The sequence below is a fragment of the Rhizobium mayense genome, from assembly GCF_030272705.1.
In the GTDB taxonomy this organism is placed as follows: domain Bacteria; phylum Pseudomonadota; class Alphaproteobacteria; order Rhizobiales; family Rhizobiaceae; genus Rhizobium; species Rhizobium mayense.
Genome location: NZ_JARFYM010000012.1, coordinates 1 through 115343, shown reverse-complemented (window position 1 = coordinate 115343; position 115343 = coordinate 1). Strand labels below are relative to the sequence as shown.

The 115343-nt window shown below is 60.1% G+C and carries 108 protein-coding genes, 1 pseudogene and 1 riboswitch (1 of these 110 running past the window's edge); of the genes and pseudogenes, 61 read left to right on the top strand and 48 right to left on the bottom strand.

Annotated elements, in window-relative coordinates:
* From PY649_RS16920 to PY649_RS16895, 6 genes are all read left to right on the top strand, one after another.
* Positions 1-1846, top strand: partial view of a beta-mannosidase gene (locus PY649_RS16920; protein ID WP_285869725.1) — the 3' portion only. 617 nt of this gene lie to the left of the window's left edge; the window shows 1846 of its 2463 coding nt (coding positions 618-2463); its start codon lies off the left edge, out of view; the stop codon is at positions 1844-1846.
* 82 nt (positions 1847-1928) lie between these two features.
* Positions 1929-2690: a sugar phosphate isomerase/epimerase family protein gene (locus PY649_RS16915; protein ID WP_285869724.1), complete on the top strand. Its 762-nt coding sequence runs from the start codon at positions 1929-1931 to the stop codon at positions 2688-2690.
* Between the two features lie 10 nt (positions 2691-2700).
* Positions 2701-3834 carry a Gfo/Idh/MocA family protein gene (locus tag PY649_RS16910; RefSeq protein WP_285869723.1) on the top strand — a complete coding sequence of 378 codons (1134 nt, stop codon included), beginning with the start codon at positions 2701-2703 and terminating at the stop codon, positions 3832-3834.
* Positions 3835-4008: 174 nt separating this feature from the next.
* Complete coding sequence (mgrA, locus tag PY649_RS16905; protein ID WP_285869722.1) at positions 4009-5040, top strand: L-glyceraldehyde 3-phosphate reductase; 1032 nt, start codon at positions 4009-4011, stop codon at positions 5038-5040.
* 132 nt (positions 5041-5172) lie between these two features.
* On the top strand, positions 5173-6783 hold the full coding sequence (locus PY649_RS16900; protein WP_285869721.1) for a glycoside hydrolase family 43 protein: 1611 nt from the start codon (positions 5173-5175) through the stop codon (positions 6781-6783).
* A 220-nt stretch (positions 6784-7003) separates the two neighbouring features.
* Positions 7004-7321 carry an RcnB family protein gene (locus PY649_RS16895; protein WP_285869719.1) on the top strand — a complete coding sequence of 106 codons (318 nt, stop codon included), beginning with the start codon at positions 7004-7006 and terminating at the stop codon, positions 7319-7321.
* Positions 7322-7429: 108 nt separating this feature from the next.
* On the opposite strand, the gene PY649_RS16890 is transcribed toward PY649_RS16895, so the two are convergent.
* Positions 7430-8443 (bottom strand): DUF1254 domain-containing protein, encoded by a 1014-nt coding sequence (locus tag PY649_RS16890; RefSeq protein WP_432761368.1) that lies wholly within the window; start codon positions 8441-8443, stop codon positions 7430-7432.
* 266 nt (positions 8444-8709) lie between these two features.
* Entirely contained in the window at positions 8710-15921 is a 7212-nt protein-coding gene (locus PY649_RS16885) for an apolipoprotein A-IV repeat region-like domain-containing protein (protein WP_285869718.1), read from the bottom strand.
* Positions 15922-16414: 493 nt separating this feature from the next.
* On the opposite strand from PY649_RS16885, the gene PY649_RS16880 reads away from it, so the two are divergent.
* Together PY649_RS16880 and PY649_RS16875 are read left to right on the top strand one after the other, a co-directional pair.
* A complete protein-coding gene (locus tag PY649_RS16880) occupies positions 16415-16783 on the top strand; it encodes an Hpt domain-containing protein (RefSeq protein ID WP_285869717.1) in 369 nt (122 codons plus the stop codon).
* A gap of 151 nt (positions 16784-16934) precedes the next feature.
* Complete coding sequence (locus tag PY649_RS16875; protein WP_285869716.1) at positions 16935-17255, top strand: 2Fe-2S iron-sulfur cluster-binding protein; 321 nt, start codon at positions 16935-16937, stop codon at positions 17253-17255.
* A 461-nt stretch (positions 17256-17716) separates the two neighbouring features.
* On the opposite strand, the gene PY649_RS16870 is transcribed toward PY649_RS16875, so the two are convergent.
* Positions 17717-18337 (bottom strand): DUF922 domain-containing Zn-dependent protease, encoded by a 621-nt coding sequence (locus PY649_RS16870; protein WP_285869715.1) that lies wholly within the window; start codon positions 18335-18337, stop codon positions 17717-17719.
* A gap of 103 nt (positions 18338-18440) precedes the next feature.
* On the opposite strand from PY649_RS16870, the gene folP reads away from it, so the two are divergent.
* Genes folP through folK form a run of 3 tightly spaced genes read left to right on the top strand, consistent with a single transcriptional unit; the run spans position 18441 to position 20195 of the window.
* A complete protein-coding gene (folP, locus tag PY649_RS16865; RefSeq protein ID WP_490385305.1) occupies positions 18441-19304 on the top strand; it encodes a dihydropteroate synthase in 864 nt (287 codons plus the stop codon).
* 5 nt (positions 19305-19309) lie between these two features.
* Positions 19310-19672, top strand: a complete 363-nt coding sequence (folB, locus tag PY649_RS16860; protein WP_285869766.1) for a dihydroneopterin aldolase — start codon at positions 19310-19312, stop codon at positions 19670-19672.
* Entirely contained in the window at positions 19656-20195 is a 540-nt protein-coding gene (folK, locus tag PY649_RS16855; RefSeq protein WP_285869714.1) for a 2-amino-4-hydroxy-6-hydroxymethyldihydropteridine diphosphokinase, read from the top strand. The genes folB and folK overlap by 17 nt, the downstream gene beginning before the upstream one ends.
* A gap of 110 nt (positions 20196-20305) precedes the next feature.
* Here the strand turns inward: folK and PY649_RS16850 are convergent, their stop codons facing one another.
* The 4 genes from PY649_RS16850 to PY649_RS16835 form a co-directional block, all read right to left on the bottom strand.
* On the bottom strand, positions 20306-20857 hold the full coding sequence (locus tag PY649_RS16850) for a hypothetical protein (RefSeq protein WP_285869713.1): 552 nt from the start codon (positions 20855-20857) through the stop codon (positions 20306-20308).
* Between the two features lie 111 nt (positions 20858-20968).
* Entirely contained in the window at positions 20969-22057 is a 1089-nt protein-coding gene (locus tag PY649_RS16845; protein ID WP_285869712.1) for a YcjF family protein, read from the bottom strand.
* On the bottom strand, positions 22054-23529 hold the full coding sequence (locus tag PY649_RS16840; protein WP_285869765.1) for a YcjX family GTP-binding protein: 1476 nt from the start codon (positions 23527-23529) through the stop codon (positions 22054-22056). The genes PY649_RS16845 and PY649_RS16840 overlap by 4 nt, the downstream gene beginning before the upstream one ends.
* A gap of 125 nt (positions 23530-23654) precedes the next feature.
* Entirely contained in the window at positions 23655-24146 is a 492-nt protein-coding gene (locus PY649_RS16835; protein WP_285869711.1) for a SixA phosphatase family protein, read from the bottom strand.
* Positions 24147-24426: 280 nt separating this feature from the next.
* Here PY649_RS16835 and dksA point away from each other — a divergent pair, with 280 nt between their 5' ends.
* On the top strand, positions 24427-24846 hold the full coding sequence (gene dksA, locus PY649_RS16830) for an RNA polymerase-binding protein DksA (RefSeq protein WP_028753038.1): 420 nt from the start codon (positions 24427-24429) through the stop codon (positions 24844-24846).
* A 99-nt stretch (positions 24847-24945) separates the two neighbouring features.
* Here dksA and PY649_RS16825 read toward each other — a convergent pair whose 3' ends face one another.
* Complete coding sequence (locus PY649_RS16825; protein WP_285869710.1) at positions 24946-25866, bottom strand: flagellar biosynthetic protein FliO; 921 nt, start codon at positions 25864-25866, stop codon at positions 24946-24948.
* A gap of 289 nt (positions 25867-26155) precedes the next feature.
* Between PY649_RS16825 and cckA the strand changes: the two genes are divergently transcribed.
* The gene (gene cckA / locus PY649_RS16820; protein WP_285869709.1) at positions 26156-28771 is read left to right on the top strand and encodes a cell cycle histidine kinase CckA; all 2616 of its coding nucleotides are present in this window, start codon (positions 26156-26158) and stop codon (positions 28769-28771) included.
* A gap of 306 nt (positions 28772-29077) precedes the next feature.
* On the top strand, positions 29078-30097 hold the full coding sequence (gene trpS / locus PY649_RS16815) for a tryptophan--tRNA ligase (RefSeq protein WP_285869708.1): 1020 nt from the start codon (positions 29078-29080) through the stop codon (positions 30095-30097).
* A gap of 41 nt (positions 30098-30138) precedes the next feature.
* Here trpS and PY649_RS16810 read toward each other — a convergent pair whose 3' ends face one another.
* Both PY649_RS16810 and PY649_RS16805 read right to left on the bottom strand, forming a co-directional pair.
* Positions 30139-31071: a pseudouridine-5'-phosphate glycosidase gene (locus tag PY649_RS16810; protein ID WP_285869707.1), complete on the bottom strand. Its 933-nt coding sequence runs from the start codon at positions 31069-31071 to the stop codon at positions 30139-30141.
* 46 nt (positions 31072-31117) lie between these two features.
* Positions 31118-32062, bottom strand: a complete 945-nt coding sequence (locus PY649_RS16805; RefSeq protein ID WP_285869706.1) for a carbohydrate kinase family protein — start codon at positions 32060-32062, stop codon at positions 31118-31120.
* A gap of 239 nt (positions 32063-32301) precedes the next feature.
* On the opposite strand from PY649_RS16805, the gene recA reads away from it, so the two are divergent.
* The 3 genes from recA (at position 32302) to PY649_RS16790 (ending at position 37289) form a co-directional block, all read left to right on the top strand.
* Positions 32302-33387 (top strand): recombinase RecA, encoded by a 1086-nt coding sequence (gene recA / locus PY649_RS16800; protein ID WP_285869704.1) that lies wholly within the window; start codon positions 32302-32304, stop codon positions 33385-33387.
* Between the two features lie 251 nt (positions 33388-33638).
* The gene (alaS, locus tag PY649_RS16795; RefSeq protein WP_285869702.1) at positions 33639-36299 is read left to right on the top strand and encodes an alanine--tRNA ligase; all 2661 of its coding nucleotides are present in this window, start codon (positions 33639-33641) and stop codon (positions 36297-36299) included.
* 138 nt (positions 36300-36437) lie between these two features.
* Positions 36438-37289 (top strand): AraC family transcriptional regulator, encoded by an 852-nt coding sequence (locus tag PY649_RS16790; protein ID WP_285869701.1) that lies wholly within the window; start codon positions 36438-36440, stop codon positions 37287-37289.
* Positions 37290-37345: 56 nt separating this feature from the next.
* On the opposite strand, the gene PY649_RS16785 is transcribed toward PY649_RS16790, so the two are convergent.
* Together PY649_RS16785 and PY649_RS16780 are read right to left on the bottom strand one after the other, a co-directional pair.
* Complete coding sequence (locus PY649_RS16785; RefSeq protein WP_285869700.1) at positions 37346-37963, bottom strand: glutathione S-transferase family protein; 618 nt, start codon at positions 37961-37963, stop codon at positions 37346-37348.
* Positions 37964-38084: 121 nt separating this feature from the next.
* Positions 38085-39299 (bottom strand): NADP-dependent isocitrate dehydrogenase, encoded by a 1215-nt coding sequence (locus PY649_RS16780; protein WP_285869699.1) that lies wholly within the window; start codon positions 39297-39299, stop codon positions 38085-38087.
* A gap of 235 nt (positions 39300-39534) precedes the next feature.
* On the opposite strand from PY649_RS16780, the gene PY649_RS16775 reads away from it, so the two are divergent.
* The 14 genes from PY649_RS16775 to PY649_RS16710 all read left to right on the top strand — a co-directional run bounded on the left by PY649_RS16775 (position 39535) and on the right by PY649_RS16710 (position 52078).
* Positions 39535-40131, top strand: a complete 597-nt coding sequence (locus PY649_RS16775; protein ID WP_432761367.1) for a hypothetical protein — start codon at positions 39535-39537, stop codon at positions 40129-40131.
* A gap of 167 nt (positions 40132-40298) precedes the next feature.
* Positions 40299-41141 (top strand): RNA methyltransferase, encoded by an 843-nt coding sequence (locus PY649_RS16770; RefSeq protein WP_285869698.1) that lies wholly within the window; start codon positions 40299-40301, stop codon positions 41139-41141.
* Positions 41122-41922, top strand: a complete 801-nt coding sequence (gene murI / locus PY649_RS16765; protein WP_285869697.1) for a glutamate racemase — start codon at positions 41122-41124, stop codon at positions 41920-41922. The genes PY649_RS16770 and murI overlap by 20 nt, the downstream gene beginning before the upstream one ends.
* Positions 41923-41924: 2 nt before the next feature.
* Positions 41925-42389: a GNAT family N-acetyltransferase gene (locus tag PY649_RS16760; protein WP_285869696.1), complete on the top strand. Its 465-nt coding sequence runs from the start codon at positions 41925-41927 to the stop codon at positions 42387-42389.
* A gap of 82 nt (positions 42390-42471) precedes the next feature.
* The gene (locus tag PY649_RS16755; protein WP_285869695.1) at positions 42472-43617 is read left to right on the top strand and encodes an alpha-hydroxy acid oxidase; all 1146 of its coding nucleotides are present in this window, start codon (positions 42472-42474) and stop codon (positions 43615-43617) included.
* 139 nt (positions 43618-43756) lie between these two features.
* Positions 43757-45274, top strand: a complete 1518-nt coding sequence (locus PY649_RS16750) for a helicase HerA domain-containing protein (protein WP_285869694.1) — start codon at positions 43757-43759, stop codon at positions 45272-45274.
* Positions 45275-45336: 62 nt separating this feature from the next.
* Positions 45337-45672, top strand: coding sequence for a hypothetical protein (locus PY649_RS16745; protein ID WP_285869693.1), 336 nt, complete (start codon positions 45337-45339; stop codon positions 45670-45672).
* A 33-nt stretch (positions 45673-45705) separates the two neighbouring features.
* On the top strand, positions 45706-46500 hold the full coding sequence (locus tag PY649_RS16740; RefSeq protein ID WP_285869692.1) for a hypothetical protein: 795 nt from the start codon (positions 45706-45708) through the stop codon (positions 46498-46500).
* A gap of 224 nt (positions 46501-46724) precedes the next feature.
* Positions 46725-47342, top strand: a complete 618-nt coding sequence (gene rpsD / locus PY649_RS16735) for a 30S ribosomal protein S4 (RefSeq protein WP_285869691.1) — start codon at positions 46725-46727, stop codon at positions 47340-47342.
* A 72-nt stretch (positions 47343-47414) separates the two neighbouring features.
* Entirely contained in the window at positions 47415-48344 is a 930-nt protein-coding gene (locus PY649_RS16730; RefSeq protein ID WP_285869690.1) for a glutaminase, read from the top strand.
* A gap of 60 nt (positions 48345-48404) precedes the next feature.
* Positions 48405-49277 (top strand): tRNA 2-thiocytidine(32) synthetase TtcA, encoded by an 873-nt coding sequence (ttcA, locus tag PY649_RS16725; protein ID WP_285869689.1) that lies wholly within the window; start codon positions 48405-48407, stop codon positions 49275-49277.
* 88 nt (positions 49278-49365) lie between these two features.
* A complete protein-coding gene (locus PY649_RS16720) occupies positions 49366-50193 on the top strand; it encodes an inositol monophosphatase family protein (RefSeq protein WP_285869688.1) in 828 nt (275 codons plus the stop codon).
* Between the two features lie 17 nt (positions 50194-50210).
* Positions 50211-51035 carry an inositol monophosphatase family protein gene (locus PY649_RS16715; RefSeq protein WP_285869686.1) on the top strand — a complete coding sequence of 275 codons (825 nt, stop codon included), beginning with the start codon at positions 50211-50213 and terminating at the stop codon, positions 51033-51035.
* A 125-nt stretch (positions 51036-51160) separates the two neighbouring features.
* Positions 51161-52078 carry an adenylate/guanylate cyclase domain-containing protein gene (locus PY649_RS16710; RefSeq protein WP_285869685.1) on the top strand — a complete coding sequence of 306 codons (918 nt, stop codon included), beginning with the start codon at positions 51161-51163 and terminating at the stop codon, positions 52076-52078.
* 126 nt (positions 52079-52204) lie between these two features.
* Here the strand turns inward: PY649_RS16710 and PY649_RS16705 are convergent, their stop codons facing one another.
* From PY649_RS16705 to grxD, 3 genes are all read right to left on the bottom strand, one after another.
* Positions 52205-53485, bottom strand: coding sequence for a multidrug effflux MFS transporter (locus tag PY649_RS16705; protein WP_285869684.1), 1281 nt, complete (start codon positions 53483-53485; stop codon positions 52205-52207).
* Positions 53486-53498: 13 nt separating this feature from the next.
* Positions 53499-54731, bottom strand: coding sequence for a multidrug effflux MFS transporter (locus tag PY649_RS16700; protein ID WP_285869683.1), 1233 nt, complete (start codon positions 54729-54731; stop codon positions 53499-53501).
* A gap of 139 nt (positions 54732-54870) precedes the next feature.
* Entirely contained in the window at positions 54871-55206 is a 336-nt protein-coding gene (gene grxD / locus PY649_RS16695) for a Grx4 family monothiol glutaredoxin (RefSeq protein ID WP_285869682.1), read from the bottom strand.
* Positions 55207-55581: 375 nt separating this feature from the next.
* Between grxD and PY649_RS16690 the strand changes: the two genes are divergently transcribed.
* Together PY649_RS16690 and PY649_RS16685 are read left to right on the top strand one after the other, a co-directional pair.
* Positions 55582-55932, top strand: coding sequence for a hypothetical protein (locus PY649_RS16690; protein WP_285869681.1), 351 nt, complete (start codon positions 55582-55584; stop codon positions 55930-55932).
* Between the two features lie 143 nt (positions 55933-56075).
* A complete protein-coding gene (locus tag PY649_RS16685; protein ID WP_285869680.1) occupies positions 56076-57281 on the top strand; it encodes a hypothetical protein in 1206 nt (401 codons plus the stop codon).
* Here PY649_RS16685 and PY649_RS16680 read toward each other — a convergent pair.
* The 4 genes from PY649_RS16680 to PY649_RS16665 form a co-directional block, all read right to left on the bottom strand.
* Positions 57267-57500 (bottom strand): BolA family protein, encoded by a 234-nt coding sequence (locus tag PY649_RS16680; protein WP_004108912.1) that lies wholly within the window; start codon positions 57498-57500, stop codon positions 57267-57269. The genes PY649_RS16685 and PY649_RS16680 overlap by 15 nt on opposite strands.
* Positions 57501-57518: 18 nt before the next feature.
* Positions 57519-59750 carry a phosphoribosylformylglycinamidine synthase subunit PurL gene (gene purL / locus PY649_RS16675; protein ID WP_285869679.1) on the bottom strand — a complete coding sequence of 744 codons (2232 nt, stop codon included), beginning with the start codon at positions 59748-59750 and terminating at the stop codon, positions 57519-57521.
* 155 nt (positions 59751-59905) lie between these two features.
* Positions 59906-60391, bottom strand: a complete 486-nt coding sequence (locus tag PY649_RS16670) for an acyloxyacyl hydrolase (RefSeq protein WP_285869763.1) — start codon at positions 60389-60391, stop codon at positions 59906-59908.
* Positions 60392-60671: 280 nt separating this feature from the next.
* Positions 60672-62090, bottom strand: coding sequence for an aminotransferase-like domain-containing protein (locus PY649_RS16665; RefSeq protein WP_285869676.1), 1419 nt, complete (start codon positions 62088-62090; stop codon positions 60672-60674).
* A gap of 104 nt (positions 62091-62194) precedes the next feature.
* Between PY649_RS16665 and PY649_RS16660 the strand changes: the two genes are divergently transcribed.
* Positions 62195-62434: a DUF1127 domain-containing protein gene (locus tag PY649_RS16660; protein WP_285869675.1), complete on the top strand. Its 240-nt coding sequence runs from the start codon at positions 62195-62197 to the stop codon at positions 62432-62434.
* Between the two features lie 45 nt (positions 62435-62479).
* On the opposite strand, the gene PY649_RS16655 is transcribed toward PY649_RS16660, so the two are convergent.
* The 7 genes from PY649_RS16655 to PY649_RS16625 all read right to left on the bottom strand — a co-directional run bounded on the left by PY649_RS16655 (position 62480) and on the right by PY649_RS16625 (position 67109).
* Entirely contained in the window at positions 62480-63013 is a 534-nt protein-coding gene (locus PY649_RS16655; RefSeq protein WP_285869674.1) for an AAA family ATPase, read from the bottom strand.
* Positions 63014-63213: 200 nt separating this feature from the next.
* Positions 63214-63702 carry a hypothetical protein gene (locus tag PY649_RS16650; RefSeq protein ID WP_285869673.1) on the bottom strand — a complete coding sequence of 163 codons (489 nt, stop codon included), beginning with the start codon at positions 63700-63702 and terminating at the stop codon, positions 63214-63216.
* A 252-nt stretch (positions 63703-63954) separates the two neighbouring features.
* Positions 63955-64359, bottom strand: coding sequence for a hypothetical protein (locus PY649_RS16645; protein WP_285869672.1), 405 nt, complete (start codon positions 64357-64359; stop codon positions 63955-63957).
* 134 nt (positions 64360-64493) lie between these two features.
* Positions 64494-65165, bottom strand: coding sequence for a phosphoribosylformylglycinamidine synthase subunit PurQ (gene purQ, locus PY649_RS16640; protein ID WP_285869671.1), 672 nt, complete (start codon positions 65163-65165; stop codon positions 64494-64496).
* A 103-nt stretch (positions 65166-65268) separates the two neighbouring features.
* Complete coding sequence (purS, locus tag PY649_RS16635; RefSeq protein ID WP_283058429.1) at positions 65269-65511, bottom strand: phosphoribosylformylglycinamidine synthase subunit PurS; 243 nt, start codon at positions 65509-65511, stop codon at positions 65269-65271.
* A gap of 17 nt (positions 65512-65528) precedes the next feature.
* Positions 65529-66293 carry a phosphoribosylaminoimidazolesuccinocarboxamide synthase gene (gene purC / locus PY649_RS16630; RefSeq protein WP_004108877.1) on the bottom strand — a complete coding sequence of 255 codons (765 nt, stop codon included), beginning with the start codon at positions 66291-66293 and terminating at the stop codon, positions 65529-65531.
* 261 nt (positions 66294-66554) lie between these two features.
* On the bottom strand, positions 66555-67109 hold the full coding sequence (locus PY649_RS16625) for an RBBP9/YdeN family alpha/beta hydrolase (protein ID WP_285869667.1): 555 nt from the start codon (positions 67107-67109) through the stop codon (positions 66555-66557).
* Positions 67110-67280: 171 nt separating this feature from the next.
* Between PY649_RS16625 and PY649_RS16620 the strand changes: the two genes are divergently transcribed.
* Both PY649_RS16620 and PY649_RS16615 read left to right on the top strand, forming a co-directional pair.
* Entirely contained in the window at positions 67281-68099 is an 819-nt protein-coding gene (locus tag PY649_RS16620; RefSeq protein ID WP_285869665.1) for a DUF2189 domain-containing protein, read from the top strand.
* Between the two features lie 160 nt (positions 68100-68259).
* Positions 68260-68730, top strand: coding sequence for a low affinity iron permease family protein (locus PY649_RS16615; RefSeq protein WP_285869664.1), 471 nt, complete (start codon positions 68260-68262; stop codon positions 68728-68730).
* A 12-nt stretch (positions 68731-68742) separates the two neighbouring features.
* On the opposite strand, the gene purB is transcribed toward PY649_RS16615, so the two are convergent.
* From purB to PY649_RS16595, 4 genes are all read right to left on the bottom strand, one after another.
* A complete protein-coding gene (purB, locus tag PY649_RS16610) occupies positions 68743-70044 on the bottom strand; it encodes an adenylosuccinate lyase (RefSeq protein ID WP_285869663.1) in 1302 nt (433 codons plus the stop codon).
* A 100-nt stretch (positions 70045-70144) separates the two neighbouring features.
* Positions 70145-70666 (bottom strand): hypothetical protein, encoded by a 522-nt coding sequence (locus tag PY649_RS16605; protein WP_285869662.1) that lies wholly within the window; start codon positions 70664-70666, stop codon positions 70145-70147.
* Positions 70653-71339 carry a ribulose-phosphate 3-epimerase gene (gene rpe / locus PY649_RS16600; RefSeq protein WP_285869660.1) on the bottom strand — a complete coding sequence of 229 codons (687 nt, stop codon included), beginning with the start codon at positions 71337-71339 and terminating at the stop codon, positions 70653-70655. Before rpe ends, PY649_RS16605 begins: the two co-directional genes overlap by 14 nt.
* A 92-nt stretch (positions 71340-71431) precedes the next feature.
* Positions 71432-72514, bottom strand: coding sequence for a branched-chain amino acid ABC transporter substrate-binding protein (locus tag PY649_RS16595; RefSeq protein ID WP_285869659.1), 1083 nt, complete (start codon positions 72512-72514; stop codon positions 71432-71434).
* A gap of 144 nt (positions 72515-72658) precedes the next feature.
* On the opposite strand from PY649_RS16595, the gene PY649_RS16590 reads away from it, so the two are divergent.
* The 7 genes from PY649_RS16590 (at position 72659) to PY649_RS16560 (ending at position 78483) form a co-directional block, all read left to right on the top strand.
* Positions 72659-73177 carry a flavin reductase gene (locus PY649_RS16590; protein WP_432761366.1) on the top strand — a complete coding sequence of 173 codons (519 nt, stop codon included), beginning with the start codon at positions 72659-72661 and terminating at the stop codon, positions 73175-73177.
* 122 nt (positions 73178-73299) lie between these two features.
* Positions 73300-74232, top strand: a complete 933-nt coding sequence (locus PY649_RS16585; protein WP_285869656.1) for an AAA family ATPase — start codon at positions 73300-73302, stop codon at positions 74230-74232.
* Positions 74233-74236: 4 nt separating this feature from the next.
* On the top strand, positions 74237-75484 hold the full coding sequence (locus PY649_RS16580) for a vWA domain-containing protein (protein ID WP_285869655.1): 1248 nt from the start codon (positions 74237-74239) through the stop codon (positions 75482-75484).
* Between the two features lie 7 nt (positions 75485-75491).
* Positions 75492-75821 (top strand): XdhC family protein, encoded by a 330-nt coding sequence (locus tag PY649_RS16575; protein WP_285869653.1) that lies wholly within the window; start codon positions 75492-75494, stop codon positions 75819-75821.
* Entirely contained in the window at positions 75821-76528 is a 708-nt protein-coding gene (locus tag PY649_RS16570) for an XdhC family protein (protein ID WP_285869651.1), read from the top strand. The genes PY649_RS16575 and PY649_RS16570 overlap by 1 nt, the downstream gene beginning before the upstream one ends.
* The gene (locus PY649_RS16565) at positions 76525-78159 is read left to right on the top strand and encodes an NTP transferase domain-containing protein (protein WP_285869650.1); all 1635 of its coding nucleotides are present in this window, start codon (positions 76525-76527) and stop codon (positions 78157-78159) included. The genes PY649_RS16570 and PY649_RS16565 overlap by 4 nt, the downstream gene beginning before the upstream one ends.
* Before the next feature lie 3 nt (positions 78160-78162).
* Positions 78163-78483, top strand: a complete 321-nt coding sequence (locus tag PY649_RS16560; RefSeq protein WP_285869649.1) for a TfoX/Sxy family protein — start codon at positions 78163-78165, stop codon at positions 78481-78483.
* Between the two features lie 3 nt (positions 78484-78486).
* Here PY649_RS16560 and PY649_RS16555 read toward each other — a convergent pair whose 3' ends face one another.
* From PY649_RS16555 to PY649_RS16535, 5 genes are all read right to left on the bottom strand, one after another.
* Positions 78487-78909, bottom strand: coding sequence for an NUDIX domain-containing protein (locus PY649_RS16555; protein ID WP_285869648.1), 423 nt, complete (start codon positions 78907-78909; stop codon positions 78487-78489).
* 14 nt (positions 78910-78923) lie between these two features.
* On the bottom strand, positions 78924-80441 hold the full coding sequence (locus PY649_RS16550; RefSeq protein WP_285869647.1) for a DEAD/DEAH box helicase: 1518 nt from the start codon (positions 80439-80441) through the stop codon (positions 78924-78926).
* Positions 80442-80624: 183 nt separating this feature from the next.
* Positions 80625-81992: a peptidoglycan DD-metalloendopeptidase family protein gene (locus PY649_RS16545; RefSeq protein ID WP_285869646.1), complete on the bottom strand. Its 1368-nt coding sequence runs from the start codon at positions 81990-81992 to the stop codon at positions 80625-80627.
* 117 nt (positions 81993-82109) lie between these two features.
* Entirely contained in the window at positions 82110-82952 is an 843-nt protein-coding gene (locus tag PY649_RS16540) for a ferritin-like domain-containing protein (RefSeq protein WP_285869645.1), read from the bottom strand.
* The gene (locus PY649_RS16535; protein WP_285869644.1) at positions 82952-83434 is read right to left on the bottom strand and encodes a peroxiredoxin; all 483 of its coding nucleotides are present in this window, start codon (positions 83432-83434) and stop codon (positions 82952-82954) included. Before PY649_RS16535 ends, PY649_RS16540 begins: the two co-directional genes overlap by 1 nt.
* Positions 83435-83565: 131 nt before the next feature.
* On the opposite strand from PY649_RS16535, the gene PY649_RS16530 reads away from it, so the two are divergent.
* Entirely contained in the window at positions 83566-86982 is a 3417-nt protein-coding gene (locus PY649_RS16530) for a YhdP family protein (RefSeq protein WP_285869643.1), read from the top strand.
* A 108-nt stretch (positions 86983-87090) separates the two neighbouring features.
* Here PY649_RS16530 and PY649_RS16525 read toward each other — a convergent pair whose 3' ends face one another.
* Positions 87091-87417 (bottom strand): hypothetical protein, encoded by a 327-nt coding sequence (locus tag PY649_RS16525; RefSeq protein ID WP_285869642.1) that lies wholly within the window; start codon positions 87415-87417, stop codon positions 87091-87093.
* A gap of 205 nt (positions 87418-87622) precedes the next feature.
* Complete coding sequence (gene tyrS, locus PY649_RS16520) at positions 87623-88879, bottom strand: tyrosine--tRNA ligase (protein ID WP_285869641.1); 1257 nt, start codon at positions 88877-88879, stop codon at positions 87623-87625.
* A 287-nt stretch (positions 88880-89166) separates the two neighbouring features.
* Here tyrS and PY649_RS16515 point away from each other — a divergent pair, with 287 nt between their 5' ends.
* Both PY649_RS16515 and PY649_RS16510 read left to right on the top strand, forming a co-directional pair.
* Positions 89167-91581: a caspase family protein gene (locus PY649_RS16515; protein ID WP_349644431.1), complete on the top strand. Its 2415-nt coding sequence runs from the start codon at positions 89167-89169 to the stop codon at positions 91579-91581.
* A 178-nt stretch (positions 91582-91759) separates the two neighbouring features.
* Positions 91760-92278 carry a GNAT family N-acetyltransferase gene (locus PY649_RS16510; RefSeq protein ID WP_285869640.1) on the top strand — a complete coding sequence of 173 codons (519 nt, stop codon included), beginning with the start codon at positions 91760-91762 and terminating at the stop codon, positions 92276-92278.
* Positions 92279-92459: 181 nt separating this feature from the next.
* Here the strand turns inward: PY649_RS16510 and PY649_RS16505 are convergent, their stop codons facing one another.
* On the bottom strand, positions 92460-93137 hold the full coding sequence (locus PY649_RS16505; RefSeq protein WP_133706014.1) for an alpha/beta hydrolase: 678 nt from the start codon (positions 93135-93137) through the stop codon (positions 92460-92462).
* 233 nt (positions 93138-93370) lie between these two features.
* On the opposite strand from PY649_RS16505, the gene PY649_RS16500 reads away from it, so the two are divergent.
* The 7 genes from PY649_RS16500 to sufA all read left to right on the top strand — a co-directional run bounded on the left by PY649_RS16500 (position 93371) and on the right by sufA (position 100396).
* Positions 93371-94537, top strand: a complete 1167-nt coding sequence (locus PY649_RS16500; RefSeq protein WP_285869639.1) for a cysteine desulfurase family protein — start codon at positions 93371-93373, stop codon at positions 94535-94537.
* 148 nt (positions 94538-94685) lie between these two features.
* Complete coding sequence (gene sufB, locus PY649_RS16495) at positions 94686-96155, top strand: Fe-S cluster assembly protein SufB (protein ID WP_285869638.1); 1470 nt, start codon at positions 94686-94688, stop codon at positions 96153-96155.
* 74 nt (positions 96156-96229) lie between these two features.
* A complete protein-coding gene (sufC, locus tag PY649_RS16490) occupies positions 96230-96985 on the top strand; it encodes a Fe-S cluster assembly ATPase SufC (RefSeq protein ID WP_285869637.1) in 756 nt (251 codons plus the stop codon).
* Between the two features lie 22 nt (positions 96986-97007).
* Positions 97008-98282, top strand: a complete 1275-nt coding sequence (sufD, locus tag PY649_RS16485; RefSeq protein ID WP_285869636.1) for a Fe-S cluster assembly protein SufD — start codon at positions 97008-97010, stop codon at positions 98280-98282.
* 14 nt (positions 98283-98296) lie between these two features.
* The gene (locus tag PY649_RS16480; RefSeq protein WP_285869635.1) at positions 98297-99538 is read left to right on the top strand and encodes a cysteine desulfurase; all 1242 of its coding nucleotides are present in this window, start codon (positions 98297-98299) and stop codon (positions 99536-99538) included.
* A gap of 11 nt (positions 99539-99549) precedes the next feature.
* Positions 99550-99930, top strand: a complete 381-nt coding sequence (locus tag PY649_RS16475; protein WP_285869634.1) for an SUF system Fe-S cluster assembly protein — start codon at positions 99550-99552, stop codon at positions 99928-99930.
* Positions 99931-100006: 76 nt separating this feature from the next.
* A complete protein-coding gene (gene sufA / locus PY649_RS16470) occupies positions 100007-100396 on the top strand; it encodes a Fe-S cluster assembly scaffold SufA (protein WP_285869633.1) in 390 nt (129 codons plus the stop codon).
* A 23-nt stretch (positions 100397-100419) separates the two neighbouring features.
* Here sufA and PY649_RS16465 read toward each other — a convergent pair whose 3' ends face one another.
* The 5 genes from PY649_RS16465 to gcvT form a co-directional block, all read right to left on the bottom strand.
* Positions 100420-100695, bottom strand: coding sequence for an addiction module antidote protein (locus PY649_RS16465; RefSeq protein ID WP_285869632.1), 276 nt, complete (start codon positions 100693-100695; stop codon positions 100420-100422).
* 1 nt (position 100696) lies between these two features.
* Positions 100697-101395, bottom strand: coding sequence for an alpha/beta hydrolase (locus tag PY649_RS16460; protein WP_285869631.1), 699 nt, complete (start codon positions 101393-101395; stop codon positions 100697-100699).
* A gap of 74 nt (positions 101396-101469) precedes the next feature.
* Positions 101470-104334 (bottom strand): aminomethyl-transferring glycine dehydrogenase, encoded by a 2865-nt coding sequence (gene gcvP / locus PY649_RS16455; RefSeq protein WP_285869630.1) that lies wholly within the window; start codon positions 104332-104334, stop codon positions 101470-101472.
* Complete coding sequence (gcvH, locus tag PY649_RS16450; protein WP_285869629.1) at positions 104334-104696, bottom strand: glycine cleavage system protein GcvH; 363 nt, start codon at positions 104694-104696, stop codon at positions 104334-104336. Before gcvH ends, gcvP begins: the two co-directional genes overlap by 1 nt.
* 26 nt (positions 104697-104722) lie before the next feature.
* On the bottom strand, positions 104723-105859 hold the full coding sequence (gene gcvT, locus PY649_RS16445) for a glycine cleavage system aminomethyltransferase GcvT (protein ID WP_285869628.1): 1137 nt from the start codon (positions 105857-105859) through the stop codon (positions 104723-104725).
* Between the two features lie 147 nt (positions 105860-106006).
* Positions 106007-106094: riboswitch (glycine riboswitch) on the bottom strand.
* 181 nt (positions 106095-106275) lie between these two features.
* Here gcvT and PY649_RS16440 point away from each other — a divergent pair.
* The 8 genes from PY649_RS16440 (at position 106276) to PY649_RS16405 (ending at position 112650) form a co-directional block, all read left to right on the top strand.
* Complete coding sequence (locus PY649_RS16440) at positions 106276-106809, top strand: copper chaperone PCu(A)C (protein ID WP_285869627.1); 534 nt, start codon at positions 106276-106278, stop codon at positions 106807-106809.
* Between the two features lie 217 nt (positions 106810-107026).
* Entirely contained in the window at positions 107027-108025 is a 999-nt protein-coding gene (locus PY649_RS16435; protein ID WP_285869626.1) for an RluA family pseudouridine synthase, read from the top strand.
* Positions 108022-108675: an HAD-IA family hydrolase gene (locus PY649_RS16430; RefSeq protein ID WP_285869625.1), complete on the top strand. Its 654-nt coding sequence runs from the start codon at positions 108022-108024 to the stop codon at positions 108673-108675. The genes PY649_RS16435 and PY649_RS16430 overlap by 4 nt, the downstream gene beginning before the upstream one ends.
* Before the next feature lie 9 nt (positions 108676-108684).
* Entirely contained in the window at positions 108685-109470 is a 786-nt protein-coding gene (locus tag PY649_RS16425; protein ID WP_285869624.1) for an ATP12 family chaperone protein, read from the top strand.
* A 70-nt stretch (positions 109471-109540) separates the two neighbouring features.
* Positions 109541-110017: a hypothetical protein gene (locus PY649_RS16420; protein ID WP_285869623.1), complete on the top strand. Its 477-nt coding sequence runs from the start codon at positions 109541-109543 to the stop codon at positions 110015-110017.
* 62 nt (positions 110018-110079) lie between these two features.
* The gene (locus tag PY649_RS16415; RefSeq protein ID WP_285869622.1) at positions 110080-111612 is read left to right on the top strand and encodes an acyl-CoA carboxylase subunit beta; all 1533 of its coding nucleotides are present in this window, start codon (positions 110080-110082) and stop codon (positions 111610-111612) included.
* Positions 111613-111732: 120 nt separating this feature from the next.
* Positions 111733-112122: a DoxX family protein gene (locus PY649_RS16410; RefSeq protein WP_285869621.1), complete on the top strand. Its 390-nt coding sequence runs from the start codon at positions 111733-111735 to the stop codon at positions 112120-112122.
* 141 nt (positions 112123-112263) lie between these two features.
* Entirely contained in the window at positions 112264-112650 is a 387-nt protein-coding gene (locus PY649_RS16405; RefSeq protein ID WP_285869620.1) for a DoxX family protein, read from the top strand.
* 12 nt (positions 112651-112662) lie between these two features.
* Here PY649_RS16405 and PY649_RS16400 read toward each other — a convergent pair whose 3' ends face one another.
* The 5 genes and pseudogenes from PY649_RS16400 to PY649_RS16380 form a co-directional block, all read right to left on the bottom strand.
* Entirely contained in the window at positions 112663-112977 is a 315-nt protein-coding gene (locus PY649_RS16400; protein WP_285869619.1) for a DMT family transporter, read from the bottom strand.
* A 153-nt stretch (positions 112978-113130) separates the two neighbouring features.
* Positions 113131-113964 (bottom strand): S-formylglutathione hydrolase, encoded by an 834-nt coding sequence (fghA, locus tag PY649_RS16395; RefSeq protein ID WP_285869618.1) that lies wholly within the window; start codon positions 113962-113964, stop codon positions 113131-113133.
* Entirely contained in the window at positions 113961-114425 is a 465-nt protein-coding gene (locus PY649_RS16390; RefSeq protein WP_285869617.1) for a YaiI/YqxD family protein, read from the bottom strand. The genes fghA and PY649_RS16390 overlap by 4 nt, the downstream gene beginning before the upstream one ends.
* 90 nt (positions 114426-114515) lie before the next feature.
* Complete coding sequence (gene gfa / locus PY649_RS16385) at positions 114516-115091, bottom strand: S-(hydroxymethyl)glutathione synthase (RefSeq protein WP_285869616.1); 576 nt, start codon at positions 115089-115091, stop codon at positions 114516-114518.
* Between the two features lie 117 nt (positions 115092-115208).
* Positions 115209-115343, bottom strand: a pseudogene (locus PY649_RS16380) (S-(hydroxymethyl)glutathione dehydrogenase); the annotation flags it as partial.

Sequence of the window (115343 nt, the reverse complement as noted above, 5' to 3'; positions counted from 1 at the left end):
CAACGCCGACGGCTCCGTCGATCTCCAGGTGACTGTCGCACTACATGCGAAGGGCGTCGGTGTCGCTCAGGTCTATTTCCAACTCGACGACGAGCGCCTGCGGCTCGATGTCGGCGTCAACGCCGGCGAGACGTCAGTGACGCATGTTTTCCATGTCGACAAGCCGAAGCTCTGGTGGCCGGCCGGCAGTGGCGAGCAAGCGCTTTATGGGCTCTCCGTCGAGACTAATTCCGAGACAGTGACACGGCAGATCGGACTGCGCACCGTCGAACTGATAACCGACGAGGACGAAGCGGGCGGCCGTTTTGCAGTCAAGGTCAACGGACGCGAGATATTCGCCCGCGGTGCCAACTGGATCCCGGCGGATGCGCTGTTTTCACGTTCAAGCCCTGCCTTGACCGAGGATCTGCTGCAATCAGCCGCCGCGGCGAACATGAACATCATCCGCATCTGGGGCGGCGGCTTTTACGAACAGGACTGGTTCTACGACATCTGCGACCGCCTGGGCCTGATGATCTGGCAGGACTTCATGTTCGCCTGCAACCTCTATCCCTCAACCGGTGATTTTCTCGAGAATGTCGAGGCCGAAGTCGGCTATCAGGTTCGGCGGCTGGCGACGCATCCCGCGATCGTGCTCTGGTGCGGAGACAACGAACTGGTGGGGGCTCTCACCTGGTTCGAAGAATCCCGCAATGACCGCGATCGCTATCTCGTTTCGTACGATCGCCTCAACCGGACGATCGAGCAGGCGATGAAGAAGGCGGCACCTGATGCAATCTGGTGGCCGTCGAGCCCGGCGTCGGGCTATCTCAATTTCGGCGATGCCTGGCATGCCGATGGCTCCGGCGACATGCACTACTGGTCGGTTTGGCACGAGAACAAGTCCTTCGACAATTATCGTTCCGTGCGTCCGCGCTTCTGCTCGGAGTTCGGCTTCCAGTCCTATACGTCGCTTCCAGTCATCAAGACCTATGCCGATGCCAAGGACATGAATATCGCGTCGCCGGTCATGGAACTACATCAGAAGAACGCCGGCGGCAACGAGCGCATCGCCGGCACGATGTTCCGTTATTTCCGCTTCCCCAAGGATTTCCCGAATTTCGTCTATCTGAGCCAGGTGCAGCAGGGGCTCGCCATCAAGACTGCCGTCGAATATTGGCGGTCGCTCAAGCCGCATTGCATGGGCACCATCTATTGGCAACTCAACGATACCTGGCCGGTGGCATCCTGGTCGAGCCTCGATTACGGCGGGCGCTGGAAGGCGATGCACTATCTGGTGCGCCGCTTCTTCCAGCCGGTTTCGGTCGCGGCCATCCCCTCCGAGGACAACAAGACCATCCGCTTCTCGCTGGTCAACGACACCAATGCGGACGTCACCGTCGATGTTGCCGTATCGCTGCTGAAGCTCGACGGCGAGCGTGTGCCGCTGACGGCGGCCCATGCGGTCTGCACGCCGGATTCAGCCGTCACTGCGCTGTCGATCGACGCCTCTCAAGTGCCGGCCGATTGTCTGTTGGCGTGGCATTTCACCGCATCGAACGGAATGGGCGGCGAGGGGCACTATGTCCACGGCACATATAAGGCCTTGGAGCTTCAGCCCGCAGGCCTTACGGTGCAGCGGGAGGAGATCGAGGAGAACGGCACGGTGGAACTCACCGTCACCGCAAAGGGATTGGCGCTGTTCGTGATGATCGAGAGCGAGACGGAAGGGCGTTATTCCGACAACGCCTTCGACCTCGCCGCCGGCGAAAGCCGCCGTATCGTCTTTACACCGGCCAAACCGATTGCCGGGAGCGTCCCGGACTTCCGTTTCTACGACTTGCAGTCCAGCCAATCGGTGGACTGAGGGTATCCGGCCGCCTTTCGGTGGCGATTGACGGGCCGCAGGCCCATGACAGGAGGCCGCGAGGCCATTGGAGGAAATATCGATGACGAAACTGGGATTCCAGCTTTATAGCGCCCGCAATTTTCAGCCTTATTCGGATATCTTCGTGAAACTCGGCAAGGCCGGCTATTCGGAAGTCGAAGGTTTTGGCGGCATCTATGCCGATCTAGACGAAGCTGGCCTGAAGAACCTGCGCGCTGAACTGGACAAGAACGGCCTGACGATGGCGAGCGGCCATTTCAGCCCAGATTTCCTTGACGGTCAGGTCGAGAAGTCGCTGACGATCGGAAAAGTCCTCGGCATGGATTCGATCTATGCGCCGCATCTTGCCGCCGATCAGCGTCCGACGGATGCCGCCGGCTGGCTCGCTTTTGGCAAGCGCCTGCACGAGATGGCAAAACCGTACAAGGATGCCGGCTTCGAGTTCGGCTGGCATAACCACGACTTCGAATTCGTGAAGCAGGCCGATGGCTCACTGCCGATCGAGCAGATCTTCGAAGGGGCTCCGGATATTTCCTGGGAAGCTGATATCGCCTGGGTCATCCGCGGTGGCGCCGATCCCTTCGCCTGGATCGAGAAGCTCGGCCCGCGCATCTCGGCCGTCCACGTCAAGGACATCGCACCGGCAGGCGAGAACAAGAACGAAGACGGCTGGGCCGACCTCGGTCACGGCACCGTTCCGTGGCCGAAGTTGATGAAGACGCTCGCCGGCACCAAGGCCAAGCACTATGTGCTCGAGCATGACAATCCGAGCGACATCGATCGCCTGATCACTCGTTCCATCGCATCCTTCAAGACCTACTGAGGCAGTCCACATGGCTAAGGAACTTGGCGTCGGCATCATTGGATGCGGCAATATCTCAACCACCTACTTCAAGCTTTCTCCGCTCTTCAAGGGCCTGAAAGTGCTGGCCTGTGCCGATATCAACATGGACGCGGCGCGCCTGCGCGCCGAGGAGTATCAGGTCAAGGCCCAGACGATCGACGAATTGCTCGCCAATGACGAGCTCGATGTCATCGTCAACTTGACGATCCCGGATGCGCATTTCCCAGTGTCCAAGCGCATCCTGGAGGCTGGAAAGCACGTCTATTCCGAAAAGCCTCTGGTGTTGTCGCTGGAGCAGGGTGAAGAGCTGCGCCGCATCGCCAAGGAAAAGGGGCTTGCCGTCGGTTGCGCCCCCGATACCTTCCTCGGCGGCGCCCATCAGCTTGCCCGTAAATTCGTCGACGACGGCGGCATCGGCCGCATCACGTCGGGTGCCTGCTACGTCATGAGCCCGGGCATGGAAATGTGGCATCCGAATCCGGATTTCTTCTTCCTGCCGGGTGGCGGTCCAATCCTCGATCTCGGACCTTATTATATCGCGAACCTCATCAACCTGATCGGCCCGGTCAAGCGTGTCGGCGCCATGACTTCGATGGCGTCGGAAACCCGCACCATCACCAGCCAGCCGCGCAGCGGCGAGGTCATCCCGGTGAAAACACCGACGACGATCCAAGCGCTGCTGGAATTCGTCAGCGGCGCAACGGTGACGTTGACGGCAAGCTGGGATGTCTGGTCGCATCGCCACGCCAACATGGAGCTCTATGGCACCGAAGGTTCGATCTACGTGCCGGATCCGAACTTCTTTGGCGGCACGGTTGAGTCCAGCGGCCGCAACAAAGACATCAAGGCGCTCGACGAGTGGGCGCATCCTTTCGGCATCTCCAATCAAGACAGCCCGAATGGCCCGCGCGCCAATTACCGCACGGCTGGTCTCGCCGACATGGCGGCATCGCTGATTGATGGCCGTGATGCCCGCTGCTCGCTTGACCGCACGCTGCATGGCGTCGACGTCATGACTTCGATCCTGAAATCGGGCGTGGAGAACCGCTTTGTCGATCTGACCACGACCTGCACGCAGCCGGCTGCGCTCGGCATCGAAGAGGCTCAAGCGCTCTTGAAGTAAGCGTACAAAAAGCTAGTTTGCGCGCGGGCGACCAGAGCATCCCGCTTTCAGATGGAACCACCTGAAAGCGGATAAGATGCTTTGGATTGAAAAAGACTGTAGCGACCTTTGTGCGTTCAATCGAACGCACGGCGCTGCAGCCCGCGCGTTTTTTGTCTCAGAGGAACTGGAACTATGGCTTGGCAACCGGCATCCGATCGCTATGCGAACATGAAGTACAACAGAACCGGGCGTTCCGGTCTGAAGCTGCCGGCGGTTTCGCTGGGGCTTTGGCACAATTTCGGTGGTGACACGCCGCATGATCGCAAGGTCGACATGTGCCGTACCGCTTTCGATCTCGGCATTACCCACTTCGACCTCGCCAACAATTACGGTCCGCCTCCCGGTAGCGCCGAAACCGCCTTCGGCGAAATTCTGCGCAACGATTTCGCCGGCCTGCGCGACGAACTGATCATCTCTTCCAAGGCCGGCTATGATATGTGGCCGGGTCCCTATGGCGAATGGGGCAGCCGCAAATATCTGATCGCGTCCTGCGATCAGAGCCTGAAGCGCATGGGTCTCGACTATGTCGATATCTTCTATTCGCATCGCTTCGATCCGGACACGCCGCTGGAAGAGACCTGCGGTGCGCTCGACCATATCGTTCGTTCGGGCAGGGCGCTTTATGTCGGCATCTCTTCCTATAACTCGCAGCGCACGCGCGAGGCTGCCGCAATCCTCAAGGATCTCGGCACGCCCTGCCTCATTCACCAGCCCAGCTACTCCATGCTCAACCGCTGGGTCGAGGATGACGGCCTGGTCGATACGCTGGAGGACCTTGGCATTGGCTCGATCGTCTTCTCGCCACTCGCCCAGGGCATGCTGACGACCAAATATCTGAGCGGCATTCCCGAGGACAGCCGCGCCGCCCAGAACCACTTCCTGAAGCGGGATTTCATCCGACCGTCGATCATCGACAACATCCGCAAGCTGAACGAGATTGCGGAAAAACGGGGTCAGACGCTGGCGCAGATGGCCATCGCCTGGGTGCTCCGCGGCGGCCGCATCACCTCGGCGCTGATTGGGGCCAGCCGTTCGTCGCAGATCGTCGACTGCGTCAAAGCGCTCGACAATCTCGAATTCAGCGCCGAAGAGCTCAAGGAGATCGATGTCTACGCCCGCGAGGCCGATATCAATCTCTGGGCCAAGTCGGCCGAGCTCGAATAGTCATTCAAAAACGCCCGGAGCCTGGTTCCGGGCGTTTTGCTTTGCCCTCGTCGTGACCGGCAGGCATTGTCGGCACCGTATCTATTGCCGTCCGAACGGTGCATATTGGTATTCTCTGGAGGAGATGGTCCCATGATCCGCAACCCGATTTTGCCGGGCTTCAACCCCGATCCGTCTATCTGCCGCGTCGGCGAGGATTATTACATCGCCACCTCGACCTTCGAGTGGTATCCAGGCGTGCAAATCCATCACTCGCGCGATCTGGTGAACTGGACCCTGGTTCGCCGCCCGCTGGAGCGGGCCTCCCAACTCGATATGCGCGGCGAGCCGGACAGCTGCGGCATCTGGGCGCCGTGCCTCTCCTATGCCGATGGCCTGTTCTGGCTGGTCTACACCGACGTCAAGCGCTACGACGGCAATTTCAAGGATGCACATAATTACATCGTGACCTCGCCGACGATCGAAGGCGAATGGTCCGAGCGCTCCTACGTCAACTCTTCGGGCTTCGATCCCTCGCTCTTCCATGATGACGACGGCCGCAAATGGTTCGTCAACATGCAATGGAACCATCGAACCGAAAGCTACGGGGGCTCACCGAAGTCGCCAGCCTTCGACGGCATTTTGCTGCAGGAATGGGACCCGGCCACCAAGTCATTGAAGGGCCCGATCAAGAACATTTTCCCCGGTACCGAACTGGGCTTGGTCGAAGGCCCGCATCTCTTCAAGCGCAACGGCTACTATTATCTGACCACCGCGGAGGGCGGCACCGGATACGACCATGCCGTCACTATGGCGCGCTCGCGCAACATCGATGGACCTTACGAGTTGCACCCGAACAAACATCTCATCACCTCGAAGGACCATCCGGAAGCGGTGCTGCAGCGCGCCGGGCACGGCCAATATGTCGAAACGGCCGACGGACAGTTTTACCACACGCATCTCTCCGGCCGGCCGTTGCCACCGCATCGCCGCTGCACGCTCGGCCGCGAAACCAGCCTGCAGAAATGCGTCTGGAAGGAGGACGGTTGGCTCTATCTCGAAAACGGCACGGTGGTTCCCGATGTCGAAGTGCAAGGTCTGCAGCAAGCTCAGCCGATCGAGAAGCCACGTCGCAGCGGCTATAATTTCGACGGCGGCAAGCTGCCCATGGATTTTCAGTGGTTGCGAACGCCACAGCCGGAACGCATCTGCAGCCTGACGGAGCGGCCCGGCCATCTTCGTCTGTTTGCGCGGGAAAGCATCGGCTCCTGGTTCGAGCAGGCGCTCGTCGCCCGTCGGCAGGAGCATCACAGCTTCCGGGCCGAGACGGTTGTCGAGTTTCAGCCCGATACCTATCAGCAGGTTGCCGGATTGACGCATTATTACAATCGCTTCAAACTGCATGCGATCGCGGTTACTCTGCATGAGAAACTCGGACGCTGCGTGACCATCATGACTTGCGCCGGCGACTATCCGAATGGCCGGTTGAGTTTCCCGATCCAAGGTGGCGTCTCGGTTCCGGATGGGCGCATCCAGCTTGCCATGGAGGTTCGTGAAAACGACTTGCAGTTCTTCTGGCAGGCCGAAGGCATGGGAGCGTGGCAAGCGATCGGCCCGGTTCTCGACGCCGGTGTCATCTCCGACGAAGGCGGCCGTGGCGAACACGGCTCCTTTACAGGCGCCTTCGTCGGCATGTTCGCTTTCGATACGTCGGGTCGGGCAAAGACTGCCGATTTCGACTGGTTCAATTACGACCAGCTTTGATTTGCCACATTACTGATCAGTCATGCGCCCGCCTTTCAATTAAAGGCGGGCGGGACTTTTTCGGGCGGTTGGTCGCTGCCAACATCGCATACGCATTTCATTAGAAAATCCCTGCAACCGCCTAATTTCCATTACAAAACTGTAATATGATTTTCAGATTCGGTTTATCCTTTGCGCGATAAATTGCTGACACGAACAAAAAAATTGAGGAAACACTCGCATGAAGAAGCTCTTTTCCATACTTCTTGCCGCTTCCGTTCTGGCAACGCCGCTGACAATGGCCGCCGAAGCCAATGCCGCACCCGTTCCCCACAAGGAGGCTGTCGTCGAGAAGAAAAAGGTCGTCGTTCACAAGGGTCAATGGGTCAAGGGCCGTCATCTCTCGGCCGCCGATCGCCATCGCGCCAAGACCGTCGACTATCGCCATCATCATCTGAAGGCCCCGCCGCACGGCTATCACTGGGTTCGTATCGGCAATAATTTCCTGCTTGTCGGCATTACCAGCGGCCTGATCTCCAAAGTTGAGATCGCTCACTGAGTTTGATCTGATATCGGAAACGGGAATGAGCGGTCCGATGGGCCGCTTTTTATGAAATTCGGCAGCAGACGTGACCGTGTTCGTAGTATTCGTTGCGGCTATCACTGGTCATTTGACCGGTTCGGGCTCTGGAAATTTCCACGTTCCGTCGAGGACGGATTGCTGTGGACGATAGAGGCGAACCATGTAGTTCCAGCCCGGCACAATCGGCAGGCAGTTGGGCACTTTGCCATCGCAGCCACCAAACTGAATATCTACTGCGCCATCGACAGATTCTTTGGCAGTCTTGTTGTTCAGCGAGTAGGCGTTCGCATCGTTCTTCTGGAAATACCCCTTGGCGTTATACAGGCTGATCGACCAGAAGCCTTCGACCGGGACGTCCTTGACCTTCAAGCGATAGATTGTCTTGCCGTCGTTCTTGCTTGGGGTGACATTGAGATACATTGCGTCTTTGTCAGGATTGCCGCCCCACGCCGATGCCGCAGCAATGAGACGGCGGACGGGGTCGACCTCGCCCTTGCGTCCAAAGGCGCGGTTGGTATCGGGAAGTGTCGATGCAAGCACAAGCAGCGCGTTTCGAATTTTCGATTGGGATTCCATGTCCCACTTGCGTGCCTCAAACTTTCCTGGACCGCCAGGTTGTTCGACGTCAACCGCATCTTGCAAGCGGTGGGCTTCATCAAGGTCGCCTGGCTTGCTCGGATCAACCAGGATCCGGAGCGCGACCAAAACGTATCGCGTTCCGATTTCCTCTTTAGTCAGCACGTGCTTGCCGGGATCATAGATTACCTGCGGCGTGTATTGGTCCTCGTCGATGATCTGCGCGGACATGAACCGACCGTTTGACTCCGGCAGCGTCAGGGTGACGGGACCAGCGTCGAGGTCAAAGACCGCACCCGCATACAAAGTATCCCGGTTCATACGAATAACAGTTTGGTTATTGATAGGCGTCATTTCCCGATTGTATTCGAACTTTCCCATGCCGCCTTTTTTGACAGTCGCCGAAAAATAAAGATCGGATTCGGCACGAATGAAGTTCTCGACGCTCACCGGAACAGTTTGCCGCTGCTGTGCCAATGCAGCACCGCTGAGAAGTGCGATCAGGGCTGTGAGAATTCCCATCTTAATGCGTTTGTAGATCACACCGTGCTCCTGTGCTCGGTCTTTGCGGGAACGAGACACCTTCACCTCTCGGGGCGCAAGTACGTTACAGTAAAACGAGGGCATAAAACGTGGTGCTCGCCTTAAGCCCGGAAGTAGTCATTGGCGGCCGTTGCTGCACAAGCCTGCTTTCTATGCAGGAAATTTCCTCTGTTTCGGCTTGAATCAAAAATCCCCGGCACGATGACCGGGGATTGTTGTCTGCGCTCGCGCATTATCCTAAGCAATCAGCTCAAACGGCCTGCCGCATGGGCCAACATGGTGTAGACCTTGCCGGTGTCGGAGGTCAGGTAGGATTGCGTGACGCTACGGTCCCGGTCGGTGCGGGCGACGTCCGAAAGCAGCTTTTCGAAATCGGCGATATAGCGGTCGACGGCAGTACGGAATTCCGGCTCGCGGTCGTATTTGCGCTTGATATCGTCGAAGGTCTGTTGGCCCTTCAGCGTGTAGAGGCGGCGGGTGAAGACATCCCGTTCGCCGCGCTGATAACGCCGCCACAGATCAACTGACGCATCGTGATCGATGGCGCGGGCGATATCGACCGAAAGCGAATTCAGGGATTCAACCACGTGCCGCGGGTTGCGCGCTACAGGCGCTGCTTCCGCCTGCGGGCGTGGCGCGGTCTGGCGAGCCGGCGGCAGGTCGGCAAGGTCTTCGCGCGATGCGCCACGCAGGAGATCGCTGATCCAGCCGCCGCCGGCAGCCGTTTCCTGGCGGGAAGGAGCGGGCGTCTCGGCCGGACGCGGCTGCGGGGCGACCGGACGCTCGGCGAGGGTGCCACGAAGCCCCAAAGCCTCGATCGGCGGCTGCTGCGGCTGCGGCTGTGGAGCCGGCGGTTGCGGCGCAGGTTGTTGCGGTGCCTGCTGAACGGGCGGCTGCGGTGCAGCTTGCTGGGGCCGGGGAGCGGCCGCAGCCGGTGGGGGGGCTGCCGGACGAGGCCGCTGAGTCGGCTGCGCGTCGGCCAGCGCACGAGCTGCCGGTTCGGAGATTTCCAACTGCTGCGTCGAGCGGCCGACGATCTGGGAAATATCCTGTAGCGCCTTGATCTGCTCGGCCACTGCGCGACGCATGGCGGCCGCGCTTTCCTTGGCTTCTTCCGGAAGGTCGAAGGCGCCGCGCTTCAGCTCGCTGCGGGTCAGGTCGAGTTCCCGGCGGATGTCGCCCGCCGAGCGGCGGATCTCATCGGTCGCACCCGAGAAGCGGCCAACAGCGTCGTCGACTGCCACACGCAACGTCTCGCGCAACTGCTGGGCTGCACCGTCCGAGGTCTTGCCGGCTTCCGCCAGCATTTGCTCCATATCGTTGATCGACGCGGAGAGGCCACCCCGAAGGCGGTTCGTCAGTTCGCCCGTACGACGTTCCGCATTTGCGAAAGTGCTGGAGATCGTCTGGTTGGCTTCTTCGCCAGCCTTCTGAAGCGTTCCGCGCATGCTTTCCGCCGCCTGCTCGGCGCGGGCTTCCGCATCGGAAAGTACGCGGCCGATATCGGCGAAGGAGGATTGGACACCCTGGCGCAGATTGCCGGTGACCTGGTTGGAGCGCTGTTCGGCACGGTCGAAGGCGCTTTCCACCATGCTGCCGAGGGCACGCATGGTGTTCTCGATTTCCTCCGAGCGCTGTACCAGGCCAATGGACAGGTTCTGCAGCGCCGTTTCGCGTTCTTCCAGCGTCGAGACGAGGTTCGATTGTGCGGCACCCAGAAGCTGGGAGGCCTGCGACAGAACCTTGGAGTGCTCGTCGAAGCGACCGATGATGCCGCCGACCTGCGACAGCGTCTTGCCGGAAATATCCGAAAGCTTGTCGACTTTACCTTCGAGAAGCCGCGTCGAGGCGGAAACCATTTCGCCTGCCTTCGATGCGGAATCGGCAAACCGGGCCGATGTCGCATTGAGGCGGCCGTCGATGGTGGCGAATTCCTCTGCGGCGCTGTTCAGCATGCCCGCAATCGCGGAGTTGTTTTCCGCCAGCCGCTCGATGATGCCGTTGACGCTGGCGAGCAGGTTGTTCTCCAGCGCGCTGACTGCGTTGGCCGCATGTTCGGTGCGAGACGAGATTGCCGCCAGTGTGTCATTGGTGCGCGATGCGATGGCATTGATCAGTGCGGCGTTTTCAGCGCGCAGGCGATCAGTGCTTTCCTGAGCGGCGGCTGAGATCAGCGCTGCGGCTTCCTGACCGGTTGCCGCGTAACGGTCGACGATCGGGCGGGCCTTCTCGTCGATCAGGCGCGACAGCTCGCTGGAGCGGCCGGCGAGCATGGAGTTCAGCTCGCGTGTGCGCTCATCGAGCGAAGAGCGGATCGATGTGCCACGCGCTTCCAGGGCCTTGTCGACGTCTGCCAGTGTCGAGTTGATCTCGCGCGCCCGATCTTCCAGGCTGGTGCGGATCGCATTGCCGCGTTCGTCGAGCGCGCGTTCGACCTGCGTCATCGTCGAGGCGATCTGTTCGCTGCCGCCGGCAAGCGTATTGCGGATGGCGGCGCCACGGGCTTCCAGGGATTGCTCGGCTGAGGACAGGGCCTGCGAGATCGCGTTGACCTGATTGCCCACAAGGCCCTCAGCTTCGGCAACCTTGTTGACGATCGCGTTGCCGGCTTCCGAGAAAGTCTGGGCGACGGCAGCCGCCTGGCTCGCTAGGCGATTATGCGTTTCGGAGACGCGCGTGACGATCTCTTCGGAACGCTCGTTCATCGCCCGGGTGAAGGCATCGCTGCGGTTGCCAAGGTCGTCGGCAAACTGCTGGCCGGTGCGGGCGAGCAGATCGGCCGTGCGCGTCGCCTCGCTATCCATGCCTTGGGCTGCATCGGCGACGGCGGTGCGCAGCGTTGTGGCGAGATTGGTGGCCTTGCCTTCAATGGTGCGGTTGACGGCTTCGAGACCGACATTGAGGGCGCGGTCCATGGTCGACAGGCGCTCTTCGATATGGGCGCTGCCACTTTCGAGCGCCTGGCTCAGATTGGCGGTGCGGCTGTCGATCGCGTCGGCCATGGTTGCCAGACGATTGTCGAGCGCAGCGGCGATGCGGGCCGCAGCGTCGTCGCCGCTGCGGTCGATCTGAGAGATGCCGCTCGAAAGTGTGTCGGACAGTCGGTTGCCGGCGGCATCGACCTGCGCGGCAACGCCACCCACGCCATCATGAATACGGTTTTCGAGGGCGGACAGGCTGGCCTCGACGCGCGAGCCGGTTTCGGCGAAGCGGCTGGTCATGCCGTCGATCGACTGGTTAAGGTTGCTCGAGAATGTCTCGGCCGAGCGCGTGATGTCGCCGGCTGCCTGCTGAATGCGGCCGGCAATATCCCCGGCGCCGCCGTGCAGGCGTTCTTCGAGAGATCTTGCGCTGGCGTCGATAGTCTGGCGCAGCGAGGCTTCGCGATCTTCGAGCGACATTTCCAGCATGCTGGCGCTGGCGGCAATCGAGGTACCGATCGCAGTCGCCTGTTCGGTCAAGGTATTGTCGAGCTGGGCATGCGCATCGCGCAGCGTCAGGCTGATGGCATTGCTGCGATCTTCCAAAGTGCTACGCATGCGCTCATAGGCGGACGCAAGGTTTTCGTCCATCTGCGACAGGCCGACACCCAGCGTATTTTCGAGCTGACGCGTGGTGGTGTTGAGCGCGTTTTCGATGCGTTCGGCCGAGCCGCCAACGACGGTTTCGATCCGGTCGCTGCTGCTGCCGAGCAGCCCGGAGAGCGCGTCGGTGTGGGCGCTGAGCGAGCGGTCGAGGCGATCCTGGTTTTCGGTATAGGCAGCGCGAATGGCATCGGCCTTGTCGCCAAAAGCGCCGGCGACGCGGGATTCCGCACCGGCCACGCTGTCGAGCAGGGCATTGGCGCGGGATTCCAGAGCGCTTTCGAAGCGATTCTGATTTTCCGCAAGCGTGATGGCGAACGACATACTCTTGTCGTCGAGCGTGTCGGTCAGGGCTGCATGGCCGCTATTGACGGCATGGGCGATCGCCTCGGCGCTGTTTGCCAAGGTTTCCTCGATCCGGGCCTGGTTGTCCGACAGCGCAATGGCCAGCGCCAGCGTTTTGTCGTCGAGGCTGTTGACGATCTTGTCGTGCGTGCCGGCGACCGTATTGGAGAGTGCGTCCAAGCGGCTGGACAGCGAATCCTCGAGCCGTGATTGCGTGTCGGAGAGCGAGATGGCCAGGGCCATCGCCTTTTCGTCCAGCGCGTCGGCGAGGGCGCTATGGCTGCCCGTGAAGGCGTTGGTGATCGCTTCAGCGCGATTGGAAAGCGTTTCCTCAAGGCGCGACTGGCCGCTGCTAAAGGCGTCGGCGAGGGCCTTGGTCTTGCCGTCCAATGTATCGGAAACGCGGTCCGCATGGCCGGAGAGGGTATCCTCCAGGTGTGCCTGACCGGCCGAGAGCGCGACGGCGAGCGCCATCGTCTTGTCGTCGAGTGTTTCGGCCAATTTGCTGTGCGTATCGGCGATCGCATTGGTCAGGCCCTCGACACGGCCGGAGAGGGTATCCTCTATGCGTGCCTGGCTTGCCGAGAGCGCGACGGCGAGCGCCATCGTCTTGTCGTCGAGCGTTTCAGCCAGTTTGCTGTGGGTATCGGCCATCGCATTGGTCAGACCTTCGACGCGGCCGGAGAGGGTATCCTCCAGGTGTGCTTGGCTCGCCGAGAGCGCAACGGCGAGCGCCATCGTCTTGCCGTCGAGCGTGTCGGCGAGTTTGGTGTGCGTGTCGGCGATCGCATTGGTCAGGCCTTCGACACGGCCGGAGAGCGTCTCTTCGAGCCGGGATTGACTGCTGGTGAGTGCTGCTGCCAGCGCTTTCGTCTTGTCGTCCAGGGTGCTTGCCAGCGCGTTGTGCGTATCGGCGATGGCGCCCGTGAAGCCCTCGACGCGGCCGGACAAAGTGTCTTCCAGACGTGCCTGGCTATCCGAGAGAGCGATGGCCAGCGCCATCGTCTTGTCGTCAAGCGTGTCGGCGAGCTTGTTGTGCGTGTCGGCGAGCGCGCTGGTCAGGCTTTCGGCCCGGCCGCTCAAAGTATCTTCGATGCGCGCCTGGCCGTCCGACAGCGCGATGGCGAGCGCCATGACCTTGTCGTCCAAGGTATCGGCGAGCTTGCTGTGCGTTTCGGCAACGTTGCTGGCAATTGCATCGGCGCGGCTTGCCAGTGTGTTCTCGAGACGAAGCTGGTTTTCTGCAAGCGAAATCGCCAGCATCGAGGTGCGCTCGTCGAGGGCGGCGGTCAAGTGCTCATGGCTGCCGGTGACGGCATTGATGATACCTTCCGAGCGCTCGGCCAGCGTCTGCTCGAAGCGCGACTGGTTGTCCGAGAGCGCACCGAACAGCGCGCTACTCCGCTCTGCCATGACCGAGTCGATGCGCTCATGCGCCGAACCCAGCGCCTGGGTGATCTCGCCGGTACGGGCGGAAAGCGTATTGTTGATCTCGCTGGCACGGCCGAGGAAGGTGTTGGTCAGCTCGCTCGTGCCCTTGTTCAGGGCCGAAGAGATGTCCGAGGTTGCCGACTGCAAAGCCTTGATGAATTCGCCGGAATGTTCGGCAAGTGTGTTGGTGAGTTCGCTGGAACGGCCGGCAAAAGCGGAGGTGAGTTCTTCAGTGCCGCTCTGCAGGGCGGCGGAGACGTCGCGCGCTACACCTTGGACGGCCGACGTGAAGTTGCCCGCATGCGAGGCGAGGGTGGAGTGCAGTTCGCCAGTGCCGGAACTCAGGGCCGAGGTGATCCCGCTCGTTGCCCCCTGGAGAGCGGAAGCGATCTCGTCGGCCTTGGAGCCGATCGCGCTTTCCAGCACTTCCTGGCTGGTGGCGAGTGTCGTCGCCAGCGCGAACGACTGGTCGGTCAGCGAAGAGCCGATGCGCTCGATGCTGGAATTCAGAATGCCGTCGATAGCATCCGAACCGCCGCTCAGCGTTTCGTTGATCCGTGTCAGGCTTTCCGACAGCTTGCTGTCCAATGAACCGGCGCGCTTGTCGAAGGCTGAGGTGAATTCCGAGACCCGCTCGTCGAAGGCGGTCGAAATCTGCGCGACGGTCGACTGCATGCGTTCCTCGAAGAAACCGGAGCGCAGGTCGATATCCATAATGGTGTCGTCGGCGGTCGACTGCAGGCTCTGGCGGAAGCTCGCGCCTTTTTCATCGAGGGCGGTATTGAGCTTGGAGAGCACATCGTCGAGCGTGCCGGTGATCGAGCGTTCGCTGCCGGTGAGGCTTTCGCTGATTTCGCGGGTGCGAGCGACCAGCGTCTCATTCAATTGACGAGCGCGATCATTGAGTGCGGTGTTCAGCTTCTCGGTGTTGGCATCAAGCGTGGAGGCGCGGGTTTCGAACTGGCTCAACAGTTCCTTGCCGCGCTCCGCCAGCGTCGAAGACAGAGATTCGAGACGCGTGTCGAATTCCTGGCTCAGCGCGACGCCGGAAGCATTGACGTTCTGCAGCAGGCTGTCGGTCTTGGCGGCGAGCAGGGTGCCAAGCGCCTCCAAGGCAGAATCGGACTTCTCCATCAGCGTCGCAGCGCGCGTATCGATCATCGAGGCGAAGGCCTCACCCGAGGTCGACAGGCGCACGGCAATTTCTTCGGTCGCGAGCGACAGGTCTTCCTTGATCTGGTCATGCACGCCGACGATCGAGGAGCGGATGCGTTCGGCGTGGTTGACGATGGCGTCACGCTCGGAGCCGAGTTCATGTACGAGACCGCGCACCCGCAACTCGTTGTCGGCATAGCTGCGCTCCAGCGCATTGACTTCGGTATGAACAAGCGTCTCGAGTTCGGTGGCGCGGGCGATCGTGCGCTCGATGCCTTCATTCATGGCCGAAACTTCGCGGCGCACGGCCTGGCCGACCGTCATAATGCGCTCGGAGGCGACCGTTTCCGGCTCGGCAAGGCGCAGTGCCACTTCCGCCATGGAGCGGGCGGCGTTGCGCATATCCTGGGCGCGCGAAATCATTACGCCAAAAGCATAGAACAGCAGGACGGGAACGATGATACCGATCATGCAGGCGATGACGCCTGGAAGGGCGGCGAGATCGGCGACGGTGCGGATGTTCCAGAGCTGCGTTCCGTAGAGCAGGAAGGCGAGGCCGATGCCGCCGACGATCCAGAACAGCGAGAAGATCGTCGCATTGCGTACCGCGTGGCTTTGAGAGGCGCCATCAAGCGATTTCAGGATGCTGGCCGGGCTGACACGGTTGGCGTCGTTGGCTGGAGCGAAGACGGGGCTCTTCGGCACTTCGGTCGGCCGGGCCGCTGCGGCGGCGCTGCGCGCTGCGGCCGCCTTGCGTGTCGCTTCATCCTGGGTCTGTTTTGCAGGCGGAGTCGATGGTTCAGACACTCTTGTCTCCGGGGCGTCAGGCGTCGAACCGCTGCGAGGCTCCAAGTTCTCGTCACTGAAATCGATCTGCAAGGCTTCGTCCAAGGCCTGGAAGGCCTTGTCTTCGATCGACTCGATGTACTTTTTGTTCGCCATACGGTTACGCCTCGTTACAACTCAGTCGGGCCTGCCGTGTCTTTTCCGGAAATCCGCCAACGTCCGGAAAAGACGAACCCTGCCTCCCGTAGGGTTACCCACCCCTGACTGATGTCGGAGATGGATTTCCCGTTACATTTCAGAGTGGATAACCGCTTTTTCAAACGGATGGTATTAAAACATTACCACTATCCACCTCTTGGGCAAAGGCATAGGCCATGAACCCAATTTATCAGTACCGTAGTGACACATTCCCCCAGGCGTGACAATTAATTCCACGGTCGGCACCGTGTCGCATTAAGCCATTGTTAACACTTTTCGTCGCCGCAACTTGCTGAAAACCTAATAATTTAGCCATGTTTAACGCGCGTTAACCATGTCGTGAGATTTACGCCCCGAATGTGCCAAAATTTAACTCGATGGCCATCGGCAAGCCGCAAGCATGCGGCAGATCCCAGTGAAAGCTATAGATATAAGACGGGAGAGTTGGCACATGGCAGCATTAAATATCGCATTCGAGGCGCCCGACAATTCGCGCGGCTCCGCGCCATCGCGGGACCGGGCGATCGACCTGGTTCACCTCGCGAAGCAGACGATGGGCGACAAGGCCCTGGAAGTGGAAGTGCTTCAGATGTTTGCCCGGCAGGCGCGGTCTTGCTTGCAGGAAATCGGCACGGGCGATCCCAAGCGCGCCGTAGCCGCTTCGCACCGACTGAAGGGTGCAGCAGCTGCCGTCGGCGCATTCAAGGTGGCCGATGCTGCCAACGCGCTCGAAAGCGATGTCGGCGACCCCGCTCGCATGGCGGCAGTCACGACCTGCGTTATCGAAGCCGAGAATTTCATTCTGAAGCTGTCGCGTTGAGCTGACGCCGACCAAGATTATCGATATCTGCCGTTGCGCCACCAAATGGTTTCAGCCGTTTCGGTGGCGCAATTGTTGACTGCCCTCTGGAATTGTTGGAAGAAAAATTCCGGATGTAGCCCTTCACTCACGAATACCGGAATTCACTCACATGACCAAAGTCACCATCGTCGCTTTCGACGGTACCCGTTTTGACCTTGATGCCGACGATGGCTCCACCGTAATGGAAAATGCCGTGCGTAATTCCGTGCCTGGCATCGAGGCGGAATGCGGCGGCGCCTGTGCTTGCGCCACCTGTCACGTCTATGTCGATGAGGAATGGGCGGAGAAGGTCGGCGGCCCGGAGCCGATGGAGGAGGACATGCTGGATTTCGCTTTCGACGTCCGTCCGACTTCGCGCCTGTCCTGTCAGATCAAAGTGACCAAAGCGCTTGACGGCCTCGTCGTGCATGTTCCGGAGCGCCAGGCCTGAGGTCTGCCGCTCAATTTATAAGACATGCCATCGGAGACGGTCCCTGAATTGAGGGCCGGTACCGGGATGCCTGGACAAAAAAGAAGCCTCGCTCAGCTTGTCGCAGCGAGCGAGGCAAGGCGGGCGCATCACCAACAGGTAAGGGAGGAAACACCTGTGGCTTTAGGACGCGCCAGGAGAACATTGAATACACGCGTCAAACACTAGACTCCAGGCGCGGTGGAACGAACGAACCGCCGGCGCAGGAACTCTGATTGATCTTTGCGAAAACCCCCTCAGGTTTCCGAATCATAATCTGCAAGAACTGATCCACGCCCTGTGCGATAGGAAAAACCTATTTCAGATTCTCGTAAAGTTCAAAAAGTAGAAGTAGTGGACGATTCACAGGTATAGTGACAGTTTTCACACAGGTTGCTGCGACGGGCACGTAATTTTGGCAAAAAAGAGGCCAAAATTGGCAATTATTCGCCAGTTTGCTGGCTGCGATAGGTCATCAGCCGCTGGATGCGACTCTGAAAATTGATCGCTTCGATTTTGTCGAATCGGGCCTGGTCCTCATCATGTAGCTGTGTTTGCTGCATGGTGACATCATTTGCCTTGTCCTGAAGCGTGTCGCAATCCTTGGCCGAGGGCAGGGCGAGAATCGCCTTTTCCATCTGCCGCGCGTGATCGCGCGCGATTTCCGCGTGCCGGTCTTCGTGGCGGCGGATGTCCTCGGAGAGCGTATCCCAAATCATCGACAGTTGCCGGCTCGCATGCCGCCGATCGCGCCAGCGTGGCAAAATGATTTCCGTGTAGACCGTAATCTTGACGTCGGTGATATAGCAGCGGCCGTTGCGCTCCGTATAGGTCGCATTGCCGCTGAAGTGAATCTTCGTTGCGCCTGGGTGGCGGCTGCTGGAACCCATCGTCACCGGTCCGCGGGCATTCAAAGACGCATCGAGCGCTTCGGCGCTGTCGCCCTTGATGTCGAAATAGGAGACGGATTTGCGGGCGATCACCTCCGCGTCGGCAACGCTGGAAATGCTGCACAGGAGCAGAAGGACAAGCGAGACACGGATGTGTTGAGAAGCAAACGGCATTCGTGCTGCTACCAGGTTGAACTTCGATGAAGCTTGCGGCATAGCCACTGCAAGCGCAATATCCGGGGCGGGGTTTTTTCATTTTCAATGGGATGGACGGTTCGTGATAGAGCTTCGCAGCCATAGCTGGCATGTCGCGCATGGGCGCAGCCTCGATGTCGGCGAACAGAGCGCCATCATGGCGATCGTCAACGTAACGCCGGATTCTTTTTCCGACGGCGGCAATTTCGAGGCTGTCGATACGGCTGTCGCGCGCGCGCTTGCCTGCGTCGAAGAGGGTGCGGCCATCATCGATATCGGTGGAGAGTCGACCAAGCCGAACGCCGAGCCAATCAGCGCCACGGAGGAGCAGGGGCGCGTGCTGCCTGTTATCGAGGCGCTACGCGGCAAGACGGATGCGCTGATTTCCATCGATACCTATCGCGCCGACACGGCAAGGCTGGCGATCAGCGCCGGCGCGCACATCGTCAACGATGTCTTCGGCCTGCAGCGCGAGCCGGAGATCGCGGCATTGGCCGCCCAGACGGGGGCGGGGCTCTGCATCATGCATACGGGGCGCGAACGGCCAAAACTCCCGGACGTCATCGATGACCAGGTGTTGTTTCTGAGCCGATCGCTCGATATCGCTGCTGCGGCTGGCGTGAATAGGCAAAACATCGTGCTCGATCCGGGCTTTGGCTTCGCCAAGGATACCGATGAGAATCTCGAGCTGATGGCACGCTTTACCGCACTGCTCCGCTTCGAACTGCCTTTGCTGGTCGGCACGTCGCGCAAGCGATTCGTCGGTGCCGTTACCGGGCGCGATATGGCTGACCGGGATGTGGGAACGGCGGCCAGCAGCGCTATATTGCGTTTGCAGGGCGCGGCAATTTTCCGGGTTCATAATGTCGCAATCAACAGGGATGCGCTGGCTGTCGCCGATGCTATCCTCAGGACACGGGCAAAAATAGGCGGCAGGACGCCATGAGCGATATGATCTACACCATCACCCTTCAAAACTGTGCGTTCTTCGCCCGCCATGGCGTGCACGACGAGGAGGAATTCCTCGGCCAGCGCTTCTTCGTCGACGCCGAGCTCGATGTCGATGCCGGCGATGCGCTGGAGCGAGATTCGATCGACGACACCGTCAATTATGGCATCGCCTTCAGCGTCATCGAAGAAATCGTCACCGGACGCCGCCGCTATCTGATCGAGGCGCTGGCTCTCGATGTCGCGAAAGAACTTTGCCGGCGTTTTCCGACCATACGCCGAGCGAAGATCTCTGTGCGCAAACCCAATGCGCCGGTGCCTGGGGTTCTTGACTATGTGCAGGTGAGCGTTGAGCATTTTGCCTGAGACTGGCCCTGCCTCCGGTTCGACCCGCGCTACCCTCGGCCTCGGCGGCAACCTCGATAACCCTGTTCGAGCCATGGCGCTTGCCTTGCGGACACTCGACGCGCGCGCGGATTGCCGCATTGCCGCGGTTTCTCGCCTTTACCGCACGCCGCCCTGGGGCAAGACGGATCAATCTTTCTTCTATAATTCCTGTGCAGCCGTCGATACCACGCTCTCGCCGGAGGCGCTGCTCGACGTGTGCCTCGGTATCGAGCGCGACATGAAGCGGGTGCGTGTCGAACGCTGGGGGCCGCGGACGCTCGATATCGATATCCTGACCTATGGCGATATCGAAAGGGCCGAGTCTCTATTGACGATCCCGCATCCGCGTATGACTGAACGTGGTTTCGTGCTGATGCCGCTTGCGGATTTCGATGCCGATCTCGTGATCAAGGGCCGCCGGGTGGCGGATTGGCTGAGCGAAGCGGATGTGCAGGGGATAGATGTCGCAGATGAAAATCGCGATTGGTGGAAGGCAGCTTAATGCCGATCTCACCTGGTATCGCAATCAGCCACGTTCAGATCGGTAACTAAAAAAACGCCCCCGGTCTCATCGCGAAGGCCGAAGGCGTATTTGCTGTCAGCTCATAAGCTCTACTGGATTGATCCCACAGCCATTTGATCGACATCGGCGCGCTGCAATGTCACGCCGATGACAGGCACCATCTGGTCGTTGACCTTGACCGAAATCGTTACATTCATCGTTTTATTGTCTGCTACGCGGGCGATCATGGCGCCGTTCAGCTTCTGGCGGTTCAGGCCGAGCACGACCGTGCCGTCGTTGACGGTGCCCGATGTGACATCCAGACCCTTGCCGGCTGCGCCATCGAGAAACTTTCCTGTGTAGCTGCCGCCCTTCTGGGTGATTTCGGCCGTCATCGGCTGCTGGAAGACACCAACCCGGCAGGTTCCGTCGAGCTTGACACCGGCGTCACTGCCGTCGACCGCATGGCCTGTCAGATTGCAGGTGAACTTCGTGCCCTTGTACTTGCCCGCGACGATCTCACCCGGTCCGCGCCACGATCCCGCAACAGACTGGAAGAAGGCCTTGTCACGGGATGCCGCATCGGCTGAATGCACCCAGGCACCTGCGGAGAGGGCCGCAGCGGCAAAGCCGCAAACAAGAAGAAACTGGCGCGAAAACATGGACATTCCCTAACGAAGAGGAACCGGAAACTGGTATCCACTTTTGCCTTAGAATGGTTAATGCTTGGTTTCTTATGGAGGCAAAAGCCTCATTCGCAGCGTTTACGGAGCTCAGCGGCCGGAGATGTTTGGCGCGAGATCGCCGGCAAAATCACCGATCCCTGGTCGCTTCAACGCCTTAAACGACAACGGCCTGCAGAGGTCCATCGCGGCTATGCCGATGCGCGCCGTCATCATGCCGTTCACGACGCCTTCACCCAGGCGAGCCGAAAGTTTCGAGGCCAAACCATGGCCGATCAACTGCTGCACGATGCTGTCGCCGACGGCGATAGAGCCGGTAACGGCGAGGTGCGCGAGCACGTCCCGCATCAATCGGATCATGCCGAGCGTGCCGGGCCTGCCACCGTAGAGCTCCGCCATGGCGCGGACCAGCTTGGCCGATTCATAGAGCACGTAGAGAATGTCCACCAGCGCGCGCGGGCTGACGGCTGTGACCACCGAGACCCTTTTGGAAGCGCCGAGAATCAGCCCTCGGGCGCGGCGATCCAGCGGGCCGAGTAGCTCGCGTTCGGCAAGGTCGATCAACTGCGGCGCGTCGATAATGTCCTCCTCTGCCGCTTTCAGCGTCGCGCGGCCCTTTGCTGTTTCCGGATTGGCCTCCAAAAGCGTGCACAGGCGCTGAACCAGGGCCCTTGCGCGCGCCGGGCGCGTCTCGGAGATAGCGGCCGCCGCCTCCGCCTTGATCGTCTGCACCGCGGCAAGCCGCATCATGCCTGCCGTCTCGCGAATGACGATGGCGAGGACGGCCAGAATGCCGATGCCGAGCACCGCAAGGGCGGTATAGCCCAACCAGTCGGCACGATCGAAGAGATCGTGAATCAATCGGTCGGTCCAGAGACCGAAGGCGAGCGACAAGAGAATGCCGAAGGCGCCGGCGGCAATCTTGCCGAAGGAAAAACCTCGGCGGCGTGGCGTGGCGACCGCGGCGTCACCGTCGGATGCAGCGAGGGCCGGATTGAGGAACGGATCTTCCTCGTCCGGCGTCAGAACGACTTCCGTGTCGAAGCTCTGTGGCTTGCGACGCGGCGCTTCCGCCGCCGTTTTGGCAGCTGCATCATCTCTCGATGCCTCCGGCTCCAGCGAAAAGGCAGCGGGACGGCGGGAAAGGCCCGTGGGATCATCTGCTGTCGGCTTCGTCATGCGAGGCGGTCTCCGAACAGGAACTGCATGGCACGGTCTAGGCGGATGTGCGGCACCGAGAGCTTGATGCCGCCGCCGGACTCATCCAACTCCGGCGGTCGGAAGCGGACGACACTCACCTCCGGCAAATGCATGTTTGCCGCGCTCGCTTCGAGCGCATCGAACAGCCATTGCGGATTTTCCGGCAAGTCGCCTGGGAAGATCGCAGTCTTGCGGTTGCCGTCGAAGCTCTCGCCGCCGATTGCCTCGCGATCCATCGGTGTGCCGACGATGACCGGGAGCGTATGGCCGTCGCGTTTCACCGTTGCCTCGCGTGTGGCGCGGACAGAGGCGATCGCCATGACCTCAATGCCGGCACCGGCGATGCCGATACGTTCTATGGCGCGTTCCACCAGCCGACGTGTCAAAGCCTCCAGCCGGTCGTGACTTTCGTGATGAAGATGATCGGCTTTGGTTGCAGCGACCAGCACGCGATCAATGCGACGGCCGAGCAATGAGGAGAAGAAGGAATTGGCGCCCGGGCGGAAGCAGGCAAGCACGTCCGTCAGCGCGCGCTCGAGGTCCTGTACCGCTTCCGGGCCTCGGTTGATGGCCTGTAGTGCATCTACAAGGACGATCTGTCGGTCGAGGCGGGCGAAATGTTCGCGGAAGAACGGTTTCACCACCACGGACTTGTAGGCCTCGTAGCGGCGTTCCATCATTGCCCACAGCGAGCCCTTCTGCCCCTTGCTTTCGACCGGAGGCACCAGGGGCGCGAATGTCAGGGCCGGCGAACCGTCGAGATCGCCCGGCAGCAGGAAGCGACCGGGCGGCAGAGTCGACAGCGAACGTTCGTCGGATTTGCAGGCTTTGAGATAATTGGCGAAGGCGGTCGCGAGTTCGCGTGCCCTCGTCTCATCGGCGGACGCGGCGGCATCGGTCCCTTGCGTCATTGCGAGCCACGAACGCGACAGCTCCGCGCGAATACCGGTCTTGGCGAGCGTCAGCGTCTCCTCGCTGAAGGCCCGGAAATCCTTGGCGAGCAATGGCAGATCGAGCAGCCATTCGCCGGGATAGTCGACAATGTCGATGGAAAGGCGGCCGGGCGAAAACAGCCGGCTCCAGCCGCTGGCGCTTTGGTAGTCCAGCGTGATGCGCAGCTCCGAGATAGCGCGTGTCGAATCCGGCCATATGCGCTCCTTCACCAGCGCGCGGATATGATCCTCATATTGGAAGCGCGGCACGGCATCATCGGGCTGTGGCTCAAGACGAACGCCGGAGACGCGGCCGGATTGCACCGGCTCGAACAGCGGCAGGCGACCGCCGTTCAGTAGATTATGAACCAGAGAGGAAATGAAAACCGTCTTGCCGGAACGCGAAAGGCCGGTGACGCCGAGCCGGATCGTCGGATTGACGAGGCCTGTCGTGCGGTCGATGAGATTATCGAAGGCGATCAGGGCGTCGTCGGTGAAGGAGGTCAGGCTTGGCGGCAAGGCGGGATCCCTGGATGACAGCGTGATGGTCAATATAGGGAGCGATGCGAGAGCCGAAAAGGTGGCCGGCATTTGCAGCTCAAGCGCGCTAAATCATCGCGTCGCCAGATCTTTTACTGTCGAACCTATTTCTTGACGAAATCCGTGAGGACCCAGCCCGACGGCGTCGAGTCGATGACGGCAAGCCCGGCGGTCGGAAAGCCATCTGGAATCGCGGAGATCAAGGCGTCATGGCCAATCAGCGCTTCCAGCGTGTGTTCGATGGTCGGGTTATGGCCGACCAGCATGACGGAGTTCTCGGTCACCTGTGATGAGATGATGTCAAGATAGACGTCCGTAGTGGCGTCGTATAGCGCATCGACATAACGAAACTCCGTAGAGGGGCTCATGGCGCGGCGGATGGCGTCGGCGGTTTGGCGGCAGCGCAACGCTGTCGAAGAGATGACGAGATCCGGCTTGTAGTCCTTGTCGACGGCTTTTTCGGCGACAATCTCGGCTGCGGCATAGCCTTTATCGCTGAGCGCGCGGTCGAAATCCTTCTGGCCGGACGCGGGTCGCTGAGCCTTGGCATGACGCAACAGGTAAATCCTGGAGGGCGGCGGCGTGATGCGGGTCATGGCGGAATTCCCGTGCTCGATTTGTCCTTTGACGTACCGCCTCATCCCATATGCCGTCAACAGCACAGCCATCGGCGACGCAGGGGTTCGGCGGTCGTTCACGCGAAGGTTATGGTTCTACCATATTTTTAGTATCGCGAATATATGATGAAAAAATAGACCTTTAGCCGAATTTTATGACAAATTTAAAAAACCGTTTACCACGTCTATTTGGCTTGAATCGATACTATCGGTTGGGATATACACCCCGCAATATGAGATGTTCTTCAGGAGAATCGCGTTGAGTGAGAAGATCGATCTTAGCAATTATGTGCCCTCGGAAGACGAGGAGTTCATGAATGGAAACCAGCGTGCCTATTTTCGTGCAAAGCTAGTCGCCTGGAAAAATGATATCCTAAGAGAAGCGCGCGAAACCCTCGATCATCTGGCCGAAGAAAGCGCAAACCACCCTGATCTCGCTGACCGGGCTTCTTCTGAAACCGACAGAGCCATCGAGCTTCGGGCTCGCGACCGTCAGCGAAAGCTCATTTCAAAAATTGACGCCGCTCTGCAGCGGATCGAAGACGGTACCTACGGTTACTGCGAGGAAACCGGCGAGCCGATCGGTCTCAAGCGCCTGGACGCCCGTCCGATTGCCACGCTGTCGATCGAAGCGCAGGAGCGTCACGAGCGTCGCGAAAAAGTCTATCGCGACGAATAAGCGTCTGATCGAGACGATTAGGGTGAAAAAATTTAAGGCACGGCGGAAATTCCGTCGTGCCTTTTTTATGCGGTTGCGAGGCGCGGCTAGCGCGCCACCCTATTTGTCGCGGTTGACGCTCATTTCACCGAAGATACGTGCAACTTCCTTCTGAAGTGCAGACTCCGATCCGGTCATCGGCGCGAGTTCCGGATCTCGGCGTTGCTGTGGCGCGACTGCGGGCTGCTGCTGTACTTGCCGTTGTGGCGGCGCATTCGGAATGATCCGCTCGGCAGTGAGATTGCTGGACATTTCCGCTTCTAATACCCGCTGGAAATCGCTGCCGGGTTCGCGTACCGGCGGCGGCGCAACCACCGGCGCCGCTGCAGCGACAACGGAGGGGCGAATGGGCTGTGCGGCCGGAGCGACACGCGCCGGCTCCTGTGGCAATACATGCTGACGCGCCGCGTCGAGAATCTCAGCTACTTCCGCTTCGCCCAGCATGGCAGCTGATTGCTGCGCGCGCTGCTGAGACGTGGTGGCGGGTTGCGGGCGCTCGACCGCTGGCGCGACCTGACGCGGAGGCGGCTCAAAGCCAGGCTCAGGTTCCGGCCGCATATAGGTTTCCTCTGGCATAGGCTGTTGTAAGGCTGACGCCGATTGATCATCGAGGCGAGGCGCTTCCTGCGCGGGCTCCAACCGGCGTTCGAAAGCTGCGGGCGTTCCGATCGGGCCTGGCATGCCCGCCTTGGCCGCATCGGAAATGCCGGACTCAATGACGATATCGGTCGGGCCGCCGATCATGATAAGATGTTCTGTGCCATCGCGTCGTACCAAGACGAGACGGCGGCGAGCGTCGACGGCAGCGGCATCAAGCACCTGCAGGCGGGGCTGGCGGTTTTTGCCACCGCGCACGAAGGGCGAGGGCGCTCGGTTGCGGAAGATCCAGAGGATGCAGATCAACAGAAGAAGGGCAATGCCGACCCCACCGGCTGCGAGGAAAAAGCGACTGCCATAAGCCCCGGCGATTTCGTCCCACATTTCGAGATACTCCGTAATTAACCCCGATGTCGTGACCTTGCCGTAACGAAACGACCGGCCCGCGTCTTCACCTTTGTCTTGATATGAGGCGATCATATGGACAGGTCCGCTCCGGAAACAAGATAGGATCGTTGTTTGTCCAGCGCTCTTCCTTGTGAATACAGGCCTTTCTAGCCCCGCAAAGCTTTTTGCCGATGCTGCAAATTGGTAAAGAAGATTCGAAAGGTCCGAATCCGGCGATCCGTCAAGTGCGTGACGTGACAAGGAAGAGGATGGAGACGAGGGGTTTATGACCAAGCAGCGTCAGTCCGACGAGTATAGCGTGCCGCTGGTGGATCGCGGGGTTCGTTCGGGCACCGTATTGCGTATCATTCTGCTTGCCCTGGTGCTGGTGGCCGCGGCCGCGGCTTTTGTCGTCTTCAAGGACCAACTCGACAATGAAACGGTGCTTGGCGGGCTCGGCATTCTTGCCATGGTCGGCATTTTCTTTCTTGTCTCCTCGATCATTGGCTTCGTCGAAGTCATGCCACAGACGCAATCCGACAGCCTGGCGCGCTCGTTCCTGAACAGCCATCCGGACGGCACGCTGATCACGGACGAAAAGGGCCGTATCATCTACGCCAATGCCGCTTACGGTCGGTTGACGGGCGCAGCCAAGGCGACCGAGGTGCAATCACTGGAAACGCTGCTGTCCCGCAATCGCGAATCCAACGAGGCGCTATACCGTCTCGCCAACGGGTTGCGCGACGGCAAGGAGGGTTCGGAGGAATTTCGGCTGCTAAAGCCGCTCGGCCCAGCGGAAGGCAACGGCAACGGCGCCCATTGGTACCGCCTGAAGGCGCGTGTACTGCCGCCGGAGCAGGGCAGTGGCAAGGCGCTGCATATCTGGCAGATCACCGACATCACCTCGGAGCGGGACGACCAGGAGCGGTTCTTCAAGGAATTGCAAAACGCCATCGATTATCTCGATCATGCGCCGGCGGGCTTCTTTTCGGCCGGCCGCAAGGGCGAGATATTCTATCTGAATGCGACGCTTGCCGAATGGCTGGGCTTCGATCTCACCAAATTCACGCCGGGCTCGATGACCATCGGCGATCTCGTCGCCGGCGAGGGCTTGGCGCTGATCCAGTCCGTGCAGGCCGAACCCGGCTTGAAAAAGACGGTGACGCTCGATCTCGACCTGCGCCGCGCCAATGGCCAGAGCCTGCCGGTGCAGATCGTCCACAGCGTCACGTCGATGCGCGACGGCGCGCCCGGCGAAAGCCGCACCATCGTGCTCACGCGACAGAATGGCGGCGACAACGATCAATCCGCCTCCGTCGCGGCGATGCGATTTAGCCGCTTCTTCAACAATACGCCGATGGCGATCGCCTCCGTCGACGGCGCCGGGCGCATCCTGCGCACCAACGCACCTTTCCTGAAGCTCTTCTCCGACTTGGTATCGCGTGACGACATCGAGCGTGGCGCCGCTCTCGAGTCCGTCGTCTACGAAGCTGATCGACCGCTGCTCGAACAGGCGCTCGCCGCTGCCAAGGACCGGCAGGGCGATATCCCGCCGATCGATTCCCGCAATCCGAAAGACGACACGCGGCATTTCCGCTTCTACGTCAATGCCGTCATCGATCAGACTGATGAGGCACCTGAGGAAGCCGCCATCGTCTATGCCGTCGAAGTGACCGAGCAGAAGGCGCTGGAAACGCAGATGGCGCAGACGCAGAAGCTGAATGCTGTCGGCACGCTCGCCGGCGGCATCGCGCATGATTTCAACAACGTGTTGACGGCGATCCTGCTGTCATCAGACCATTTGTTGCTGCAGGCGCGGCCGTCTGATGCCAGCTTCGCGGACCTGATGGAGATCAAGCGCAATGCCAACCGTGCCGCCGTGCTGGTGCGGCAGTTGCTGGCCTTCTCGCGCAAGCAGACGATGCGACCGACGATCCTCAATCTGACGGATGTGATCGGCGACCTGCGCATGCTGGTGGATCGGCTGCTTTCGGGCACGCATGTCAAGCTGGACGTCGACTATGGCCGCGATCTCTGGCCGGTCAAAACCGACCTCTCGCAGTTCGAGCAGGTGCTGATCAACCTCTGTGTCAATGCACGCGATGCCATGCCAGGCGGTGGCACCTTGACGCTGCGCACCCGCAACCTGTCGGCCAAAGATGTGGCCGCTTTCAACTACGCCTATTTGCCGCATGAGGAAATGGTGCTGGTCGAGGTCAGCGACACCGGTACGGGCATAGCGCCCGAGATCATGGACAAGATTTTCGAGCCCTTCTTCACGACGAAGGAAGTGGGCAAGGGCACCGGGCTCGGGCTTGCCATGGTCTACGGTATCATCAAGCAATCGGGCGGCTATATCCACCCGGAATCCGAAGTCGGCAAGGGAACGACCTTCCGCATCTTCCTGCCGCGCCATATTGTCGAGATCCCCACGATTATCGAAGGGCAGGTCTCGGAGAGCCGCGACATCTCGGCGATGGATCAGAGCGTGGCCGCCATCATCCCGCCGGAGGAGCCAGCCGATCTCACTGGCAAGTCGGCCGTCGTTCTCCTGGTCGAGGACGAGGAGGCCGTGCGCCGGGGGGGCAAGCGTATGCTCGAGACGCGCGGCTATACCGTCTACGAGGCGGGGTCCGGCGTCGAGGCGCTCGACATCATGGATGAGTTGGACGGGCAGGTGGATGTCGTCGTCTCCGACGTTGTCATGCCGGAGATGGACGGGCCGTCGCTGTTGCGCGAACTGCGCAAGAAATATCCCGACATGAAATTCATCTTCGTGTCCGGCTATGCTGAAGATGCCTTTGCACGCAACTTGCCGGCCGACGCCAAATTCGGTTTTCTGCCGAAACCCTTCTCGCTGAAGCAACTTGCCGTCGTCGTCAGGGAGACGCTGGATCGATAGATCAGGAACATCGCGTAAGGCGCTGTTCCGATACGATTTATTATCCTGAGATCTGGAGAGATGTATTGGATCTTGTGGCTGCGGAGGTCACAGAATTCGATATTTCCCGTTGCCATGCCTGTCTGATCCGTGTCATCAAGCCGGCATGATCGACCTTGCGAACCTCAGTCTGCGGATGTGGTGGCGCTCCTTCTAGGAGCGGCAGTCGTCATTTCTTGAAATCGACCCATGCCGCCGCGATCCGGCAGGCATGGTTTTTCGACTTTCTCCCGGTCTCGGCGGCTCCTTTCTTTGCGGAGCAAGCCAATGTCTTCACCTATCGATAACAGACCGGTCATTCTCACCGGCGACCGCACCACAGGTCCTCTCCATCTCGGTCATTATGTCGGGTCCCTCAAGAACCGCGTCGCCCTTCAGCAAAGCCACAGGCAATTTCTACTTCTCGCGGATATGCAGGCCCTGACCGACAATGCACGTGATCCGGACAGGATTCGCCGCAACGTGCTGGAGGTGGCCTTCGACTATCTGGCAGTCGGGATCGATCCCCTGGCAACGACGATCTGCGTGCAATCCGCCTTGCCGGCGCTGGCGGAGCTGACGGTGCTCTATCTGAACTTCGTGACTGTCGGACGGCTGGAGCGCAATCCGACGATCAAGACGGAAATTCAGCTTCGTGGTTTTGAGCGCGATATTCCGGCGGGATTTCTCTGTTATCCCGTCGCTCAGGCGGCTGACATCACCGCCTTCAAGGCGACGATCGTCCCAGTGGGCGAAGATCAGGCGCCGCTGATCGAACAAACCAACGAAATCGTGCGTCGTCTTAACCGGCAGGTCGGCCGCGACGTTCTTCCGGAGGCCGAGGCGATGATACCGACGGTTGGCCGTCTGCCGGGCGTCGACGGCAAGGCTAAAATGAGCAAGTCGCAGGGCAACGCTATTCCGCTCTCCGCTTCGCCAGACGATATTCGGCAAGCCGTGCGCGTGATGTACACCGATCCCGACCATCTGCGGGCCGCCGATCCGGGAAAGGTCGAAGGCAATGTCGTCTTCACCTATCTCGATGCATTTGCCGAGGACAAGGACTTCGTCGAAGATCTAAAGGCGCACTATCGAAGGGGCGGCCTTGGCGACATGGTCGTGAAACGACACCTCGAAGATAGTCTGCAAGCGCTGCTTGCCCCGATCCGCGAGCGCCGTGCGCGCTATGCCGCAGATCCCGGCTATGTTCTGGACGTGCTGCGGCAAGGCACGGCAACAGCCAAAGAGCGGACGGAAGCGACCTTTGCCGAACTGCGCGCCGCTTTAGGTCTGTTCACCTTCACCTAAAGCGGCCATGCAGCGCCGACGCCTGTAGCCGGACGTCTTTCTTATTCGGCGAGAGCAACCGCGATCTCGGCGGCAAGGCGCGCATTGTTTTCGACGAGCGAGATATTGGTCTTAAGGCTGCGGCCGTCGGTGATATCGAAGATGGTGCTGAGCAGATATGGGGTGACCGCCTTGCCGGCGATCTCGTCGCGCTCGGCGCTGTCCAGCGCGCGTTCGATATAGATTTCCATTTCCTCGCGCGGGATTTCGTCTGCTTCCGGTACCGGATTGGCGATCAGCATGCCACCGTCGATGCCGAGCTGTTCACGGGTCGTCTGGAAGTTGGCGATTGCGGCCGGGCTGTTCAGCGTCAGCGGGCTCGGCAGGCCGGACGAACGCGACCAGAAGGCGGGGAATTCGGCGCTGTCATAGGTTACGACCGGAACGCCGCGGGTTTCCAGCACTTCCAGTGTTTTCGGTATATCGAGGATCGCCTTGGCGCCGGCGCAGACGACGATGACGTCAGTGCGGGCCAGTTCTTCCAGGTCGGCCGAGATATCGAAGCTTTCCTCGGCGCCGCGATGCACGCCGCCGATGCCGCCAGTTGCGAAGACCTTGATGCCGGCCCGCGCCGCGGCAATCATGGTTGCGGCGACGGTAGTGGCGCCCGTGCGGCGCTCGGCAATCGCGAAAGCCAGATCGGCGCGCGACACCTTCATCGCGCCGCTGGTCTTGGCTAGCGCTTCCAGTTCTGCCGGCTCCAGGCCGATATGCAGCACGCCGTGAATGACGGCGATCGTTGCCGGTACTGCGCCTTCCTGCCGGATGATCGCCTCGACGCTGCGTGCCATCTCGATATTGCCTGGATAGGGCATGCCATGGGTTATGATGGTCGATTCCAGCGCTACCAACGGCGCACCGCGCAGCTTGGCCGCAGCAACCTCCTTCGAATAGGCGATCGGCAGCAGGGGCGAAATAGGCTTGGGCTTGGTCATGGTCGAGTCCAATTGGCTAAGATGGGAAATGCGAAATTCGTGCGCTTCATGACAGAATAGCGGCTTCGGGAACAAGAGCCAGCGTTGCCTTCAGAAGCTCGGGCGAAAGATCTTCCGCAGTGGCGAAAGGTGACCGCACGGTGATCGCGGCCGCCGCAGCTCCGTAGCGCACGGCCTCACCGAGATGGTGGCCGGCCAGCAGGGCGGCAAGAACACCGGCGGCGAGCGAATCTCCGGCGCCGGTGACATCGGCAATGTCATCGACTATGGGTGGTTGCAGGCTGATCGCGTCATTGCCGGAGAAGGCGATCAGCTCGCGCTTTCCGCGGGTGATCACACCGCCCTTGAGGCCGAGCGAGCGCAATCCGGCAACCCAGTGGCGTGGATCGTCGGGACGGCTTTCGGTCAAGGCCACGGCTTCCGCTTCGTTCAGAAACAGATGATCGATACCGGCAAGGCTGGCCTTCAGGCGCACCACCTTGGCCGGCGAAATCGCAATCGCAGCCAATGGCTTGCCGCAATCGGCGGCGCGCGTTGCTATGGCAGCCAGCGTTTCGGCCGGCAGGTTGGCATCGCAGAGGATCAGGTCGGTGGCCTCGAAGGCGTCGCGGATCGCTCGGATTGCCAGCCGGCGCGGCACGAACAGCTTATAGAGCTCCATATCCGCAAGCGCGATCACCAGGTTGCCGTCGTGTTCGAGGATTGCCGTATAGCTCGGCGTCTTGCGATCGAGAAAAACAAAGGGCTTGTCGTCGACGCCAGCATTGCGCGCCGCTTCCGCCACCATCTCGCCGGCGGCATCGCCGCCACGTGGCGAGATCAGCCGCACATCGAAGCCGAGTCGGGCCAGATTGCGCGCCGCATTGAAGCCGCCGCCGCCCGGCTCCTCGAACCAGGCGCCCGGGTTACTGGCCCCCGGCGCTGTCTCGCCGAAGATGCGGCCGCGCCGGTCGATATGGGCACCGCCCAGAACGAGAATCTTCTTCGCCATATTGATCTCCTCAGCGGTTCAAAAGGCGAATCGAGCCGGCTGATTTTTCGCGCAAAAGTCCGGGCGACGGCATGTAAGTGCTTGCTATGAAAGAAGAAAACAAATGTAGAACGGAATTCATTTTACCTTTTTCTTTCAATTGCTTGTTGTGCTCTTGCGACACGAGAACAAATAGAGTACACAATTCTCATCAGCGGCGACATTGCTTGAGCGGCTTCAATAACCTAAAGGTGGATCGAATGTCTCAGAATTCTTTGCGGCTTGTAGAGGACAAATCGGTGGATAAAAGCAAGGCACTTGAAGCGGCACTCTCTCAAATTGAGCGGTCGTTCGGCAAGGGCTCGATCATGAAGCTCGGCTCGAACGAGAATGTGGTCGAAATCGAAACAGTTTCCACCGGCTCCCTGAGCCTCGATATCGCTCTCGGCATTGGCGGTTTGCCGAAGGGGCGCATCATCGAGATCTACGGACCGGAAAGCTCTGGTAAAACAACGCTGGCGCTGCAGACGATCGCAGAATCCCAGAAGAAGGGCGGCATCTGCGCGTTCGTCGACGCCGAACATGCCCTCGATCCAGTCTATGCCCGCAAGCTCGGCGTCGACCTGCAGAACCTTCTGATTTCGCAGCCGGACACTGGCGAACAGGCGCTTGAAATCACCGACACGCTGGTCCGTTCCGGCGCCATCGACGTTCTCGTTGTCGACTCCGTTGCGGCTCTGACGCCGCGCGCCGAAATCGAAGGCGAAATGGGCGACAGCCTTCCCGGTCTGCAGGCTCGTTTGATGAGCCAGGCGCTGCGCAAGCTCACCGCTTCGATCTCGAAGTCCAATTGCATGGTCATCTTCATCAACCAGATCCGCATGAAGATCGGCGTCATGTTCGGCTCGCCGGAAACGACGACCGGCGGTAATGCGCTGAAATTCTATGCTTCGGTACGCCTCGATATCCGCCGTATCGGCTCCGTCAAGGAACGCGAAGAGGTGGTCGGCAACCAGACCCGCGTCAAGGTCGTCAAGAACAAGATGGCACCGCCCTTCAAGCAGGTGGAATTCGACATCATGTATGGCGAGGGCGTTTCCAAGACCGGTGAGCTGATCGATCTGGGCGTCAAGGCCGGTATCGTCGAGAAGTCGGGTGCCTGGTTCTCCTATAACAGCCAGCGTTTGGGCCAGGGGCGCGAAAACGCAAAGCTGTTCCTGCGCGACAACCCGGATCTCGCCCGCGAGATCGAACTGTCGCTGCGTCAGAATGCCGGTCTGATCGCCGATCGCTTCCTGCAGAATGGCGGGCCCGAGGCCGATGACGGCGATGCCGCGGACCTGTAATTTCCGCGACGGAACCCAGAACTGATCAAGACCAAAATTTGAAACCGGCCGTATTGTCCAAGGGATGTACGGCCGGTTTTGTTTGTGCGGCTGGACAGGGCCGGGAGCGGACGATAAAAGCCACTGGATTTACTAAATATTGCCAGAGCGTGATCCCATCGGTGCGAAGCGGTTTTTGCATAGGATCATGCGAAGCGAAGGAACATGAGCGGGACGACATCTCGCTCGATGCAAGGACTGAAGGGCCCAATATGAGCGGTGTAAATGAAATCCGGTCGACCTTTCTCGACTATTTTAAGAAGAACGGCCACGAGATCGTGCCGTCGAGCCCGCTTGTGCCGCGCAACGATCCGACGCTAATGTTCACCAATGCCGGTATGGTGCAGTTCAAGAACGTCTTCACCGGCCTGGAGCAGCGCTCTTACAAGACGGCATCGACGGCGCAAAAATGCGTGCGGGCCGGCGGCAAACACAATGACCTCGACAATGTCGGTTATACCGCCCGTCACCACACCTTCTTCGAAATGCTCGGCAATTTCTCGTTCGGCGACTATTTCAAGGAGCGCGCCATCGAGCTTGCCTGGAACCTGATCACCAAGGAATTCGGCCTCGATGCCAAGCGCCTGCTGGTAACGGTCTATCATACCGACGATGCCGCTTACGATCTCTGGAAGAAGATCGCCGGTCTTCCGGAGGACAGGATCATCCGCATCGCCACCAGCGATAATTTCTGGGCGATGGGCGATACTGGTCCCTGCGGCCCGTGCTCGGAAATCTTCTACGATCATGGCGAGCAAATCTGGGGCGGCCCTCCCGGCTCGCCGGAAGAGGATGGCGACCGCTTCATCGAGATCTGGAATCTCGTCTTCATGCAGTTCGAGCAGATCACCAAGGAAGAGCGGGTCGACCTGCCGCGTCCGTCGATTGATACCGGCATGGGTCTCGAACGCGTTGCCGCTGTGCTGCAGGGCAAGCATGACAATTACGATATCGACCTGTTCCGCGCGTTGATCGAAGCTTCCGAAGAGGCCACCGGCGTCAAGGCCGAGGGCGAGCGACGCGCCAGCCACCGCGTCATCGCCGACCACTTGCGTTCGTCCGCCTTCCTAATCGCCGACGGCGTGCTGCCGTCGAACGAAGGTCGCGGCTATGTGCTTCGCCGCATTATGCGCCGCGCCATGCGCCATGCCCAGTTGCTCGGTGCCAAGGAGCCGCTCGTCTGGAAGCTCTTGCCGACACTGGTCCAGCAGATGGGCCGCGCCTATCCGGAGCTCGTGCGCGCCGAAGCTTTGATCTCCGAGACACTGAAACTGGAAGAGACCCGCTTCCGCAAGACGCTGGAGCGCGGCCTGTCGCTGCTATCGGACGCCACCTCGACGCTTCACAAAGGCGACAGCCTCGACGGCGAAACCGCTTTCAAGCTCTACGACACCTATGGCTTCCCGCTCGACCTGACCCAGGACGCATTGCGCGCCCGTGGCATCGGCGTCGATATATCGAGCTTCACCGATGCGATGGAACGCCAGAAGGCCGAAGCCCGCTCACATTGGGCCGGCTCCGGCGACAAGGCGACCGAAACCATCTGGTTCGAGCTCAAGGAAAAGTTCGGCGCGACCGAATTCCTCGGCTACGATACGGAAGCGGCTGAAGGTGTGATCCAGGCGATCGTCAAGGATGGCGTCGCCGTCGACAGTGCCTCGGCCGGCGACAAGGTGCAGATCGTCGTCAACCAGACGCCGTTCTACGGCGAATCCGGTGGTCAGATGGGCGATACCGGCGTGATCGCGAGCGACCACGGCAAGCTTTCTGTCAGCGATACCCAGAAAAAGGGCGAGGGCCTGTTCGTGCACAGCGCCACCGTTTCGGACGGTACGATCAAGGCCGGCGATGCCGTTGCCCTGACCGTCGACCACAACAGGCGCTCGCGCCTTCGCGCCAACCATTCGGCGACCCACCTGCTGCATGAAGCGCTGCGCGAAGTTCTCGGCACGCATGTCGCACAGAAGGGCTCGCTGGTGGCGCCCGAGCGTCTGCGGTTCGACGTTTCGCATCCGAAGCCGATGTCGGCCGAAGAGCTGAAGGTCGTTGAGGACATGGCGAACGAGATCGTTCTGCAGAACTCGCCGGTCGCCACCCGTCTGATGAGTGTCGATGACGCGATTGCCGAGGGCGCAATGGCGCTGTTCGGCGAGAAGTATGGCGATGAAGTGCGTGTCGTGTCCATGGGGCAGGGCGTGCGCGGTGCCAAGACCGGCAAGCCCTATTCCGTCGAACTGTGCGGCGGCACACATGTCTCCGCGACCGGCCAGATCGGCCTTGTTCGCATCCTCGGCGAAAGCGCCGTCGGCGCGGGCGTCCGCCGCATCGAAGCAGTAACCGGTGAATCCGCGCACGACTATCTTGCCGAGCAGGATGAGCGCGTGAAGACGCTGGCCTCGACCTTGAAGGTGCAGCCGGGCGATGTCGTGTCGCGCGTCGAAGCGTTGATGGATGAGCGCCGCAAACTGGAGCGAGAATTGGCGGATGCCAAACGCAAGCTCGCCATGGGCGGTGGTCAGGGCGGTTCGGCAGACGCCGTGCGCGAAATCGGCGGTGTCAAATTCCTCGGCAAGGCCATTTCCGGTGTCGATCCGAAGGATCTCAAGGGTCTCGCTGACGACGGCAAAACTAGCCTCGGCTCCGGCGTCGTGGCGCTGATCGGCGTCTCCGACGATGGCAAGGCCAGCGCCGTTGTCGCCGTAACGGACGATTTGACCAACCGCCACAGCGCCGTCGATCTCGTCCGCATCGCGTCCGCCGCTCTTGGCGGCAAGGGTGGCGGCGGTCGTCCCGACATGGCGCAGGCTGGTGGCCCGGATGGTGCCAAGGCTGAAGACGCCATCGAGGCGGTTGCTGCGGCTCTCGCCGGCTAACGGCAAGATTTTATTCCAATATTGGAAGCGGCGGGAGCCATTGGCCCCCGCCGCTTTTCGTTTATGCGCCGAAGTCAGCAGGATTTGTCAAATCGAGATATGGTTCTTTGAGACCGATCGATTTGCACGAGGTTTGACATGAACGGCGAAACGGCATGGGCGCTTTACGAGACCCGGCTACGGCGGGTTTCGGCCTATATCCACGAGCATCTGGATGACGATCTCGACATGGAAAAGCTTGCCGATATCGCCTGCATGTCCAGCTATCACTGGCACAGAATCTACCGGGCGATCTATGGCGAGACGGCTGCGGCGACCGTCAAGCGGCTGCGGCTGCATCGTGCAGCCGGCGATCTCGTCAACACCCGCCTATCTGTCAGCGACATTGCAAAGCGGTCGGGCTATCCCAATCTCCAATCGTTCAACCGCATCTTCAAATCCGTCTACGGCACGCCGCCGGCGCGATTTCGGAATGAGGGAAGCCATACGATCTTCGAACCCAGTACCCAAGGAAGGATCACGGTCATGTTCGACGTCACGCTTCGCACCATCTCCCCGATCTCGCTTGTCGGCGTTGCCCATCGCGGTTCCTACATGCAGATCGGCCAGGCTTTCGAAACACTGTTCGGCACCATCTATGCCCGCGGCCTCGCCAGGCCGGACATGCGGATGATCGGTGTCTATCTGGATGATCCCGATCTCGTTGCGGCCAACAAGTTGCGCTCCTATGCCTGCGTCAATGCCGGCGACGAGGTCGCCGCTGAGGCGCCGCTGGAGCGGCGGATAATCGACGGGGGCGAATATGCTGTGCTGCGGCACAAAGGTCCCTATGCCGATATGTACAAGGCCTATCAGTGGCTCTATGCCGAATGGCTTCCCGCCTCCGGCCGGCAGCTTCGCGACGCCGTGATGTTCGAGGAATACCTCAACAATCCACGCGACGTGCCGCCGACCGAGCTACTGACGGAAATCCATATGCCGCTACAATAGCGGCATATGGATTTTACTTCACAGGTCCGTTCTATCAGACTGTCTTTGCCAGCATCTTATTGCTTTGGCATCGCCGCATTGTCCAACTCGTTGCCGCGGCGATAGGCGTCGCGGTCGCTGACGCGGGCCCAATAGTCGATGAAGGCCGGACGCTTTTCGATGGTGTTGAAATTCAATCCATAGCCGACATGAGAGCCGACATAGACGTCGGCGGCCGTGAAGCGGTCGCCGACGATATAGGGCGAAGCGCTGACCGCTTGTTCCAGCGTATCCATGACATTGGTGAAACTGCCGCAGCCGGTCATGCGCAGACGCTCGGGCGGAACTTCGAAACCGAGGACACGATTGACGACGGCCATTTCCATCGGTCCGGCAGCAAAGAACATCCAGCGGAAATAGCGGCCGCGTTCGGCGGCCGTCGGCGCAAGACCGACCTGCGGAAACGTTTCGGCCAAATAGGCGCAGATGGCGGCACATTCCGTGACGATAGTGTCGCCGTGCCTGATCGCCGGAACCTTGCCCATGGGATTGACGGAGAGATAGTCGGGCGCCTTCATCGTCGTGCCGAAGTCGAGATATTCGGTGCGATAGGGCTCACCGATTTCCTCCAGCATCCAGCGGGCAATGCGTCCGCGCGACATCGGGTTGGTGTAGAAAACGAGTTGCTCGGTCATGTGCTCCTCCTCATTTCTTGCGATATTTTTGCCACCAGCAAAGCATGACCGCAAGATTTTCACAGCAAAAGAAAACCCGGCGCTGAGGCCGGGTTTCCGTGAAGCTTGATGGAGCCTGGACTTAAGCAGCCATGGCCTTCTTGAGGTTCTCGTCGATCTTGTCGAGGAAAGCGGTGGTGGAGAGCCACGGCTGGTCGGGACCGATCAGCAGAGCCAGGTCCTTCGTCATGTAGCCGGCTTCAACCGTATCGACGCAGACCTTCTCGAGCGTGGAAGCGAACTTGGCGAGTTCGGCATTGTCGTCGAGCTTGGCGCGATGGGCGAGGCCGCGGGTCCAGGCGAAGATCGAGGCGATCGAGTTCGTCGAGGTTTCCTGACCCTTCTGGTGCTGGCGGTAGTGACGGGTGACCGTGCCGTGTGCAGCTTCGGCTTCGACCGTCTTGCCGTCCGGCGTCAACAGAACCGAGGTCATCAGGCCGAGCGAGCCGAAGCCCTGCGCTACCGTGTCGGACTGAACGTCGCCGTCGTAGTTCTTGCAGGCCCAGACGTAGCCGCCGGACCACTTCAGCGCGGAAGCGACCATGTCGTCGATCAGGCGGTGTTCGTAGGTGATGCCGGCTTCGACGAACTGCTCCTTGAATTCGTTCTGATAGACCTCTTCGAAGATATCCTTGAAGCGGCCGTCATAGGCCTTGAGGATGGTATTCTTGGTCGAGAGGTAGACCGGCCACTTGCGCATCAGGCCGTACATCATCGAAGCGCGGGCGAATTCGCGGATCGATTCGTCGAGGTTGTACATCGCCATGGCGACGCCGGCGCCCGGAGCGTTGAAGACTTCCTTTTCGATGACCTGGCCGTCTTCGCCGACGAACTTGATGGTCAGCTTGCCCTTGCCCGGGAACTTGAAGTCGGTAGCGCGATACTGGTCGCCGAAGGCGTGACGGCCGACGACGATCGGCTGCGTCCAGCCCGGAACGAGGCGCGGAACGTTCCTGCAGATGATCGGCTCGCGGAAGATGACGCCGCCGAGGATGTTGCGGATCGTGCCGTTCGGGCTCTTCCACATTTCCTTGAGGTTGAATTCCTTCACGCGGGCTTCATCCGGCGTAATCGTAGCGCACTTGATGCCGACGCCGTACTTCTTGATGGCGTTGGCGGCGTCGACGGTTACCTGGTCGTTGGTCGCGTCGCGGTTTTCGACCGAGAGGTCGTAATAATCGATATCGATATCGAGGTAGGGGAAGATCAGTTTTTCTTTGATGAGCTGCCAGATGATGCGAGTCATTTCGTCGCCATCGAGATCGGCAACGGGGTTAGCGACCTTGATCTTCTTCATGCTTCTGCCTCGTTTAAGCTGATGGGGACCGGGTGTCCCTGTGAGTGATGTGAAGTCCCGAGGGCTATAGCACTGCAAGTCCCGAACGCAAAGCCGATAGAGGCGGCGAAACGGCGTTTTTGCCGATCAAGTCCGCTTCATCGCGACACATGCTTTTCAAGGCCGGGCCATTGCCAAAGCGATGGATGCGACTAATGTCGCGCGCATGCTTCGCCGATCATCACGGATTTTTATCATGCAGAAAATTGCCGCTGCCGCGCTTCTCGCCGTTTTCCTTCCGCTCTCGCTCTCGCTCAGCGCGAACTCGGCTGCGGCAGCCGATCCGATGACGCCGGTCAAGACGGTGATGGATGCGACCGTTTCCAATTGGGCGGGCGGCGACAGCGACTGGCAGGATATTTTCGACGACAGCAAACTGAAGAACCTCTATAGCAAGGATTTTGTTGCGAAATACCAGGCTGCGGCGCAGTTCCCGGCCGCTGACGAGGACGGCATTTCGCCCTTCGACTACGACGTCATTGTCGGCGGCCAGGATGCGTGTCCGCTGCAGGAAGTGAACATTGCCCCGCAAGCGCCGAAGGGCGACACGACGGAGGTCGTTGCAACCTTCAAGAAATCGACCTGCATGGGCTCGGACGCCGATTATCAGGGAACGACCACGGTGCGCTTCGAAGTCATCCAAGAAGCCGGCAAGCCGGTCATCGACGACATCATCACCGTCGACGATGCCGGTCAGACCAATTCGCTGAAATCGGTTATGCAGGACATCGTCAAGCAGCAGCAACAACTGCCATCGGAGCACGCGCCGCAGCAGGATCAGCCGCAGCAGTGACCAAGTAATATTTGGAGCGCGTTTTGTGCACCGGCAACATCGCTGGCCGCCGCTGTCACTCGCCGGATCGACGGCCGGCAGGCGACTTCGCCCTTGCCGATTGAAGCCTGCGCCGCTATTCCCGCCTTTATTTGCGCGGTATGTTTGCCGCATGGGGATTTGAGTTCATGGCAGGCACCAACAGCGAGCGTCAACTTCTGGCAGAAGGGCCGGCCATCATTCTGGTCGAGCCGCAGATGGGTGAGAACATCGGCATGGTGGCGCGCGCGATGGCAAATTTTGGCCTGGCGGAGCTGCGCCTCGTCAATCCACGCGACGGCTGGCCGAATGAGAGGGCGCAGGCTACCGCCTCGAAGGCCGATCACATCATCGAAGCGACCAAAGTCTACGACACGTTGGAGCAGGCGATCGCCGATCTCAATTTCGTTTATGCGACCACCGCACGGGAACGCGACGGGTATAAGCCGGTGCGCTCACCGGTGGAGGCCGCCGAAACGCTACGGGCTAAATTCAAGGCTGGCGAGGGCACAGGTATTCTCTTCGGCCGCGAGCGGTGGGGACTGACCAACGAAGAAGTGGCGCTCGCCGACGAGATCGTAACCTTTCCCGTCAACCCCGCCTTCGCCTCGCTGAACATTGCGCAAGCAGTGTTGCTTATGTCCTACGAATGGATGAAATCCGGCATGGAAGATCTCGCCGCCGTACCTTTCCAGGCCGTGGAACAGCGGCCTTCTACTAAGGAACAGCTCTTCGGACTGTTCGATCAACTGGAAGAAGCATTGGATGCACGCAACTATTTCCATCCTGCCGGGAAAAAGCCGAAAATGGTCGACAATCTGCGCGCAGTCCTGTCGCGCCGGGCGTTTACAGAACAGGAAATCAGCGTCCTGCGAGGTGTGATCTCGTCCCTCGACCGCTTCTCGCGAAAATCTCCGCGCGGCAGCGGTTCGCATCCCAGATCCCCTGCCGTACCGAAGGAAACCACTCGCGATGACAGCAACGGCGAATGAGCTGAAACCCATTCTGGTGTTCGACTCGGGCATTGGCGGACTAACCGTGCTGCGCGAGGCGCGGGTTTTGATGCCAGAGCGCGGTTTCATTTATGTCGCCGACGATGCCGGCTTTCCCTATGGCGGTTGGGAGGAGCAGGCCTTGCGAGAGCGCATCATCAGCCTCTTCGCCAAGCTGCTCGCGGAACACGATCCCGAAGTCTGCATTGTCGCCTGCAATACGGCCTTCACGCTCGCAGGCGCTGATCTGCGTACCGCCTTTCCGCAGACGACCTTCGTCGGCACCGTGCCGGCGATCAAGCCGGCGGCGGAACGGACGCGCTCTGGTCTGGTTTCGGTGCTGGCGACGCCAGGCACGGTCAAGCGCGCCTATACACGTGATCTTATCCAATCCTTCGCGACGCAATGCCATGTCCGGCTTGTCGGCTCGGAAAATCTGGCGCGCATGGCAGAGGCTTATATTCGCGGCGATATCGTCTCGGACAACGCCGTACTCTCCGAAATCGATCAATGTTTCGTCGAAAAGGAAGGGCGCAAGACCGATATCGTTGTGCTGGCCTGCACGCATTATCCCTTCATGGCCAACATTTTCCGTCGGCTCGCGCCATGGCCGGTCGATTGGCTCGATCCCGCCGAAGCGATCGCGCGGCGCGCCCGTAGCCTGGTGCCGCAGGTGGCCGATGCCGTACATCCCGACAATTTCGATTTCGCCGTCTTCACGTCCGGGACGCCGGATTTTCCGACACGGCGGCTTATGCAAGGTTTTGGGCTCAAGGCTTGATGATGACTGACAAGGTTTCGTTGCGTAAACTCGATCTCGCGGACATGCCGGCGGCTGCAGCCGTCCACCGCGCTTCCTTCAATGAGCGGCTGCCGACGCTTGCCGGACTTCATACGCCGGAAAAGGATGTTGGTTTCTGGAGCGCGGTGGTCTTCAAGGACTGCCAGATCTGGGGAGCGGAGGAGGGTGGTCGCCTCGTCGGCGTCATCGCCTTTCTCGAGGATTGGATCGACCAGCTCTACGTTCTGCCCGAGGCGCAAGGGTGCGGTATCGGCAGCCGCCTGCTCGATATTGCCAAGTCTGCCTATCCGATGCTTTCGCTCTGGACATTCCAGAGAAACGCGCCGGCGCGCCGGTTTTACGAGAAGCACGGCTTCTTCGTGGTTGACGAGTCGGATGGAGCAGGCAATGAGGAAAAGGAGCCGGATGTGCTCTACAAATGGGAAGCGCGCTTGCACCGACTGTAACTCAAGATCTGAGCGGCGCGATATTGGGGGCGATATTTGATGTCTTTTGAGAATGATTGCTGTGTTGTCGTCGAGGCAAGCCATGCGTCTGCGTGAATGCCACAACTTCCATGATTTTCGCCTCCTCGCGAAAAAGCGTCTTCCCGGCCCGATCTTCAACTATATCGACGGCGCAGCCGACGACGAGGTGACGCTGCGGCGAAACACGTCGAGCTTCGAAAGCTGCGATCTCGTTCCGAATGTTCTTCGCGGCGTCAGCGAGATCGACATGTCTGTCACCGTCGTGGGACAAAAGCTCGCCACGCCCTTTTACTGCTCGCCGACGGCGCTGCAACGGCTGTTCCATCATCAGGGCGAGAATGCGGTGGCGGCCGCGGCATCCTCGCTCGGCACTATGTTCGGCGTCTCTTCGCTCGGCACCGTCAGTCTCGAGGAAATCCGCAGGAAATATCCGGGTCCGCAGGTCTACCAGTTCTATTTCCATAGGGATCGTGGGCTGAACCGGGCAATGATGGAGCGGGCGAAGGATGCTGGCGTCAACGTGATGATGCTGACGGTCGATAGCATCACCGGCGGCAATCGCGAGCGCGATCTTCGCACCGGATTCTCTATTCCGTTCAAGCTCAACCTGGCTGGCGTCACCCAATTCGCCCTCAAGCCCGCCTGGGCGTTAAACTATCTCACGCACGAGAAATTCCGCCTGCCGCAGCTTGATGAACATGTGGACATGAGCGGCGGTGCCATGTCGATCGGCAGGTATTTCACCGAGATGCTTGATCCGTCGATGAATTGGGACGATGTCGCCGAGATGGTGAAGCACTGGAACGGGCAATTCTGCTTGAAGGGCATCATGTCGGTCGAGGATGCGAAGCGTGCTGTCGACATCGGATGCACCGGCATCGTGCTTTCGAACCACGGCGGCCGACAATTGGATGGCTCGCGCTCCGCATTCGATCAACTGGCGGAGATCGTCGATGCTGTCGGTGACCGGATCGATGTGATGATGGATGGCGGCATCCAACGCGGCACGCACGTGCTGAAAGCCCTGTCGCTTGGGGCCAAGGCTGTCGGTGTCGGCCGCTTCTATCTCTATCCGCTGGCCGCTGCCGGCCAGGCAGGTGTGGAGAGCGCATTGCTGCATCTGCGCACTGAGATCGAGCGCGACATGAAGCTGATGGGATGCACCTCGGTCAGCCAGTTGTCGCGGGCCAACCTGCGTTTCAGGTAGAGTGGCCGTCGGCCGCATTCCCCTGTGGGTTTTCAAACTCCGTTCGCGAAAGCAGGCGAAAACTTTGATAGACGAGGGCGCCCCGTTTCTGAAAGATGGGCGTCTTCACATTTGAGTCTTGTCAAAAAGGGGTAGTGCATTGCAGGTCGGCATCGACATGGGAACGGCGTCCGGCGGGACCAGCGCCCAACTCAATATCGAGGAACTGCTGGCAACGCGTCTCCTTGTTCAGGGCAATTCCGGCTCCGGAAAATCGCATCTGTTGCGCCGCTTGCTGGAGCAGTCGGCCCAGTGGGTGCAGCAGGTCATCATCGATCCCGAGGGCGATTTCGTCACGCTGGCAGACAAGTTCGGCCATGTGGTGGTCGATGGCGAGCGCACCGAGGCGGAGCTTGCGGGCATCGCCAACCGCATCCGCCAGCATCGCGTTTCCTGCGTGCTGACGCTGGAGGGGCTCGATATCGAGCAGCAGATGCGCGCCGCCGCGGCTTTCCTCAACGGCATGTTCGATGCGGATCGCGAATATTGGTATCCGGTGCTCGTCGTCGTCGATGAGGCGCAGATGTTTGCTCCTTCCGTCGGCGGCGATGTCTCCGAAGATGCACGCAAAATGTCGCTCGGCGCCATGACCAACCTGATGTGCCGCGGCCGCAAGCGCGGGCTTGCCGGCGTCATCGCCACGCAGCGTCTGGCCAAGCTTGCCAAGAACGTTGCTGCCGAAGCCTCGAATTTCCTGATGGGCCGGACCTTCCTCGATATCGACATGGCCCGAGCCGCCGATCTGCTCGGCATGGATCGGCGACAGGCGGAAATGTTCCGCGATTTGAAGCGCGGCAATTTCGTCGCGCTTGGACCGGCGCTGTCGCGCCGACCGCTGCCGATCACCATCGGCTCAGTCGAAACCTCCGCACGCTCCTCCAGCCCGAAGCTGATGCCGCTGCCGGATGCGCCGCAAGATGTCGAAGATCTGATCTTTACCCCGGATCCGGAGGAATTCTCACGGCCGGTCGTTCGCCGTGCTGCGCCTGCGCCGCGCCCAACAACGGACATTCTGGCTGAGCTTTCGCGCTCCGCCCCCGCTGCCAGCGCGACGTCGGCCGAACCAAAGGCCAACCAACCGGAACTGTCGGCAGAGGACCGGGAGGCGCGGGTGAATGCAGTGCTCTCGGAAATCCTCGATGACCCGGCCTCGGCCTTCCGCACGGATTCGGTGCTTTATCAGGAATTCCTGGTGCGATTGCGCATGCGCCGCGTGCCGGGCGCGCCGATATCGCTGCCGGAATTCCGGCGCCGTGTGGCAATCGTACGTTCTGGCGCTGATGAGGCGACGATGGCGACGGACGCCTGGGCAACGGCCCTGTCTCTCTCTTCCGGTGTCACCGACGACCTGCAGGGTGTTTTCCTGATGCTCGCCAAGGCTGCCGTCTGTGGCGAGCCATGCCCTTCCGATGCCCGGATCGCGCGCGCCTACGGCACCCATTCCGCCCGCCGCGCCCGGCGCCTGCTCGGCTATTTCGAGGAGCAGGGCAGCGTCGTCGTCCACACGGATTTTTCCGGCAAACGCATCGTTGCGTTTCCGGATATGGGTTGCCAAACCGCGCCGGGCGATGCCAATGCGCCTGATGCCGATGGCGGGGACCAGGCGGCGGCGGAATAAGCCGCACTCGTTGACCCGTATCCGGGATACGCCTATATTCATTTCCCATAGGAGATGATCGAATGGCCGTGCGTGAGAGAATCCAGCGATATAGGGAAAGCGGAGGGGCATCCGACCTGGTGAGGGTGGAAGTTCTGGTTCCGGCTGCGCGTCGTACGGATATTCTGTCGCAAGCTGCCGAGATGCGCGCCGAACACCGGCAAAGAAAAGAACGTCTTCAACAGAATCTCGATGAAGCGCTTGCTCGGTACGGCGTTCGCTTGTTGGACAACATCGATTTAACCCGACTTCCGGACCTCGCGCAGAAAGCGAAAGTGGTGGCCACCGCCCTAATGGAGCGCGGTGATGCGCGTGCTTTTGTCATGGGACGGCGCATGCTCAACGAGATCGGCCAATAGACGATGGCGCTCACGAAGCTGCAGAGGGCGATCATGGCATCGATCGCAAAGAACCGCTCGGAAACCAGCTATGTCGCCGGCGGGCTCGTTCTGAATATGAACTGGCCTCGCCTTTCCGATGACATCGACATCTTTCAAGACACCGATGAGGAAATCGGTCCGACTGCCGACCGCGATATAGAAACACTAAGGAATGACGGCTTTCGCGTTTATATTGAGGTGAATGTCTACGGCTGCGTCGAAGCCGAAGTTTCCCAGGCGCATGAAAATACGCTTATCCAATGGATGAGCGAATCGCGAACCCGTTTTTTTCCGCTCATTCGAGATGAGGAGTGGGGAGCGAGGCTCCATCCAGCGGATCTCGCTGTGAACAAGGTGCTGGCGGCCTCAACCAGGACGAAGCCACGCGATTTCGTCGACTTGCTGATGATTGACGAAAGGCTGGCGCCACTCGGCGCACTCATCATGGCGGTATCAGGAAAACCGCCTCATTATTCCCCCATCAAGATTGTCGATGAAATTCGGCGAAGGGGCCTTTCCGTTTCAACCGATGAGTATAATTCCGTGAAGGGCCTCCCGATCGAATTCACGGCTGTTGTCATCCGGGAGAAACTCGTTGAAGCACTGGATCGAGCCGAGGATTATGTTCGATCGGCGCCCGCCGATATCGTCGGCCTGCTTGCCATCGATGCCAACGGTATCCCAGTTCAGATATCTGCCCTGAACGAAGCTGACGTGCAGTTTCGAAAAGCGACGTCCGAGCCTGAGGTGATGCCGTCACTGCCGGACGTGCCGGAAAGTTGGCGCAGAATAGATGGCGCTGAATGAAACCGCAGTTCTCGCCATCGCGCTGTTGACATTTTCATGACGACCCCTTACAGACCGCGCCAACGCCGGGCAGAAATGTCCGGTGTTTCATTTGACATGTCCCGTGGTTTCGTCCGTTCGCTAACGTGAGAAGCCTGTCAGAGCTCGAAAACGGAGTTCAGAGGAGGGCGTGTTTCCTTCGCGGTTTGGCAACAAGCCGCTATAACACTTTGAAAGGAAATGCGATGAGCAAGCGCGAATCGTCCAAGTACAAAATTGACCGCCGTATGGGCGAAAACATCTGGGGCCGTCCGAAGTCCCCGGTCAACCGCCGCGAATACGGCCCGGGCCAGCACGGCCAGCGCCGCAAGGGCAAGCTCTCCGACTTCGGCGTGCAGCTGCGCGCAAAGCAGAAGCTGAAGGGCTACTACGGCGATCTGCGTGAAAAGCAGTTCCGCGCCATCTTCGACGAGGCCAACCGCCGCAAGGGCGACACCTCGGAAAACCTGATCGGCCTGCTGGAATCGCGCCTCGACGCGATCGTCTACCGCGCCAAGTTCGTTCCGACCGTCTTCGCTGCCCGTCAGTTCGTCAACCATGGCCACGTCACGGTTAACGGCGTTCGCGTCAACATCGGTTCCTACCGCTGCAAGGCTGGCGACGTTATCGAAGTTCGCGAAAAGTCGAAGCAGCTCGTCACCGTTCTGGAATCGGTAGCTCTCGCTGAGCGCGACGTTCCGGAATACGTCGAAGCCGACCACAACAAGATGGTTGCGACCTTCGCTCGCGTTCCGGCCCTCGGCGACGTACCGTACCCGGTCGTCATGGAACCGCATCTGGTCGTCGAATTCTATTCGCGTTAATCTGCGGATATCTTTCTTACGAACGGAAAAGCCGCTCTTTTCGAGCGGCTTTTTTTGTCTTTGGAGCGTCCGATGACCGATTTGCAGGCAATTCTCGACAGCATCCATGCAGAGCTTTTGCCGCGCCTCGGCGAAGGCAAGGTGGCCGACTATATTCCGGAACTCGCCAAGGTCGATCCGAAGCAGTTCGGCATGGCGATCGCCACCGTGGACGGCAATGTCCGCAGCGTCGGCGATGCCGATATTCCTTTTTCCATCCAGAGCATTTCCAAGGTCTTCATGCTGACCTTGGCGCTTGGCAAGGTGGGCGAGGCCCTGTGGAAACGGGTCGGGCGCGAACCTTCGGGAACAGCCTTCAACTCCATCGTCCAGCTGGAGCGCGAAGAGGGAATTCCCCGCAATCCCTTCGTGAATGCCGGCGCCATCGCCGTCAGCGATGTCGTACTCTCCGGCCATGCTCCGCGAGAGGCGATCGGCGAGTTGTTGCGTTTTGTGCGCTATGTCGCCGATGACGAGTCAATCACCATTGACGACAAGGTGGCACGCTCTGAGACGCAGACCGGTTTCCGCAACATTGCGCTCGCGAATTTCATGCGCGCCTACAACAATCTCAATCATCCCGTCGAACATGTACTCGGCGTCTATTTTCATCAATGCGCCCTGTCGATGAGTTGCGAGCAACTGGCCAGAGCGGGGCTCTATCTCGCCGCTCGCGGCACCAACCCGATCACCGGCCATTCCGTCGTTTCGCCGAAGCGGGCGCGACGTATCAATGCGCTGATGCTGACATGCGGTCACTATGACGGTTCCGGCGATTTCGCTTATCATGTCGGCTTGCCCGGCAAGAGCGGCGTCGGCGGCGGCATTCTGGCTGTCGCGCCGGGCATTGGCTCGATCGCAGTCTGGTCGCCCGGGCTGAACAAGGTCGGCAATTCGCAGCTCGGCGCGGTTGCTCTGGAAATGTTGGCCGCGCGTACCGGATGGTCGGTCTTCGGCGATTGATTTGGTGTCTTCCCGCCGCGCATTCTGCTATCAGCGTGGCGAAGCCTGAAGGATGACAAGATGAATATCGCAACGACAGTGGCGGACGAACTCGATTTCGAAGCCGAGGATGGCGGCGGCAGCGCCCATCCTTTGTTTGCCGATGCGCCGCGGTCGGTCTCCTTCAACAAACTGCGTAAACGCCTGTTGCGCCAGGTGCGCCAGGCGCTCGACGATTTCCAGATGCTGAAGGGCCAGGAGCGTTGGCTCGTCGGCCTATCCGGCGGCAAGGATTCCTATGGCTTGCTGTCGATCCTCCTCGATCTCAAATGGCGCGGTCTGCTGCCGGTCGAGCTGATTGCCTGCAATCTCGACCAAGGCCAGCCGAATTTTCCGAAGCATATTCTCCCGGACTATCTGGCGAAGATTGGTGTCGAACATCGGATCGAATATCGCGACACCTATTCGATCGTGAAGGAAAAGGTGCCGGAGGGCGCCACCTATTGCTCGCTTTGCTCGCGCCTGCGCCGCGGCAACCTCTATCGCATCGCTCGTGAAGAGGGCTGCGATGCGCTGGTGCTAGGCCATCATCGCGAAGACATCCTCGAGACCTTCTTCATGAATTTCTTCCATGGCGGTCGTCTGGCCTCGATGCCGGCGAAGCTCCTCAATGATGAGGGCGACCTGATGGTGCTACGTCCGCTCGCCTATGCCGCCGAAGACGATCTCGCCAAATTTGCGGCCGCCATGCAGTTCCCGATCATCCCGTGTGACCTCTGCGGCTCGCAGGACGGCCTGCAGCGCAATGCGATGAAGGAAATGCTCGCCGATATCGAGCGCCGTATGCCCGGCCGCAAGGATACGATGCTGCGAGCGCTGGCGCATGTGAACCCGTCGCACCTGCTCGACCCCAAGCTTTTCGATTTTGCCGCGTTGATGACGCAAAGCCCCTGAGCGGCGCTGGTCGGATTTCATCGGTTTTGCCATATCCGTTTCATCGAATCGGGCATAAGAGGAGGCTCTCCTCATTTAAAGGCCACCGATGACCTTCTCCGATACAGACTTCGAATATCTGATGGCGACCGTGATTAAGGCCGCGTCGCAAGAAATCCTGCCGCGCTTTCGTAATCTTGGTGTTGGTGACGTTTCCGAAAAGACCTCGGCCATCGATCTGGTGACGGAGGCCGATCTGCTGACGGAGAGGCACATTGCAGCGGCGCTGAAAGCACGCTTCGCCAGCGCGCTGGTGGTGGGAGAGGAGGCATACGAGGCCAATAAGTCGGTCGTGCCGGCGCTGGCGGACGCGGATCTGGCCTTTGTCATCGATCCCGTAGACGGCACCCTCAATTTTGCATCGGGACTGCCGGCCTTTGGGACGATCCTTGCCGTAGTTGCCAAGGGCGAGACTATCGCCGGTATTATCCATGATCCTGTGCTTGGAGACACCGTGACCGCCATGCGCGGTGCTGGCGCTTATCTGCGGCGACGGGAAGGGCAGGTGAGCCGCCTCGCGGTTGCCCCCGTGGCACCGCTGAGCGAGATGGTGGGCTCGATGGCCTGGAGCTATATGGACGAGCCGTATCGTTCGCGCATCAGCGCCAACATGTCGAAGTTACGCATGCCCTTTTCGCTGAACTGTTCGGCCTATGAATATTGGCTGGTCGCCTCAGGCAAGATCCACTTCATAGGCCACGCGAAGCTGATGCCCTGGGATCACCTTGCCGGCGTACTGGTGCATCAGGAGGCTGGCGGCTTTACAGCAAAATTTGACGGCACACCTTATCGTCCTGGTGAAACGACGGGCGGCATTATTTCGGCGCCAGATGAAGAAAGCTGGCGGATCATCCGCCGCGAGATTGTTGGTGCCTGACAGAAGAGGACTACATTATGACATCGCCCGTTGACGTTACGATCCTTGCCGACCTCTTGCGTCGCGCAGCGCAGACAGAGATTTTGCCGCGCTTCCGCCGGCTTGGCAGCAACGATGTTCGCGCCAAGACCGAGGCGACCGATCTTGTGACCGAAGCGGATGAACAGGCCGAACGGATGATCAAGGCCGAGGTGTCGACGCTTTGGCCGGAGGCGCTCTTCATCGGCGAGGAATCGGTGGCAGCCGATCCTGCATTGCTGCACAGACTGCAGGGAGCCGATCTAGCCATCATCGTCGATCCCGTCGACGGCACCTTCAATTTCGCCTCCGGTGTTCCCGCATTCGGGGTCATGGCCTCGGTGGTCGCCAAGGGCGAGACGGTGGCCGGCATCATTTTCGATCCGATGGGCGACGATTGGGTACTGGCGGAGAAGGGCAGCGGGGCATGGCTCCGGCGGCCGGATGGCGAGGCACAGCGCCTCTTCGTGGCAACGCCGGTTGCGCTGGAAGAAATGGTCGGCATGGCCTCCACCGGCTATCTGCCGAACGGGAAGCGCGCCGAAATCATGGGCAATCTTGCCAAGGTGCGCTTTCTGACCAACTATCGCTGTGCCGCCCATGAATACCGCACCTTCGCCGGCGGTCATGTCCATTACCTCATGTACAACAAGCTGATGCCTTGGGATCACTTGGCCGGCACACTGATTTCGGAGGAAGCGGGCGCCTACGCCAGGCGCTTCGACGGGTCGCCCTATCTGCCGCATCACATCGACGGCGGCCTGTTGATAACGCCGGACAAGGCATCATGGGAGCTGCTGCGGCGCGAGGTCTTCACGGTCTGAAACGACGGCGATTGCACAGGCAGCAGGCCTTGCAAAGCTACTTGGAAAGTCGTGAGTGAAACGGTATCGTCACTCACGCGCTTTCCGCCGCCCTTCGGCGGGGTTTTCCGGCTGGGATAAGATCGATGTCCGAAACGAGCCGCAAGCTGACCACCATCTTCTCTGCCGACGTTCAAGACTATACGCGCTTGATGCGGAAGGACGAGGAAGGCACGCTCGCAACACTGAAGCGATACCGTGACGCCATGGCGCGGCTGATCGAAGCGCACGGGGGTCGGGTGATCAATACCTGGGGCGACGGAGTATTCGCCGAGTTCCCCAGCGTTGTCGAGGCGTTGCGCGCGGCGATCGACGTTCAAAACGAGCTTGCCGGCTACAATGCCAACAGCGACCCTGACACACAGATGCTTTTTCGCATCGGCCTCAACCTTGGCGACGTCATTGCCGAGGACAACGATATCTATGGCGACGGTGTCAACATCGCCGCTCGGCTTCAGGCCTGTGCGGTCGCCGGCGGGATCGTGATTTCCAATACGGTCTACGACCAGGTCCGCAACAAGGTCGCTGTCGGCTTCGATTTTCTCGGCCAGCTCGAGGTCAAGAACATCGACGGCGGTGTTCCGAGTTATGCCGTGCGGATAGGTGCCGCGCAAACCGCCACACCACCGACAAATCCTCGCAGTGTCCGTGAACAACCCCGTACGGCCACCACCGTCGTGGGAGCTGCAGGACGAGGCGAGCGGAGTTACGGCGTGTTAGCGGTCATCGCTGTGGGCTTGGTGGTGCTCAATATTCTCACATGGCACGGCGAGTTTTGGGCGGGATGGCCCGTGCTTGGTATTGCAGTAGCGGCGGGGCTTCGCTGGGCGCGGACGAACACACAAATCGATCGCCGCCTCGCCATTTTCGCGGTGGTCGGCGCCGGCCTTATCGGGATCAACCTTCTGTCGTGGCACGGGACGCCCTGGGCGATATGGCCGCTGTTGGTTCTGGCGGTCCTGGCAGGTATCCGCTGGGTCACTCGCCAGCGCGGCGATGTCTAAAGCGCATCGTAATCTCTGGGATTCGTTCCTTGCGTTTTAGTCCCTTGATTTTGCGCATGTCGTTATCGCAAAACCGCCGCGCACTTTGCGCGACATGCTTTAATCGCCCCGCCGAGAGGCTAGCAATCAAACATGACCCATGCCGGGCTCAAGCTGCGGGCTGTCGCCTGGATGGGTGAAAAGTTTTCCCTTTTCCGCCCATAACGTCGCCGCGATCGTCAAGGCACCAAAAATGGTGAAGCCGGCAATCAGCGGCTGAGCGGTTCCATCGAACATCTGTCCGACGATGCCGCCGAGCACGACGCCGCCGGTGGTGGAGACGGAGCTGGTAATGGCGGCCGCGGTGCCTGCCAGATGCCCCATCGGCTCCAGGCTGATGGCCATGAAATTGGTGGTGATGACGGCAAACATCATCAGCATCACCGAGATCAGAACATAGGTGAAAAGGAAGCTCGGTTGACCGGCCGTGCCGGCGGCATAGCCGAAAGCGCCGAGAACGGTGAAAATGATCATCGCGACGTGCGAGATGCGCCGCATGCCGAAGCTGCGAACGAAATAGCCATTGGCGAACTGTGCAACCGCAGTGCCTGCAGCGGTGGCGGCAAAGGCGATCGGGAACCATTCACCGAGACCATAGACTTCACCGAACACCTGCTGAACCGAAACGACATAGGCACAGATGACGCCGGTAAAGAGTGTCAAACCGAGCATGTAGCCGCAGGTAACGCGGTTGGTCAGCACAGTCTTGAAGCCGGACATGACCGAACTGACGGAGAGTGGCAGGCGCTCATTATCAGGCAATGTCTCCTTCATGCGAAGGAACGCGATCAGAAAAAGAGCGGCGCTCGCGATACCCAGCGCAATGAAGATCCATTGCCAGTTCGAATGCGCGACGATCAATTGGCCGACGGACGGTGCGACCATCGGCATGATCATGAAAACGATAGTGACATAGGACATCACCCGTGCCATTTCACGGCCGCCAAAGCAATCGCGGACGATTGCCAAGGTGGTGATGCGAACAGCGGCAGCGCCGACGCCCTGGATGAAGCGCAATATGAGCAGCGTGGTGAGGCTGCCGCTCCAGGCAGCGGCGAAAAGCGTCACGGTGTAAAAGACGAGGCCGCCGAGCAGGATATTCCGCCGGCCATAGGCGTCCGACAGGCTGCCGAAAAAGAGTTGGCAGATACCGAAGCCAAGGAAATAGACACCGATGACCAATTGCGTGTCATTGGGATTGGCCACGGACAGCGACTGGCCGATATTCGGCAGGGCGGGCAGCATGCTGTCGATGCCCATCGAGATGCTGGCCGTCATCAAAGCGATGATGATAATGAATTCGGCGATGCCAAGGCCGATGCGAGCGGAACCGGATTGCTCCAGCGTATGTTCTTGAGGCGGGTTCATATGGATTTGCCTGTCAATGCAAAGCGAGGGATTGATCGGCCGGTGGCGGCGCATTGTGCGGACGGAAGAGGCGACCCTTTTCGGCGAGCAGCACGAACATCAAGCCGATCAGTGAGACGGTGAAGTAACCGATGACCATCGGTGTTGCCGTACCGTTGAAATATTGGCCGATGCCGGCACCGATCGATGCCCCGCCAACCGTGCTCATGAAACCGAGCACTGATGAGGCGGTCCCTGCAACATGGCCGAGCGGCTCCATGGCGAGCGAGTTGAAATTGGAGCCGATCAAACCGAACTGAAACATCGCCAGTGCGAAAAAGACCATGAATAACGGGAAGGGCATCGGCGCCGGGCCGTAAAGCTGCACTATCAGCCAGACGAAGGTGACGAGAGAAAAGCCGATCAGGGCCGCATGCGACAGCCGCCGCATTCCGAAACGGCCGACGAGCTGCGAATTGATGAAGGATGACAGGGCCATGAATACCGCCACACCGCCAAAAGCGACGGGCGTGTAGACGCCAAGTCCGTAAATGCCGCTGTAGATCTGTTGAGCCGAGTTGATGAACCCGAACAGCGCCCCGAACAGGAACGTGCTGGCAAGGGTGTAACAGAGCGCGACCCGGTTCGTCAGGACAATGCGGAAACCCGCCGATACGGATTTGACTGTCAGGGGCCGGACGTTCTCCGGCTTCAGGGTTTCGGGAAGCCGGAAGTACATCCAGAGGCCCACAAGCGTCGCCATGGTGCCGATGAAGACGAAGATCATGTGCCAGGTGCTGACCAGCATGATGATCTGGCCGCTGCCGGGCGCGATGACCGGCACGATCATGAAGACCATCATGATCAGCGACATGACCTCGGCCATCAGACGACCGCCGAAGATGTCGCGGACAATGGAGATGGTGATAACGCGGGTTGCCGCCGAGCCGAGGCCTTGGATAAACCGCAGGGCGAGCAGGCCTGCGAATGAGGGTATGAGCGCAATGCCGAAGGCGGAGATGATGAAAACGACAAGACCTATCAGCAAGGGAATGCGACGGCCGAAGCGATCCGACAACGGACCATAGAAAAGCTGCGCAGAGCCGAAGCCGATCAGATAGGCGGTCACCACATATTGCCGGTGATTCTCGTTTTCGACGCCGAGGCTGGAGCCGATCTGCTGAAGGGCGGGGAGCATGATGTCGATCGCCAGCGAGTTGATCGCCATCATGAAGGCCGCGAGTACGATGAACTCGCGTTTATCCATAGGCAATTGCCCGCTGGACATAGCCTGAGATGTAGTCGTCACGGTTTTATTCCCATAAACATGTCAAGGCGCTGCCCGACAGCAGCGCCTTTCAAATCGATTGGACTATGGAAACCGGACGGAAGAGCCCGGTGACCGGTCAGGCGGCGCCGCGAACGGCGATACCGTGTTCCTGGAAGTGCTGCTGCAATTCGCCCGCCTGGAACATTTCGCGCACGATGTCACAGCCGCCGACGAACTCGCCCTTTACATAAAGCTGGGGGATGGTGGGCCAATTGGAATAGTCCTTGATGCCCTGGCGAATTTCAGAATCGGCCAGAACATTGATGCCCTTATAATCGACGCCGATGTAGTCGAGGATCTGAACTACCTGGCCCGAGAAACCACACTGCGGAAACTGCGGGGTGCCCTTCATGAAGAGAACGACGTCGTTGTTCTTCACTTCGTTGTCGATGAATTCGTTAATGCCGCTCATATCTCGTCCTTTCACATGCGGGTTCAAGGTCCGCAGCTTCAAATCTCATCCTTAAATAGCAAGGTGAAGGTTCGATTTCCAGCCGCAATCATGCACCCGATATGTTTTTCATCGCATGAATGGGCTTTCGCGCAACAATGGTTCCGAATGATGGCGCAGCGTTGGAATTAGCAACTTTTCTTGAACAGTGCGTTTTGAAATTGCTTCTTCAACGCGGAAGCCGAATAACACACATAGGTGATAAGCAAGGGACGCTTAGTATCGTGCCGCAGAAGTCGTTTGACCAGTGGCAAGAGTTGTCAGGGCATGCCGCAGGGAGCGGCGTCGCGAGTACCAGTCCCTTTGCGAACATTGCTTTTTCAGGGAGTGGGCACCATGGGCCATCATCACTATTCCGACGGCCAGGTCGGCGAGGAGCGGGAATTCTACGGAGCTTCCGAGACGAGTGAAGGCGAGCGAGAATACTACGAACATGTCCGTACCCCCAGAGCATCGATGCTAAACAGCGCCATCACGGTCGGCGTCATCGTTTTGGTTCTCAGCATCGCCTTCGGCTATCGCACATCGACAACGCCGGTGGTAGCACAAGCTCAGGCCGCGCAGGCAGCACAAGCTCAGGCCGCGCAGGCAGCACAAGGTCAGGCGGCGCCTGTCCAGAGAATCATGACCGCTCCGCCGATCGATTCTTGTTCCGAACTTTCACCCTATGCCGGGCGCGATTGCTGACGTCAGAGATTCCTTAACCCTAACGCGGGAATCTCCCGCTTATTTCGCATTCTGTCGGCCATGAAAAAGCCGAAAGATCATGGTGTTGGCGGCATCCTATATCTAAATGTCGCTGCCAATACCCGCCGGGAACTAAGAACATAATGAACAGCATTAAAAAGAGGGTGGTCCTTCACTTCCCCGGCTTTGAACCGTTGGATGCCACGGCACATAGGGCCCGTTACGAGCGATCAGCAGAACAAAGTGCGGCTGTCTGGGACTTTTCGGTGGCGGTGGATACGCTTCGAAATTTCGGCAGGGCGCCATATTTCGACGTCAATACCAAGGGAACGGACTCGGAGACCCAGAGCCGAATCCACATACTCGACCATAACGATCTGGTTGCTCAGCTGAATGGGCGGCCTTTTTCTGTGCGGCTGGGGCAGGGCTATTTCGCCGCCGCCAGGGTCGCGTTCTCTGGCGGCCTGACGGGCTATTTCAGGCATGCCTGGCGGTTCGGCCTGTTCTTCATCTTTCCGTTCCTGCTGATGCTGGTTGGGCTATTGCTCAGCCTCTCCATCGCCGTCTCGCCCATCGTCTTCGGACTTCCGTCCTGGAGCCATATCGGCAGTATCGCTTTGGCCGTGGCTTTTTTCATCCATGTCTTCCTGCCACAGGCCGAGCGGCTGCATACGCTGCACCTCTTTTCCGACTGGGAAATGGCTGTCGCCATGGCGGGATTGAACGGGATCGGTGCCGAGCAGTGGATCGAAGCCTGCGCCATCAGTGCTCGCCAGGCGCTTGACGAGCCAGCCGACGAATATGTCATCTCGTCGCACAGCATGGGCTCGAGCGTCGCCGCCCACGTGATCGGGCTGCTGCTCGAGCGGGAGCCGGAATTGTTCCAAGGCAAGCGCGTGGTGTTCACCACGCTCGGCAGCGCCATCCTGCAATGCGCATTGTTGCGGCCTGCCGCCGTGCTGCGTTCGCGCGTCGGCCTGATAGCCCGCTGCCGAGAGATTTTCTGGCTTGATGTACACTGCCTGACCGACGCTATCCATTTCTATAAGACGAAGGTCGCCGCTGCCTGCGGACATGCGGACATAGCGCAGCCCACGATCATCTTCATTCGCTTCAAGAAAATGCTGACGTCGCAGCATTATGCCAAGATCAAGCGCGATTTCCTGCGCGTGCACAGGCAATATGTGCTCGGACCGGATATCCGAGCTCCATTCGATTTCACGCTTTTGACCGCCGGGCCGCTGTCGGCTTCGAGCTTTGCAACATTCACCTCGACCCACATGCTGGACCTGACTTTCGGGGCCGGCAATGACGAGGAAAACGCCCGTGTCTCGTCAGTCGGGCGCTGACGTCTGCAGCGCCAGGGCGTGGAGTACGCCGCCCATATTTCCCTTCAGCGCGTCATAGACCATCTGGTGTTGCTGCACACGGCTCTTGCCGCGGAAGGCTTCGGCCACGACTTCGGCCGCATAGTGGTCGCCATCCCCGGCCAGGTCGCGAATCGTCACCTTGGCGCCGGGAATGCCGGCCTTGATCATGTCTTCAATATCGCCGGGATTCATTGGCATCAGTGATTTACCTCACTTTTATTCGGCAGCGGCGAGTGCACTGCCATCCATGAAGGCAGGAAACCACGATTCATGCGCCTCGCGCAACTGTCGAACGGAAACGGACAGCAACCCGTCGATGGTAAGCGCATCGCCGCCGACCGTGCCGAGGGAACGGAAGGGCACACCGGCGCTTTCGGCATTGATGCAGATGAAATCGGCGACATCGGATGGCACCGCAACGACGTAACGCGCCTGGTCCTCGCCGAAGAGTACGGCATGGGGCAGACCCTTGGATTCAGCGAGATCGATGCGAAGACCCTTGCCCGATGCCATGGCCATTTCAGCCAGTGCGAGCACAAGACCGCCGGAGGAAATGTCATGGCAGGCAGTGACCTGGCCATTGCGGATGGCCGAACGGACAAAATCGCCGTTGCGACGTTCGGCGAAGAGGTCAACCTCCGGAGCCGGGCCGTCCGTCAGGCCAAGAATGTCGCGCAGATAGGCCGAGGAGCCGAGATGGCTGCCGTCGATACCGAACATGATGATCCGGTCGCCTTCCGAGGCCGACCCGATGCGCGCCATTGACTTCCAGTCCGGCAGAAGCCCGACACCGGCGATCGTCGGCGTCGGCAGGATCGCGATGCCGTTCGTCTCGTTATAAAGCGAGACATTGCCCGAGACGATCGGGAAATCGAGAGCCCGGCAGGCTTCGCCGATGCCTTTGATGGCGCCGACGAACTGGCCCATGATCTCGGGCTTTTCCGGATTGCCGAAATTCAGGTTGTCGGTCGCCGCAAGCGGCTCGGCGCCGGTTGCCGTGATGTTGCGCCAGCACTCTGCGACGGCCTGCTTGCCGCCTTCGAACGGATCGGCCTCGACATAGCGCGGCGTCACGTCGGAGGAGAAGGCGAGTGCTTTGGTTGGATGGCCTTCGACGCGGATGACACCGGCGTCGCCGCCCGGAAGCTGCAGGGAATTGCCCTGGATCAGCGTGTCGTATTGTTCGTAGACCCAGCGGCGGCTGGATTGATTGGGCGAGCCGACGAGCGTCAACAGCGCCTGGCCATAGTCCTCTGGGGCGGCGACGAGCTTGGCGGGCAGGTCGGCGCGCTTGTCGGATTCACGCCACGGCCGGTCATATTCCGGCGCCTGATCGCCGAGATCCTTGATCGGAAGGTTTGCCACTTCTTCGCCCTGGTGGATGACGCGGAAACGCAGATCGTCGGTGGTCTTGCCGACAATAGCGAAATCGAGACCCCATTTGACGAAGATTGCCTTGGCGACTGCTTCCTTTTCCGGCTGCAGCACCATGAGCATGCGCTCCTGGCTTTCCGACAGCATCATCTCATAGGCCGTCATCCGCTCTTCGCGTACAGGCACCTTGTCGAGATCGAGCTCGATGCCGAGGTCGCCCTTGGCGCCCATTTCGACGGCGGAGCAGGTGAGGCCGGCTGCACCCATGTCCTGGATCGCGATGACAGCACCGGTCTGCATCAGTTCAAGGCATGCCTCCAACAGGCACTTTTCAGTGAAGGGGTCGCCGACTTGAACGGTCGGCCGCTTTTCATCGATCGATTCATCGAATTCCGCCGAGGCCATGGTTGCGCCGCCGACACCATCGCGGCCGGTCTTGGCGCCAAGATAGACGACGGGCAGGCCGACGCCCTTGGCTTCCGACAGGAAGATGGCATTGGATTTGGCAAGGCCTGCCGCGAAGGCGTTGACCAGGATATTGCCGTTGTAGCGCGCATCGAATTCGACTTCACCACCGACGGTCGGCACACCGAAGGAATTGCCGTAGCCGCCGACGCCGGCGACGACGCCGGACACAAGATGGCGAGTCTTCGGATGATCCGGTTCGCCGAAACGCAGGGCGTTCATTGCCGCGATTGGCCGCGCGCCCATCGTGAAGACATCGCGCAGGATGCCGCCGACGCCGGTCGCCGCTCCCTGATAGGGCTCGATATAGGAGGGGTGGTTGTGGCTCTCCATCTTGAAGACGACGCAATCGCCATCGTCGATGTCGACTACGCCGGCGTTCTCACCGGGGCCCTGGATGACGCGTGGCCCTTTGGTCGGCAGGGTGCGAAGCCACTTCTTGGAGGACTTGTACGAGCAGTGCTCGTTCCACATGGCCGAGAAAATGCCGAGCTCGGTGAAGGTGGGCTCGCGGCCGATCAGATCCAGAATGCGCTGATACTCCTCCGGCTTCAGGCCGTGGGCGGTAATCAGTTCGGGGGTGATCTGGATCGAATTGGAAATGGTCATGGGCGCTCGATGGTCCTTGCCTGTAAAGGGTTTGAAGGCCGGTCAGGGGATCGAGGTCTCTTTAGCGCATGTGAACTTGCGGTGCGACAGGAAAATGACCGGCATTCACAATAGGTGAACGATCGTCGCTTCCAATTTCAATGGCCGCTCGGCGATCAGAACTTGTAGCCGACCAGCAGCCCGGCGCGCGTCATGCCGGCATTCGGTCCATCGCAAAGATTGGCGTGCGAGGAATGTGCCACTTGCGTCATCAGGCTCCAATGCTTGTCGAAATTGTAGCCGACCCCGGCATATTCGTGGAAGAGCACACGACAGCCGAGCATTGGGCCGGGTTCGGCCCAATCGTCGAGATTACCTGTGTGCACGACACCGCCGAAGCCGACTTCCGTGAAGATGCCGTTGCTGTGTGTCAGCGTCCAGGAGAGGCCGGTAAAGACTTGGGTCGCTGCTGAATCAGAGGTGCCGATCGAAGTGCCCAAATGACTGCGCGGGCGCAAAAGCTGATCTTTCCAACCGTCTGTCGGGTTGTAGCCAAAGGGATTGAAGAACACCTCGAATTCCGTGAACGCGCCGGCTTCGCGGTCATGCCCTGTCTGGATGGAGCCACTGGCGCCGAAGCGAAGTTCGTCGAATATTTTGATATTCGGGGCTGTTTGAGCATCCGCGGAAGCGGATTCCTCGGCGACAAAAAACTGCTCCAATCGTTACAATAGCTGTGATCACAAATTTCCAAAAGCGGCCGCCAGAGACAGCGTCAACAGCCATGCACCAACCCCAAAAGGCAAGCGATTCGCGATTCATTAACCAAGTGGCAGCATCGCGGGGGTCGAGGTAAAGCCGGTGAAATTATGTGACCGTGCATTTCCCCAAATCTGCTGCGGAACCGCAACAGTGCTGTCATAAACGGCCGTGAGACAGCCCTCATATGTGGCTGTCGTAACCCGCTGAGCCGTTGTCCAGAAGGTGGCGTAATATCATGAATCCACTCGCGACATCGTCGCGTCGCGGCGGTGAGGAAAACGCGACGCGGACGCGATGATAGGCCTTGTCCGTGCGGGCGGCTTTGAACTCGTCCTCATCGTCGACGAGCACGCCCTCTGCCAAGGCAGCATTCTTGAACGTGCCGGAAAGCCAGGGCTCGGGTAGTTTGAGCCAAAGAAAGGGGACGTGCGGATGCGAGGTGAATTCAAAGCCCGACAGCGCTTCCCGCGCCAACTGTTCGCGAGCGCGGATTTCCTCGACTGCCTGACGACGCAGCGCCAGCGCGTGACCGCCAAGCACCAGCCGAGCACAGGTTTCAGCCAGGATGAAGGGGAGGCCGCCGGTCGTCATCTTGTGGGTGACCTTGATGCGTTGGGCGAAATGCTGCGGGCAGGCGACCCAGCCGCCGCGCACGCCGGCGGTCACCGATTTTGACAGGCCGCTGACCAGGAAGGTGCGTTCAGGCGCAATAGCTGCCATCAGCGGATTCTGATCTTCGGTCATGCCGCCATAGAGATCGTCTTCGATCAGCCAGACGCTGTGGCGGCGCGCTATCGCGGCGATGGCGCGACGGCGCGCCTCCGGCATGGTCACCAGCGTCGGATTGTGCGTCGTCGGCATCAGGAAAGCCAGACGCGGATGCTGCTGCTGGCAGAGGCGTTCGAAATCGTCGGGAATAATGCCGTGCTCGTCGGAATCCACCAGCACCGAGCGGCGGCCGAGGAGACGGGTGGCGCGGCTGACCTGCGTATAGGTCAGGTTCTCGAAAACGATCTTGTCGCCGGGAGAGGTGACGGCGGAGATAACGGCGATGGCGGCGGCATGGGCGCCGAGCGTCGGCACGATGGTTTCGATTGCCGGCTGCCAACCGTTACGGGCAAGCCAGACCTGGCCGGCACGAAACCAGTTTGCCGGAAAATTGCGCGAATAAGAGGAAATCTCTGTCTGGTGGTCGCGGCTGATATCCGCGAAGAGCCGACCGATAACCTCGCCCTGGCCGATGTCGGGTGCTGCTGTCGTGTCGAAGCGGATCTTGTCGCCGGGAGCCTCAAGACCGCGAGTCCCGGCGAGCGCCTGCGTGATCGGGTCAACCTGCTCTATCTGTTTGCCGTTGGCGCGCTCGAGCACATAGGTGCCGCGGCCGACCTCACCGGCGACGAGGCCGCGCTCATGCACGAGCGCATAGGCGCGGCTGACCGTGCCAATCGTCACTCCGATATCGTAGGCGAGATTGCGCTGCGGCGGCAGTTTCGTGCCCGGCGGCAGCACGCCGTGGGTGATCGCGTTCTCGATGCTGTCGGCGACACGGATGTAAACCGGTCCGGTCCCGTTCGATATGTCAGGCAGCCAATTTGTCATAATGACAATTTCTTAGATTGCTTCGCCGATAGAGTCAATATTATGAGCAATTTGTGTCGTTTGGCTCGATACCTCCCATTTGTCACGATCAAGCGAGCAAATAAATGGATACAATAGAGACAATTCACATCGAAGAGTGCACCCTGGCTGACGCGGGAAGGCCGCGCACCTACGCGCAGATTTCGCAATTGGCACGTCGTCTTCTCGATGCTTTTGCACTCTGGATGCAGAAGCGAGAAAGTCGTTGGACCTTGCGTTATCTGACGGACAACGAGTTGCGCGACATTGGCCTGACCCGAGGGGAGGCCGTGGACGAGGTGAACAAATCGTTTTTCTGGGATTGATGAGGTGGCGAGAGGAGACTGTGTAGAGATCAAAGCGGATGGCGCCTAGGCGCTATTCAACGTGGAAAGTACGAAGTCCGCACGCTCCTCGACATGCACCTTCGGCAAGATGTGAACCTGATAACCGAGCGACGGATAAACCATGCGCAGCCGGTCATATTCCGCGACGGCTGCCGAAAGATCATGCCTTCGCTCGCGGTCCGCGACATATATTTCCGGCCACGGCGGCGTCAGGAACACATGCTTGTTATAACGATGGAACTGACGCAGCGCGGCCAAAGTGGCTTCGCCGGTCAGGTGCTGCAGCGCCGCGGCGGCATCGATCAGGCCCCGGTCGAAGAATACCAGGCCGGGAGCGAAGGCGGCCGAGGAACGATCGGCAATGGACATCTCCATCGCTCGGCGCGCGAAGGCGGGGGCGTCGGCCCACGGCAAAGCCGAACCGCCGCTACCCAATTCCTCGACGACGATCCGACGCCCGGGTTCCTCCACGACCTGGTGGCCACGGCGCCTAAGCTCTTCAAGCAGCGTCGACTTGCCTCCGCCGGAACATCCGGAAATGACAATAAATCGATCCAAGGCAGACATCTCCAAAATTGCGGGCCACCCCTGATTCATGCTCGCGCTTGGATGACGATGCAGGCTTCGCAGATGCAGGCTGCGCATTAGAAACCCTACACGCGACCGTGGCGCAGATGCCGTTGGGACGCTGGTCAATCGCGGGAGCTAAGCTTCCGCTCATTTCATCGACGCAAAAGTCAGGCCCTTATTCAGCCATCTCATTGGCTCATCTCGATGATGATTTCATCGCGCCCCAAACTCAACGTTACGCCGGCATCCTTGCCCTTGAGATGCATGATGACGCCGGCCTTGTTCTGTAGCCACAGTTCACTATTGCCGCTTGTCTCAACACCTACAGGCCCGGTGCCTTGCGCGTAAGGGCCGGGGAAATCTGAAAGGTTGTTGAGCTTATAGACGTCACCGGCGACCTCCAGTCTGGATACACTGCCGGGTCCTATAACGGTGCCTAAAAGCTTGAATGGATAGGTTTGGCCGCGGAATGTGAGAACACCTTGCCCAGCACCGACCCCGCCTACGAACGTTTCGGTGAGGCTGACTGTGCCCGAAGGTGCAAGGCGGGCTATGCTCTGAGCGGTCGGAACGGTCATTGGAACTGGAGAGGACGTACTACAACCTGTCGCTGCAAGCATGGCCGCCGCGACAGCGGCGGCGGAAGCCGCCAGGAAAAAGGTCCTTCGGGTAGTCATATCGCAATCCTCCAAATCACTTGCCGTTTTTTTCCTTGCGGTATGTCTGGCGGATCGGTTGATGGCGCGGAATGTAATTAACTGTTAGCTACGTGGAGTTGCACCAGTTTGCTTCAGTTCGCGATGACGAGGCGTTTGTGAGAGCCGGCACGCTGGTCTCTGGCCACGGGCGTTCGCAATCGGCATGTGAAGGACAGCCAACTTCGGTGAACATCGCGCCGCGATCGCATAGTGCTTTGGGTCGGTGGCGCCTCAGCAACCCTTCGTGCCTGCCGCCCAGCGGTTGACATCGCCGGTGATGCGGCCGCCGGAGGCGCCTGACATCATGGGGCCGAAGGCCTGCAACTGCGCCGGGTTGCCTTCGGCTTGGACCACGAGAGATGGCCGGCCCGTCGGATGTTTCTTGTCGACCACGAGAATGCGCGGACGGCCGGTGTAGGAATTCAGCTCGGGGGCGAGCTGGTAACCCGCAAAGGCCGGATCGGCCGATTTGAACCAGCAGGCATTCGCGCTGAGCATGACGCGTTCCATCGTCGACAAAGCGCTATGCTGATCTGTCGTTACCGTCGGAGCGTGTGTCCCACAGGACGTAACGAGCAGGCCAAGCGCTGTGAGAGTGGCGGCAGAATACAATCCGGTAACGAGGTGAGGGCGCATCAATCTCTCTTCCAATAAATCGGTTAGGGCAGCTCTTGGCTTGTGATGGTGTGAAGCGAAACCCTTCCGGCGCCTTGTTCGCGACAAAACGCCGTCCGGTATGGCAATCCTGCTATCGGTGTGAATACACCGCCTCAGGCGGCAATAACGTCGAGGGCGGAGGCAAAGAGGCCGCGACCGTCGGAGCCGCCGTGGGCCGCTTCGATCAGGTTCTCCGGATGCGGCATCATGCCAAGCACATTGCCCTTGGCATTGATTACGGCGGCGATATCGTTGATGGAGCCGTTCGGATTGGTGCCTTCAGCGTAGCGGAACACCACCTGGCCGTTGCCTTCGATTGCCGCCAGCGTCTCCGCGTCGGCAAAATAGTTGCCGTCATGGTGAGCGATCGGGCAGCGGATCACCTGGCCCTTAGCATAGGCGCGGGTAAAATCGGTTTCGGCGTTGACGACCTCGAGCTTGATCTCGCGGCAGACGAATTTCAGCGAGGCGTTGCGCATCAGCGCACCGGGCAACATGCCGGCTTCCAACAGAATTTGGAAACCGTTGCAGACGCCGAGAACCTTGACGCCCTTGTCGGCCTTCTCCTTGATGGCCTGCATGACCGGCATGCGAGCCGCGATCGCGCCGCAGCGCAGATAATCGCCATAAGAAAAGCCACCGGGAATGACGATCAGGTCGACATCCGGGATCTCGGTTTCGGTCTGCCAGACCGTGATGGGCGCGTTGCCGGAAATCTTGGTCAGCGCCGCGATCATGTCACGGTCGCGATTGAGGCCGGGGAGTTGAACGACTGCTGATTTCATGATGCTGGTCCCGCAATAGGCGAAGAGTAGTCGGCGGAATGTTCTTGGTGAGCCATACTCCATTGCCTAAAGCAAAGGAAGGACGGCTCGCGAAAGAAGACAATCAGTCGATCGAAATGCTGAAGTTCTCGATCACCGTGTTGGCGAGGAGCTTTTCGCACATGGCTTTCAACTCCGCTTCGGCCTTGGCCCTGTCGGCGCCGTCAAGTTCGAGGTCGAAAACCTTGCCCTGGCGGACCTGATGGACGCCGTCAAAGCCGAGAGCGCCGAGAGCGCCTTCGATTGCCTTGCCCTGCGGATCGAGAACGCCGTTTTTCAGCGTGACGGTAACACGAGCCTTGATCACGATTTTCCTTCCTGCGCTTACTTGACGAGAACCGGGCCCGTGCCGCGCACGGGTTCGTTTTCATTGATGATGCCGAGCCGGCGGGCGACCTCGGAATAGGCTTCCAGCAGGCCGCCCATGTCGCGGCGGAAGCGGTCCTTGTCCATCTTTTCGTGGGTTTCGATATCCCAGAGACGGCAGGAGTCCGGCGAGATTTCGTCGGCGAGGATGATGCGCATCATGTCGCCTTCGAACAGGCGGCCGCATTCGATCTTGAAATCGACGAGCTGGATACCGACGCCGAGGAAGAGGCCGGTCATGAAATCGTTGACGCGAATGGCGAGTGCCATGATGTCGTCAAGCTCGGCCGGATTGGCCCAACCGAAAGCTGTAATGTGCTCTTCCGAGACCATCGGGTCTTCGAGCGCGTCGGACTTGTAGTAGAATTCGATGATCGAGCGCGGCAGCACGACACCTTCCTCGATGCCGAGGCGCTTGGAGAGCGAGCCGGCGGCGACGTTGCGCACGACGATCTCGAGCGGAATCATCTCCACTTCCTTGATCAGCTGCTCGCGCATGTTGAGGCGGCGGATGAAGTGCGTGGGAATACCGATCTTGTTCAGATGGCTGAAAATATACTCGCAAATACGATTGTTCAGAACGCCCTTGCCATCGATGACTTCGTGTTTCTTCTTGTTGAAGGCGGTGGCGTCATCCTTGAAAAACTGGATCAGCGTGCCCGGCTCAGGCCCTTCGTAAAGGATCTTGGCCTTGCCTTCGTAAATACGGCGGCGACGGTTCATCGGTAATGTTCTCTGTGGTTGGCGCTCTCGGGATAGCGCAAGTGGATCATATGTGGGCGTCCCCATAACGGATAAGAAGCGAATTCACAATCCGCCTGCGCCTCCTTCCTAGGAATTCAAGCTTTGGTTCTATACCAATGCGAGAATCGCGATCCTGTCCTCTCATGTTCTACAGGCTTTTATTTGACGGTGGAATGAAGCCGCCTCGTACTTCACAGGCTAGTGAGCCGGCTTAGGCCATTGTATCACGCCTGGCCGCAATCATGGCTTGAGGTTGCCGAGAAACTTGGCAAAGACCATCGTGCCTTCCGGCCAGGGGCCATGGCCGGAATCGGCATTGATATGGCCGGCCTCGCCGGCGTCGATCAGCAGCGAACCCCAGCTTCCGGCCACGTCGTCGGCGTGCTCGTAGCTGCCGAAGGGATCGTTGCGGCTGGCGATGGTGATCGACGGAAATGGTAGGGGATCACGCGGGTAGGGACCGAACGTCATCAGATGCTTCGGCCTGATCTTCGGATTGGCGACATCGGGCGGGGCGACAAAGAAGGCGCCGGCGACCTTGTTGCGGAAATGCGGGATCGCGTGGATCACCGAGGGTACGCCAAGCGAATGCGCCACCAGCACCGCCGGCCGGCTCGAGGCATTCACTTCTTCGGCAATGCGGGCAACCCAATCCTCGCGCACAGGCTTCGACCATTCGGCCTGCTCCACCCGTCGCGCCGTGGACAGTTTCTGTTCCCAGCGTGTCTGCCAGTGTTCCGGACCGGAGTTGGTGTATCCGGGGATGATGAGGATATCTGCGTCGGAAGCTTTCATAGCCGCCGATGTGGAAAGAGAGGACGCGGCTGTCAAGGGAAAAGGCGACAATCGCGGCAAAATTTGCTAGCATCCCGACCTGCCGGTAGCGATTGATGATGTCGGCGCCTCTTCTGCCCGACGTTTTCGTGCCGCCAGCTGGATAGATATTGGCTGAGGAGGAGGAATACTATGGCGGCATTTCATGTCATGGCCGGTGCAAACAACAGCTTTACGCGTCCGGCCATCCGCAAGATCGGCATAATCGATCTCGTCGACGCCCTGAAACTGGGGCTGGACGATTTCAGCGAAAAACCATCGCATTACGTATTCCTATGTCTCATGTATCCGATCGCGGGCATAGCGCTGGTGGTCTGGAGCTCCGGCGAAAATCTGCTGCCGTTGCTCTTTCCGCTGATGTCCGGTTTCGCGCTGCTTGGACCATTGGCGGCGATCGGCCTCTATGAGATCAGCCGACGGCGGGAGATGGGGCTGGATACCTCCTGGCGACATGCTTTCGACGTGCGCTTTTCTCCGGCTTTGCCGTCCATCATTGCGGTCGGCGTCATGCTGTTCGGCTTCTTCATCGTCTGGCTGGTCGTGGCGCAGACGATCTATACCGCCTATTTCGGCGACAGCGTGCCGGCGACACTGGCATCCTTCGTGTCGAACGTACTGTCCACGCCTGAGGGCAAGGGGATGATCTTCTGGGGTAATCTCATCGGCTTCGTCTTTGCACTCATCGTGCTGGCGACAACGGTGATTACATTCCCGCTGCTGCTCGACCGCGATATCGGCGCCGTCGCCGCAATCGATGCCAGCATCCGCGCGACGCTGATCAATCCGGTGCCGGTGGCGATCTGGGGTCTCATCGTGGCCGCGCTTCTTGTCATCGGTACGATCCCGATCTTTGCGGGACTGGCCGTAATCATGCCTATTCTCGGGCATGCCACATGGCATCTTTATCGCAAACTCGTTGCACCGGCCGCCGAGAGCCAATTTCGGCCCTAATACGGTTCCAGTCGATCGAGTGGAACCGCCAATCACTTTGCAACGTTGATCTGCATCACCTCGCGCGCATCGTCCCAACGAATTCGGGAGATGCGTGCGAACTAGGCTTAGATCCTTGCATGTCCGTTCCGGACATGCGGCTCAGCCGGAGATGCGGATCATGGCGGAGATGCGGCATATTTTCTCCCGTTTTGCAGCCGTCGTTTCGGAGTGGACGGGAAAACCGGTTGTTTTCATATTGGCTCTGCTGTCGGTAGTTATCTGGAGTATCACCGGGCCGATCTTCGATTATTCCGAAAACTGGCAACTGGTCATCAACACCGGCACGACCATCGTCACCTTTCTGATGGTCTTCCTCCTGCAGAACGCCCAGACGCGCGACACCCGCGCCATTCAAGCCAAGCTCAACGAACTCATCCTCACCAGCGCCGCGGAAAACCGTTTCGTCGGCATTGAAAACCTCGACGAAGAAGATTTGAAACATCTCGATCGATTGGTGGAGAAGGCCGCTAAACGCGGTGGAAACAGGCCAGTCAGCAACAAGGAAGAGGACGAGACCGTCGGCAAGCCGCGCGTAAAACAGAAAGGGCGGCGCGTCGCCAGCACCACCCCTTCAGACATAGACCAATAAATTGGTCAGGCCTTAGCCAAACACACGCTTGAAGATCGTGTCGACGTGCTTGGTATGATAGCCCAAATCGAACTTTTCGCGGATATCCTCTTCGGATAGCGCTGCGCGGACTTCCTGGTCTGCGAGCAGTTCCTCGAGGAAATCCTTGCCTTGTTCCCAGACCTTCATGGCGTTGCGCTGGACGAGACGATAGGCATCTTCGCGGGAAACGCCGGCCTGGGTCAGCGCCAGCAGCACGCGCTGCGAATGAACAAGCCCGCGGAACTTGTTCAGATTCTTCATCATGTTGTCCGGATAGACCAAGAGCTTGTCGACGACGCTGGTGAGCCGCGCGAGCGCGAAATCAAGCGTCACCGTAGCATCTGGGCCGATCATGCGCTCGACGGAAGAGTGGGAAATATCGCGCTCATGCCAGAGCGCCACATTCTCCATCGCCGGCGTGGCGTAGGAGCGGACCATGCGCGCAAGGCCGGTCAGGTTTTCGGTCAGCACCGGATTGCGCTTGTGCGGCATGGCCGACGAGCCCTTCTGGCCGGGGGAGAAATATTCCTCGGCCTCCAGCACCTCGGTGCGCTGCAGATGGCGGATTTCCACAGAAAGACGTTCGATCGAAGAGGCGACGACGCCGAGCGTGGCGAAGAACATGGCGTGACGGTCACGCGGAATGACCTGCGTCGACACCGGCTCCGGCTTCAGGCCTAACGCGGCCGCGACGTGTTCCTCAACACGCGGGTCGATATTGGCGAAGGTGCCGACAGCGCCGGAGATGGCGCAGGTGGCGACTTCTTCGCGCGCAGCGATCAGGCGCTGTTTGCAGCGCTCGAATTCGGCATAGGCGAGCGCCAGCTTGACGCCGAAGGTGGTCGGTTCGGCATGGATGCCGTGCGAGCGGCCGATCGTGACGGTGTCCTTGTGCTCGAAAGCGCGGCGCTTGAGCGCGTCCAACAGCTTGTCGACATCGGCCAGCAGGATATCGGTGGCACGCACCAGCTGGATGTTGAAGCAGGTGTCGAGCACGTCGGAGGAAGTCATGCCCTGGTGCACGAAGCGGGCATCGGGACCGACGATTTCGGCAAGATGCGTCAGAAAGGCAATGACGTCGTGCTTGGTGACGGCTTCAATCTCATCGATGCGGGCAACGTCAAAAGTTGCCTTGCCGCCCTTTTCCCAGATGGTCTCCGCTGCAGATTTCGGGATGACGCCAAGTTCAGCCAGAGCATCGCAAGCATGGGCCTCGATCTCGAACCAGATACGGAACTTGGTTTCGGGCGACCAGATGGCGACCATTTCCGGTCGGGAGTAGCGCGGGATCATGGGCTCAAGCTTTCTTCGGTAAGGGGAAACAAATCCTCGGCGCCCCATAACAAAGACGGGAGGCAATCTCAATGTTTCTTGGCTCAATCTTTCGTTCGATTCAACGCATATGTCTGGCGAGATAAAAGCTAACCGCCACCAGGACGACGAAGCCGAACGGCAGAAACAGGCCAAGGCCGAGGATCGCAAACTGATAGACCGCGCTGGCGCTGGTAAAGACAAACTGAAATGCCCAAACGAGCGTGCCGAAGGGGGCATGCCAGCGAGCATAGAACCAGCGATAGTCCATGGCGAAGAGAAAGGCGGTCATGGCGACGGTGCCCAGCGACAGCGTCAGGAAGAAAGCTGCAAAACGCCCTTCGAGTGGCCGGCGATGCGCGAGCAGACGCGCCAGCGGCAGCATGAGCGGCCAAGCAAACGCCCCGCTGAGGAAATAAACCATCGTAAGAGCGGGCACGTGGCTCGTCAGAAGACCGTTGCGCAGATAGAGCGCCGATAGCGCGGAGCCTGCCATTGCAGCGCCCCAACAGAACGCTCCGAACAAGAGCAGTCGAGAAGACGGGATGGCCGCTCTCAGCCGCCCGGTCGTCGCAACAGCGCTCGCCGGATTAATTTGATCCAACGCGGCCTCGTTCTGCCGCGGCGCGTAGGCCGGAAACCGTTTGCCGGTAAGCTTCGACCGATTCACCCTTGAAGATCGCCGAGCCGGCGACGAGGACATTGGCGCCGGCGGCGGTGACGATCGGCGCCGTGTCGACGGTGACGCCGCCATCGACTTCGAGCTCGATCGGGCGGTCCCCGATCAGCAACCGCGCATCGCGGATCTTGTCGGCCATGGCGGGAATGAACTTTTGGCCGCCGAAGCCGGGATTGACCGACATGATGAGGATCAGATCGACATCATCCAGCACGTTTTCCAGAACAGAAAGCGGCGTTGCCGGATTGAGGGTTACGCCGACTTTCTTGCCGAGATGGCGGATGGCTTGCAGCGAACGGTGCAGATGCGGGCCGGATTCGGCGTGGACGGTGATCCGATCGCAGCCGGCCTTGGCGAAGGCTTCAAGATAGGGATCGGCGGGCGAGATCATCAGGTGGCAGTCGAAGGTCACATTTGTATAAGAACGCAGCGACTTGATGACATCGGGGCCGAAGGAAATATTCGGCACGAAATGTCCGTCCATGACGTCGAGATGGATCCAGTCCGCCCCGGCTTCGGTCACATCTTTGACTTCCTGCCCAAGCTTGGCGAAATCGGCCGCGAGGATGGAGGGAGCAATGCGAATCGGCAAGGTCATGAGATGGCTGAACTCCGTCTGATTTTTCGCGCTTGGCTTATCACCGGTTCGGCAGGCAAACAACCTAATCCGCTAGACTTGCACGAACCCTATCAGTTCGACGGAGATGTCAGCGGCACGAAAGCATTGCCACGCCATTCCAGCAACCGGAAGGGGTTCTCCGTCAATTCATGGTTCTGACCGAAGGTAATGGGGCCGATGGGCGTCTGAAAAGCCGTGCCGATCAATTTATCGGCGATCGGCTTGTTCGCCGCTTTGGCGCCTTCCGCCGCCTGGCTGGCAATTAGCGCGGCGGCCGCGGCAGGCAGAATATAACCGTCAGGCTCGGTACCGTGCGTGCGCATCGCCTCGGCCGTCGCCTGAGCAGCGGGCAAGCCGGCATAATCGGGGAGGGCGACGGCCAGCACGCCGTCCGTCAGGGGCACCGGCTGGTTGGCAGCGCGCATCGCGTCACCGCCCATCAGCGTTAACGGGATGTTCTCGCTCCGAGCATCACGGGTGATGACCGCAACGTCGCTTCGGTCGCCGCCGACGAATACATGGGTGGCGCCGGCCTTCTTCAAGCGCCGGACAAGGGCGATCTGCTGCTCCTGGCCGGGGCGAAAGGTGTCTGTGAAGACCGGTTTCAACCCTTTCTCCTCCAGAGCATTACGCACTGCTTCCACCAGTTCGCGACCGTGGATCGTACCGTCCTCGATGAGAGCCATTGGCTCGGCCGCCCAACGCTTCAGAATGGCGTCGACCACCATGTCTGCTTCGGCGCTGTCGACTGGAGCGAGACGGAAAAACGGCCAACCGTTCTTCAATGCGTCCTCCATCGCGATATGGGAACGCACGGAAACGGTGATGACGGGAATGCCGGCATCCTTCAGCCGTGGCAGCGCGCCGGCCAAGGTCTCGCTGCAGAGAAAGCCGATGGCGACCTGCGCCTTGGCACTGATCAGCGCCTCGGCCGCCGCACGGCCGCCATCCTCCGTGCAGGGTTCGTCCACGACGGTGGCGGAGTCCCTCTGTGCCTGCACCTGGAAATTGGCGCCCGCGGTAATTTGCGCGCCGAGAGCTGCAAAATTTCCATCCTGGGGCGCGACGATGCCGATATTGACGCCTGCGGCATGGCTGCTGCCGGCTGCAAGAAGCAGCGAAATCAGGAGCGATGTGCGACGCAGAACGTTCATAGACTAGGTATCCCGGACAATTCCTTTGCCCTTTTATCCGCCTGGAAGTTACCGTCAAAGAAAAAGCAGCGAAATCGCTCCGATTTCAATAATCCTATTGTAGAAAAGCTAACGTCTGGCCGCCATATTGAACGAAAACGAGAAATGACAGAAACGAGGAAAGCAATCGTGCTAGACAAGCAGCGTATGGATCCGGCGCACTATCGCGACGCCATGAGCCGCTATGCGGGGCATGTCCAGCTGGTGACCACGGCGCTCGGGAAGGAGCGACGCGGCGTGACCATCACGGCCGCTTGCTCGGTCTCCGACGATCCCGCCACGATCCTCATCTGCCTCAACAACAGCAATGCGAAGAACGAGATCTTTTTCAACAGCGGCATCTTCGCCCTCAACGCGCTTTGCGCCCATCATCAGAAGCTCGCCGACGCCTTTTCCGGCAAAACGAATTTGACCAATGAGGAGCGCTTCGCCATGGGCAAGTTCGATACGCTGGTGACCGGTGCGCCGGTGCTTACCGATGCACTGGCCGCCTTCGATTGCCGTGTCATCGAAGTCAAACGGGCTTCGACCCATAACATCATCTTCGGCGAAGTCGTGGCGGTGCATTTCAGTGAAACAAAGCCGGCACTGCTCTATATGAACCGGGACTATCACACGCTATAACCTCCCTAGCGCGAACCCCTTAGATCGGATTCGATCCAAGCGAGGGATTATGCGCCGGTTTGAAGTGTTACTGCGTCCTTAGCGCGTCCGATGGGAGGCGCGGCCCAGTAATGGGAGAGAATATGCCTGATCATCATCACGCACCTTCGCTGCCGGGCTCGATCGACGAAACGATTGCCTTGCTCGGTACCCACGACTATCTCGCCGGGCGTGCGCTCGGTACGGTCTTGTTTCTGGCGCTGAAAATGAAACGGCCGCTCTTTCTCGAGGGCGAGGCCGGCGTCGGCAAGACCGAGATCGCCAAGGTGCTGTCGAAGGCGCTCGACCGTCCGCTGATCCGCTTGCAATGCTATGAAGGTCTCGACGTTTCCTCCGCGGTCTATGAATGGAATTATCCGGCGCAGATGCTGGAAATCCGCCTTGCTGAGGCGTCAGGGCTCACCGACCGCGACCGCATCGAGGCCGATATCTTTTCCGAGCGCTATCTCATCCGGCGGCCCGTGCTGCAGGCTTTGTCGAGCGCGGGGGGCCGTGCGCCGGTATTCCTGATCGACGAACTGGACCGTACCGACGAGGCGTTCGAAGCTTTTCTGCTCGAAGTCCTCTCCGATTTCCAGGTGACCGTCCCCGAACTCGGCACTATCCGCGCGGCCGAACCACCCATCGTCATCATCACCACCAACCGCACCCGCGAGGTGCACGATGCCCTCAAGCGCCGCTGTCTTTACCATTGGGTCGATTACCCCGAAGCGGCGCAGGAGCTCGACATCATCCGCCGCAAAGTGCCTGGCTGCAACGAGACGCTGTCGCGCCAGATCGTTGCCTATGTGCAGAAGCTGCGCACGCTCGACCTCTTCAAGAATCCCGGCGTCGCGGAGACCATCGACTGGGCGACAGCGCTGACCGAACTCGACCGGCTGGCGCTCGATCCCGAGACGATTTCCGATACGCTCGGCACCCTGCTGAAATACCAGGACGATATCGCCCGCATCCAGGGTGGCGAGGGCAAGCGGGTGCTCGATGAGGTGAAATCCGAACTGCTGGCGACGGGATGAGGCCATGGAACCGGCAATGCAAGGCGGCATCAAGGAGATGCGGTCACCGCCCGGTGATGGCCGTTTAGCCGACAATATCGTGTTCTTCGCCCGTGCGCTTCGCAAGGCCGGCCTGAAGATCGGGCCGGCTGCCATCGCCGACGCTATAGAAGCCGTGGAGGCGATCGAGATCGGCTCGCGCGAAGAGTTTCATGCGGCCTTGGCTTCCATCTTCGTCAAACGGCATGAGGACCTCGCAGTCTTCGACGAAGCTTTCCGGCTGTTCTGGCGCTCACGCGATCTCGTGCAGAAGATGATCGCGATGATGTCGCCGGTCGCGCCCGATAATCGTGAGAAGGAAAAGCCGAAACCGGGCGAAACCCGCGCCAGCGACGCCCTGCTTAGCGACCGCGACGACCGCCGGCCGCAGCGCGAGGCGCCGGATGTCGAGATCGACGCCCGGTTTACGGCATCGGGTAACGAACTCCTGCGCCGCATGGATTTCGCCCAGATGTCGGCTGCGGAGATCGCTGCTGCGAAGAAAGAGCTGGCGAGGCTGGAGTTGCCGCTCGACCGCGTCCGTACCCGCCGATTCATGGCGTCGCACGTGCCCGCCAAGATCGATCCGCGGGCGACGATGCGGGCAGCACTTCGCACGGGAGGCACACTGATCCTGCCGCGCCATCGCGAGGCCAAGGAGATGCAGCCGCCGCTGGTCGTGCTGGCGGACATTTCCGGCTCGATGAGCCAATATACCCGGATCTTTCTGCATTTCCTGCATGTGCTGACCGAGAAGCGCCGGCGCGTGCACACTTTCCTCTTCGGCACGCGGCTGACCAATGTCACCCGGCAGATGCGCCACAAGGATCCGGACGAGGCGCTCGACGAATGCGCCGCTGCTGTCCATGACTGGTCGGGTGGAACGCGCATCGGCGAAACGCTGAAGGAATTCAACCGGCTTTGGGCGCGCCGCGTCCTCGGGCAAGGCGCGATCGTGCTCCTCATCACCGATGGTTTGGAACGCGAGGGGGTTGAACTCCTCAACACCGAGATGGATAGGCTGCATCGCTCCTGCCGGCGATTGATCTGGCTCAATCCGCTCTTGCGTTTCGAGGGCTTCGAGCCGCGCGCCCGCGGCGTTCGCGCCATGCTGCCACATGTTGACGAATTCCGTCCGGTTCACAATCTATTATCTCTAGCCGATCTCGTATCGGCCCTTAGCGCCGGTCGCGTCGGCGCCTATGATCCACGCCGTTTTCTCGCCAAGCTGTGAGGCACCCATGACAAATATACCTGAAAGCCTGGATCCGCTTGTAATTGCGGAGGAATGGTCGTCCGCCGGCCGCACGGTGGCGCTGGCGACCGTCGTCGACACCTGGGGTTCTGCGCCGCGCCCCACGGGCAGCCATCTCGTAATCGACAGCGAGGGCAATTTTCACGGCTCGGTCTCCGGCGGCTGTGTGGAAGGTGCCGTGATCACCGAGGCGCTGGATGTGATCGAAAGCGGCAAGGCCCGCATGCTGGAGTTCGGAGTGGCGGATGAAACCGCGTGGCGCGTCGGCCTGTCCTGCGGCGGCCGTATTCGTGTTTATGTCGAGAGGCTCAACTGATGGACCGTCAGATTCTGACGAAACTGAATGCGCTGCGGCGCGCGCGGCAAGCGGTGATCCTGACCACCGACCTCTCCGGCGGACCGAGCCGGCTGATCGTCGAGGGTGACGCGGTCGACGGTCCGCTTGCCGAGGCTGTCGCTTCCGTCTTCCGATCGGGAAAATCCTCGACAGTGGAGATTGGTGGGGAAAGCTTCTTCCTCAATGTTCATCTTCCGCCGCCGCACATCGTCGTCATCGGCGCAGTGCATATCAGCCAGGTTTTGGCACAGATTGCGGGCCTTGCCGGCTTCGACATCCGCATCATCGATCCGCGCACCGCTTTTGCGACGCCCGAACGCTTCGATGGCGTCGATCTGACTGCCGACTGGCCGGTGGATGTCCTGAAGGACCGGCCGCTCGATGCCTATACGGCGCTGGTCGCAGTCACCCACGATCCGAAGATCGATGATTTCCCGATTGCCGAGGCGCTGAAGGTCGGGTGTTTCTATGTCGGGGCGCTTGGCAGTCGCAAGACGCATGCGAGCCGGCTGGAGCGATTGAAGCATGAGGGGCTGACGGATGCCGATCTTGCGCGGGTTCACGCCCCTATCGGCCTTCCCATTGGGGCGTCGAGCCCGGCGGAAATCGCCGTCGCCATTCTCGCCGAGATCATCGGGGCGTTGCGCGGTCGTGATGTTTCATCACCGAAGGGTGACAAGCGATGATCTTCGGTGATTTCACCACGGCGGAAGCGGAAGGTGCGGTGCTCGCGCATTCGATCCGATTGTCCGATGGCAGCCTTCCCAAGGGGCATGTGCTTGACCGCGGCGATCTCGATCGCCTCGCGGCCGCCAATATCGGCCGCGTTACCGCCGCGAGAATTGAACCTGACGACCTGATGGAAAACGAAGCCGCGCAGCGGCTGGCCCAGGCGATCGCGCCGGATCATCTGACTTTCTCCGAAGCGGCCACCGGGCGCGTCAATGTTCACAGCGCGGTCGATGGCCTGTTCGTTGCAAATCGCGCCGCCGTCGATCGGCTGAACCGCGTCGACCCGGCAATCACGCTTGCCTGTCTTGCCGATCATGTGCCGGTGCGCCGCGGCGATATGGTGGCGACCTTCAAGATCATTCCGCTGGCGGTTTCGGGCGACAAGGTTGCCGCTGGCGTCGACATCCTGAAGCAAGCGATCGTCCTCGAGGTCAAGCCATTCAAGCCGCATGCGGCGTCGCTCGTCGCCACCGAATTGCCGTCACTGAAGACCTCCGTGATGGACAAGACGGCACGCATCTTTTCGCAACGGCTGCAGCTTGCCGGCAGCACCCTGGAGCGGGAAGAGCGGGTGGCGCATCGCGCGCCTGCGGTCGCGGAAGCGATCGGCAAAGCACTGCAGGCGACCGATCAATTGCCAAAGCTCGTCGTCGTCTTTGGTGCGTCCGCTGTCATCGACGTCGGCGACGTTATCCCCGAAGCCATCCGGCTTGCGGGCGGCGATGTCATCCAGGTTGGCATGCCGGTCGATCCGGGCAATCTGCTGGTGCTCGGCAAGGTCGGTGATGTCTATGTCGTCGGCGCGCCCGGCTGTGCTCGCAGTCCGAAGGAAAATGGTTTCGACTGGGTGCTGGATCGAATCCTCGCCGGCGAGAAGCCGACGCCGCAGGACATCAGCGGCATGGGCGTCGGGGGGCTCCTCATGGAAATACAGTCGCGGCCAAGACCTCGTGATATCGCCGGCAAGCCGGAGGCGCAGATATCTGTTGCTGTCGTGCTTCTCGCGGCCGGTCAAGCACGCCGCATGGGCGAGGGTGGTCCGCACAAGCTTTTGGCCGAGTTCGACGGCGTACCCCTGGTCCGCCGCTCCGCAGCCACGGCTTTGGCAAGCGGAGTCGCCGCCGTCGTTGCGGTCACCGGCCATCGCCGCCGAGAGATCGAGCAGGCACTTGCCGGTCTGCCGGTCGAGTGGGCGCACAATCCGGACTATGCATCCGGTATGGCAAGCTCGCTGGTCGCCGGCGTCAGCGCGCCGGTCTCGCAACGCGCTGACGGCGTATTGGTCATGCTGGCCGACATGCCGGGTGTTACAAGCGACGACCTGAAGACGCTGATTGCCGCCTTCCGCAGGGCGAACGGCCAGGCGATCGTGCGCGCCGTGTCGCGCGGTAAACGCGGCAATCCCGTCATCCTGCCGCGCAGCGTGTTCGACGCCGTGATGCGGCTCGAAGGCGATGTCGGCGCCAGGCATATCATCGAAACAGCCGGACTTTCCGTCGTCGACGTCGATATCGGCGATGTCGCGCATCTCGATGTCGACACGCCCGAAGCCGTGCTGGCCGCCGGCGGCATTTTGAAGGGGTAGGGCATGGACAATATCGAGATCGAGGAGATGTTCCAGGCTCTCGGGCCCGTAACGATCAAGCGCATGTTCGGCGGTAAGGGCGTCTATCACATGGGCCGTATCGTCGCCGTCGAAGTAAGCGACGAGATGCTGCTGAAGGCAGACGACGTCAGCGCTCCGGAATTCGAGGCGGCGGGCGCCAGGCGTTGGGCCTACGAAGGCAAGAAGGGCAAGCCCGTCAACATGCCCTATTGGTCGATTCCCGACGATGCTTTCGATGATCCGGATATCATGGCGCGCTGGGTAAGGCTGGCTTACGAGGCGGCAATACGGGCAGAGAAATAGGGTTCAGCGAAACTCGTCTTCGCTCAGATGTGCGATCGCCGCTTGCGCGAAAGCTGAAAGCGGTTGCGGCAGCTCGTTGCGGCTGAACCAGCCGAAATCGGAGAGCTTGTCAGGCTCGACGAGGCGCGCCTCGCCGGAAAAATCCTGGGTGACGTAGATCAAAGAAATCCAATGCTGGCGGTCGGCTTCGACCATAACTTCCGTCGTGCAGAGGAGGTCCACATGGCCGATGGAAAGGCCGCTTTCTTCTTCCGCCTCGCGGATAGCTGCGTCCTCGGCCGGCTCCATATGGTCGACCTTGCCGCCGACGATACTCCAGAAGCCAGCCTCCGGCGCCTTGAGGCGCCTGTAAAGCAACAACTTCCCGTCCCGCAAAATTGCAAGACCGGTTCCTAATCCTGGGAAGTCGATGCCGGGTTTCCCCATGCCGCCTGGCCCTATCAGCCCTTGGCGTTGGCGACGATCAGCATGAAGGCGGGGATGTCGTCGCCGAAGCCGACCGGGGTCGGGCCGTCGTCCTGATCGCGATAGCGATTGCGGCGCTCGCGATTGTCGTCATTGGCAGCAGGGAAGGGCCGGTGGTTGCTACGAGAACCGTTGTTGGACTTGTTGTTGTTCTCAGACTTGCGCTCGTTTCTCACGCTTTCGGCCTTTGCTGGTGCTGCTTCGATCACGTCGACATCATTATCCTCGACGTCGATATCAGATTTATGACTCGAGGCGTTGCGGCCTCCGCGGCTGCGATCCCGGTCGCGGCCTCTGCTTTTGGAGTCGCGACGACGAGAAGAACGGTCGTCGTCCCGGCTTTCTTCAGCCGGCGGCAGCGACGACAGGTCGCCATTCAGCCATTCGACATTTTCGCCGATCAGCTTTTCGATTGCATCGGCATGTTTGGTATCGCGCTTCGTCACGATGGTGAAAGCGGCGCCCGAGCGACCGGCGCGGCCGGTGCGGCCGATACGGTGGACATAATCTTCCGAATGGATCGGAACATCGAAATTGAAAACGTGGCCGACATCGGGAAGATCAAGGCCGCGCGCCGCGACGTCAGAAGCGACGAGGAGCTGGATATTGCCGTCCCGGAAATTCTGCAGCATCGTCGTACGCGAACGCTGATCCATATCGCCATGCAGCGCGCCGACCGAGAAACCGTGGCGTTCCAGCGAGCGGAAAAGGTCTGCGACATCCTTCTTGCGATTGCAGAAGATGATGGCGTTCTTCAGATCGGTCTGCGAGCGGATAAGGTCGCGCAAGGTGGCACGCTTCTCGTAGTCCTTGCCGTGCGAGGCGACGAAACGCTGCGTGACGGTCTTTGCCGTCGAGGCCGGTTTGGCGACTTCGACTCGCTCCGGATTTTGCAGGAAGCGATCCGCCAGCTTCTGGATTTCGCCCGGCATCGTGGCCGAGAAGAACAGCGTCTGGCGCGTGAAGGGAATGAGCTTGGCTATGCGCTCGATATCCGGAATGAAGCCCATGTCGAGCATACGGTCGGCTTCGTCGATGACGAAGATTTCGACGGCGCTCATCAAAAGCTTGCCGCGCTCGAAATGGTCGAGCAGCCGGCCGGGCGTGCAGATCAGCACATCGGCGCCGCGCTCCAGCTTGCGGTCTTGGTCTTCGAAGGAGACACCGCCGATCAGCAGAGCGATGTTCAGGCGATGGTTCTTGCCGTATTTCTCGAAATTCTCGGCAACCTGTGCTGCGAGTTCGCGCGTCGGCTCGAGGATCAGAGTGCGGGGCATGCGCGCACGGGCGCGGCCCTTTTCCAGCAGCGTCAGCATCGGCAGAACGAATGAGGCGGTCTTGCCGGTACCCGTCTGGGCGATGCCGCAGATATCGCGACGCTGCAGCGCAAAAGGAATTGCGCCGGCCTGGATGGGAGTCGGTGTGGTGTAGCCCGCGTCTGTAACCGCGGATAGGACTTTTTGGCTCAGGCCAAGGTCAGCAAATGTTGTCAAAGGGAAAACTATTTCCGTTCCGGTTCGGTCGAACACTCGTGAGTCGACACGCTCAAGCATGCCGCGATGCAGCGCGACATAAAACCAAATACCCGCTAAGTCAAGGAAAGCGGGCGCTTCAGAAAGCTTCAAAGCAATAGATAACGCAATTTTTAGATTAGCGCCAGATTTGTTGCTCGTTTGTCACAATTCTCGCGGCGAAATTGTACCAAGGCCGCTAATGTAACTTGCGAGCTTCGTGCCCGCATTGATGAAATACATCGGGTCGATCGGATGGCCGTTCTCACGGACTTCATAATGAAGATGCGTCCCGGTCGAGCGTCCCGTGCTGCCGGCCAGGCCGATGGAATCGCCGGTCTTCACCGTATCGCCGGGTTTGACCAGAATTTCCGCCATGTGGCCGTAACGCGTAGAGATGCCATCGCCATGGTCTATCTCGACCATGTTGCCATAACCGCCGGCCCAGCCGGCGGACACGACCCTGCCGGGCGCCGTGGCTTTGACCTTCTCCCCGGTATTGAAATGGAAATCGGTGCCGGTATGCAGCGCCAGCTTGCCGAAGAAGGGATCCTTGCGGTTGCCGAAGGGGCTGGTGATCAGCTTGCCCGGCGCAGGATTGCGAAAGGGTAGGCTTTCGGCTGCACCGCGTACGGTCTCCAGGCGCGTCAAAGCCGTGTCGAGGTCGGACATGGACTGATCGAATTGATCGACATTCTCCGGCGCGACGTAAGGACCTCCAACGCCCCCATCGTCGTTCACGGGATCATCGTCCTTGCTTTCAGCGCTGGCCATCACGGTCGGAACCTTGACGCCGACATTCTGCATGATCGACTGGATGTCATCGGCCGTCTCCGATGCGCCAGTGGTCAGATGCCGCACGCGGGTCAATTGATCCTGTTCGATATGTTTCAGCGACAATGTGACCTTCGAGAACACCCGGTCTGCCCGATCGGCAACGGTTTCAGGCGCCGGAACGTAGGCGAGGGTGGAATTGTCGGGAGTAGCATCGGCAGGCTTGCCGCTCGATAGAAGCTTCTCGATCGATTTCAGCCCTCCCGTCAGCTCCGCATGATCGCCCTTGTCTGCGTGATCGCCTTTGGCTACCGCCGCGCTTGCGCCAGGGGGCGCATCCTTGTTCATCAGGCCGGAATTTTCGGCGCGGTCCAGCAGCGCATCGAGCTTACCGTGGCGCGAGGACAAAGCCTGCTGCTGCTCCATCAGCTTGTCGACTTTTTCTTCGACCACCTGCTGGTCGAGAAGCTGACGCGACGTCACACGGTCGACCTGCGCGCGCAACGCCGCGATGCGGTCCTCGTAATCATATTGCATGCGCGCCTGCCGGGCCATGGTGGCGCCAATCAGATCATCGCGCAGCACAAGATAGGAGGTGGCAAGGAGATAGCCGATCGAAAAGACACCGACGAGGCAGACGGCAAGCGCCGTCGTCCACGGGCGCACAGTCATGTGGCGCACCGTATCGCCGCTCGCCACAATGATGGTGTGCTGCCGTTTCTGCTCGCCGAAAACCCGGTTCTGAGGCTTGGTTGTCACCGAGAATCTCCCAATCGATACCTCTTGGCATCCATTTAGGAACTACACGGAATTATGGTTAACGATTACTTTCTACTTCAACCCTAGAAAACAAAAAAACTCTTATAGTTTAGTATGTTAGGAATTGCTTGTGGACGTAAGCGAGCGGTAAAAGGAGGGGGTTAGACCGGCTTCGGCGCGAGCGATATCGTTGAACGGCGCTTTCAGCGAACCGCGGAAATTGGCGCGCACCAGCTCCTGAAACGCACGTGCCGGATCGCGCCGCTCGCGCGCACAGAGAAAGCGGAACCATTTGGCGCCGACGGCGACATGCCCCTTTTCATCATTGTAGATGACGTCGAGGACAGCAGCGCTCTCCATATCGCCGGTCTCGCGCATTTTCGCTTGCAGCGCCGGCGTCACGTCGAGACCGCGGGCTTCGAGAATAAGCGGCACGACGGCGAGCCGGGCGGTGAGATCATTGCGGGTTGCGTGCGCGGCTTGCCAAAGGCCATCATGGGCAGGGAGATCGCCGTAATCGGCGCCAAGGTCGCGCAGACGCGTCCGCACCATGCGGAAATGCTTGGCTTCCTCGAAGGCGACCTGCATCCAGCCATCAAAAAAGGAATTGGGCACCGGCTCGGTCGCGAAGCGCGCGACGATATCGAGTGCCAGATCAACCGCGTTGAGCTCGATATGGGCGATCGCGTGCAGCAGAGCGATACGTCCCTTGACCGTATGCAGCGAGCGCTTCTCCATATGCTTCGGAGGAACCAGTTCCGGCTTTTCCGGCCGGCCGGGTCGAACGGGCGGTGCCGGGTCGAGGGGCGAGCGCAGTGACAGGGTGCGCGCAAACCAGCGAGTCGCCGATTCCTGGGCAAGCGCTGTCTTGCGGTCGAGATCGGCCGAGCAGATGGCGGCGATTGCGCCGCCCCGCAGCGAGGTGATGGCCTCGATTTCCATCGGCATGCTCACAGGCATCAGAGCTCCTTGACCGCGGCCAAGACGTCTTGCGCATGGCCTCCCACCTTGACCTTGTCCCAGATCCTTACGATCTTGCCGTCCGCTCCGATCAGAAAGGTCGAGCGCACGACGCCCATGAAGGTCCTGCCATACATGCTCTTTTGCCGCCAGACGCCATAGGCTTCGGCCGCGATCTTCTCCTCATCGGAGGCGAGGGGAACGGAAAGGGCGTGCTTTTTGACGAATTTGTCATGGCTCCGGACCGAATCCGGCGAGATGCCGAGGATGGCAGCGCCCGCCTTTTCGAAATCCGCCGCGTGCGCGGTGAAGGAAACCGATTCGGCAGTGCATGCAGTCGTATCATCCTTCGGGTAGAAGAACAGCACGAATGGCTTGCCGGCAAAATCTGGAAGGCGCACACGACCGCCACCGTCACGCGGAAGATCGAAATATGGGGCTTGGTCGCCGATGCCCAACTCAACCGTACGGATTTCGGTCACGGGAAAACCTTTCTTTTGCCGGGATTTTGGATGACACTAAGTTGCAGGCATATATACTGCACCGGTATGCCGTCCACATCGGACGCAGCGTCACCAACAAAATTGCAAAAAAACGAAAGGGACGCACGGGAGTGATCCGAGGCGAAAAGGTTACATTCCGCAAAAAGGATCTCGTCTCGCTCGACCACCTGCCTTCGGCTCAGGTCGACGACCCTTTGATCGTCCATGTCCCCGAGCCTGCCCGCCGCAGTCGCTCGCATGTTTGGCATGTCTGCCGCATCACCCTCGTCTTTATCGCCTTTCTCGCCGTGATCCTCGGCGCAGTTATCGCCACGATCGAGGGCGGCGTTTTCGATCAACCCCTGTCACAGAAGGCGCAGCTTGCGCTCGATCGGGCGATCGGCCCGCGCTACAAGGCGGAAGTCGGTTCGACCGTGGTGCGTTTCACGCCCAGCCTGCGGCTTGAGCTCGAAGCCCGTGACGTCAATGTGGTGGACCAGGAAAGTGGCAAGCATTTGTCGACTATGTCGGCGGTCAGCATGGTGCTCGATCCTCTGGCTCTCGTCGAAGGACGTGTCGAAGTAGCCTCTGTGGCAGCGGAAGGCATTGCACTCGATACATCGCTGTTGCCCCAGGGCGATCCCGTCGACATGACGGCTCTTCGCGTCGATGCGCTGCCGCAGGCGTTGGATTCAGCTTTCGACAATCTCGATTTCCTGCAGCGTTTCGTCGAGCGCGGCGGCACGAATTCGGTGCGCATTTCCGGCTTTACTGTCAAGCTGGCGCGCCGCGAGGGCGATCCGATCTCGCTCGTGGTCGATAGCCTCACCTTCGAACGCAGCGGGCCGACGTCTTTGCGCCTTTATGGACAGGTGGCGGTCAACGGCTCCGTCGCGACACTCGACGTGCGCGCCGATCAGCAGGAGGCCGGCCGCAGCTCATCGCTGACTGCCAAGCTCACCAATCTCGACCTGAAGCCGCTGACGATGGCCTATGATCAGAACGGTACACCGCGCCAGGGCATCATGAGTTTCGCCGGCATGACAATCACTGCCGCTCGCGGCGGTACAGGCATCGATCCGAAGCTCAATGCCTCTATAGACGTCCAGCCTGGCACCTTTTACATGGACCGCGACCAGGAGGATCTGACGCAGGCCAACATCAACCTAGCCTATAACTTCGATCATCAGACGCTCGAAATCGCTCCTTCGAAAGTGCAATTCGTCGGCACTATGGTGCCGTTTTCCGGCGGGCTGATCGATCTGGACCGCATCGACGCCAATGCCGGCAAAGGTTTCGGCATCGACTTCCTGATCCGCGGCGGCACGGCGGCATCTGCCATTTCCGGTGAGCAGCCGGTCAGCTTCGACGGGCAGGCGACGGGACGTTTTCTGGCGGCGACCAAGGAACTGCAATTCCAAAATCTCGGCATCTCGACGCCGCTAGGGGCGCTGTTCGGCTCCCTGCACATGAAACTTGGCGACAGTTCCCCGGAGATCAGCTTCGGCGGCCGTGCGGACAAGCTCGATACGACCGCGATCAAGCAGCTCTGGCCGTTCTGGATGGCTTCGAAGCCTCGGGCCTGGGTGGAAGGCAATCTTTTCGGCGGTACGGTGAGCAACGGGGTCATCTCAGTTTTCATCCCCGCCGGACGACTGGCGCTGGCGGCGCAGACGGGCAAGCTGCAACTTGGAAAGAACGAGCTGCATATCGCCTTCGATATCGACGACGCCCGTCTCGACGTGCCGGGCGAAATTCCGCCGATCCGGGATACGAAGGCGCATTTCGATCTGACCGGCCCGACAATGAGCGTCGATATCGCCAAGGGCACCTCCTATTTCCCAACTGGCCGTTCGATAACGCTGAGCGATAGCAATTTCTCAATTCCCTCGACATACGACAAGCCGCTGATGGCCGAGCTAAAGCTCGACATATCAGGCAGCGGCGATTCCATCGGCGAGTTATTGACTTACAAGCCGTTGCAGGTGCTGCAGAGAACAGAGTTCAAGCCGGAGAATTTCAACGGCAAGATCGTCGCCAAGGTCGATGCCACGATCGGCCTGCTCAGCGACCAGAAACCGCCACCGCCGGTCTGGAAGGCGAACTTGCAGCTCGACGACGTCGATCTGCTAAAGCCGATGAACAATCGCAAGATCTCCAATCTCACCGGTGAGATCGACGCGGACCCTCAGGCCGTGCATCTGAATGCCCAGGCACAGATCGATGGAATACCTGCGCAGATCGATATGGTCGAACCGACGGACGACAAATCGTCGGTCAAACGCAGCCGTGTGATCACCGCCACGCTGACCGACACCCAGCGCAACGCCGTCCTTCCGGGCCTAAACGATATTGTCGACGGCCCGGTCAAAATTGAGCTCACGCGCATCGACGACGATCGCCAGGGCGTCAAGGTCGATCTCGGCAAGGCGGCTTTGACGGTGCCGTGGGTGGGCTGGTCAAAGGGCAGCGGCATTCCCGCCAGCGCCCAGTTCGAGGCTTCCGGGCCGGAAAGTCAGACGACGCTGAAAGATTTCGTCCTCAAAGGCGACGGTTTCGGGGTCAGCGGCGATCTCGTCATCAGCAAGGGCGGCCTGTCGTCGGCAAGCTTCGATAGCGTCAAGCTCTCTGCGCTCGACGATTTCGCCCTGTCGATCAAGCGCGGCAAAAGCGGCGGCTACGACATCTCCGTTGCCGGTAATTCTGCCGATCTGCGCCCGGTGCTGGCGCGGTTGAAGACGTCGTCAAGTGGCAAAGGCGACGACAAGGGCGATTCGTCCGGTGCCATAATCCACGCCAATCTCGACAGGGTCGTCGGCTTCAACGATGAGTCGATCAGCAATCTCAAGGGCGTCTATTCGATCATGGGTGGCCGCACCGTAGCGGCGGATTTTTCCGGCCTCACCCGCAGCGGCGAGGCTGTCGTCAGCCAGATGAGCAAGGGCGGAGACGGCGGCACCATTCGCATCACGAGCGGTGATGCCGGCGCCGTGGCGCGTTTTGCCGACCTCTACAAGCACCTGAGAGGCGGCCTGCTGAACCTGTCACTGCGCTCCACGGGGCCGGATGCCTGGGACGGATCGCTCGATATCCGCAACTTTGCCATCATCGACGAAAAGAAGCTCTCGACCATCGTCTCTACGCCGAGCGGGAGGAACGGCCAGAGCCTGAATTCCGCCGTCAAACAAAACATCGACACGCGCTCGCAGAGTTTCGAGCGCGGCTTCGCACGACTGGTGCTGCGCGATGGGGCGCTCGCGGTGGAAAATGGTGTGGTCCGCGGCGTGCAGGTGGGCGCCACCTTCCAGGGCACCGTCAAGGACGCAAACGGCAATATGGACCTGACCGGCACCTTCATGCCCGCCTACGGCCTCAACCGCCTGTTCGCGGAAGTGCCAATCGTCGGTTTCATCCTCGGCAATGGCAGCGACCGCGGCCTGATCGGCATCACGTTCAGGCTTACCGGCAATTTCGATAAGCCGAACCTGCAGATCAACCCGCTGTCAATCATCGCGCCGGGCGTGTTCCGCCAGATCTTCGAATTTTGAGTTAGCGCCCGAAGTATTGGCCGCGGTCTGCCACTCGATCACGGCCGCGCCGCTCTCGGACCGCTTTCACGAATGCGCCGCCTTCTCATATTCCCCGGAGAAAGCGGATCATTTTTCGCCCGCCAACCGCTCGCGTATGCGTTCCGGCCCACCGATCATGCGTCGGGCAAATGGGCGATCAGGGTCTACGACTCGCCAAAACGGCGCGGTTCCGTCTTGACTGATCTGCACCAAGTGTCGCTGAACGGTCACTGGGCAGCAGGCATCCGCCCCGTATTCTCTGGCGAGCGCTCGTCTTATATCCCCAACATCAGACAATTCGCCTGGAGGGGCCGCCCTTAGCGCCGCGACAACCATTTTCTCGGATGGAATCAGCATCCGTTGCATAAGGCTTCTGCCTTTGCGCCTCGTTTTGATCACCGGCAGTTCGTCCATGGCTCACCTCCTGAGTTGATCTTAACAGAAGACGAATGAGAGGGGCGCAATCCGACATGACCGCGTATCAAATTGCCTGCGGTATCGCCAGTCCGTCAATATAGCTTGGCAAACGGCTGCCCGGAGCATGACTGCTGAGATCGCTGAAAACGCGAGAAGCCGGCGGAGTGCGCCGGCTTCTCGTTTGTTAGTTCCGCAGGTCCGCTCAAGCGGCGGGGCGGATCAGGATGTGCTTCTTCTTGCCGAGCGACAGCTTGATGACGCCGTCAGAGGTCACTTCGCCGCTGCCGATCACCTTGCGTTCGTCGCTGATCGCCTGATCATTGATGCGCACGGCGCCGCCCTGGACATGGCGGCGGGCTTCACCGTTCGAGCCTGCCAGGCCGGCTCGCACGATAAGCGACAGCAGGCCGATGCCTGCATCGAGCTCGGAAGCGGGGACATCGACGGACGGCAGGTTCTCGGAAAGACCACCTTCCTCGAATGTCTTGCGCGCCGTTTCGGCAGCAAGTTCGGCAGCCTCGCGGCCGTGCAGGATGGCCGTGACTTCCGTCGCCAGGATCTTCTTGACCTCGTTGATCTCTGTGCCGGCGAGCGCGGAAAGGCGAGCAATCTCATCCATCGGTAGCGTGGTGTAGAGCTTCAGGAAGCGGGAGACGTCCGCGTCTTCGGTGTTGCGCCAGTACTGCCAGAAATCATAGGCCGAGAGCAGGTCGGCGTTCAGCCAGACCGCACCGGAGGCCGATTTGCCCATCTTGGCGCCGGAAGCAGTGGTCAGCAGCGGCGAGGTGAGGGCGAAGAGCTGCGGCGTCCCCATGCGGTGACCGAGATCGATGCCGTTGACGATGTTGCCCCACTGATCCGAACCGCCCATCTGCAGGCGGCAGTCGTAGCGCTTGGCCAGTTCGACGAAATCATAGGCCTGCAGGATCATATAGTTGAATTCAAGGAAGGACAGCGACTGCTCGCGGTCCAGGCGCGTCTTGACGCTATCGAAGGACAACATGCGGTTGACCGAGAAGTGCCGGCCGACGTCACGCAGGAATTCGAGGTAGTTGAGCGAGCGCAGCCACTCGGCGTTGTTGATCATCAACGCATCTTTCGGGCCTTCGCCGTATGTGAGGTAGTTGGAGAAGACGCGCTTGATCGAGGCGATGTTGCTTTCAATGGTGTCGATCGTCATCAACTGGCGCGATTCCTCCTTGAAGGAGGGATCGCCGACCATGCCGGTACCGCCGCCCATCAGCGACACGGCGCGATGGCCGGTCGCCTGCAGCCAATGCAGCATCATGATCTGGATCAGCGAGCCGGCGTGCAGGCTCGGCGCCGTCGGGTCGAAACCGATATAGGCCGTCACGGTTTCCTTGGCGAAGAGAGCGTCGAGGCCGGCTTCATCGGAAATCTGATGAATGAAGCCGCGCTCTTGCAGAGTGCGCAGGAAATCGGATTTGAACTCAGCCATGATCTTGGTCTCTCGGAGCGCCGTATATCGGTAATGGATGCGGCGACGTCGCTGTTGTTGAATGTCGCCGGGCGCGTTTAGCACCGTTTTTCCGACGCGTCATCATTTTGGTGGGACGGATGGCAAGTTTCGGCAGAAGCCGGAGCTGCGAACAGGCGCTTGTGATTGTGAATAGACGGTAACTTTGCCTCGAAGCCGCCGGGGACCTGCCGCGCATTCGCCTAAATCGAATCCTAATATTCTATTCTGGGGTCGTGTATGCCAAGTATTGCGTGGAAGAAACAGGTATGTCACCTCTGCTGTCGATGATGGGATCGTCATTCAGAAAGACGATCCGGGCATTCTTTGCCATGATGTTGGTTTTGGCCTCTATCGCTGTCGCAGGCGCGGCCCAAGCCCAAGGTTCCCCAGAAAAAAGAATAGCGTTTGTGGTGGGCAATGCTGCCTATCAGGCAGGCGCCTTGTCGACCTCGGCCAATGATGCCGGCCTGATTGCGCAAACGCTGCAGGCAGCCGGCTTCGATGTGATCGGCGCACGCGACCTCGACCAGAACGGGTTGCGCGACGCAATAAGGGACTTTCTGGCGAAAGCGAATGCGTCAGGTCCCGACACCGTCGTTTTCGTCTATCTGGCGGGCTACGGGGTGCAATATCAGGGCGATAATTATTTCGTGCCTGTGGATGCGCAAATCGCCAATGCCACGGATGTTCCGCTCCAGGCATTGCGGATGGGCGATTTCACCAAATCGCTGGCCGCCCTCAACAATCGCGGCAGCATCGTCGTGCTCGATGCGGCGCGCGCCAATCCATTCGTACAGTCCAATCAACCGCTGGCCGGTGGTCTGGTGCTGGTCGATCCGGACGCCAATCAGCTGATCGCCTTCAACGCGGCACCCGGTACGGTCGCGCCGCAGGAGCCAGGTCCTTATGGTTCCTATGCACATGCGCTGGCGGAGATGATCCGTGTCGGCGGCCTGTCGCTTGGCGATGTGTTCGATCGGACACGCCTGCGGGTCAGCGATTTGACCAAGGGCGCGCAGATCTCCTGGGATGCCTCGAAATTCACCAACGACTTCACCTTCTTCGATCGCGGCCCCAATGCGCCAGCTGCACAGGTGTCCAGCTACGACAGTGCTGCAATCCGGACGAAGGCGATCCGCGATTTCAACGAGCGGGATGCCTATTTTGCCGCGCTCGATCGCGACACGATGCAGGGCTATGAGGATTTCTTGGCTGCCTACCCGCACGACGCCATGGCAAAGCGAGTGCGCGCCATCATTGCCGCCCGTCGCGAAGCGATCACCTGGCGCGAAACCTGGGCCGCGGACACGCCGGAGGCCTATTGGTCCTATCTGAGACGTTATCCACGAGGCCCCCATGTCTGGGATGCCCGCCGCCGTCTGGAACATTTCGAGGCAGCTCTTGAGCCGCCGCCGTCCTTTACGGTGATCGAATACGACGTGCCGCCGCCGCCGCCGGAAATCGTCTATGTCGAGCGGCGTGACCTTTATTTCGATGATTCCGACTTCGGCTATGCTCCGCCGCCGCCCGTCGTCTTCCTGGCGCCACCGCCACCGGATTTCGTCGTGCTTGCGCCGCCGCAGTATTCGGACGATATCTATGTTTTGCCAGCGCCGGTCTTCGTTCCGGTGCAAGAATGGGTTGACCCCCCACGCAATGTGGCGCCACCCCAAAACGACATTATCTTCAACAACATCCACAATACGGTCACCAACAATACCATCGTCAACGAGAGCGGAGCTGCGCCGGCTGCACCTGCAGCACCGGGACTGACGACGGGACAGAAGCTCGGCGCTGCAGCCGTCATCGCCGGCGCGGGCGCGGCAGCTCTGCACGTTGCCTTGCCGCCCTCGGTGCAGAAGAAGGCTGCGGTTCAGCAGAAGCAGAATCCAGCGCCGGCAGTCGGAACAGCGCCCGCAACCGGTCCGGCGGTTGCGCCTTCGGTTCAGCCGCAGGGCGGAAACGCCGCGCGCGCGCTTCCCGGTACCAGCGGCCAGCCGCTGCCGCCCGCCGGCAAGCTGCTGAGCAATCAGGGAGCGCCTCAGGCGAAGCAGGCTCAACCGCCTCAGGCTGCGCCCAATGCCATACAAAATCCGGCTGTAGCTCCTCAACCTGCCCAGCGAGGCGCAAATGCCAAAGCGCGTGCGCTTCCCAGTTCGAAAGGGCAGCCACTGCCGCCCGTCGGCAACGCGCCCGCGGTGAAAGGTCAAAACCAGATTGCAAAGACCCCAGCACCTCCTCAGGCGGCTCCAAGCGTTCAGCCGAATACCGCGGTTGCAGCGCCGAAACCCAATGTTCGTGCCCAGACCGTGAAGCCGCCAACGCCTCCCGCTGTTGCCAAAGTTCCGCCGAAACCCGCGGTGGCCAATAAGCCGCCGGTCAGCAACCAGCCTCCTGTCGCTGCCGCGCCGCCACGACATGCCAATCCGCTAGCCGCTCAACCAAAGCCGGCGCCGCGTGTGGCTGTACAACCGAAGGCGCCGCCCCCTCCGAAGCCGCAGGCACAGCCCAGGCCACAACCGCAGCCCCAGGCTCAACCCAGGCCGCAACCCCAGCCTCAGCCAAGGGTCATACCGCAGCAGGTGAAACCGCCGCCCGCGCCGCAGAAACCCCCAGCTGCGCCTCAGAAACCTCAGGTAAAGAAACCGTGCGGTGCACCCGGCCTGCCCGCATGCCAGTGACCGATAATATCTGGTGATAGTCCGAAGGCCCGCTCAGGCGGCCTTCGCAATTGCGATTGTTGCTCCATCGCGCTTGTTGAAATCATGCCGTGCGTTTAGCACTTATCCACCGGTTCGCAGTCGGAACGGTCCTACACGTAGCGCAGGCTTCAGATCTTTCGCGAAACGAGGCAGGCAAATGAGTGAGACCATCATACTCGAAACCCCGCGCCTCGTTTTGATAATGTGGGACAAGCGTGATGCCCACATGATTCGGCAGCTGCATTCGACGATCGAAACGACGCGCTATCTTTCGGGCGCCGCCCCGTGGAGCCTGGAGAAGGCCGAGGAACGGCTCAAGACCTGGCTCGGCGAACAGGCGCGTGATGGCGTGACCAAATACAAGATGCTTAGGCGCGACGACGGCCGTTTCATCGGCCGCGCCGGATTTTCACGGTTTCAGGAGGAGAGCGAACGCGGCGAATTCGAGCTTGGCTATTCCATCCGCCGAGAAGCCTGGGGGAACGGCTACGCGACCGAGATTGCCGGTGCGCTGGCGGACTGGTTTTTCAAACGCAGCTTCGCCCGCCAGTTCATCGCCTTCACACATCCGGAAAACGCCGCATCGCAACGCGTTCTATGCAAGATCGGAATGCAGCCGCGAGCACCCATTTTGGTCGATGGGATCGTATGTCCGAGTTTTCAGATGTCGCGGTAACTCATTCCTTCGCCCCAATGGAGAAGGTCGAGCAAAGCTGGGGTTGAGGGGCGTTACTGGGAGATGAAAGATCTTCTGGTTGTGCTCTCAAGCCGCTCGCCGCGATGTGGCGAGCCCTCGTCCGCCATCCTGAGCTTGTCGAAGGGCGGGCCCCTTCTCCCCCAGCGGAGCAGGGGATAAATCACCTGATCCGCTTGGCGGCCGGCTCCGGCACGAGTTCACCGTTGAGGCGACGATCGAGGTAGTCCTCGCATTCGCCGAGCAAGGTTTCCACTTGGCCGTTGAAGAAGTGGTTGGCGCCGGGGACGATTCTGTGGGTGATGAGGATGCCCTTTTGTGTCTTCAGCTTTTCGACGAGGCCGTTGACGTCCTTTTCCGGGGCGACCTTGTCGGAATCACCGTTGATGATCAGACCGGACGACGGGCAGGGTGCCAGGAACGAGAAATCGTAAATGTTCGGCTGCGGCGCGATCGACATGAAGCCTTCGATTTCCGGGCGGCGCATGAGAAGCTGCATGCCGATCCAGGCACCGAAGGAATAGCCGGCAACCCAGCAGCTCTTGGAATCCGGATGCAGGCTCTGCACCCAGTCGAGCGCCGAGGCAGCATCCGACAGCTCACCGGCGCCATGGTCGAATTCGCCCTGGCTGCGGCCAATGCCGCGAAAATTGAAGCGAAGCGTCGTAAAGCCGCGCTTCTGGAACATATAGAAGAGTTGGTAGACGACCTGATTGTTCATCGTGCCGCCAAACTGCGGATGCGGGTGCAGGATGATCGCGATCGGGGCGCTCTTTTCCTTGGAGGGCTGATAGCGGCCTTCAAGGCGGCCTGCGGGGCCGTTGAAAATAACTTCGGGCATCGATACTCCGGCTCTTCTTTTTCTGCGTTCAAACCATGCGGGAAGCAGTAAGTTGACTTGACTATTGCGCTCATCTTTTCTAGAACGCAGTTTAGAACAATTCGAAACTTGGCGCGAACTTCCACACGTCGTTTGTTCGATGGTTTGTGGAACGTGTCATAAGGCATGCCCGGCTGAAATTTCAAGGAAAATGAGCCGGGCGTAACAAGGCTTCGTCAGGCAGGAAGAAGATTATGGCGGCAACGCGCCTTTATCTCGACTGGAATGGCACCGCACCGCTTCATCAGGCGGCGCGCGACGCTATGTTGCATGCCTTGGACCTTTATGGAAACCCCAATTCTGTCCATGGCGAAGGCCGTGCCGCCCGAGCGGCGATCGAGGCCGCGCGCCGGCAAGTCGCAAGTCTGACCGGCGCTGAGCCCGCCCACGTCGTCTTCACCAGCGGCGCGACGGAAGCTGCCAACATGGTGCTGACGCCGGAATTCCGCATGGGCCGCACGCCGCTCACCATCGGCCATCTCTATACATCGGCCATCGAGCATCCTGCCGTGCTGGAAGGCGGCCGGTTTCCGAAGGAAAAGATCAGCGAAATTCCGGTTACTTCGGACGGCATTGTCGATCTTGTTGTGTTAGAAACGATGCTTTCGGCACATGACAAGGCAAGCGGGCTGCCAATGGTAGCGATCATGCTCGCCAATAACGAAACCGGTATTCTCCAGCCCGTATATGAAGCAGCCAAGATCGCGCAGGCATTCGGCGGCGTGTTTGTCGTGGATGCCGTGCAGGCGGCCGGCCGGGTTCCGCTCGACATCAAAGCGATCGGCGCGGATTTCCTCATCATCTCATCGCACAAGATCGGTGGACCGAAAGGGGCGGGCGCGCTCGTGTCGCGCGGCGAAATGCTGATGCCGAAGCCGCTGATTCATGGCGGCGGCCAGGAAAAGGGACATCGCTCCGGGACGGAAAATGCGCTTGCTGTTATCGGCTTCGGCGCCGCCGCTGCTGCCGCTGTCGCTGAGTTCGACAGCCGCAACGCGGCCGTTGAAAAGCTGCGTGACCGGCTGGAGGAGGGGATGCGGCTTGCCGCGCCCGATGTCATCATTCATGGCAAGGACGGCCCACGCGTGCCGAATACCAGTTTCTTCACCTTGCCGGGGCTAAAGTCCGAAACCGGACAGATCGCCTTCGATCTGGAGGGGCTAGCGATTTCGGCTGGCTCCGCCTGCTCTTCCGGCAAGGTGGGTGAAAGCCATGTGCTGGCGGCAATGGGCCGCGATCCCAAGCTCGGGGCGCTGCGTATTTCGCTCGGTTTTACGACGACCGAAGAGGATGTCGATCGGGCGATTGACGCTTTCGCCAGAATTGCGGGACGGCGCAAAACAGCCGGAGCTGCGGCCTAATGGCCACAATTTTGCGGAAACGCAAATTTCCGCTTGCCAAGCGGGCTGAAAAGTCCCTTTTGGCCGACTACATAGAGGGTAGACATTTCAGTCTGCCGCAACGTTGACAAGCTGCCGGACCTTGGATCCGGCGAGATTGGAGAACGACATGCCTGCAGTCCAGGAAACCGTCGATCAGGTTCGTCTGATCGACGTGGACCAGTATAAATACGGTTTTGAAACCACCATCGAAATGGACAAGGCTCCCAAGGGCCTGTCCGAGGATATCATCCGCTTGATTTCCGCGAAGAAGCGGGAGCCTGAATGGATGCTGGAATGGCGTCTCGGGGCTTACCGCCGCTGGCTGACGCTGGAGGAGCCCACCTGGGCCCGCGTCGAATATCCGAAGATCGACTTCAACGACATCCATTACTACGCCGCGCCGAAGAGCACCTCCGGCCCGACGTCGATCGATGAGGTCGACCCGGAACTGCTGAAGGTCTATGAGAAGCTCGGCATCCCCCTGCGTGAGCAGGAGATCCTCGCCGGCGTCAAGCAATCGAAGATCGCTGTCGACGCAGTGTTCGATTCGGTCTCGGTGGTCACGACTTTCAAGGAAGAGCTGAAGAAGGCCGGCGTGATCTTCATGTCGATCTCGGAAGCCATCCGCGAGCATCCCGAGCTCGTGCGCAAATATCTCGGCTCCGTCGTTCCGACGACCGATAACTTCTATGCGACGCTGAATTCGGCTGTCTTCACCGATGGCTCCTTCGTCTTCGTGCCGAAGGGCGTGCGGTGCCCGATGGAGCTCTCAACCTACTTCCGCATCAACGAGAAGAATACCGGCCAGTTCGAGCGCACGCTGATCATCGCCGAAGAGGGAGCCTATGTCTCCTATCTCGAAGGCTGCACGGCGCCGCAGCGCGACGAAAACCAGCTGCATGCAGCAGTGGTCGAGCTGATCGCGCTGGACGATGCCGAAATCAAGTATTCGACCGTCCAGAACTGGTACCCGGGCGACAAGCACGGCAAGGGCGGCATCTACAACTTCGTCACCAAGCGCGGCGATTGCCGCGGCGATCGTTCGAAGATCTCCTGGACCCAGGTCGAGACCGGCTCGGCGATCACCTGGAAGTATCCGTCCTGCATCCTGCGCGGCGACGACAGCCGTGGCGAGTTCTACTCGATTGCGGTTTCGAACGGCCATCAGCAGGTCGATAGCGGTACCAAGATGATCCATCTCGGCAAGAACACGTCGAGCCGCATCATCTCCAAGGGCATTGCCGCCGGCGTGTCGCAGAACACCTATCGCGGCCAGGTCTCGGCTCACCGCCGCGCTTCGAACGCCCGCAATTTCACGCAGTGCGATTCACTGCTGATCGGCGACAAGTGCGGTGCGCATACGGTGCCCTATATCGAGGCGAAGAACTCGACCGCGCAGTTCGAGCACGAAGCCACCACGTCGAAGATCTCCGAGGATCAGTTGTTCTATTGCCTGCAGCGCGGCATTCCGGAAGAAGCGGCGATCGCATTGATCGTCAATGGCTTCGTCAAGGAAGTCCTGCAGGAACTGCCGATGGAATTCGCCGTCGAAGCCCAGAAGCTGATCGGCATCTCGCTGGAAGGCAGCGTCGGCTAACGCCTTCGACAACAGACATGTTTCAGGCGCGCAAGCGGCGCGCCGCACCTTCATTCCTTCGATAGGATTCTACTATGCTTGAAATCAAGAACCTGCACGCCCGTATCGCCGAAGACGGCACCGAGATCATCCGCGGCCTGGACCTGACGGTGAAGGCAGGCGAAGTGGCTGCCATCATGGGTCCGAACGGCTCCGGCAAGTCGACGCTCTCCTACATCCTGTCGGGCCGCGAGGACTACGAAGTCACCGAGGGTGACATCCTCTACAATGGCGAAAGCATTCTGGATCTCGACGCTGCCGAGCGCGCGTCCAAAGGTATCTTCCTTGCCTTCCAGTATCCGGTCGAGATCCCCGGCGTTGCCACCATGCAATTCCTGAAGGTGGCGATGAACGAGCAGCGTAAGGCGCGCGGCGAAGCCGAATTGACGACGCCCGACTTCATGCGCAGGGTCAAGGACGCGGCCGGCAAGCTGCACATCAACACCGAAATGCTGAAGCGCCCGCTGAACGTCGGCTTCTCCGGCGGCGAGAAGAAGCGGGCCGAAATCCTGCAGATGGCGCTCCTGGAGCCGCAGCTCTGCGTGCTGGACGAAACCGACTCCGGTCTCGATATCGATGCGCTGAAGATCGTCGCAGACGGCGTCAATTCGCTGCGCTCTCCAGACCGCGCCGTGATCGTCATCACCCACTACCAGCGCCTGCTCGACTATATCATCCCGGACACCGTTCACGTGCTCTACAAGGGACAGGTGATCAAGTCGGGCGACAAGACACTGGCGCATGAGCTCGAAGCCAACGGCTATGCCGACATCATCGGGGCTGCAGCCTGATCGGGGCGGAAAGGAGACGTCGATGAACATTCAGACGACGAGCCGCCTGACCGCCGCGGAGACGGCGCTGATCGAGGCGTATAACGACCAGTTGGGCGATTTGCCGGGCGATGGCGACGTGCTCGCCGTCCGCGACCGCCTGCTGGACGATCTCAAGACCGCCGGCCTGCCGACGCGTCGCTTCGAGGCTTGGCACTATACCGATTTCAAGAACCTGCTGCGATCGGTTCCGACCGACCTCGGCTCAGGCAACGTCGAACCTCTGTCGCCCACCGTCCCCGGTTCGGCTGTGCTGCCGGTTCTGCAGGGCAGCGTGAGTGGCAAGACTTCGGTCGATGGCCTGGTTGTCAGCCGCTATGCCGACAGCTTGGCCGATGGTACGGCCGCCGCCGGCCTGACGGCGCTCGGCAGCGATGACGCCATCGGCCGCATCAACGGCAGCTTCGTCCGCGACGGCTACGTCATCGAATTTCCCGAAGGCACCGAACTTGATGCACCGTTGGAGATCCAGTTCGTCCATGCCGGCGGCCAGATCCACAGCCGCCTGCCGGTTTCGTTCGGCGCCGATGTCAAGGCGACCGTGATCGAGCGTCACCAGGCCGTGCCCGGTGCGGCGGCGCTGGTCTCCTCGGTCAGCGACCTCAAGATCGGCAAGGGTGCCGAAGTGACCTGGATCATCCTGCAGGAGCAGGGGACCGAGGACACACATCTCGGCCAGATCCGCGTCGATCTTGGCGCGGATGCCAAACTGAAGCTTTTCGTCATCAACGCCGGCGGCAAGCTGGTGCGCCAGGAGCTGTATGTGAAAGTCACGGGCGAGGGCTCCGACCTCGTTGTGCGTGGCGTCAACCTGCTTGGCGGCGATACGCATACCGATGTGACGCTTACGCTTGGCCACAACGTGCCGCACACGGCCTCGACGGAGATCGTACGCAACGTGGTATTCGACCGCGCCCGCGGCGTCTTCCAGGGCATGATCCGCGTGGCCCCGGATGCGCAGAAGACCGATGCCCGCATGGCCTGCAACACGCTGCTCATGTCCGACGACGCCGAGTTCTCCGTCAAGCCGGAGCTCGAAATCTTCGCCGACGACGTGCAGTGCGGCCATGGTGCCACCGTTGCCGACATCGACGAGAACCACCTCTACTACATGATGGCGCGCGGCATTCCGAAGAACAAAGCTCGTGCCATGCTGGTCAACGCCTTCGTGGCGGAGATCATCGAGGAGCTGGAAGACGAAGCCCTGGTCGAGGCGCTGGAAGGCGTTATCTCGGCCTGGCTCGAAAAGCACGCCTGATTGGAGCAACGCTCGTGGACAAGATCGTACCAGCCACCGCTTATGACGTAGAAGCGATTCGTAGGGATTTTCCGATCCTGTCGACGACCGTCCACGGCAAACCGCTGGTCTATCTCGACAGCGGTGCATCCGCACAGAAGCCGCAAGTCGTGATCGACGCGGTGTCGCACGCCTATTCCAGCGAATATGCCAATGTGCACCGCGGTCTGCATTTTCTCTCCAATGCCGCTACCGAAGCCTATGAGGCTGCGCGCGAAAAAGTGCGCCGCTTTCTGAATGCGCCGTCGGTCGACGATATCGTCTTTACCAAAAACTCGACCGAGGCGATCAATACCGTCGCCTATGGTTGGGGCATGCCCAAGCTCGGCGAGGACGACGAGATCGTGCTTTCGATCATGGAGCATCATTCCAACGTCGTGCCCTGGCATTTCATCCGCGAGCGGCAGGGCGCCAAGCTGGTCTGGGTGCCGGTCGATGATGAAGGCGCATTCCATATCGAGGATTTCGAAAAGAGCCTGACGGAACGCACGAAGCTCGTCGCCATCACCCATATGTCGAACGCGCTCGGTACCGTCGTTCCCGTCAAGGAAGTCTGCCGGATCGCCCATGAGCGCGGCATTCCAGTGCTGATCGATGGATCGCAGGGCGCCGTGCACCTGCCCGTCGACGTGCAGGATATCGATTGCGACTGGTATGTCATGACCGGCCACAAGCTCTACGGCCCTTCGGGGATCGGTGTGCTCTACGGCAAGAAGGACAGGCTTCGCGAGATGCGGCCCTTCCAGGGCGGCGGCGAGATGATCTTCGACGTCAGCGAGGACAACGTCACCTACAACGATCCGCCGCATCGTTTCGAGGCCGGCACCCCGCCTATCGTCCAGGCGATCGGGCTTGGCGCCGCGCTCGATTATATGGAAAGCATCGGTCGCGAGGCGATCGCCCGCCACGAGGCCGATCTCGCGGCCTACGCAGCGGAAAGGCTGCGGGAGATCAACTCGCTGCGCATTTTCGGCACGGCACCCGGCAAAGGCGGTATCTTTTCCTTCGAACTTGCGGGTATTCATTCGCACGACGTTTCGATGGTGATCGATCGTCAGGGCGTTGCGGTGCGCGCGGGCACCCATTGCGCCCAGCCGCTCTTGAAACGCTTCGGCGTCACCTCCACATGCCGTGCATCATTTGGCATGTACACTACCCGTGCCGAGGTGGATGCCCTGGTCGATGCGCTGGAATATGCGCGCAAATTCTTTGCCTAAGGAGGCAAGTGATGTCACTCGATGAAAGCGAACAGAAGATCGGCGTGCGCGAGGGCATCGTGCATTCCAGCATTCCCGAGGAAGAGCTGGCACGCCTCAGCGACGATGTCATCGGCGCGCTGAAGACGGTCTATGATCCTGAAATCCCAGCCGATATCTTCGAACTCGGCCTGGTCTACAAGATCGATATCGAAGACGACCGCATGGTGAAGATCGTGATGACGCTGACTGCGCCGGGCTGCCCGGTCGCCGGCGAGATGCCCGGCTGGGTCGAAAATGCGGTCGGCGCCGTCGAAGGCGTTTCAGGCGTCGAAGTCGCCATGACCTTCGACCCGCCGTGGACTCCGGATCGCATGTCGGAAGAGGCGCAGGTAGCGGTCGGCTGGTATTGAAGCTTTAAGCTGCCCGCTTTACATTATGACTCGAAGCACCGGATCTTGACCCCGGTTGTGGAAGGAGAATGAGCCCATGGGCTTTGCAGTGATGAGCATGACGGATGACGCCGCAGCACGCGTCAAGGCGATCGTCGAAAATTCCGGCCCCGATGCCAAAGGCGTTCGCGTCGGCATCAAGAAGGGCGGCTGCGCCGGGATGGAATATACCATCGACCTCGTGACCGAACCGAGCGCCAAGGACGACCTGATCGAGCGCGACGGCGCCAAAGTATGGGTCGAGCCGTCGGCGGTGCTTTACCTGCTTGGCACCGAGATGGGCTTCGAGACCACAACGCTGCGCTCCGGCTTCACCTTCACCAATCCGAACCAGACGTCGGCCTGCGGCTGCGGCGAATCTGTAGAACTGAAGCCTGCCGACCTTGCGGCTTTGGCGGCACAACGTCAGGCCGCCCCGGCCGTCTGACAGATGCCGAGCGCCGCTTGATATCAGGCGGCGTCGGATTCGCGCTCGACTGGCATCAGCTTCAAGCCGAGCGCCCTGACAACCTTCAAGATGGTCGCAAATTCCGGATTTCCGTCGCCACTCAGCGCCCGATAAAGAGCAGAGCGGTTCATGCCGACATCCTTGGCAAGCTTGCTCATGTTGCGCGTTCGGGCGACCTCGCCGAGCGCCTTGGCGATGGAGGACGGATCGTCGGTTTCGAAGGCGGCCGCGATATAGCCGTCGACGGCCTCCACGCTGACGGGCGTTTGCTGGGCCATTTTATATGCCTTTCTGTATAATCCAATCGCGGATCAGGCCGGCTTCACTCTCGTGCAAGCCGTGGCCCGTCGGCAGCAGATAGCTGCGGACATCCGCCTGACAGTTCTCAAATTGTGTTTTTACCAGCACCGAATCGTCGGGTCGCCGGCGTTCATCATTTTCGACTGCGGTAATCAAGACCGGCAGGCCGGGCATCGGCGCGAAAGCTTTGCCCGGCGCGGGCGACAAAGGGCGTAACAGGATGGCGCCCGACGCCAAGCCAGGCTGGGTATGCAGGATAGAGGCGGCCATGATCGCACCATTGGAAAATCCCAGCAATATGGGAGGCTGCCTCAATACGCCCTGTTCAACGACAGCACCTATGAACCGACAGATCCGAGCCGTCTGCTCACGGAGATCATCATGGTCGAGGCTCCGGTCGGGATTGCGACGGAAAAAGGCAAAGCCACCTTCCCAATCCACGCCGCCACGCAAAGACATGTAGGGCCGCTGTGGTGCAATTTCGTCTGCGAGCGGAATGAGTTCCGCTTCGCTTCTCCCGCTGCCATGCAACAGAACGAGCGGCGGAGAGGAAAGAGATTCCCGTCCCGCAACAAAGTAAAATCCTGACAAATCCGGCATGATGTATGACTTCCGGCGCCGTATTTCGCCGCGCTGTAAAAAGTGCCGCACGCCCCATAGGACGCGCGGCGCAGTCATAGTGATTTTTCGCGATAGATTTATGTCGAGCAAGAGCGAAGCGGCTGAGCCGCTTCGCTTTTTTGGAAAAACACTTATTCCGCGGCTTCGGCGTAGGCCTCAACTGGCGGGCAGGTGCAGATGAGATTCCGGTCACCGTAGACGTTATCGACACGATTGACCGGCGACCAATATTTGTCCACGCGGAAAGCGCCCGGCGGGAAGCAAGCCTGTTCGCGGGAGTAGGGACGGTTCCACTCGCCAACCAGGTCTTCGACCGTGTGCGGGGCGTTTTTCAGTGGGTTGTCGTTTTTATCCATCCGCCCTTCTTCGATGGCGCGGGCTTCCTCGCGGATCGCCAGCATCGCCTCGCAGAAGCGGTCAAGCTCCGCCTTGGTTTCCGATTCGGTCGGTTCGATCATTAGCGTGCCGGCAACCGGCCAGCTCATCGTCGGAGCGTGGAACCCGCAATCGATCAGGCGCTTCGCGACGTCGTCGACGGTGACGCCGGCGCTGTCGACCAGCGGACGGGTGTCGATGATGCACTCATGCGCCACGCGGCCCGTATGCGATTTGTAGAGCACGTCGTAAGCGCCCGTCAGCCGCGCTGCGATATAGTTGGCGTTGAGGATCGCGACCTTCGTCGCCTGCGTCAGCCCTTCGCCGCCCATCATCAGGCAATAGCTCCAGGAGATCGGCAGGATCGAAGCCGAGCCAAAAGCTGCAGCGGACACTGCGCCGCTGCGGCCGTCGGTTTCCGGGTGGCCGGGCAGATACGCTGCCAGATGCGCCTTGACCCCGATGGGACCCATGCCGGGACCGCCGCCGCCATGCGGAATGCAGAAGGTCTTGTGCAGGTTCAGGTGGCTGACGTCGGAGCCGATATCGCCTGGGCGGGAAAGGCCGACCATGGCGTTCATATTGGCGCCATCGAGATAAACCTGACCGCCGTGCATATGCACGATAGCGCAAATCTCCTTCACAGTTTCTTCGAAGACGCCGTGCGTCGACGGATAGGTGATCATGCAGCAGGAGAGGGTATCGGCATATTGCTCGGCCTTGGCGCGGAAATCGGCCATGTCGATATCGCCGTCATCGCTGACCTTGACGACCACAACCTTCATGCCGGCCATCTGCGCGGAGGCCGGATTAGTGCCGTGCGCCGAGGTCGGGATCAGGCAGACGTCGCGGTGACCCTGACCGTTGGCGATGTGGTAGTTGCGGATGGTCAAGAGGCCTGCATATTCGCCCTGCGCGCCTGAGTTCGGCTGCATCGAGAAGGCATCGTAGCCCGTGACCGCGCAGAGCTTCTCCGTCAGGTCGTTGATCATCTCGCGATAGCCGAGCGCCTGATCAGCCGGAACGAACGGATGGATGTCGGAGAATTCCGGCCAGGTGATCGGCAGCATTTCCGCCGTTGCGTTCAGCTTCATCGTGCAGGAGCCGAGCGGGATCATGGCGCGGTCAAGCGCGAGATCGCGGTCGGAGAGCCGGCGGATGTAGCGGGTCATTTCGCTTTCGGCGCGGTTCATGTGGAAGATCGGATGCGTCAGGTATTCGCTGGTGCGCAACAGGCCCTTCGGCAGGCGATAGCCGGGCTCGAAGTCGGCGAGAGGGAAATTGCCGCCAAAGGCGCGCCAGACGGCTTCCAGCGTTGCCGGACGTGTGCGCTCGTCGAGGCTCATGCCGATCTTGGTTTCTCCGACCTTGCGCAGGTTGACACCTTCAGCGACGGCCGCGCGCAGGATCAGGCTCTGCATGTGACCGACCTCGACGGTGATCGTGTCGAAGAAGGTCTCCGGTTCGATCTTGTAGCCGAGCTTTTCCAGGCCCTTGGCCATCAATACGGCCTTCTGGTGCACCTGTTGGGCAATAGCCTTGATGCCCTGCGGGCCGTGGAAGACGGCGTACATGGAGGCCATGACGGCGAGCAGCACCTGCGCAGTGCAGATGTTCGACGTCGCCTTTTCGCGACGGATGTGCTGTTCGCGGGTCTGCAGCGACAGGCGATAGGCGCGGTTGCCGCGCGCGTCGACCGAAACGCCGACAAGACGGCCGGGCATGGATCGCTTATAGGCATCCTTGACGGCCATGTAGGCCGCATGCGGACCGCCGTAACCCACCGGCACGCCAAAGCGCTGCGACGAGCCGACGGCAATGTCGGCACCCATTTCGCCGGGTGACTTCAGCAGCGTCAGAGCGAGCGGATCGGCAGCGACAACGGCGATCGCGCCGGTCTGATGCAGTCTCGAGATCAGCCCGGTGAAGTCATTGATGTGACCGTGCGTGCCCGGATATTGGAAGATGGCGCCGAAGACATCGACCGGATCGAGATCGCTGAAAGGATTGCCAACGATGACAGTCCAGCCCAGCGGTTCGGCGCGGGTCTTGATCAAAGCAATGGTCTGCGGATGGCAATCCGCGTCGACGAAGAAGGCCTTGGCCTTGGATTTCGCCACGCGTTCGGCCATCGCCATGCCTTCGGCGGCAGCCGTCGCTTCATCGAGAAGCGAGGCGTTGGCAACATCGAGACCCGTCAGGTCACAGATCATCGTCTGGTAGTTCAGCAATGCCTCGAGGCGACCCTGGCTGATTTCCGGCTGATAGGGCGTATATGCCGTGTACCAGGCCGGATTTTCCAGAATATTGCGCTGGATGACCGGCGGCGTGATCGTGCCGTAGTAGCCCTGGCCAATCAGCGAAACGAGAACCTTGTTCTTGTTGGCGGTCTCGCGCAGCTTGTCGAGCGCCTCGCGCTCCGTCATCGGCGCGCCCCAGATGAGCGGCGCCTTCTGGCGGATGGAGGGCGGCAGAGTCGCATCGATCAGTCCGTCGAGGCTGCCATAGCCGATTACCTTCAGCATATCGGCCATTTCAGACGGAGACGGACCGATATGGCGGCGATTGGCGAAATCGTAGGGCTGGTAGTCCGTAAACGTGAATTCAGTAGGCGTATCCATTACGCGATGAGCTCCTTATAGCCGGATTCATCCAGCAAACCATTGGCATCGGCGACATTCTTGAGCTTCAACTTGAAGAACCAGCCAGCTCCCATCGGGTCGGAATTGACGAGTGCCGGATCGGCGGTAATGGCTTCGTTGATCTCAGTGATCTCGCCATCGAGCGGACAATAGACCTCTGACGCCGCCTTGACGGATTCGACGGTCGCGGCATCGTCGCCCTTGGAGAAGCTAGCGCCGACTTCGGGCAGTTCGACGAAAACGAGATCGCCAAGCTGTTCAGCGGCATGCGCCGTGATCCCAACGGTCGCAACATCGCCTTCAATGTTCAGCCACTCATGTTCTTCGGTGAATTTCAGCATTGACGATCCTCTCTGGAATATGACGTTTAGCGTTTGTAGGTCGGGGTGATGAAAGGCAGGGGAGAAACGGCGACCGGCAGGTATTTGCCACGCACCTCGGCGTAGACTGGCGTGCCAGGTGCTGCGAAGCTGACGGGCACGTAACCCATGGCAACGGGACCTTCGATACTCGGACCAAAGCCACCGGAGGTGACTTCACCGATCTCGGTCTTGCCTTCAGCATCCGCATAAAGCTTGGCATGGCCACGCACCGGTGCCTTGCCTTCCGGCTTCAGACCGACACGGCGCCGCGTGGCGCCGTTGTCGAGCTCTGCAAGGATGCGGCTCGCACCAGGAAAACCGCCAGCGCGGGCGCCGCCAGTCTTGCGGGCCTTCTGCATTGCCCATTCGAGTGCTGCTTCCGCCGGCGTCGTCGTCTGGTCGATGTCGTTGCCGTAGAGGCAAAGCCCCGCTTCGAGACGCAGGGAATCGCGGGCGCCGAGACCGATCGGCTGGACATCGGGGTGTTCCAGCAGCCGCTTGGCAATATCTTCGGCCTTGTCGGCCGGTACGGAAATCTCGAAGCCGTCTTCGCCACTATAGCCCGAGCGGGAGACAAGACAGGAAACGTCATGCAGGCGACAATGGCGGACATCCATGAACTTCATGTGGGCGAGATCCGCCCAGAGCTCGGCGAGAACGGAGACGGCACGCGGTCCCTGCAGCGCGATCAGGGCGCGATCAAGTAATGTGACTTCGCAGGTATCGCCGATATGGTCTTGAAGATGCTTAAGATCTGCATCCTTGCAGGCAGCATTGACGACCACGAAGAGATAGTCGTCCATGTGGGTGATCATCAGATCATCAAGAATGCCGCCATTGTCATCGGTGAAAAAACCGTAGCGCTGACGGCCCTCGGCGAGCCCGACAATATCGATCGGCACCAGGCTTTCCAACGCCCGCGCTGCATCTTCGTAAGAGCCGGAGCGGGCGCGGATCGTCACCTGCCCCATATGCGAGACGTCAAACACACCGGCCGATGCACGGGTCCAGAGATGCTCCTTGAGCACGCCGGCAGGATATTGCACCGGCATGTCATAGCCGGCAAACGGTACCATGCGGGCACCGAGCGACAGATGCAGGGTGTGAAGGGGTGTCTTCTTGAGGGCAGCGGTCTCGTCCAAATGACGCCTCCGGGGTTTGCGCTCAGCCAAAAGCGCGGGCTCAAAATTCGGGCGCGACTGCGCCTTGCGATGAGCCCCCTCTGTCTGTTTGCCTGAGATTGTTATCCCTTCGGCGAACGCTTGCGCGTTTCTCTCCAGAGTTCCGTCTGCCCCTTGCTGGTCCTTTGGCCTGAGAGTTTCCGGGGCGGTTGCTCCTTCGGCACCGGCTCGCGCCGGATTCTCCCAACAGGGTTGCGTGCCATTATCTGGTAGTCGCCGAGGATGGCAAGGGGCAAATGTCGCCCTGAAACAAATTTTTGTCGTGTCGCATATCGAGCCCATACCCATGCGCGCGACCAATGGATGCAGGGGACTTTGCAATCGCGCTTCGGCAGGCTATCCCATGCGTGAATAGAGGAGCCGGGCAGGAGCCAATGATGAACCGCAAATATATCGTAACATTGCTGATTTCGGCGACCGCACTATCCTTCTCCGCTGCCGCCGTCATGGCCCAGCAGGGCAACGACATGAATAGCATGTCCGGAATGCATATGGATGCTGGCAAGGCGCCCACGAGCGCGGCGACAGCAAAGCTCGGCGACCTCGACATCAGCGGCGGTTATGTCCGCGCCATGTTGCCCGGACAGCCGGTCGGCGGCGGCTATATCACCATCCACAATGGCGGCAGCAGCGACGACAGGCTAACCTCCGTCACATCCTCTGCCGCCGGTAAGGTCGAGCTGCATGAGATGAAGATGGAAGGTCAGATCATGAAGATGCGCGAAGTCAAGGAAGGTATCGCCATTCCTGCAGGCGCCACCGTGACACTTTCGCCGAACAGCCTGCACATGATGTTCAAGCAGGTGAAGACGCCGTTCAAGCAGGGCAGCACAGTGCCGGTAATGCTGATGTTCGATAAGGCGGGGATGGTCGATATCGCTTTGCCGGTCATGGCGCCGAACGCAAGCTGAGGTTTGCGCCGGCGCCAAGATGCATCGCTGTCACAAAATTCCCGCCCATCGACAATTCCGGTTTCCACTTTTCGCCGAAATGCTCTAAAGCCACCTCAAAAGGCCGGGATGACCCGGCTCTGGGGCCTGATCGCCCCAGTTCCCTGATTTGGTATGATCTTGTCCGAAACCGTTTCACACTTTTCGGGATCATGTCGCGGCGCTTGAAAGAAGAAGAATGGCCGGGATTGAGCATATAAAGGTCGAGCCTGATGAGGCCGGCATGCGCCTCGACCGTTGGTTCAAGGTGCATTTCCCCGGACTTGGCTTTGGACAATTGCAAAAGCTGATGCGCTCCGGCCAGGTGCGTGTCGACGGCGGCCGTGTGAAGACGGATGCGCGCGTTCAGCCGGGGCAGATGGTGCGCGTGCCGCCGCTCGATGTCGACGCCAAAGGCCCGAAGAATGGTCCTATCGCCGGCAAGGAGCTGAAGCATTCGGGCGATGCCGAGCTTCTGGCGCGTATGCTGCTGCACGAGGACGACAAGGTCTATGTGCTGAACAAGCCGGCCGGCCTTGCCGTGCAGGGCGGCTCCGGCGTCAGCCGCCATATCGACAAGATGCTGGAGGCTTGGACGAGCCAGAAGGGCGAGAAGCCGCGCCTGGTGCATCGCCTCGATCGCGACACGTCCGGCGTCCTTGTGGTCGCTCGCACCCGCGGTGCTGCGCAGAAGCTGACGGCCGCCTTTCGCGAGCGCGATACCAAAAAGACCTATTGGTCGCTGGTGAAGGGCGTCCCGCGCAAGCAGGAAGACAAGATTTCCACCTGGCTGGTGAAGGAAACGACACCGGACGGCGACCGCATGCGCATCGCCAAACATGGCGAGGAGGGCGCAGATCACGCGGTCTCCTATTACCGCATCGTGGAAACTGCCGCCCAGCGCCTCGCCTGGCTGGAGATGGAACCCTATACCGGCCGCACCCACCAGCTCCGCGTCCATGCGCTGCATATCGGCCATCCGATCATCGGCGATCCCAAATATTTCGAGGACGATCCGAATTGGGACTTCCCAGGCGGCGTTCAGAAGCGGCTGCATCTGCACGCCCGCCACATCGATATCCCGCATCCAAATGGCGGGCGCCTGCGCGTCACCGCGCCGCTGCCGCCACATATGGTGCAGACGTGGAACCTCCTCGGCTTTGACGAGGCAACGGCAGGGGAGCCGGACGACGAATGAAACTGGTGCTTTTTGATTGCGACGGGACGCTGGTCGATAGCGTCCGGCTGATTCACGAGGTCATGGCCCGCACCTTCGTCGATTTCGGCTACAAGCGCCCGGATGTCGCTTCCACCAAATCGATCATCGGCCTCACACTGGACATCGCGATCGCCCGTATGCAGGGCAAGCCACATGTCGATGACGAGGCGATCGCGATGACGGCGCACTACAAGTCGATCTTCCCCGGCGTGCGCGACGAAGGGGATATGCAGACACCGCTTTTCGACGGCATCAGGCCGTTGATCGAAACGCTCGCCGCCCGCGACGAACTGCTGATCGGCGCCGTCACCGGCAAGTCCCGCCGCGGCTTGACGCATATTCTTGAAGCGAATGGTTTTACGCCCTATTTCGTCGTCTCGCGCACCGCGGACGATTGCCCCTCGAAGCCGCATCCCGCCATGGTGACGGAATGCTGCAGCGAGACCGGCATGGATCCGCATGATACAATCGTCATCGGCGATGCCGTGTACGACATGCAGATGGCGAAAGCGGCCGGGGCGACCGCGATCGGCGTTGCCTGGGGCTACGCTTCAGTGGAAGAACTGCTGGCCGCCGGCGCCGACACGATCGCCCATCACCCGAACGACCTGTTGAGCCACATTCTCTGAGGTGACGCCATGCGCGACCTGTTTAACGATCTTTCCGGAGGCCTAAGCCACCCCGACCCTGTCCGCCGGGCGCAAATCCAGATGAAGAAGCCGCTGCCGAAGCGCTTCTACAAGGATGTGAGCGTCCGCGAGAGCGAAGACGGCCATCTGATCGAGCTCGACGGCAAGGTGGTGAAGACGCCTGCGCGCCAATCGCTCGCTGTGCCGACAGAGGCGCTGGCGAAGTTGGTGGCAGCCGAGTGGGCCCGGCAGGTCGACGTGATCGACCCTGCGACCATGCCGGTGACCCGGCTCGTCAACACCGCGCTCGACGGTGTGGCGACCGATAGCCAGGCGGTATTCGAGGACATCCTGCGCTTTTCCTCCAGCGACCTGCTCTGCTATCGCGCTGATACGCCGGAGCGGTTGGTGGAGCGGCAGTCGGAGCAATGGAACCCGGTGATCGACTGGGCCGCAAACGAACTCGGCGCTCGCTTCATCCTCGCCGAGGGCGTCATGCATCAGGAACAGCCGCGCGAAGCGATCGCCGCCTTTGCCGTGACGCTGCGCAAATACGACACGCCGCTGGAACTGGCCAGCCTGCACACGATCACGACGCTGACGGGTTCGGCAATCCTGGCGCTCGCTTTCGCCGAGGGCCAGCTGCCGCTCGATGAGGTCTGGTCGCTGGCTCATCTCGACGAGGATTGGACGATCGAACATTGGGGCCGCGACGAGGAGGCCGAACACCGCCGCGCCCAGCGCTTCGAAGAGTTCCAGGCCGCCACGGACGTTTTTTCCGCATTTCACAGTTAATTGTTGTTGATTTGCAGTCCGTTATATCGAAGTCTGTATCTCAAGGATCGGGAAATTCGGGACGCGAATCATGTTGTTGTTGAGGTCGGGTGCGGTATCAGCGCTCGCAGGGTGTCTGGCGCTGGCTGCATGCTCGAGCTGGTCGCTGACGCCGCCGCCTTCACCTCCGGCCTATGATGTGCGCAGCGCCACTGTCGTCGCCGATCAGTCGGTTCCGCCGGTTTCGCCGACGCTGCTTTCCGCCATCAACGAGCGCGTCAACGCCGCCATCGCCGTGACGACCCGCGATACACCGCTGCCGAAAGTGGCGCTCACCATCCGCCTGACGGATGTTCGCAAGGGGCGGAGCTTCAATAAGGATCGCAACGCGGCGAAGATCAATGTTGATGCCGCTTCGATCGACACTGGCGCAGTGGTTGCCATCGCCTCCTTCGACACGTCGAATTTCACTCCGGATCCGACCGCGGCTGATGATTTGATGGCTGAGGATATTGCGGCCCGCATCCGCTCCATCTTCGCGCTGAAGGCACCGCCGCTGGTGAATTGAGCCGACGGCTACCAAGTGCTGCCGTGCCATGCTAAGCCGGATAAGCGGAGAAGAGGGCCATCATGAAAGAGATCCTGCAGGAATTGGAGCGTCGCCGAGAGATCGCAAGGCTCGGAGGCGGTCAGGCGCGTATCGATGCGCAGCATGCACGCGGCAAGCTGACGGCGCGCGAGCGCATCGAAATATTCCTCGACGAAGGCTCCTTCGAAGAGTTCGACATGTTCGTCGAGCATCGCTCGATTGATTTCGGCATGGACAAAAGCAAGATCGCCGGCGACGGCGTGGTCACCGGCTGGGGTACCGTGAACGGTCGCACGGTCTTTCTTTTTGCCAAGGATTTCACGGTTTTCGGCGGCTCGCTTTCGGAAGCGCATGCAGAGAAGATCATGAAGGTTCAGGACATGGCGCTGAAAAACCGGGCGCCGATCATCGGAATCTATGATGCTGGCGGTGCGCGCATCCAGGAGGGCGTGGCGGCGCTCGGCGGCTATGCCGAGGTGTTTCAGCGCAACGTGCTCTCCTCCGGCGTCATACCGCAGATCTCGATCATTATGGGTCCTTGCGCCGGCGGCGACGTCTATTCGCCGGCTATGACCGATTTCATCTTCATGGTGCGCGACACGTCCTACATGTTCGTCACCGGCCCGGACGTGGTGAAGACCGTCACCAACGAGACGGTGACGTCGGAGCAGCTTGGCGGCGCCACAGTGCATACGACAAAATCCTCGATCGCCGACGCCGCCTACGACAACGACATCGACACGTTGCTGCAAGTGCGCCGGCTCATCGATTTTCTGCCGCAGTCGAATACAGCGGCACTTCCAGAGATCGAGTGCTATCAATCCGTCACCGATCCTGATACGTCGCTCGACACGCTGATCCCGGCCAATGCCAACAAGCCCTATGACATCAAGGAGCTGATCCTGAAGGTCGCGGACGAGGGCGATTTTTTCGAGATCCAGGCAAGCTTCGCCAAGAACATCGTTTGCGGTTTCGGCCGCATCGAGGGCGCGACGGTCGGATTCGTCGCCAATCAACCGATGGTGCTGGCGGGCGTGCTGGATAGCGACGCCTCGCGCAAGGCGGCCCGTTTCGTGCGCTTCTGCGATTGCTTTAACATCCCGATCGTTACTTTCGTCGACGTACCGGGATTTCTGCCGGGAACCGCACAGGAATATGGCGGGCTGATCAAGCACGGCGCCAAGCTGCTCTTCGCCTATGCGGAAGCCACCGTGCCGAAACTCACCGTCATCACCCGCAAGGCTTTCGGCGGCGCCTATGACGTCATGGCGTCAAAGCATCTGCGCGGCGACCTGAACTATGCCTGGCCGACGGCGCAGATCGCCGTCATGGGCGCAAAGGGCGCGGTCGAGATCATCTTCCGCAAGGACATCGCCCATCCCGAGAAGATCGTCGCGCATACGAAGATGTATGAGGACCGTTTCCTGTCGCCGTTCGTCGCCGCTGAGCGCGGCTATATAGACGAAGTGATCATGCCGCATTCAACCAGGCGTCGGCTGGCGCACGGGCTGAGGATGCTGCGCAACAAGGATCTGACCAATCCCTGGAAAAAACACGACAACATTCCGCTTTAAGGATGTGACAACAAGTCACGGTTTTTACACGAAGGTTTGATTGGGTGTCAGAAGCCGTGTCTTCACCTTCACACCCCCACAAACTAATGGTGACTCCAGGAAACGAAACTGGAGTAGACGATGACACTTTCTGATCGCCTGAATCAATATCAGCCTTATGCCTTGACTCTGCTGCGTCTCATGACCGGCTTGCAGTTTATGGAGCATGGCACACAGAAGCTTCTCGGCTTCCCGGCCGGCGCTCACGGCGGTCCTCTGCCGACACTGCTTTTGGTTCAAGGCATTCTGGAAGCCTTTGGCGGGCTGGCAATTTTCGTCGGCTTCTTCACCCGTCCCGTTGCGTTCATTCTGTGCGGCAACATGGCGGTCGCGTATTTCATGTCGCATATGCCGAAGGACTTCTTCCCCGCCAACAATGGCGGCGACGCTGCCATTCTGTTCTGCTTCGTCTTCCTGTACCTGGTCTTCTCGGGCCCGGGTCTGCTGGCTGTCGATAACAGCAGGAAATAATATGCAATCTGGCCGGGCTTGGATTGATATCCGGGCCCGGCGAATAAAATCTGCGGTTGGCGTGTTGACTCTGGTGTCAACGGAAAGCGACCATGTTCCTCAGAGGTACTGGCCGCCTTCTCAGTTCAAACGGAGATTTTCATGTCGGCTTTCGAGCGCCTGTCGCAGTATCAGCCCGCCGCCCTTGCGGTCCTGCGAATCGTAACGGCGCTGTTATTCTTCGAGCACGCTACGCAGAAGCTCTTCAATTTTCCCGAAGCACCCTTTGAAATCTCGACACTGTTTTTTGTTGCCGGCGTCATCGAGTTTGTCGGCAGTATCTTGATTTTTCTCGGGCTCTTCACCCGGCCGGTCGCCTTCATTCTCAGCGGTGAAATGGCCTTCGCTTACTTCATGGTGCATATGCCGATCGATTTTTTTCCGGCCAACAACCAGGGTGACGGCGCAGTGCTCTTCTGCTTCATTTTCTTGTACATGGTGTTTGCGGGGCCCGGCCTCTGGGCGCTGGACAATCGCCAGCGCCAATGACGTAACGCAGACTCAGGCGACGAGCTTGAGCCCGGCAATACCTGCGACGATCAGGCCGATGCAGAATAGGCGAATAAGGGTTGCGGGATCGCCGAGCAGCCAGATGCTTAGTAGAACGGTGCCGACCGTGCCGATGCCCGTCCAGACCGCGTAAGCCGTGCCCATCGGCAAGGTCTTTACCGCCAGGCCGAGCAGCAGGACGCTGGCGACCATGGAGACGAGAGTGAGGCCTGTGGGGATCGGTCGAGTAAAGCCATCGGTATATTTCAGGCCGACGGCCCAACCGATTTCGAATAAACCCGCGAGGAAAAGTAGGAACCAAGCCATATTACGCTCCTTTTTAAGAGCGAGGCCGTCCCCGCGGTGTCTTACGTCCGGCAATCCAATGCCGGCCGCCGCAGTCGTCTGCGCAACAGGAGATATGCCTCTGCTAAACTCGCTTTTCAAGCTGGGGACTGCATAGCGGCTATGCCACCCGTTTCACGCCAGCCGTTCGGCATGCCACTTCAGATGATCGTCCATGAAGCTGGAGATGAAGTAATAGGAGTGGTCATAGCGCTCGTGCATGCGCAGCGTCAGGCCGATACCGGTGCCTTTGATCGCCTCTTCGAACAACCATGGACGCAGACCTGTTTCGAGGAAACCATCGGCTTTGCCCTGATCAATCAAAAACTCCGGAAAGCGGGCGCCATCCTCGACAAGCGCGCAGGCGTCATATTTTCGCCAGGCGGCCTTGTCGGCGCCGAGGTATTTCTCGAAGGCCGGCGCTGACCAGTCGGCCGTCGAGGGTTGCACGATCGGAGCGAAGGCGGAGCAACTCTTGAAGCGCTCCGGATTTTTCAGCGCAATCGTCATCGCGCCATGGCCGCCCATGGAATGGCCGAAAATGCCTTGCCGGCTCATATCCATGCGGAAATGCTGGCTGACAAACGCGGGCAACTCCTCGGTGATGTAGGTGTACATCTGGTAGTTTTCAGCCCACGGCTTCTCGGCGGCGTCGAGATAGAAGCCGGCGCCTTTGCCCATTTGCCAATTGGTCAGTTCGTCGGGAACATCGTTGCCGCGCGGGCTGGTGTCCGGGCAGACAATGATCAGACCGAGTTCCGCCGCCATACGGCGATATTCACCTTTTTCCATCACGTTGGCATGCGTGCAGGTGAGGCCTGAGAGATACCAGAGGACCGGGCAGGGCTGTTTGATCGCCTGTGGCGGCACGAAGACCGCGAAGGTCATCTCGCAGTGGCAGGCCTCGGACGCATGCGAAAAGACACCTTGCATGCCGCCGAAAGCGGTGTTCTGGGAAATGATGTTCAAGGCTGACCTCCAGGCGGATTATGAGCTTTGGCGCGCCGGCAGAGCCGGTCGAAGGTTTCGAGAAAGGCAGAACGGTCGCGTGGTGAAAAGGCGGCATTATAGCCCTTGCTTTCGCCGGTCTCGCGCAGATGCGCGCCGAGATCGCGCATCGCGGTGACCATGCCGATATTGGTATTGTCGAAAACACGGCCTGTCGGCCCGGTCACCAGCGCGCCGGCGGTGACGCAGCGCCCGGCCAGCGGCACATCGGCGGTGACGACGATATCACCAGGGCCGGCGTGCTCCGCGATCCAGTTGTCGGCAGCGTCAAAAGCGTTGGAGACGATGACGTTCCTTACCATTGGATCACGTGACGGCCGGAGGCCGGAATTGGCGACAAGCGTCACCTCGATGCCGTGGCGCTCGGCCACTTTCAATATTTCCGGTTTGACCGGGCAGGCATCGGCATCGACGTAAATCATGGGAACTGACGTTGTTTCATTGCAGAAGCGCTGCGCATCCAACTGAATGCGCAGTCGCGGTTTAGCGAAGTCCCCCATCAGGGGCCAGACCTATTCCCTCAATGTGCCCGCCTTTTTCGCGGCCCAGGTTGCGATAGCATCCATAAGTGGCGGGTTCAGGCAATCATAGGGTTCGAGGTGGAGTTCCTTCAGCCGGCTGCGAACGGAGGCCATGGCTGAGGGCGGCGTTCCGGATTCGATGATCGATGAGACGAAGGCGGCGAAGCCGGGCTCGGGCCAGCCGCTTTCCTGAAAACGCTCAGGATGAATGAAATCGAGACCCTTGAAGGCGTGGTCGCGTTCCACCGGCCCGTACATGTGCACGCCGCAGGCTTCGCAGGCGTGCCGCTGGATCAAGGCGTCGGGATCCACGACCGCGAGCTTGTCGCCGTTTTCCAGAACCTTGACGTTTTCATGCGCGGTGACGGCGACGATCGAAAAGGCTGCGCCATTCGGCTTCCAGCATTTGGTACAGCCACAGGCGTGGTTATGGGCAATTGCGCCGCTGATGGCGACTTTGACGGGGCGATCGGTGCAGGCGCAGACCAGCGTCCCACCGCTGAAATTCGCCTGTCCCGCCTTCACTCCGCCGTCGAGCGCCGGGTGTATCGATACTTGACTTGGCATGTTCAACTCCTCCTCCTTGGTTGCCCACGGCCCCAAATCAGGATCGATTTGCCAAAAGGCCGCGCGCTATTCAAAGTCGTGCAGCGTTCTCCGGTGCCGTCGCTGTCTGTGACCGCCTCAATACAGCACCACGCTGCGAATGCTTTCCCCCGAATGCATCAGCTCGAAGCCCTTGTTGATGTCTTCGAGCGGCATGGTGTGGGTGATCATCGGGTCGATCTGGATCTTGCCTTCCATGTACCAGTCGACGAT

Bases quoted from the DNA above. Each gene is read 5' to 3' on its own strand.
- PY649_RS16475 (WP_285869634.1), top strand. From the start codon at position 99,550: ATGTCACTCGATGAAAGCGAACAGAAGATCGGCGTGCGCGAGGGCATC.
- PY649_RS16740 (WP_285869692.1), top strand. From the start codon at position 45,706: ATGGCATCGATCGCAAAGAACCGCTCGGAAACCAGCTATGTCGCCGGC.
- gcvH (WP_285869629.1), bottom strand. From the start codon at position 104,696: ATGCTGAAATTCACCGAAGAACATGAGTGGCTGAACATTGAAGGCGAT.
- alaS (WP_285869702.1), top strand. From the start codon at position 33,639: ATGAGCGGTGTAAATGAAATCCGGTCGACCTTTCTCGACTATTTTAAG.
- PY649_RS16875 (WP_285869716.1), top strand. From the start codon at position 16,935: ATGACCAAAGTCACCATCGTCGCTTTCGACGGTACCCGTTTTGACCTT.
- PY649_RS16595 (WP_285869659.1), bottom strand. From the start codon at position 72,514: ATGAACGTTCTGCGTCGCACATCGCTCCTGATTTCGCTGCTTCTTGCA.
- PY649_RS16660 (WP_285869675.1), top strand. From the start codon at position 62,195: ATGGATACAATAGAGACAATTCACATCGAAGAGTGCACCCTGGCTGAC.
- PY649_RS16825 (WP_285869710.1), bottom strand. From the start codon at position 25,866: ATGTGGGACGAAATCGCCGGGGCTTATGGCAGTCGCTTTTTCCTCGCA.
- PY649_RS16900 (WP_285869721.1), top strand. From the start codon at position 5,173: ATGATCCGCAACCCGATTTTGCCGGGCTTCAACCCCGATCCGTCTATC.
- PY649_RS16850 (WP_285869713.1), bottom strand. From the start codon at position 20,857: ATGTTTTCGCGCCAGTTTCTTCTTGTTTGCGGCTTTGCCGCTGCGGCC.
- PY649_RS16620 (WP_285869665.1), top strand. From the start codon at position 67,281: ATGGCGGCATTTCATGTCATGGCCGGTGCAAACAACAGCTTTACGCGT.
- recA (WP_285869704.1), top strand. From the start codon at position 32,302: ATGTCTCAGAATTCTTTGCGGCTTGTAGAGGACAAATCGGTGGATAAA.
- PY649_RS16710 (WP_285869685.1), top strand. From the start codon at position 51,161: ATGTCCGAAACGAGCCGCAAGCTGACCACCATCTTCTCTGCCGACGTT.
- PY649_RS16915 (WP_285869724.1), top strand. From the start codon at position 1,929: ATGACGAAACTGGGATTCCAGCTTTATAGCGCCCGCAATTTTCAGCCT.
- PY649_RS16880 (WP_285869717.1), top strand. From the start codon at position 16,415: ATGGCAGCATTAAATATCGCATTCGAGGCGCCCGACAATTCGCGCGGC.
- PY649_RS16745 (WP_285869693.1), top strand. From the start codon at position 45,337: ATGGCCGTGCGTGAGAGAATCCAGCGATATAGGGAAAGCGGAGGGGCA.
- PY649_RS16440 (WP_285869627.1), top strand. From the start codon at position 106,276: ATGAACCGCAAATATATCGTAACATTGCTGATTTCGGCGACCGCACTA.
- sufB (WP_285869638.1), top strand. From the start codon at position 94,686: ATGCCTGCAGTCCAGGAAACCGTCGATCAGGTTCGTCTGATCGACGTG.
- PY649_RS16555 (WP_285869648.1), bottom strand. From the start codon at position 78,909: ATGGGGAAACCCGGCATCGACTTCCCAGGATTAGGAACCGGTCTTGCA.
- PY649_RS16540 (WP_285869645.1), bottom strand. From the start codon at position 82,952: ATGCCTGTGAGCATGCCGATGGAAATCGAGGCCATCACCTCGCTGCGG.
- PY649_RS16845 (WP_285869712.1), bottom strand. From the start codon at position 22,057: ATGACGAAGCCGACAGCAGATGATCCCACGGGCCTTTCCCGCCGTCCC.
- PY649_RS16790 (WP_285869701.1), top strand. From the start codon at position 36,438: ATGAACGGCGAAACGGCATGGGCGCTTTACGAGACCCGGCTACGGCGG.
- PY649_RS16700 (WP_285869683.1), bottom strand. From the start codon at position 54,731: ATGGATAAACGCGAGTTCATCGTACTCGCGGCCTTCATGATGGCGATC.
- PY649_RS16405 (WP_285869620.1), top strand. From the start codon at position 112,264: ATGTCGGCTTTCGAGCGCCTGTCGCAGTATCAGCCCGCCGCCCTTGCG.
- PY649_RS16770 (WP_285869698.1), top strand. From the start codon at position 40,299: ATGGCAGGCACCAACAGCGAGCGTCAACTTCTGGCAGAAGGGCCGGCC.
- PY649_RS16775 (WP_432761367.1), top strand. From the start codon at position 39,535: ATGCAGAAAATTGCCGCTGCCGCGCTTCTCGCCGTTTTCCTTCCGCTC.
- PY649_RS16585 (WP_285869656.1), top strand. From the start codon at position 73,300: ATGCCTGATCATCATCACGCACCTTCGCTGCCGGGCTCGATCGACGAA.
- PY649_RS16430 (WP_285869625.1), top strand. From the start codon at position 108,022: ATGAAACTGGTGCTTTTTGATTGCGACGGGACGCTGGTCGATAGCGTC.
- PY649_RS16615 (WP_285869664.1), top strand. From the start codon at position 68,260: ATGGCGGAGATGCGGCATATTTTCTCCCGTTTTGCAGCCGTCGTTTCG.
- PY649_RS16680 (WP_004108912.1), bottom strand. From the start codon at position 57,500: ATGCCAATGAATCCCGGCGATATTGAAGACATGATCAAGGCCGGCATT.
- PY649_RS16575 (WP_285869653.1), top strand. From the start codon at position 75,492: ATGACAAATATACCTGAAAGCCTGGATCCGCTTGTAATTGCGGAGGAA.
- PY649_RS16895 (WP_285869719.1), top strand. From the start codon at position 7,004: ATGAAGAAGCTCTTTTCCATACTTCTTGCCGCTTCCGTTCTGGCAACG.
- PY649_RS16410 (WP_285869621.1), top strand. From the start codon at position 111,733: ATGACACTTTCTGATCGCCTGAATCAATATCAGCCTTATGCCTTGACT.
- trpS (WP_285869708.1), top strand. From the start codon at position 29,078: ATGTCTTCACCTATCGATAACAGACCGGTCATTCTCACCGGCGACCGC.
- sufC (WP_285869637.1), top strand. From the start codon at position 96,230: ATGCTTGAAATCAAGAACCTGCACGCCCGTATCGCCGAAGACGGCACC.
- cckA (WP_285869709.1), top strand. From the start codon at position 26,156: ATGACCAAGCAGCGTCAGTCCGACGAGTATAGCGTGCCGCTGGTGGAT.
- PY649_RS16460 (WP_285869631.1), bottom strand. From the start codon at position 101,395: ATGACTGCGCCGCGCGTCCTATGGGGCGTGCGGCACTTTTTACAGCGC.
- PY649_RS16420 (WP_285869623.1), top strand. From the start codon at position 109,541: ATGTTGTTGTTGAGGTCGGGTGCGGTATCAGCGCTCGCAGGGTGTCTG.
- PY649_RS16715 (WP_285869686.1), top strand. From the start codon at position 50,211: ATGACATCGCCCGTTGACGTTACGATCCTTGCCGACCTCTTGCGTCGC.
- PY649_RS16835 (WP_285869711.1), bottom strand. From the start codon at position 24,146: ATGACCCGCATCACGCCGCCGCCCTCCAGGATTTACCTGTTGCGTCAT.
- PY649_RS16560 (WP_285869649.1), top strand. From the start codon at position 78,163: ATGGACAATATCGAGATCGAGGAGATGTTCCAGGCTCTCGGGCCCGTA.
- folB (WP_285869766.1), top strand. From the start codon at position 19,310: ATGATCTACACCATCACCCTTCAAAACTGTGCGTTCTTCGCCCGCCAT.
- mgrA (WP_285869722.1), top strand. From the start codon at position 4,009: ATGGCTTGGCAACCGGCATCCGATCGCTATGCGAACATGAAGTACAAC.
- purB (WP_285869663.1), bottom strand. From the start codon at position 70,044: ATGATCCCGCGCTACTCCCGACCGGAAATGGTCGCCATCTGGTCGCCC.
- rpsD (WP_285869691.1), top strand. From the start codon at position 46,725: ATGAGCAAGCGCGAATCGTCCAAGTACAAAATTGACCGCCGTATGGGC.
- PY649_RS16435 (WP_285869626.1), top strand. From the start codon at position 107,027: ATGGCCGGGATTGAGCATATAAAGGTCGAGCCTGATGAGGCCGGCATG.
- sufD (WP_285869636.1), top strand. From the start codon at position 97,008: ATGAACATTCAGACGACGAGCCGCCTGACCGCCGCGGAGACGGCGCTG.
- PY649_RS16590 (WP_432761366.1), top strand. From the start codon at position 72,659: ATGACAGAAACGAGGAAAGCAATCGTGCTAGACAAGCAGCGTATGGAT.
- PY649_RS16570 (WP_285869651.1), top strand. From the start codon at position 75,821: ATGGACCGTCAGATTCTGACGAAACTGAATGCGCTGCGGCGCGCGCGG.
- PY649_RS16805 (WP_285869706.1), bottom strand. From the start codon at position 32,062: ATGGCGAAGAAGATTCTCGTTCTGGGCGGTGCCCATATCGACCGGCGC.
- PY649_RS16580 (WP_285869655.1), top strand. From the start codon at position 74,237: ATGGAACCGGCAATGCAAGGCGGCATCAAGGAGATGCGGTCACCGCCC.
- PY649_RS16705 (WP_285869684.1), bottom strand. From the start codon at position 53,485: ATGAACCCGCCTCAAGAACATACGCTGGAGCAATCCGGTTCCGCTCGC.
- PY649_RS16730 (WP_285869690.1), top strand. From the start codon at position 47,415: ATGACCGATTTGCAGGCAATTCTCGACAGCATCCATGCAGAGCTTTTG.
- PY649_RS16650 (WP_285869673.1), bottom strand. From the start codon at position 63,702: ATGACTACCCGAAGGACCTTTTTCCTGGCGGCTTCCGCCGCCGCTGTC.
- rpe (WP_285869660.1), bottom strand. From the start codon at position 71,339: ATGACCTTGCCGATTCGCATTGCTCCCTCCATCCTCGCGGCCGATTTC.
- purL (WP_285869679.1), bottom strand. From the start codon at position 59,750: ATGACCATTTCCAATTCGATCCAGATCACCCCCGAACTGATTACCGCC.
- PY649_RS16390 (WP_285869617.1), bottom strand. From the start codon at position 114,425: ATGATTTACGTCGATGCCGATGCCTGCCCGGTCAAACCGGAAATATTG.
- PY649_RS16665 (WP_285869676.1), bottom strand. From the start codon at position 62,090: ATGACAAATTGGCTGCCTGACATATCGAACGGGACCGGACCGGTTTAC.
- PY649_RS16625 (WP_285869667.1), bottom strand. From the start codon at position 67,109: ATGAAAGCTTCCGACGCAGATATCCTCATCATCCCCGGATACACCAAC.
- PY649_RS16810 (WP_285869707.1), bottom strand. From the start codon at position 31,071: ATGACCAAGCCCAAGCCTATTTCGCCCCTGCTGCCGATCGCCTATTCG.
- gcvP (WP_285869630.1), bottom strand. From the start codon at position 104,334: ATGGATACGCCTACTGAATTCACGTTTACGGACTACCAGCCCTACGAT.
- grxD (WP_285869682.1), bottom strand. From the start codon at position 55,206: ATGAGCGGCATTAACGAATTCATCGACAACGAAGTGAAGAACAACGAC.
- PY649_RS16510 (WP_285869640.1), top strand. From the start codon at position 91,760: ATGAGTGAGACCATCATACTCGAAACCCCGCGCCTCGTTTTGATAATG.
- ttcA (WP_285869689.1), top strand. From the start codon at position 48,405: ATGAATATCGCAACGACAGTGGCGGACGAACTCGATTTCGAAGCCGAG.
- murI (WP_285869697.1), top strand. From the start codon at position 41,122: ATGACAGCAACGGCGAATGAGCTGAAACCCATTCTGGTGTTCGACTCG.
- PY649_RS16425 (WP_285869624.1), top strand. From the start codon at position 108,685: ATGCGCGACCTGTTTAACGATCTTTCCGGAGGCCTAAGCCACCCCGAC.
- PY649_RS16720 (WP_285869688.1), top strand. From the start codon at position 49,366: ATGACCTTCTCCGATACAGACTTCGAATATCTGATGGCGACCGTGATT.
- PY649_RS16885 (WP_285869718.1), bottom strand. From the start codon at position 15,921: ATGGCGAACAAAAAGTACATCGAGTCGATCGAAGACAAGGCCTTCCAG.
- purQ (WP_285869671.1), bottom strand. From the start codon at position 65,165: ATGAAATCAGCAGTCGTTCAACTCCCCGGCCTCAATCGCGACCGTGAC.
- PY649_RS16690 (WP_285869681.1), top strand. From the start codon at position 55,582: ATGGGCCATCATCACTATTCCGACGGCCAGGTCGGCGAGGAGCGGGAA.
- PY649_RS16525 (WP_285869642.1), bottom strand. From the start codon at position 87,417: ATGGACGAACTGCCGGTGATCAAAACGAGGCGCAAAGGCAGAAGCCTT.
- PY649_RS16500 (WP_285869639.1), top strand. From the start codon at position 93,371: ATGGCGGCAACGCGCCTTTATCTCGACTGGAATGGCACCGCACCGCTT.
- PY649_RS16415 (WP_285869622.1), top strand. From the start codon at position 110,080: ATGAAAGAGATCCTGCAGGAATTGGAGCGTCGCCGAGAGATCGCAAGG.
- tyrS (WP_285869641.1), bottom strand. From the start codon at position 88,879: ATGGCTGAGTTCAAATCCGATTTCCTGCGCACTCTGCAAGAGCGCGGC.
- gfa (WP_285869616.1), bottom strand. From the start codon at position 115,091: ATGCCAAGTCAAGTATCGATACACCCGGCGCTCGACGGCGGAGTGAAG.
- PY649_RS16910 (WP_285869723.1), top strand. From the start codon at position 2,701: ATGGCTAAGGAACTTGGCGTCGGCATCATTGGATGCGGCAATATCTCA.
- PY649_RS16515 (WP_349644431.1), top strand. From the start codon at position 89,167: ATGTCACCTCTGCTGTCGATGATGGGATCGTCATTCAGAAAGACGATC.
- PY649_RS16890 (WP_432761368.1), bottom strand. From the start codon at position 8,443: ATGGGAATTCTCACAGCCCTGATCGCACTTCTCAGCGGTGCTGCATTG.
- PY649_RS16400 (WP_285869619.1), bottom strand. From the start codon at position 112,977: ATGGCTTGGTTCCTACTTTTCCTCGCGGGTTTATTCGAAATCGGTTGG.
- PY649_RS16685 (WP_285869680.1), top strand. From the start codon at position 56,076: ATGAACAGCATTAAAAAGAGGGTGGTCCTTCACTTCCCCGGCTTTGAA.
- PY649_RS16760 (WP_285869696.1), top strand. From the start codon at position 41,925: ATGACTGACAAGGTTTCGTTGCGTAAACTCGATCTCGCGGACATGCCG.
- PY649_RS16505 (WP_133706014.1), bottom strand. From the start codon at position 93,137: ATGCCCGAAGTTATTTTCAACGGCCCCGCAGGCCGCCTTGAAGGCCGC.
- PY649_RS16565 (WP_285869650.1), top strand. From the start codon at position 76,525: ATGATCTTCGGTGATTTCACCACGGCGGAAGCGGAAGGTGCGGTGCTC.
- PY649_RS16465 (WP_285869632.1), bottom strand. From the start codon at position 100,695: ATGGCCCAGCAAACGCCCGTCAGCGTGGAGGCCGTCGACGGCTATATC.
- PY649_RS16645 (WP_285869672.1), bottom strand. From the start codon at position 64,359: ATGCGCCCTCACCTCGTTACCGGATTGTATTCTGCCGCCACTCTCACA.
- PY649_RS16870 (WP_285869715.1), bottom strand. From the start codon at position 18,337: ATGCCGTTTGCTTCTCAACACATCCGTGTCTCGCTTGTCCTTCTGCTC.
- sufA (WP_285869633.1), top strand. From the start codon at position 100,007: ATGGGCTTTGCAGTGATGAGCATGACGGATGACGCCGCAGCACGCGTC.
- purC (WP_004108877.1), bottom strand. From the start codon at position 66,293: ATGAACCGTCGCCGCCGTATTTACGAAGGCAAGGCCAAGATCCTTTAC.
- PY649_RS16780 (WP_285869699.1), bottom strand. From the start codon at position 39,299: ATGAAGAAGATCAAGGTCGCTAACCCCGTTGCCGATCTCGATGGCGAC.
- PY649_RS16785 (WP_285869700.1), bottom strand. From the start codon at position 37,963: ATGACCGAGCAACTCGTTTTCTACACCAACCCGATGTCGCGCGGACGC.
- PY649_RS16755 (WP_285869695.1), top strand. From the start codon at position 42,472: ATGCGTCTGCGTGAATGCCACAACTTCCATGATTTTCGCCTCCTCGCG.